Origin of the sequence: Pelomonas sp. CA6 (assembly GCF_022549225.1) — a bacterium.
Taxonomy (GTDB): domain Bacteria; phylum Pseudomonadota; class Gammaproteobacteria; order Burkholderiales; family Burkholderiaceae_C; genus Roseateles.
The window spans coordinates 230,687-344,039 of record NZ_JAKZFD010000004.1 but is presented as its reverse complement, the minus strand read 5'-3'; the positions used below and the strand labels follow the sequence as shown (position 1 = coordinate 344,039).

Here is a 113,353-nt window from a genome sequence, read left to right as displayed (position 1 = left end):
GTTGCTGACCGGGCGGCTGCCGCATCAGTCGGACTCGATGGCCCAGCTGATGTACCAGATCGCCAACCAGCCGGCGCCCGACGTGCGCCATTTGCGAGCCGAGCTGCCGGAGTCGCTCGCGCTGGTGCTGGCGCTGGCGCTTGAGAAGCGACCCGAGCTGCGCTATCAGAGCGGCGAACAGCTGGCGCAGGACCTGGAGGCGGTGCTGGCCCAACTCGATCCGGCGCTTGCGGCATCTTCTGGTCCCGCTGGCAATCCACCCAACGTGGGGGAGTCCGCAGCCTTCGCGGATACTTTACGCTTGAGGCCTCAGGACCCGGGGCAAAATGAGCCTCCCTCTTCCGACGAGCCACCCAGAACCACATGACCCTGGAGTTCTTCAGCGCCACCGACACCGGCCGCGTGCGCAGCAACAACGAGGATTCGGTGGCCGTGGATGAGCGGGTGGGGCTGGCCGTGCTGGCCGACGGCATGGGTGGCTACAACGCCGGCGAGGTGGCCAGCCAGATGTTGACCAGCTTCATCCGCAACGAGCTGGGACGCTGGCTGCAGGAGGCGGGCGATCGCGTATCCGGTCAGGACGTGCGCCGCGCGATGGACATCTGCGTCGACAACGCCAATCGCGCCATCTTCAACGCGGCCAACACCAACCCTCGCTATGCCGGCATGGGGACGACGCTGGTGCTGGCGGTGTTCCGCCCGCAGGGGCTGCTGCTGGGCCATGTGGGGGATTCGCGCGCCTATCGACTGCGCGGCAGCCAGCTGATGCAGCTGACCCGTGACCACTCGCTGCTGCAAGAGCAGCTTGACGCGGGCCTGCTGACGCCCGAGGAAGCGGTGTTCTCCAACAACCGCAACCTGGTGACCCGCGCCGTGGGCGTGGAAGATACCGTGATGCTGGAGTTGCACGAGCACGAGGTGCAGCCGGGCGACCTCTATCTGCTGTGCAGCGACGGCCTGTCGGACATGATCGACGAGCTCAGCCTGCAGCAGTTGCTGCAAAGCCACCCCGACCTGCCCGAGGCCTCCCAGGCCCTCATTGATGCCGCCAATGACATGGGCGGCAAGGATAATATTGCGGTCGTGCTGATTCGTGCAGAAAGTCGCACGAAAGCGCGCGTTTGGTGGCCCTTCAGTCTGGGTTCGGGCCGCCGATGAATCCACAGGTCCCCGCCCTCTGCGGGGGCGAGACAGGTCGGGCGGCGCCGTCCTTTCTCGAAATGCCGCCGGAACCGCGGCAACGAAGCAATAACTCGAGGTCAAGCATGGGCAAGCTGGTGGTATCGCTGGATGGCGTGGTGATCAAGGAGGTCCAGATCACCAAGGACAAGACCACGCTCGGCCGCCGGCCGTACAACGACATCGTGATCGACAACCTGGCCGTCAGCGGTGAGCACGCCGTGCTGCAGATGGTGGGGGCCGACGTCTTCATCGAAGACCTGAACTCCACCAACGGCACCTACATCAACGGCAAGGCGGTCAAGAAGCAGCTGCTGGCGCAGAACGACGTCATCGAGATCGGCAAGTACAAGATCAAATACCTGTCCGAGGACAGCGCCGATTACGAAAAGACCATGATCCTGCGCCCCAGCGCGGCGCCCAGTTCGGGCTTCGGCCTGCCTTCGGGCTTTGGCGGGCTGCCTCCCGCGGCCAGCAACAGCTTGCCGGCCGCGATCAAGGTGCTCAATGGCCCGGCCGCCGGCCGCGAGGTCAGCCTGACCAAGGTCGTCACCACGGTGGGCAAGCCCGGCGTGCAGGTGGCCTCCATCACCAAGAGGCCCAGCGGCTATGTGTTCGCGCATGTGGAAGGTGCCTCCCGTCCGCTGGTCAATGGCACGCCGCTGACCGGTGAATCGGTGGCGCTGAAGAACGGCGACCTCATCGAGCTGGCCGGCACGCAGATGCAGTTCGTGCAGGCCTGACCGGGCCGCGTGCAGCTTTTCACGCGCTGCCCGGCCGCGCTGGCCGGGATGTCCAATAAGTCCCCGAATCGAGAAATCGGCGCTTAGCGCCAGTCCCGGCTGGTTCTACAGTCCCGCACATGATGATTCGCGTGCTGGGGTGCTCCGGGGCGATAGCCGCCGGATACCGAACCACCTCCTTCCTGCTGGATGACGACATCCTGATCGACGCCGGGAGCGGCGTGGGCGATCTGGATCTGGATGCGCTCGCGCGCATCGACCACATCCTGGTCAGCCATTCGCATCTGGACCATGTGATGTCCATCGCGCTGTTGGCCGATGCCGTGCTGCGCCGCCGCCTGCAGGCCGGCCGACCGCCCATCCAGGTCTATGCGTTGGCGCCCACCGTGCTGGCCCTGCGCACCCATGTGTTCAACGGTGTGATCTGGCCCGATTTCACCCGTCTGCCATCGCCCGAGCAGCCGGCACTGCGTTTCCAGGTGATCGACACCGGCCAGCAGCTGGATCTCGGCGGCCGACGCATCGAGGTGCTGAGCGCGCGTCACACCGTGCCTGCCGTCGGTTTTGCCGTGGACACCGGCCCCGCCGGCTGGTGGGTGTACACCGGCGACACCGGTCCCAACCCCGAGCTCTGGGCCCGGCTTTCCGAGCTCAAGGTGGCCGACCTGGTCATCGAGACCGCTTTTGGCGACGACGAACAAGAGCTGGCGCAGGTCAGTCGCCATTTGTGCCCGTCGCTGCTGACCGAGGAACTGACCCAGCTCTCCCAGCCCACCCGGCTCCACATCACCCATGTGAAACCCGGCGAAGAGGCGGCCGTGATGGCGGAGTTGGTGACGCTGGAGACGCCCCATGCACCGGCTTTGCTGGAGGCGGGGCATGTGTTTCGCTGGGGTTGATGCGCAGTTGCCCGCACTTGTGGGATGACCGGAGGCCGAGCCATGCTGCAAGCTTTCGGAGTGACACATCCTGGCCGCGCGGGCCTGGAATGACCATTTTGGTCAGCGACGAGTGACGCGTTTTGTCAGCCCAGATGCCGTCCAGGCCATATTTCGTGACGTACATCACATATTGCAAGGCGGTGCGGCTGGCACGACCCCTGCATTTAGGGGGATATCTCAACCCCTCCTTGAAGGAGCTCTCATGAAACGCGTTCAACAAGGCTTCACGCTGATCGAACTGATGATCGTCGTGGCCATCATCGGCATCCTGGCGGCGGTGGCGCTGCCGGCGTATCGTGATTACACGGTGCGTGCCAATGTCTCGGAGCTGATCGCTGCGACCACCCAGCCTAAAACAAATATCCAGGAGTGGTACACCGTCAAGGGTACGATGCCGACTACTGCAGATATTCCAATGCCGGCGATTCCTAATAACGGCGTTCTTGGTGGTATTGCATTTGACGGAACCAAGATTACCGTGACCGGTAGCAGCAAGGTCAGTCAGCTTAGTGGTAAAACTTTGGAAATCGTGGCGAACTCGAATAACGAGTCTATTTCTTGGAAGTGCCAAGCGGGCTCCTCCAATCCGATTGATCTGAAGTATCTGCCCGCCAGCTGCAAGGGCTCGTGATTTTCTTAAGACTGCTTGAAGGGGCCCGAAGGGCCCCTTTTCCGTTGGATCAACGCATGCTGGTGACAGGACTTGGTTTCTATGCGGGTTTTGCTCCCCTAGTTCATCTGCTACTGGTACAGGGCCGCAGCGCACATGACTTTGCGCGAATTACAGAAGCTTTGCTGTTGCTCAGCGTATCGCTGCTGTGCCTATGGGGTTGGCCTCGTAAGTCCGTCCGCGTGGGTCTCTTTACAGCGTTGACCTGGTCGGTGACCAGTGGGTTGTATTCGGTGCAGCCAGGAACAGCTATGCGCGAGTTGGCGCTATTGCTGGGGCTTGTCGTATTGGCTGCCTCTGTGTCCAGGCTGGCGGAGGAGATGCGTTCGCGGCTACTGATGTGGCTTCAAGCGGGCTTGCTTGTCTACGGCGCGATTTTCTTGCTGAGCTTGGCCATGGTGTTGCTCAGTGAGGGCCAAGTGCAATCGCAAGAATTGGTCTTTGGCTATGACAACCCCAGGTTTCTGAACCATGTTCAAACGGTGGGGCTGCCGCTGGCGCTGGCCGTATCCCTTAGTGCTACCCGAAAAGACCTGCGTTGGATGGGGCTCGCCACGGCGTTTCTTTGTGCGTTCATCGCGACTTTTCTGGTGGCCCGTGCCACCCTTCTGGCCACCGTTGTCGCAACGGTTGCTGTTGGCTTGGCGATGGGGCGGCAAGCACGCCCCTATGTCGGTCGCGCGGCAGTCACGATCGGCATGGGCGGGGTGCTGGGCTTGCTGACGCTGAAGTGGTTTGGCGTCAGTGTGATGGAGGCGGTGGGTAACACCGCCAGCGCCAATGCGCGTCTGCTGCTCTGGCGCTATGCGCTGGACGACGCGGCGCAGTCCTGGCTGGGGGTTGGGCCCATGCACTTTTCCCGTGTGCCCAGGGGCGATGCGGCTCACCCCCACAATTTCTACCTGCAGACGGCCGCCGAACTGGGCTGGCCCGCGGCCCTGGCTTTGCTCGCGGCGGTCTTGTATGGGCTCTGGTGCCTGTTGCGCCGGCTGAGAGCGAGGCGTGAGCAGGAAGCTCAGGCCTGGGGGCCGGGTCTGGTGGCGGCCTGCATCGCGATCGCGGTTGACGCCGGGCTGTCGGGCAACCTCGTGATGCCTCTACCGCAAGTCTGGGTGGCCATCGCCGTTGGGTTGGCCTGCGCCTGGTACAAGGCAGACACTCCATCCGAGGTTCCTGCCAGACGTCGGGTTTCCGTGGGGCATCTGGCGGTGGCTGCAATCATGGCGGTCCATCTTGGCGTGGCCTGGATGGAGTACCGCCAACCTTCTCCCCATTTGTCGGCCAGCCGCTGGATCAACAAGGTAGAAGGGCAAGAGATGCGGCCGCGCTATTGGCTGCATGGTTGGTTCTGAGGAAGATGACGATGCATGGGTCCTTGATGAAGTCGCGCCTGACGGCTGCCGGACTCCATATTCTTGGCAGCATATTGGTGGCCGGCTTGGCCGCAGCGCTGGTCTTTGGGTTGTGGTACCCGTCCCCCTATCGGACGGTATCGGGCGGCGCGGAGCTGTTCCTGCTGTTGGTCTCGGTCGATGTGATCATGGGGCCCCTGATCACGCTGGCGGTGTTCGACGTTCGCAAGCCTCGTCGCGAATTGGTTCGGGACATGTGCGTCGTCGTCATGCTGCAGCTGGCCGCCCTGGGCTACGGCCTCTACACCGTCCACCTCGCCCGCCCGGTCGCCCTGGTGCTGGAGGTGGACCGCTACCGCGTGGTGCCGGCGGTCGCCGTGGTGGAGTCCGAACTGCCCTTGGCGCCGCCCCCGCTGCGGACGCTGTCCTGGACTGGGCCCCGACTGCTGCGCATCGAGATGCCCCACGGAGAGGAAAAGGCCGAGGCCACGATGATGGGCCTGGCCGGGGTTGACCTGGGCATGCGGCCCAAGTACTGGCGTGCCTGGGACGACGAGGCGCGCCAGCAGGCCCTGAAGGTGGGCGTGTCTCTGGCGGATCTGCTGAAGAAGCATCCACAGGACCAGGCCGTCGGCGAAGAGGCGGCTCGCGCGGCGGGACGGCCGGTTGGCGATCTGCTGGTGATCCCCATGCTGGCGAGGCGCAGCGACTGGTCGGTGCTGGTTGACCGTTCCACGGGCGATCCGGTGGGCTTCGTGCCGCTGGACGGTTTCTGATCCTGACGCGCCAGGGCGCGCCGAGCAGATAGAGTGCGGGCTTCAGCCGCCGCCCCGAAGGGGCCGCGGTGCCTTGTTGCAAGCCCATGTCCTCATCCTCCTACCCGCCACCCACCGCGCATGCGCCAGGGCCCCATCTCGCCTGGCTCTGGCCTGGGCTGCTGATCGGCACGACGCTCGCACCGCTGCTGGCCTACAACCAGACGCCGTCGGCCACGCTGTACAACCAGTTGCTGGCGCTGGGTGGCTGGGGCTTGGTGCTGGTGGCTGCCGCCTGGTGGCGTCTGGCGCCTCTGGGGGGCGCCGGCTCTTGGGCGTCTCACGGGATGCGCGCGCCGTTGGGCGCGGTGCCGCGCTTCGTCGCCCGCCTGGGAGATGCCGGCCTGGCGTTGCTGATCATGACCTTGGCGGCGCTGGCCCCGCCGCTGCTGACGGGCCAGCCCTGGGCCATGGGCCTTGCCAGTGCCGGTCTGCTGGCTGCGGCGCTGGCCGTGACCCTGCTGGGGCAGGCGATACCCGCCAACCGGCGTGCGTCGGTGATGGATGCGCTGGCGGCGGCGCTGCTGCTGGCCGGTTTGCTGAGCGTGGCGGTCAGCGTGGTGCAGGTCTTCATGCCCGAACGGGCCGACGGCAGCTGGATCGCCCGGTCGGGACTGGCTGGCCGCGCCGTGGGCAATATGCGCCAGCCCAATCATCTGGCCAGCCTGCTGATGTGGGCCGCCGTCGCGGCGGTGTGGCTGGCGGAGGGCGGGGCGATCGCCCGCTGGCTGGGCGGCGAGCGGGTGAAGCGTGTGCTGTTGCCGCTGCTGCTGTTCGTGCTGGTGGCCACCATCGTGATGAGTGCGTCGCGCACCGGCATGCTGGGCGTGCTCATCCTGGCGCTGTGGGGCCTGCTGGACCGCCGCTTGCTGAGCCGCGCGACGCGCTGGGCCCTGCTCGCCACGCCGCTGATGCTGGGGCTGTCCTGGCTGCTGCTGGCCTGGTGGACGCACAGCCATGGCCAGGCCTTCGGGGCCGAGGCGCGGCTGGCGGAAGGGGCCGGGTCACCGTCCCGGCTGGCCATCCTGGCCAATGCCTGGACGCTGCTGAACCGGCATGCGCTCACCGGCGTGGGCTGGGGCGAGTTCAACCTGGCCTGGACGCTGACCCCCTTCCCCGACCGGCCCATCGCCTTCTTCGACCACACGCACAACCTGCCGCTGCAGCTGCTGGTGGAGCTGGGGTGGCCGCTGGGGCTGCTGGTGCTGGCGCTGCTGGCGCGGGCCCTGTTGCGGGCCTGGCGCAGGTCGGCGCAGCAGCCTGAGACACGCCAGGCGCTGGCGCAACGCGCGGCCTTCATGCTGGTGCTGGCCATCGGCCTGCACAGCCTGCTCGAGTACCCGCTGTGGTATGCGTACTTCCTGCTGCCGACCTGCTTCGCGCTGGGGCTGGCGCTGGGCGGGAGCGATGAGGGCGGTGGGGAAGGCGCGCAGCCGGTCGAGGGTGCCCGAGTGACCTGGGCGCTGGTGGGGGCGGCGATGACGCTGGCGGCGCTGCTGACGGTGGCCGACTATCGGCGCGTGGTGGTCATCTATGCGCCGCCGGCCAAGGCCGGATCCCTGGAGTCGCGCATCCGCGCGGGGCAGTCGTCACTGCTGTTTTCGCCGCAGGCCGACTATGCCGCGGCCACCACGCCCACGCCCAGCGCGCAGACGCTGGAGGCCGCGCGGCGCACCGGCCACCATCTGATCGACGTCAGACTGATGATGGCCTGGGCGCGGTCGCTGGATGCTGTGGGCGAGACCGACAAGGCGCGCTATCTGGTGCAGCGGCTCAAGGAGTTCCGCAGCCGTGCCGGCGACGAATGGCTGGCGGAGTGTGCCGCGGTGCCGACGGGCATCACGCCGCCCTTCCAGTGCCAGCCGCCGGAGCGGGACTACGATTACCGCGAACTGCGCTGAGCAAGGCCGTGTCCCGTTCCCGGCCAGGGCTCAGACCTGCGCCACCCAGTCGCCGCTTTTCCCGCCGTGTTTTTCCAGCACCCGGATCTGCTCCATCACCATGCCGCGGTCGGCCGCCTTGCACATGTCATAGATGGTCAGCAGGCCGATCTGCACGGCGGTCAGGGCCTCCATCTCGACACCGGTGCGCCCCAGGGTTTCGACCTGGGCCAGGCACTGCACCGCGCAGGCGGCCTCGTCGATCTCGAACTCGACCGCCACGCGCGTGATGGGCAAGGGATGGCACAGCGGGATCAGATCCGAGCAGCGCTTCGCGCCCTGGATCGCGGCGATGCGCGCCACGCCCAGCACGTCGCCCTTCTTCGCGTTGCCGCCGCGGATCAGCGCCAGGGTGTCGGGCTGCATGCGGATGCGGCCGGCGGCGCGCGCAATGCGATGGGTCTCCTGCTTGGCGGAGACGTCCACCATGTGGGCCTGCCCTTGGGCGTCGAAATGGGTCAGAGGGGAAGACATGGCCGGCCGGGGGCTGCAGCATGCAGCAACAAATGCGAAACCGTGATGATGTCATGATAGCGAGGGCGCACCGGCACCCCGCAGTGTGCAGGAGAGAGTCTTGATGCTTTGGAACAAGGTGCCGCATTTGGCGCGGCGCAGTCTGGCGGCGCTGCTGGCGGGCGTGGTCACGGTGCAGCCGGTGCTGGCGCAGATCAACCTGCCGGCACTGGGTGATTCGGTGTCGGCCGACGTCAGCATAGGCGCCGAGAAGCGCCTGGGTGACCAGGTGATGCGCCAGATCCGCGTAGACCCGGACTACCTGGACGACCCGCTGCTGGTCGAGTACATCCTCAACACCTGGACCCCGCTGGTGAAGGCGGCCCAGACCCTGGGCAACATCAGCGACGAAACGCAGGACCGTTTCGCGTGGGAGATCTTCCTGGTGCGCGACAAGTCGGTGAACGCCTTCGCGCTGCCGGGCGGCTTCGTCGGCGTGCACCTGGGGCTGATCGCGATGACCGGCGCGCGCGACGAACTGGCCTCGGTGCTGGGGCATGAGCTCTCGCACGTCACGCAGCGCCACATCGCGCGCAGCATCGTCGGCGATGCCAAGACCTCGCTGCTGGCCACCGCCGGCCTGCTGGTGGGCATCCTGGCCGCGGCCAAGACGCGCAGCCCCGACATGGCCAACGCCGCCATCGTCGGCAGCCAGGCGGCGGCGGCGCAGGCGCAGCTGAACTTCTCGCGCGACATGGAGCGCGAGGCCGACCGTGTCGGTTTCCAGGTCATGACCCAGGCCGGCTATGCCAACACCGGCATGGCCAGCATGTTCGAGCGCATGGAGCAGGCCTACCACCTGATGGACTCCGGCGCCTATCCGTATCTGCGCACCCACCCGCTGACCAGCGAGCGCATCGGCGAGGCGCGCGCGCGCCTGGGCACCAGCGCCGGCACCAAGTTGCAGGGCACGGCCGAGCATGCGCTGATGGCGGCACGTTCGCGCGTGCTGATGGATGGCAAGACCGATGCGCTGCGCTCGCTGCAGGGCCTGGACGGGGGCACGCGCGACGTGGGGCAGGGCTTCGAACAACTGGCGGCGCGCTATGCCAGCGCGCTGGCCTCGATCAAGCTGCGCGACTTCTCGCGCGCCGAGGCGGCGCTGAAGACGGCCGATGCGCTGGCCGGCATGCTGGGGGCCGAGCCCGCGGCGCGCCGGGCGCTGGTGCTGCTGCGCGCCGAACTCGAGGCGGCGCGCGAGCGGCCGCAGGCCGGGCTGGAAGCGCTGGCGGCCCTGGGGCCGGACGCTTCACGGCCGGTGCTGATGATGCGCTCCCAGCTGGCGCGGGTGGACACGCGGGCGGAACAGAAGCGCGAGGTCGCCGAGCAGCTGCAGACCAAGGTCAGCCTGCAGCCCAGCGACGCGCTGGCCTGGCGCGAGCTGGCGCAGCTGTGGACCCAGCTGGGCCAGCCGCTGCGCGCGGTGCGCGCGCTTGGCGAGGAGCGGGCCGCGCTGGGCGACATCAATGGCGCGATCGACCGACTGCGCTCCGGCCTGCGCCAGTCGCGCGGGGCGGGCGCCGACCAGATCGAGGCCGCGGTGATCGATGCGCGGCTGCGCACCCTGGTCTACGAGCGCCGCCAGATGATCGAGGACATGTACCCGCGCGGCGCGCCGCCGGGTGCGGAACTGCCGCAGTGACCAGGGGGTCGACGCGGCCTACTCGATGCTGGGAAACAGGCGCTCGATCAGCGCGTCGATCGCCATGCCGAACAGGCTGTAAATCAGCGAACCCAGCATCGCGGCCCAGAAACCGCTGACCGACAGCCCTTCCAGGATGTTCGCCGCGCCCCAGAACAGCAGCGCGTTGATCACGAACAGGAACAGCCCCAGCGTCAACACCGTGACGGGCAGGGTCAGCAGCACCAGGATGGGCCGCAGCAGCGAGTTGAACAGGCCCAGCACCAGCGCCGCGACCATCGCGGAACCGAAGCTCTTCACCTGGACGCCAGGATAGAGGTGGGCCACCAGCAGCAAGGCGCCGGCGAGCAGCAGCCAACGGGTCAAGGTCTTCATGGCGGCAAGCATACAGGGGCGGCCGTGAACGGTGCACGCCGGGGTGCGCTTCTTTCCCCCACCAAGGCTGCGGGACATCAAAGCCCATGCATAATGCGACCCGCACCGGGGGAGTAGCACATGGTTCCCACCATGGCAGACGCCCGTCAGTACGATGCCCGCGCTCGCGGGTGTCCGGGCCCTGCAGCCGATAGGAGCGCCGCGCGCTTCCGACCCTGCCCCGCAAGACCTGGTGCACAGGATCCGCAAGCCGGCCGTGCCCTGGGGCACGAAGGGCTGCGGCTTGAGCAATGTCTTGCGGGAGATGCCCTATGAGCACCATCGCGCCCACCTGGCTGTGGGTTTTCTTTGTCGGGGCCGTGATCGTGGCCCTGTTCGTCGATTTCGTCGTGCTGCGCAAGCAGGGCGCCCATGAGGTCACCGTCAAGGAGGCCGTGAACTGGTCGCTGATCTGGGTGGCGTTGAGCCTGGCCTTCAACGGCCTGTTCTGGTGGGCCGTCAAGGACAGCACCGGCAGCACCGAGATCGCGACGACGCGGGCGCTGGAGTTCCTCACCGGCTACCTGATCGAGAAGTCGCTGGCGGTGGACAACATCTTCGTCTTCCTGATGATCTTCACCTACTTCTCGGTGCCGCCGGCCTACCAGAAGCGGGTGCTGATGATCGGCATCATCGGCGCCATCGTGCTGCGTACCGCGATGATTCTGGTGGGCGGCTGGCTGATCGCCCAGTTCCACTGGATCCTCTATCTGTTCGGCGCCTTCCTGCTCATCACCGGCATCAAGATGTGGTGGGCGGCCGGCCAGGAGCCGGACCTGGAGTCCAACCCCGCGCTGAAGCTGCTGCGACGCCTGATGCCGGTCAGCCAGAACTTCGACGGCGAAAAATTCTTCACGCTGGAAGGTGGCCGCCGCCTGGCCACGCCGCTGCTGCTGGTGATCGCGCTGGTGGGCCTGACCGACGTGATCTTCGCGGTGGACTCCATCCCGGCGATCTTCGCGATCACCAATGACCCCTTCATCGTGCTGACGTCCAACATCTTCGCCATCCTGGGCCTGCGCGCGATGTACTTCCTGCTCGCCGCGATGGCCACCAAGTTCCACCTGCTGAGCTACGGTCTGGCGGTGATCCTGGCCTTCATCGGCACCAAGATGATGCTGATCGACCTGGTCAAGATCCCGGTGATGGTCTCGCTGGGGGCGGTGGTGGCCATCCTGGCCTTCACGATGTGGCTCAGCGTGCGCACCGCGCCGCGCATCCCCGACGCCCAGCGCTGAAAGCGGGCCGCGCCGCCGGCCGCCGCAATGCAAGGCCCCGCTCCGGCGGGGCTTTGTTCTTTCCGCGGCAGCGCATCCGGCCGGTGTCGATGTCGAAATGCGACACCAAATAGGAATTGTTCGCATTACTGATAAGATGCTTGATTCCTTTCTGCCCCGCCGCCCTTGTGAAACCCGCCGTTCTTCCCGTCGATGCCGACCGAGCCGACCGTCCCTCGACGTCGACAGGCCCGGTCGAACTGCCCACCGCCGCGCTGTTGCGCGCGGCGGACCACGGGCGTTCCGGCCTGGGGCGCGGTGTGACCGCGGCGGTGCTGGGTCTGCACGTGGTGGGCGGCTGGGCCTTGCTGCAGCTGGAGCCGGTGCGGCATGCCGTGATCCAGGCCGCGCCCATCATGGTGAGCCTGATCGCGCCGGCCGAGCCTCCCAAACCCGCGCCACCCCCTCCGCCCAGCCCGCAGCCGCGCGTGCAGCCACGCACGGCGCCCATCATCGCCGCGGCGCCCAGTCCCACGCCGTCGCCGACGCCCTTTGTCGCGCCGGCCCCCGTACCCATGGAGCAGCCCGTGACGGCGGTTCAGGCACCGCCGGCTCCTCCGGCACCGCCCGCGCCGCCGGCCCAGCCCGTCGGGCCGAAAGCCATTCCGCCGGGCGCGTTGCGTTACCTCGTCGAGCCGCCGGTGGAGGTGCCTCGCCTGTCGCGTCGAGCCGGTGAGTCGGGCGTGGTCATCGTCCGCGTGGTGGTGGACACGCGAGGCCTGCCCAAGGAGGTCAGCCTGCACAAGTCCTCCGGCTTCGCGCGGCTGGACGAACAAGCCTTGTGGGCAATGAAGCAGGCGCGCTTCAAGCCCTATACCGAGAACGGCCAGGCGGTCGAGGGCGTGGCCCTGGCGCCGCTGGCCTACGAGCTGGATCGCTGAACCCTTTTTCGAGTTTGCTATGGACACCAACAACGCCGTGGGCTTCGCCCATTTCATCTCGCAGTCCGACGCCGTCGGCAAGTTCCTGCTCATCGTGCTGGTGCTGATGTCGGTGGCCTCCTGGGCGCTGATCGCGACCAAGGGCATCAGCCAGTGGATGCGCAGCAAGCGCAGCGCCGCCTTCCTGGACTTCTTCTGGAACGCCCGCTCGCTCGACGCGGTGCAGGCCGAGCTGAACACCCATGGCGCCCACGACCCCTTCTCGCACCTGAGCGCCCATGCGCTGCATGCGCAGGCCCACCACGCGCGCCATGGCGCGGCCAAGCTGGCCGAGGCCGGCACCGCGAACGACTTCATCACCCGCACCATCAAGAAGGTGCTGGACGAAGAGACCACGCGCATGGAATCCGGCCTGACCACGCTTGCCACCATTGGCGCGACCGCGCCTTTCGTGGGCCTGTTCGGGACGGTGTGGGGCGTCTATCACGCGCTGGTGGCCATCGGCATGAGCGGCGCCGGCACCTTGGACAAGGTGGCCGGCCCGGTCGGCGAGGCACTGATCATGACCGGCGTGGGCCTGGCCGTCGCGATCCCCGCGGTGATGGCCTACAACGCCTTCACGCGCAGCAACCGCGTGCTGGCCGGGCGTCTGGACGCCTTCGCCTACGAGCTGCACAGCTTCCTGACGCTGGGCGAGGCCCCGGGCGCCGCGGTGCAGCCCGGTGCCGACGGCAAGGTGCGCGCGCTGAAGCCGGCGCAGGCCTGAGGAGCGCGCGATGGCCTTCGCTTCCTTCGACAAGAGCCGCAGCGCCGCGCCGGTGGCGGAGATCAACATGGTCCCGCTGATCGATGTGATGCTGGTGTTGCTGGTGATCTTCATCGTCACCGCGCCGCTGCTCACCCATGCGGTGAAGCTGGACCTGCCCAAGGTCAGCTCGCAGCCCAACGAGCTCCAGCCCACCAAGGTCGAGTTCGCGATCGACGCACAGGGCCAGCGCTTCTGGAACGGCGAGCCGGTGACGCGCGAGCAGGCCCGCGAGCGCTTTCTGGCCGAGGGCCAGAAGAGCCCTCAGCCCGAAATCCATCTGCGCGCCGACCAGGACGTCGCCTACCGCTCGGTGGCCGAAACCCTGGCCGACGCGTCCAAGGCCGGCCTGAGCAAGGTCGGCTTCGTCAGCGAGCCCGAGAAGCCCTGAGGCGCTCCGGCGCTCGCTGTCTCCCCCTCCTTCATTTCCGCCAGCCAGTCCCTGCGAGGGGCAAGCCCGCGTCATTCGACAGTTTTTGGAGATCCGCATGTCGACCCCCTCTAGCAAGCCCCCCCGCACCCTCAACAAGCTGCTGCTGCCGCTGGGCGCCCTGTCCGCCGGCTTCGGCCTGATGGGCGCGGCCCTGGCCCAGACGGCTGATGTCCCGGCCAAGCCGAACGACAAGCCGGAAACCGTGCTGCCCACCGTGAAGGCCAAGGCGCAGGCCGAAAGCGCGGGCAAGCAGGGCTATCAGGCCACGGAGACCCGTATTGGCAAGGGCAAGCAGGAGCTGCGCGATATTCCGCAATCGGTCACCGTGGTGACCGAGAAGCTGATGGACGACCGCAACCTGGATGACTTCCGCGACGTGCTGCGCACCACCGCCGGCATCAGCTTCCAGGCAGGGGAGACCGGCGAGGAGGATGTGCGTCTGCGTGGCTTCTCGCTGACCCAGGCGGGCGACGTCTATGTCGACGGCATGCGCGAGACGGGCCTGATCGAGCGCGACACCTTCAACGACGACCGCATCGAGGTGCTGAAGGGCTCGGCCTCCATGCTGTTTGGCAAGGGCTCCACCGGTGGCGTGGTCAACCAGGTCAGCAAGCAGCCCTTCCTGATGAGCCAGAGCGAGGTCAACCTCAGCTACGGCACGGGCTCCAACCTGCGCTTCACCGGCGACTTCAACATCAAGACCGGCGACAGCGCGGCGCTGCGCATCAATGCGATGCTGCAGGAAGCCGACAACTTCGGCGCGCGTATCTCCAAGCAGGGCGTGGCACCGACCTTCCGCTGGGGCGTCGGTGAAACGGACGAGTTCTCGCTGGGCTTCTACTACCTGAACTACAACAACCGGCCCAACTACAACCACCCCTGGTTCATCGTCAACGGCAAGATCGAACCCAAGCTGCCGGCGCGCAACTACTACGGTCTGGCCAGCGACTACCTGAAGGGCGAAACCGCCTATGGCACGTTGACGCACACGCACCGCTTCGCCGATGGTGGCCAGCTGCGCACCTCGCTGCGCCACGGTCACTACGAGCGCGACCTGCTGGTCAGCGCCATCGGTTTCCAGTCCGCCACCACCCCCGACACGCTGAGCGACGCGACGGTTCTGCGCCGCTCGCCCAAGGGTCGTGTGGGCTCCAGCGACATCACCACCTTGCAAAGCGACTACACGAACAAGCTGCAGTGGCTGGGCATGACGCATGAACTGACCACGGGCCTGGACTTTGTTCACGAGAGCGCCAAGCGCAACAACAACTTCACCACCGGCCTGGCACCCGCGCCCACCACCACCGTGGGCACGCCCAACGATGGCGCCAGCCGGCCCGACACGCGCGGCAACCCGGTGATGAACACCTTTGGCGCCAACTCCATCGGCCTCTATCTGCAAGACATGGTGACCGTGGCGACCGGGTTCAAGCTGATCGGTGGCCTGCGCTTCGATCGCTTCAAGGCCGACTATCAGACGGCGACCACCCGCTTCGACCGTTCGGACTCGCTGTGGAGCCCGCGTGTCGGCGCCCTGTACCAGCCCAACGAGTGGGCGTCCTTCCACGCGTCCTACGGCACCTCGTTCAACACCTCGGCGGACACCTACCAGTTCGGCGTGTCCGCACCGGCCAACACCCGCGTCCCCAACACGCCGCCTGAGAAGAGCCGCAACATGGAGCTCGGCGCGAAGTTCGACCTGCTCGGCGGGCGCCTCTCGCTCAACACCTCGCTGTTCCGCACCGAGAAGTACCACGAGCGCAATACCGACCCGGACAGCGCGGCGGCACAGGAACTCCTGTCCGGCAAGCGCCATGCGACGGGCCTGGACCTGGACATCGCCGGCCGCATCACGCCGGACTGGGAGGCTTTCGTGTCCTACACCTGGATCCCGAGCGCGAAGATCGACGAGAGCAACGTGGCCCTGAATGCCGCCGGCACCGGGGCGCAGGTGAAGGGCGACCGCCCGGCGTTGACGCCCAAGCACAGCGGCAGCCTCTGGACGACTTATCGCGTGTTGCCCAAGCTGCGCCTGGGCGCCGGGGTGACCTATCGCGGCGAGCAGAATCCTGAGGGGGCGCGCCACGTGGCGGCCAAGGCCTTCGCGACGGTGGACCTGATGGCGGAGTACACCTTCAGCGACAAGCTGTCGGCCAAGCTCAACATCACCAACGCCACCAACAAGCTCTATGCCGATGCGCTGTACCGCGGCTTCTACACGCCCGGCGCGGCCCGTGCGGCCCAGCTGACCCTGAAATCCACCTTCTGAACGACACCATGCTGCTGCACCTCCGACAAGTCCTCAAGCCCGATGAACTGAGCCTGGCGCGCAGCCTGCTGGCGCAGGGCGAGTGGATGGACGGTGCGGCCACCGCAGGTGGGCAGGCGCTGCAGAGCAAGAACAATCAGCAGCTGCGCCAGGCCAGTGTGGCCTCGCAGCAGCTGCGGACCCTGGTGCTGGAGGCGCTCAACCGCCATGCCCAGTTCTTCTCCGCGGCCTTGCCGAAGAAGATCTTCAACCCGCTGTTCAACCGCTACTCGGGCGAGAGCAACTACTACGGCAACCATGTGGACGGTGCCGTGATGCATTCGCGCGCGGATGGGCAGCGGGTGCGTTCCGACGTCAGCTGCACCCTGTTTCTCGCCGAGCCGCACGAGTACGACGGCGGGGAGCTGGAGGTGTCCGACACCTATGGTTCCCAGCGCATCAAGCTGCCCGCCGGCGACATGGTGCTCTATCCCAGCACCAGCGTGCATCAGGTCCGGCCGGTCACGCGTGGCGCGCGCGTGGCCAGCTTCTTCTGGGTCGAGAGCATGGTGCGCAGCGATGAGCAGCGCCGCCTGCTGTACGAGATGGACATGAGCCTGATGGCGCTGCGCGCCGAGCAAGGCGAGTCCGAGACCACGGTGCGGCTTACGGGCACGTATCACAACCTGCTGCGCATGTGGGCCGACACCTGACCCCGGGTACGGCAGGATGCGAGCAAGCCCCCTGACGATGGCGCCCGGCCGCGCAACATGGACCGTTCGATGAGTGATCCACAACGCGCTCCCGCGCTGGAAACCCTGCCGCCCGACGTCGTCGCGCTGGCTGACTTCGAACGTCATGCGCAGGCGCGCATGACGCCGGAGGCCTGGGCCTTTCTGAATGGCGGGGCGGCCGACGAGCTGACGCTGCGCGCCAACCGCGCGGCCTGGGACGCGCTGCAGCTGATGCCGCGCGTGCTGCGCGACCTGTCCGGCGGCCACACCCGTGTGCGGCTGCTGGGCCGCGAGATGCCCTGGCCGGTGCTGCTGGCCCCCATCGCCTATCAGCGCCTGGCCCATGCCGATGGCGAACTGGCCTGTGCCTATGCCGCCGCTGCGCAGGGCGCGGGCGTGGTGCTCAGCGCGCAGTCCAGCATGCCCATGGAGCCGGTGGCGCAGGCCCTGCGGGCCGAGCCGCAGCGCGGGCCGCTGTGGTTCCAGCTTTACTGGCGCGACGATCCCGAGTTCATGCGCGCGCTGCTGCGGCGCGTCGAGGCCGCCGGCTACGAAGCCCTGGTGCTGACGGTGGACGCGCCGGTGAATGGCGCGCGCGACCGCGAGCGGCGTGCCGCCTTCAAGCTGCCGGACGACATCCGCGCGGTCAATCTGGGTGGGCTCAAGAGGCCGATCGACCTGAAGCCCGGCCAGAGCCCGCTGTTCGACGGCCTGATGCCGCGCGCCGCGACCTGGGCCGAGATCGAATGGCTGCGCCGCGAGAGCGCGCTGCCGCTGCTGCTCAAGGGGGTCTGCCACCCCGAGGACGCGCTGCGCGCGCGCGCGCTGGGCGTGGCCGGCCTGGTCGTGAGCAACCACGGCGGGCGCACGCTGGACACCGTGCCGCCCACCACCGCGTTGCTGCCGCCGCTGCGCGCCGCGCTGGGCGAGGACTTCACGCTGCTGGTGGACGGCGGCATACGCCGCGGCACCGATGTACTCAAGGCGCTCGCGCTGGGCGCCGACGCGGTGCTGCTGGGCCGGCCCTATGTGCATGCGCTGGCCGCGGCCGGCGCGCTGGGCGTGGCCCATGCGCTGCGTCTGCTGCGCGACGAACTGGAGATCGCGATGGCGCTCTGTGGCTGCCGCAGCCTGGACGAGGTCGGCCCGCATCTGCTCGCTCCTGGCATCAGATGATGCGGACTCGCGACAAACACGCCCCTACTTGTTGACTTTGGAGGGGTTTTCCCTCTGACAGAGCCTTCTCAATGAGAGAGGTGCGCAGTACCATTGTTCTCGCAGGGTGCCAGAGAGTACCGAAGGCATCAGACCTTCACCCGGGCCCGGCACATCAACGCAACCCTTGATGGAGAGAATCGAAATGGCAACTGCGAAGAAGGCCGCGCCTGCGAAGAAGGCAGCACCGGCCAAGAAGGCTGCGGCTCCGGCGAAGAAGGCCGCGGCTCCGGCCAAGAAGGCGGCCCCGGCGAAGAAGGCCGCGGCTCCGGCCAAGAAGGCAGCTCCCGCGAAGAAGGCCGCGGCCACGAAGGCCGCAGCACCCGCGAAGAAGCGCACGCCCAACGCCGCCTTCATGAAGGCCATGACCCCCAGCGCCGCGCTGGCCGCGATCGTCGGCGACAAGCCGCTGCCGCGCACTGATGTGGTCAAGAAGGTCTGGGAGTACATCAAGAAGAACAAGCTGCAGGACGAGCTGCAGAAGCGCGTCATCAACGCCGACGCCAAGCTGAAGGAGATCTTCGGCAAGGCCAAGGCCGACATGTTCGAGATGACCAAGCTGATCAACAGCCACCTGAAGTAAGGCCTTCGGCCTCGCTGCAAAGCCCGCCTCGTGCGGGCTTTTTCAATGCCGCCGCGCGTTCAGCCCATGTCCTGCAGCGCGCGGCGCAGCTGCTGCACGTCGATGGGCTTGAGCCAGTAATCGGCGAAGCCGGCCTCGCGGGCGAGGGCGCGCTGGTTGTCCACCAGGTCGGCGGACAGCACGATGCAGCGCCGCTGCGCATGGCGCGGGTCCTGGCGCAGCCGGCGCATCAGCTCCAGCCCGTTCATGTCGGGCAGGTTCATGTCGATCAGCACCAGGTCCGGGCTCTGCCGCGCGAGCACCTCGAGCGCCTGCGCGCCGGTCTCCACGCACTCCAGCCGCCAGCCTTTCAGCGGACGCAGCACCTCCTCCATCAACACGATGTTGATGCGGTCGTCCTCGACATAGAGCACGAAGCGGGGCGGCGTATCCAGGTCCATCGGTCTGCTCTCCAGCGGCCCGCGCACGATACCAGTGAATGCGCGCAGCGCCCACGCGCGAGAACCCGCCCGGGCCCCCGTGGCGTGGGCACCCTCGGTTGTGCGAAAAGCGTGAATACGTCATGAGTTGCGGCCCCCATGGCTGAGGGGGGAGAGCCCGGTACGAGGCGGGGGCGTCCCTACACTGCGGGCAGCCAAGAGAAAGAACGCCATGTCACTGGTCGCCGCCCTCGCGCTCGCCGCCTCCACCGCCACGCTGCCTAGCTGCTCCTGGGACCGCCCGGGGGTGAACCCGTTCATGGGCGATGTGGTGGCCGCGGTCGACCGCTACCAGGACATTCCGGCGGCCACGCGCGCCAAGCTCAAGACGCGCATGCAGAAGCGCCAGTACGACGAGATGGTGGAGATCCGCCGCGACGCGATCCTGGGCAAGGGCAGCTATCGCAGCGAGATCCGCGACATGCACTTCGGCGCCGGCAGCGTCTGCCGCACGGTGACGCGTAGCAAGTGGACCGATCAGACCACCGAGCGCGGCCTGGTCTATTGCGAGGACGGCCAGTGCATCCTGGTGCCCACCGTGTGCCGCAACGTCAGCCGCATCGAGCGCGCCCCGGCGCGTGCCGCGGCCGCCGAGCCGCCGCTGGCCAAGGCGCCGGAAGAAATGCCGCTGGAATTCGAACCGCCGGCGGCCGGTGCGCCCGAGGGCGCGCTGGGCGGCGGCGCGCCGTCCACGCCGCCGGGCAGCTTCTCCGATCTGTCGACCAATGCGCCCGTCATTCCCGGCGGCACGACGACACCCACCACGCCTGGAGGCGGCTTCACGCCGCTGCCCGGCGGCAACGGCGATCCGGGCGTGATCCCGCTGCCGCCCACCCCGGTGCCGCCGCCGGTGCCCGAGCCGGGCACCTGGGCCATGTTCGCGCTGGGCCTGGGCGCGCTGAGCCTGCTCGGCCGCCGCCGCGCGCGCAAGGCCTGACGCCCCGCGAGGCCGCCGGTCCGGCCGGCAGCGCTCGGGCCTATTTCTTCAGCAGCGGCGCCAGATAGCGCCCGGTATGGCTGACCTCGCAGGCCGCCACGTCCTCGGGCGTGCCGGCCACCAGCAGCTGGCCGCCGCCCGATCCGCCCTCCGGGCCCATGTCGATCAGCCAGTCGGCCGTCTTGATCACGTCCAGGTTGTGCTCGATCACGACGATGGTGTTGCCCGCGTCGCGCAGCGCATGCAGCACCTTCAGCAGCAGCGCGATGTCGGCGAAGTGCAGGCCCGTGGTGGGCTCGTCCAGGATGTACAGCGTGCGGCCGGTGTCGCGCTTGGACAACTCCAGCGCCAGCTTGACCCGCTGCGCCTCGCCGCCGGACAGCGTGGTGGCGCTCTGGCCCAGCTTCACATAGCCCAGGCCCACGTCCATCAGCGTCTGCAGCTTGCGCGCGATCGAGGGCACGGCGCTGAAGAAGGCCAGCGCGTCCTCCACCGTCAGGCCCAGCACCTCGGAGATGTTCTTGCCCTTGTACAGCACCTCCAGCGTCTCGCGGTTGTAGCGCCGGCCCTGGCAGGTGTCGCAGGGCACGTAGACGTCGGGCAGGAAGTGCATCTCCACCTTCAGCACGCCATCGCCCTGGCAGGACTCGCAGCGGCCCCCGGCGACGTTGAAGCTGAAGCGGCCGGCGCCGTAGCCGCGCTCGCGCGCGGTGGGCATTTCGGCGAAGAGCTCCCGGATGGGCGTGAACAGGCCGGTGTAGGTCGCCGGGTTGGAGCGCGGCGTGCGGCCGATCGGCGACTGATCCACGTTGATGACCTTGTCGAAGGCCTCCAGCCCCTCGATCTCGTCGTGCGGCGCCGGTTCGGCGTGGCTCTGGTAGAGCTTGCGCGCCACCGCAGCGTACAGCGTGTCATTGACCAAGGTGCTCTTGCCCGAGCCGGAGACGCCGGTCACGCAGGTCAGCAGCCCCACGGGGAAGTCCACGCTGACGCCCTTGAGGTTGTTGCCGCGGGCGTTGACGATGCGCAGCACGCGCGGGTCGGTGCTCTCGGCCAGCGAATGGCGCTGGCTGGGCACCTCGATGCGCTCCAGCCCGCTGAGATAGCGGCCGGTGATGGACTCGGGGTTGGCCGCGACCTCGTCCGGTGAGCCCTGGGCCATGATGCGGCCGCCATGCACGCCGGCGCCGGGGCCCAGGTCCAGCACATGGTCGGCGGCGCGTATCGCGTCCTCGTCGTGCTCCACCACCAGCACCGAGTTGCCCAGGTCGCGCAGCCGGCGCAGCGTGCCGATCAGGCGGTCGTTGTCGCGCTGGTGCAGGCCGATGCTGGGCTCGTCCAGCACATACATCACACCGGTGAGGCCGGAGCCGATCTGCGAGGCCAGGCGGATGCGCTGCGCCTCGCCGCCCGACAGCGTGTCGGCGCTGCGGTCCAGGCTGAGGTAGTTCAGCCCCACGTCGTTGAGGAAGCGCAGCCGCGCGGCGATCTCGCGGATCACCTTGTCGGCGATCTCGGCCTTGGCGCCCTTCAGGCGCAGGTTCTCGAAGTAGTCCAGTGCCTCGCGCAGCGTGGCGTGCTCGACCTCGTAGATGGGCCGACCGCGATGGCCCTGTGGCGCGTCGGCCGGCTGCAGCAGCACATGGCGCGCCTCGCGGCGCAGGCGCGAGCCCTCGCAATGCGGGCAGGGCTTGGCGGCCTGGTAGCGGGCCAGCTCCTCGCGCACCGCGGCCGAGTCCGTCTCGCGGAAGCGCCGCTGCAGGTTGTGCAGGATGCCTTCGAAGGGATGCGCGCGCTTGACGCTGCGCTTGCGCCCGTTGGTCCCCTCGGCCTGGTAGACGAAGCTGATCTCCTCCTCGCCCGAACCGTAGAGCAGCACCTGGCGCGCCTGGGCCGGCAGCGCCTCGAAGGGCTGCTCGATGTCGAAGTCGTAATGCCGCGCCACCGATTCCAGCATCGAGAAGGTGTAGGCATTGCGCCGGTCCCAGCCCTTGACCGCGCCGCTGGCCAGGCTCAGCGACGGGAAGGCCACCACCCGTTCGGGGTCGAACACCGTGACCTGCCCCAGGCCCTCGCAGCCCGGGCAGGCGCCCACCGGCGAGTTGAAGGAGAACAGCCGCGGCTCCAGCTCCGGCAGCGAATAGCTGCAGATCGGGCAGGCGAATTTGCTGGAGAACAGGCTCTCGCTGCCCGCTTCCATGTCCAGCACCAGCGCGCGGCCCTCGGCCAGGCGCAGCGCCGCCTCGAAGCTCTCGGCGAGGCGCTGGCGCAGCGCGTCCGCGCCCTCGTGGCGCAGCTTGATGCGGTCCACGACCACGTCGATGTCGTGCTTCTCGGCTTTCTTCAGCGCCGGCAGCTCCGGCGCCTCCACGGTCTTGCCGTCCACGCGGAAGCGCACGAAGCCCTGGGCCTGCAGGTCCTGGAACAGCTCGACAAACTCGCCCTTGCGGTCGCGCACCACCGGCGCCAGCAGCATCAGCCGGGTGCCGTCGGGCATGGCCAGCACCGCGTCCACCATCTGGCCCACGCTCTGCGCTTCCAGCGGCAGGTGGTGGTCCGGGCAGAAGGGCGTGCCGGCCCGCGCATAGAGCAAGCGCAGGTAGTCGTGGATCTCGGTGACCGTGCCCACGGTGGAGCGCGGGTTGTGGCTGGTGGCCTTCTGCTCGATGGAGATGGCCGGCGACAGCCCCTCGATCACGTCCACCTCGGGCTTGTCCATCAGCTGCAGGAACTGGCGTGCGTAGGCGGAGAGGCTCTCCACATAGCGGCGCTGGCCTTCGGCATAGAGGGTGTCGAAGGCCAGGCTGGACTTGCCCGACCCGGACAGGCCGGTGATCACCACCAGCTGGTTGCGCGGCAGGTCCACATCGATGTTCTTCAGATTGTGGGTGCGCGCGCCACGGACGCGGATCATCGGCGCGTCGGACGCCGGGGCGGACGGGTTCTGGGACATGGCCGGCTACAGCGTGGAAAACCCACCATGATAGGCCCAGCCCCTGGCGCGTGCCGCCCGGCGGGCCCATCCCCGCGCGGACTGCTGCCATGAATCGGCGTCGAAGCGGCGGCCAGAAGCGGCTCTGTTCGCGGGCTTGAAGCGAGGGGGGAGGTGCAAAATGCGACGACGTCACACCACCGTCGCCCCGGACAGCCCTTGACCAAGCTCAAAGTCTCCGCCCTGTCGCTGCGCAGCGTGATCGTGCTGGCGGTGGTGCTGGGCATCGCGGCGCCGGCGGCCCTGTTGCTGGTCTTCAGCGACACCCTGATCCGGCGCAGCGTCGACCCCCTGCTGGAAGGCCAGCGCTCGGCGCTGCTGACGCTGGCGGCCACCGGACTGGCCGATCCGCTGTGGACCGTGGACAGCGTCGCCGTGGAGCGGGCGCTGGCCCAGCTGCTGGCCGATGCCTCGGTCTGCGGGCTGGAGCTGTCCGAGGAGCGCGCCGACACCAGTGACATCGTGCTGAACAAATGCAGCCCCGGCTGGCCGGTGATCGAGATGGTCACCGGCGTGCGCCGCGAGGGCCAGCTGCTCGCGACCCTGAAGGTGCGCTTCGACGACGCCGCCCAGGTGCGCCTGCTCGCCGAAGGGCGCCAGCAAACCGCGCTGGTGGTGGCGCTGCAGGTGCTGGTGGGGGTCAGCTTCGTGCTGCTGGTGATCTATTTGCGCCTGGTGCGGCCCATCGACCGGCTCAAGCAGATGGCGTTGGCCATCGCCCAGCGCCAGCCGGTGCCGCGCCTGCGCCTGGGGCGCAAGGACGAGCTGGGGCAGCTGGGCGACCAGCTCACGCTGATGGGGCAGCAGATCGACGGCCTGATCCAGGACCTGGAGGGCAAGAACGCGCAGCTGCACCAGCTGGCGATGTACGACCACCTGACCGGGCTGCCCAACCGCACGCTGTTCCGCGAGGTCTTTCGCCACGAGGCGGCGGTGGCGCGGCGCGAGGGCCTGCAGCTGGCGCTGCTGTTCGTCGACCTGGACCGCTTCAAGGCCATCAACGACTCGCTGGGCCATGCCGCCGGCGACCGCATGTTGCTGGCCGCCAGCGAACGGCTGCGCCATGCGGTGCGTGAATCCGACCTGGCCTGCCGCGTCAGCGGCGACGAATTCCTGTTGCTGCTGCGGGACAGCCGCGAGGGCATCGCGCACGCGGCCCAGCGCCTCATCGAGGCGCTGAACACGCCGCTGCAGTTGCAGGACGTCAGCGCCAGCGTGTCGGCCAGCGTGGGCATCGCGATGTTCCCGCGCGACGGCGAAGACTTCGACACCCTGGTGCGCCATGCCGACCTCGCGATGTACCGCGCCAAGCAGCAGGGGCGCTCGCGCTACAGCTTCTACCAGCAGGAGCTGGACGCGGCGGCCACCGCCCGCCTGGCGCTGGAGCGCGAGCTGGCGCGCGCGCTGGAGCGCGGCGAGCTGAGCCTGCACTACCAGCCCATCACCGATGCGCGCAGTGGCGCCTGGCGCAGCGTCGAGGCGCTGATCCGCTGGCAGCATCCCACCCGCGGGCTGCTGATGCCCGGCCATTTCATCCAAGTGGCCGAGGAATCGGGCCAGATCGTCGACATCGGCTGGTGGACCATCCAGACCGCCTGCGCCCAGCTGGCGCGCTGGAAGGCCCAGGGCCGCCACCCGGGCCAGCTGGCGATCAACCTGTCGGCGCTGCAGTTCCGCGACGAGCGCCTGCCTGAGCGCGTCGCGCAGGCGATGGCCGAGCACGGCATTGCCTCCGGCGAGCTGGCGCTGGAACTGACCGAGAGCACGCTGCTGAGCGACGGCGACGGCGCGCTGCAGGTCGTGGCCCGGCTGCGCGCGCTGGGGCTGAGCCTGGCGGTGGACGACTTCGGCACCGGCTACTCCTCGCTGGCCTATCTGAAGACCCTGCGCCCGGAGCGCCTGAAGATCGACCGCGCCTTCGTCACCGAGCTGGCCGCCAGCCGCGACGACCGTGCGCTGGTCCAGGCCATGCTGGGCATGGCGCTGGCGCTGGGCATCGAGGCCGTGGCCGAGGGCGTCGAGACCGAGGCGCAGCGTGAGGTGCTGCTGGAGCTGGGCTGCTGGCAGCAGCAGGGCTATCTGTATGGCCGGCCGGCACCGGTGGAGCAGGTCACGCCCCAGCTGGCGGACTACGTCGCGCCGACGCCGCCATCCGCACCCGGCAGCCGCAGCTGACGCGGCTTCTGCTGCAGTTCGTCGCCCCGTGCTCGCGCGGCGGCCGTGGCTTGGGCACAGTGGCGCTCCACAACAGGGAGAAGCCCATGGATGCCAGCCTCAAGACCTTGATGACCGCGATCGCCGCCGTCGCGAGCGCCTTCGTGCTGGCGCTGTGGCTGGCCGAGCAGACCGATCCGGTGGACACCCACCGCGTGCTCGCGCAGCGCCAGTCCGCGCCGGTGTCCGGCGCCACGCTGCACGGGCCGGCGCGCGCCAGCCAGCCGCGCGGCTGAGCCTTTCTTTCCTCGCCCGGTCCCTCGCGGCCGGCTCGGTCTGCGGCCTTCGCCGCAGCACGGGCCGGCCGCGGTCCTTATGGGCGGCGTCGTTCTGCATGCGCGGTTTGCCGCCGTTGCCGCCACCGCTGCGCCCGTCCCCGCGCCGCCTGCGCGTTCATCGCGTCCGGCTGCGTTTCAAGCGGTTCACGCGCGCCTTCGTCGCCTCGCCCTGGTGAAGAACGTGTGCGGCGCCGAAACTGCAATCACTGACACAGCACGTCCCACTTCAGGAGCCCCTCATGATCAGCAAGCACACCAGCCTCAAGGCCCTTCTCTTCGGGATCGGCGTCACGCTCGCCTTCGCGCTGAGCGCGCAGCACCCGCACTCGCCGGCGCCCCAGGTCGTCAAGCTGGAGCGCGTGGTGATCGAGGGCAAGCGCAGCACCACGCCCGTGCAGCAGCTGCCGCGCGTCGAGCTGCATGGCCACCGCGTGAGCGGCGGCCCGGACCAACAGCTCGCGTCGGTCGCCACGGCCACCTGCAGCGCCGCTGCCGCTCTCTGCTGAACGACGGCGACGCGCTGCTGTCGTCCCGGTTTTTTGACCCCCAAGGCCCGGCTTGCGCCGGGCCTTTGCATGTCGGCCGCCGCGGACTCAGGCGTCCGTGTCGAGGACGCGCAGGATCTCGCGTCCGTAGGCTTCGAGCTTTTTCGCCCCCACGCCGCTGATGCCGGCCAGGGCGTCCAGGTCGCGCGGATGCTGACGCGCCATCTCGGCCAGCGTGACGTTCTGGAAGATCACATAGGCCGGCAGCCCATGCTCGCGTGCCACCTCGGCGCGCCAGGCCTTGAGGGCCTCGAAGCGCGCCAGCGCGGCGCTGTCCAGGTCCGGCGCCTCGGCGCGCGCGCTGCCGCGGCTGGCGCGCGTGGACTTGGCGCGGCGCGTGTCGCTGGGCTGGCGCAGCAGCAGCCGCACCTCGCCGCGCAGCACCGCGCGGGCGCTCTCGGCCAGCGCGAGGGTGCTGTACTCGCCTTCGGTGAACACATGGCCCAGCGCGATCAGCTGGCGCAGCACCGCGCGCCACTGCTGTTCGCTCAGGGCCGAGCCGATGCCCCAGGTGGACAGGCTTTGGTGCCCGTACTGGCGCACCTTGTCGGTCTCCTTGCCGCGCAGCACGTCGATCAGATGGCCGGCACCGAAGCGCAGCCCGCTGATCTGCTGGAAGCGATAGATGCAGGACAGCGCCATGCGCGCCGCCTCGGTGCCGTCCCAGGTCGCGGGCGGGTTCAGGCAGTTGTCGCAGTTGCCGCAGGGCCGGCTGTCCTCGCCGAAATAGGCCAGCAGGCGCTGACGGCGGCAGTCGGTGGCCTCGGCCAGCGCGAGCAGCGCGTCCAGCTTGCCGCGCTGCGCCTTCTTGAAGCTCTCGTCGGCCGGGCTCTCGTCGATCATGCGGCGCTGGTTCACCACATCGGCCAGGCCGTAGGCCATCCAGGCCTGGGCCGGCGCGCCATCGCGGCCCGCGCGCCCGGTCTCCTGGTAGTAGCCCTCGATGTTCTTGGGCAGGTCCAGATGGGCGACGAAGCGCACATCCGGCTTGTCGATGCCCATGCCGAAAGCCACCGTGGCCACCATCACCAGCCCGTCCTCGCGCAGGAAGCGGTCCTGGTGGCGCTTGCGCAGCTCGGCGTCCATGCCCGCGTGATAGGGCAGCGCGTTGACCCCCTGCGAGCGCAGCCACTCGGCGGTCTCGTCCACCTTGCGCCGGCTCTGGCAATAGACCACGCCGGCCTCGTCCTCGTGTTCGTCGCGGATGAAGCGCAGCAGCTGGTCGCGCGGGCTGGCGCCCTTCTCGACGATCAGGTAGCGGATGTTGGGCCGGTCGAAGGACGAGATGAACACGCGCGCGTCCTGCAGCGCCAGGCGCTCCACCATGTCGGCCCGCGTCAGCTCGTCTGCGGTGGCCGTCAGCGCGATGCGCGGCACCTCGGGGAAGCGTTCGTGCAGCAGCGACAGCGACAGGTATTCGCTGCGGAAATCATGCCCCCACTGGCTCACGCAATGCGCTTCGTCGATCGCGAACAGCGCCAGCTGGCCGCGCTCGTACAGCGACTGCAGCTGGGCCAGGAAGCGCGGCGTGTTGACCCGCTCCGGCGCCGCGTACAGCAGCGTCAGCCGGCCCGACAGCATCTCGCGCTCCACATGCTGGGCCTGCTCCAGGCTCAGCGTGGAGTTCAGGAAGGCGGCATGCACGCCGGCCTCCTCGAGCGCGCCGACCTGGTCCTGCATCAGCGCGATCAGCGGGCTCACCACCACCGTCACGCCATGGCCCAGGCGCTGGCGTGCGATCGCCGGCACCTGGTAGCACAGGCTCTTGCCGCCCCCGGTGGGCATCAGCACCAGCGCATCGCCCCCGGCGCAGACCTGCTCGACGATCTCGGCCTGGCGGCCGCGGAAGCTGGCATAGCCGAACACCTCCTGCAGGATGGCGAGCGGCAGGGCCTGGGCCCGATCGGGCGACGGGGAAGACATCGGGGCGGGAACTGGCATGGGAGCGCGCATGGTACGCGCTTCGCTGCGCGCCCCGTCACCGCCGCCCTGGGGACACCCGCGGGGCCGGCGCTTGCCGGCGTCCCGGGACCGGCCCATCATCGACGCACCAACACCAGGGAGCACACCATGAGCGAGCAAGGAACGCCGGCGGCGGGTGGCGCCGCGGACGAGGACGCGGCCACCGCGCTGCGGCGCAAACTGGTCCGCAACCTCCACGAGGTCCCGCGCGAGCGCTATCTGCGCCCGCCGCTGTACGACAGCATGACCGGCAGCCTCTCCCAAGGCACGCTGGCGCGCAAGCTGGGCTGCGGCGTGGACACCGTGCCGCCGGGCCAGCAGAGCTGCCCCTACCATTTTCACCACACGCAGGAGGAGATGTTCATCATCCTGGACGGCGAGGGCACGCTGCGCGTGGCCGGCGAACGCCTGCCCGTCAAGGCCGGCGACGTCATCTTCATCCCCTGCGGCCCCGACTATCCGCACCACCTCCTGAACACCTCCGACCGGCCGCTGAGCTACCTGTCCATCAGCACCCAGGAGCGCCCGGAGGTCTGCGAATACCCGGATTCCGGCAAGATCGGCGTGTTCTCGCGCGGGCCGGCCTTCATCCAGCGCCGCGAAGCCGGGCTGGACTACTGGGACGGCGAGCCCTGAGCCGCCCAGGCCCGCCGCCCGGCGCCGTTCCTCCGAGCGGCGGATGCTCCGTGGCGACCCGCAGAGGCCGCCCGGGGGGCTCACGGCATAATCCGGACTTCACTCGTACGCCCACTGCACACCATGGCCTCGGTCAACAAAGTCATCATCATCGGCAACCTCGGTCGCGACCCCGAGCTGCGCTACACGCCCAGCGGGGCCGCGGTGTGCAATGTCAGCATCGCCACCACGCGCAACTGGAAGAGCCGCGAAGGCGGCGAACGCCAGGAAGAAACCGAATGGCATCGCGTCGTCTTCTACGACCGCCTGGCCGAGATCGCCGGCGAGTACCTGAAGAAGGGCCGCCCGGTCTATGTCGAAGGCCGCCTGAAGACCCGCAAATGGCAGGACAAAGAAGGTCGGGACACCTACACGACCGAGATCATCGCCGAACAAATGCAGCTCCTGGGCAGCCGTGACGGCAGCGGTGGCGACGACATGGGCGGCGGTGGCGGTGGCGGCGGCTACAGCCGCGAGCGCAATGCCGAGCGCGGCGGTGGCGACTTCGGCGGCGGCGGCGGCGAAGCCCGCGCGCCGCGCCCGGCCCCGGCCCCGCGCCAGGCCCCCGCGCCCAAGCCGGCCACCAGCTTTGATGACATGGACGACGACATTCCTTTCTAGGATCTACTCTTTCCTGGACGGTAAACAAGGAGCCCCAGCCTCTATGGCTTGGGGCTTTTTTTGTTGCTTGGCGGAAAACGTCAGTATGAACACGCACTGGCCGCGCTGGACTCTCAGCTATACGCATGACGGCTTCTCTCGATAACCACACGCTGCGAGACGCCTTGCTGTCGCGAGGCTTCCAAGACATCACCAGCGAAAACCGCACCACCAAGAGTTGGCGCCTGCAACACCCGCAGATGAAGCACTGGGTGTCCATCAAGCTGTCCAAGGACGTCAGCCAGCGGATGGCGACGGCACCGTTGGTCCTGCATCCCCATGATGCTCAACTTCTGCTTTCGGCGCAGGGCGTCCGTGGTATTCGCGTGGTGGGCCCGTTTGGCGGAAGCAGCACCAAGTACGCTGGGGTGCACGGCCATGCTGTTGCGGTGGAGGACCTCAGGTCGGTCGATGCACTTGTGCTTATCTTGACGGGGGGCGCTACCGAACAATCGTCTATGGAGCTCGCCTCCGGCGTGCATGACGATGCGGCCGATCCTTTTCAGCAGCTCGCCGCACGCTCGGCTTCCGATTTCGTTGAAGCCTTGCAGGCGAGCGCTGACCGGATGACGGCCCAGCAGCGAGCCATGTTGCTCGGCCATGCTCAGGCTCCCGGTCAGCGCCTGTCTATGGAAGCCATTGCCCTACTGGGTGGCTATGAGAGCTATGCCGCGGCCAACAGCCAGTACGGCCGGCTCGGCCATGCGCTCTCAGACCACTTTGGGATCGATGGCTTGACCAACTGGACCCAGGCGCTTGCTACGGGGGATGGCGAGGCCGATGCGCGCGGCCATTTCCTCTGGACCATGCGCACCAACCTGGTCACAGCCTTGCGCGAAATGGGTTGGTTGACTCGCGACGAAGACACCATCACTGGCACCGCACAAGCTGCTGCAGATCTGGATGCGGAAGGGGTCAACCGATTACCCACGACGCGGCAGGCACTCATCGAAGCGCGCGTTGGGCAAGGTCTGTTCCGAGAGCGTGTGCTTGGTTTGTGGCAGAGCCGGTGTGCCGTGACGGGTTGCGCCATCCAAGCCACATTGATTGCAAGCCATGCCCAGGCTTGGAGCGAGTCCAGTGACGAAGCCCGGCTTGACCCTTACAACGGCCTGCCCCTCACGGCCTCCATCGACAAGCTGTTCGACAGAGGCCTGATCTCCTTTGACGACAAAGGTCGCCTGCTCTGCAAGCCAGGGCTGACAGACGCGGATTTGTCTCACCTCGGCCTACGCCCCGATGCCCGCCTGCGCGCTGAAGGCCTGAAAGCCCGGCACCTTCCCTATCTGGCGGCACACCGCGCTCGCCACGGCTTTGAGTAATCGAGCCATGTCCATCACTTCCGCCATCAAATCCATCCATGACATCCTGGGCAAGGACGTCGGCGTCGACGGCGACGCCCTGCGCATCGGCCAGTTTGTCTGGAGGCTATTCCTGGAAGATCTTTGACGACCGCGAGCAAGAATGGGAATTGCTCAACGATGATTGCCAAAGCCCCTTGGCCGAGGCCTACCGCTGGCGCAACTGAGCGACCGACCCAGAAGGCAGGAAGGGCGACGAACTGGTGAGCTCCGTGGACAACGAGCCCTTCCCCGGCCTGCAGAACCTCACCGAGTACAGCACCACGCCGGTGGCCTATGTCACGCGCAGCGTCTTTGAAGACGAGCACGAAGGCCTGCTGATCGCCGACCTCCCGCCTGAGAACGGCTGAGTCGACAACACCGCGCCCAACCGCAACAGCGTGCGCTACGACTACCAGCTCCGGCTGGCCGGGCTCTATCCTGAGGTGCTCTCCGCCAACGCCCGAACGCTCAAGAGCTAGTCGGACCAGAAGCCCGCCAGCTGGGACGAGGGGCTGTTCGACCTCAACGCGATGCAAAAAGCGTGGAAAACCTGGCTCAGGCGATGGCGGTCAAGCAGTGGGTCCAGAACTAGGGCGAGCAGTTCAAGCCCCGCTACGGGAAAGTTGCCGCGGGCTGCTCCCCCTGCAAGGGCTGGCTGTCCGATGCCCAACTGGCCAAGGACAAGCGCAACGCGCGCGTCGTCCGGGGGCTTGGTCGAGGAGCTCGGCTTCAAGGACGGGGGCATCCCGGGAGGGACGCTCACCGCCGCGCCGCGTCGTCTGCATAGCGGACAGTGCCCCGCCCGCTTCATGGCGATGTCATGACGCGTTTCTAGTCTTTCGGTCGTTCTGACGCGGGGGGCCTTCGTGGCGTTGCGCGGTCCGGTATCGCGCCCCTGCTGCCACGAGAGCGGGCCGGCGTAGGCATGCCCGGCCGGCGCCGCTGCATGCGTCCTGCCCGGGTCCTTCCTCCACCCTCTGCAAGACGCCCCCATGCAGCACTTTCTTTCCCCGTCATCCACGGCGCGGCTCCTGTCCGCCGTCCTCTTGAGTCTGGCGCTGAGCGCCTGCGGCGGCAGCTCCGATGCCAGCCCGCCTACCCCGGACAAACCCACGCCCGACAAGCCCAACCCCGGCACCAAGCCCGAGATGCGTTGCGCCCCCTGACCGACCCGCCAGCCCAGAGAACAAGACATGAGTTCCCGCCGTCAATTCCTCCAGAACGCCGCTTCCACCGGCGCCGCCGCCGCCGCGCTGGCGGCCTTCCCGCCCAGCATCCGCCGCGCGCTGGCCATTCCCGCCAACAACAAGACCGGCACCATCCAGGACGTCGAGCATGTGGTGATCCTGATGCAGGAGAACCGCTCCTTCGACCACTACTTCGGCACGCTGCATGGCGTGCGCGGCTTCGGTGACCGCTTCACCGTGCCGCTGCCCGGCGGCCGCAGCGTCTGGCAGCAGACCGACGCCAACGGCAAGGTCGTGCTGCCCTACCACCTCGACAGCCGCAAGGGCAACGCGCAGCGCGACGGCGGCACGCCGCACGACTGGGACGACAGCCAGAAAGCCTGGGACCACGGCCGCATGTGGCAATGGCCGCGCTACAAGACCACCAAGGCCATGGGCTATCACCGCGAGGCCGAAGTCCCGTTCCAGTTCGCGCTGGCCAATGCCTTCACCGTCTGCGACGCCTACCACTGCGCGATGCACACGGGCACCGACGCCAACCGCTCCTTTTTCCTGACCGGCACCAACGGCGCCACCGCGCAGAACGTCGCCTTCGTGCGCAACGAGTGGGACTGGCTGGACGGCCGCGCCTCCGCCGTCGACACCGGCTACACCTGGAAGACCTATGCCGAACGGCTGGAAGAGGCCGGCGTGCGCTGGATCAGCTACCAGAACATGCCCGACGAATGGGGCGACAACATGCTGGGCGCCTTCCGCCAGTTCCGGCGCGCCAACCTGGCCTCCGGCTACCCGGTGTGCAGCGGCGGCGAGCCGAACAAGCCCTATGCCGACAGCGGCCAGGCGCTGCCCTATCGCGCCTACGACCACGCCCGCGACAACGCCGGGAACCCGCTGTACAAGGGCATCGCCAACACCCTGCCGGGCACCCGGCCCGAGGAATACCTGGACGCCTTCCGGCGCGACATCCGCGAAGGCAAGCTGCCCCAGGTCTGCTGGATGAACGCGCCCTCGGTCTACTGCGAGCACCCGGGGCCGTCCAGCCCGGTGCAGGGCGCCTGGTTCCTGCAGGAGGTGCTGGACGCGCTCACCGCGGTGCCCGAGGTGTGGAGCAAGACCGTGCTGATCGTCAACTTCGACGAGAACGACGGCTACTTCGACCATGTGCCCTCGCCGTCGGCCCCGTCGCCCAACGGCGACGGCAGCTATGCCGGCAAGACCACGCTGCCCGAGGCCAGCCTGGGCGCCGAGTACTTCACCCATCCCGCGCCGGCCGGCAGCCGAGGCCAGCCCAAGCCGGACGGCCGCGTCTACGGCCCGGGCCCGCGCGTGCCGCTGTACGTGATCTCGCCGTGGAGCCGCGGCGGCTGGGTCAACTCGCAGGCCTTCGACCACACCTCGGTGATCCGCTTCCTGGAGGCGCGGTTCGGCGTCGCCGAGCCGCACATCAGCCCCTTCCGGCGCGCCGTCTGCGGCGACCTGACCAGCGCCTTCAACTTCGCCACGCCCAACAGCGAGGCCCTGCCCACGCTGGCGGGCCGGCGCAGCAAGACCGAGGCCGACCAGCTGCGCGTGGCCCAGGAGGCACTGGGCCAGGTGCCGCTGCCCATCGACCCGCAACTGCCGCGCCAGGCCACCGGCACGCGGCCGTCGCGCGCCTTGCCCTATGAGCTGCACACCAGCGCGCGCGTCGACGCGCAGGCCGGCACGGTGCGCCTGCTGTTCGCCAACAGCGGCCAGGCCGCCGCGGTCTTCCACGTCTACGACAAGCTCAACCTCGACCGCGTGCCGCGCCGCTACATGGTCGAGCCCGGCAAGCAGCTGGACGACAGCTGGCAGCCCCTGCGCGACAGCAGCGGCTTCTACGACCTGTGGGTGCTGGGCCCCAATGGCTTCCATCGCCATTTCAAGGGCGACCTGAGCACGATGCGCGAGGCCGGCGCCGCGGTGCCGGAGATCCGCGTCTGCTACGACATCGCCAACGGCAACGTCTACCTGGAGCTGCTCAACAACGGCCAGCGCGATTGCAGCTTCAGCGTGCGCGCCAAGGCCTACCGCAGTGACGGCCCATGGACCGCCACGGTCAAGGGCGGCGCCAAGGCCGAGCTGCACTGGGACCTGGCCGCCAGCGGCGCCTGGTATGACTTCGTCGTCAGCTGCGATGCCGACCCGTCGTTCTCGCGCCGCTTCGCCGGCCGCGTCGAGACCGGCCGTCACTCGGTCAGCGACCCCGCGATGGGCCTGCCCGAGCTCTGAGCGACCCGGGCCACGGCCCCGGCCCGATCAGGGCCGCGGGCCCGCGCCGCGTCGCGGCAGCGGCCTGCAGCACCAGGCCATGAGGGCCGCGAAGCCCAGCAGGGCCAGCACATGGCCGGTACCCGCCCAGGGGGCGGCGGCCGGCCACCGCGGCAGCGCGGCGCGCAGCAGCAGGCTGGCCGCCATCAACGCCAGCGGCGCCAGCGCCCAGCGGCTGTGACGCGGCCGCAGGCCGGCCAGCGCCGGCAGCATGATGGGTGCGTGGCCAAAGACCATCGCGAATACAAAGCCCAGCCACAGCAGATGCCAGGCGACCGCCTGGCCGCTCAGTCCCGCCAGCGCGGCCAGCGCCAGCCAGCCATAGCCGACCAGCAGGCACAGCGCCGTGTGCCCGGCCCAGCTGCGCAGCCGCCACTGGCGCCGCGCCAGGTCGTAGGCCAGCAGCCACAGCGCCAGCAGGCCCAGCAGGGCCCAGCCCGCCGCGTCGCCGACGGCCGGGCGCCACAGCCACAGCAGCGGCAGCGGCAGCGCGAGCAGCGCCAGCCACAGCGCGATGAAGCCGCGCCGCGCCAGCGCCGACAGCGGCAGCAGCCGGGTCAGCTCGCGGCGTTCACCGGCGATGGTCAGCACCAGGAAGAGGCTCCAGCCCCAGCGCGCCAGCGCCGGCTGGTCCAGCGCGTGGGCGGCGTGGCCCAGCAGCAGCATGGCCGCGCCGCTGGCTTCCACGCGCAGCGGCAGCGCCGCGCCGCGGTGGCGCGCGGCCCAGGCATACAGCGCCAGCAGCCCCAGCGCCGAGGCCAGCCACAGCGCATGGCCCAGCGGCGCCAGCCCGTGCAGATGGGCCGCGCCGCCCAGCCCGGCGAGCAGTGGCACATACAGGCCGCGGCGCAGCGCCACGGCGCGCTCCAGCGCGATCAGCGTGGCGAAGAAGCCCGCCATCATCAGCGCGCCATGCTGTAGCAGCGCCTGGTGCGCCACCCCCTGCAACGCGGGCGGCAGGCTGCCCAGGCGCTGCAGCCCGCCCGCCAGCGCGGCCAGCAGGTTGACCAGCGCCAGCAGCGCGGCCAGGCGCGGCAGCCAGACCGGGGGACGGCGCGCCTCGCCCATGGCCGTCACCGTGCCGGGGTCAGGTCTTGCCCTGCCAGCCGAAGCGCTCGCGCAGCGCGGGGCTGAGGCGCTCGGGGCTCCATTCGGCGTCCCAGTTCATCAGCACCTCCACCGAGGCCTCGGGCTCGCCGGCGTCGATCATCGCGGCCAGCGTGTCGTCCACCAGCAGATCGGCCATCGGGCAGGTCGGGCTGGTGGGGATCAGGCGCAGCTCCAGCATGCCGTCGTCGCGCTGCTGCAGCGACTCGACCAGGCCCAGCTCGACGATGCTTTCGCCGATCTCCGGGTCCTGCACCTGCTGCAGCGCCTGCATCAGGCGCGCCAGGCGCTGCGGGTCCAGGGGCGCGCCCATGGCTCAGGCCTGCCGCAGGCGGGCCTGCAGGCCCTCGGACAGCCACAGGCCGTCGCGGCCCAGGCCCTCGCCATGGCCGGCCAGCATCAGCGCCACGCCGGGCATATGCGCCGCCCAGCGGCGCGCCTGCACAGCGCCGGCCACCATCATCGCGGCCCCCCAGGCGTTGACCTGGGAGACCTCGCGGGCCACCAGGCTCAGGCCCTGCAGGCCCTGGCTGGGCTGGCCGCTGCGCGGGTCCAGGATGTGGTGGTAGCGATGGCCGTCGCGGTCGAAGAAGCGTTCGTAGTCGCCCGAGGACGCCACGATGGCCTCGCCGCCCAGCTCCAGCACGCCCAGCAGGCGCTCGGGTGCGCGCGGGTCGCGCAGGCCCACGCGCCAGTCGCGCCCGTCCATCTGGCCCATGCAGAGCACGTCGCCGCCGCCGTCGATCAAGGCGTGGTGCACGCCATGCTGGCGCAGCACCTCCATGCCGGCGGCGAGGATGGGCAGCTTGGCGACGCCGCCCAGGTCCAGCTTCATGCCGGGACGCTGCAGGCTGACGCGCTGGCGCGCGCCGTCCACCTGCACGGCGCGGTGGTCCACCGCGCGCGCCTGCTGCGCGAGTCGCGCGGGCGCGGGCGGCTGCGCGTCCGGCGCGAAGCGCCAGTCGGCATAGGCGCCCACCGTGGGGTCGAACAGCCCGCCGGTCTGGCGCGCGCGCTGCAGCGCCTGCTCCAGCACGGCCGCCAGCTCGGGCGGCACGCGCAGCGCGTCGCCGCTGCCGGCGGCATCGGCCAGGCGCTGCAGCCAGCCGCCCGGTTCGTAGCGGCTCATCATCGCGGACAGCCAGGCCATGCGGTCCCAGGCCGCCTGCAGCGCGCGTTCGCGCCGCCGCGCGTCGCCGTCCAGCACGCTGAGGCTCAGCCGCGTGCCCATCAGCGTGCCGCTGTGCCGCTGCAGCGTCGGCAGCGCCCAGGCCGCGGCCGGCCACAGCGCGAACGCCAGGCCGGCGCGGGCCAGATCGCGCCGGTTCAAGCCGGCGCGCGCGAGGGCTTCACGGTCCATGGCGCTCAGCGCGACTGCGCCACCATGAAGTCCACCGCGGCCTTGACCTCGTCATCGCTCAGCGAGGCGCCGCCGCCGCGCGCCGGCATCATGCCCTTGGCACCGGTGAAGCCCTCGATCGCGTGCTTGTACAGCGTGTCCTGACCCTGCGCGATGCGCGGGCCCCAGTCGGCCTTGTCGCCGGGCTTGGGAGCACCGGCCACGCCCGCGCCGTGGCACATGGCGCAGGTCTTGGAGAACACGGCCTTGCCCACGGCGTTCTCGGGCGCGGCCGGGGCGGCCGGCTCGGCGGTGGCGCTGGCCGCGGGCGGCGTGGCGGTCGGCGTCGTCGGGGCCGCGGCCTCCTGCTTGCCGCAGGCCGCGAGGGCCAGCAGGGCGGTCAGGGCCAGGATGTGGGCAGCGTGCTTTTGCTTCATGGGGTCCTCCTGAGGGAAATCAAGCATTGAGCGCGATTCTGGAAGTCCGTCGCCGACCCTCTCAAGCGAATTGTTCCATCTTGGATACAGCTTTTGGGCTTACTTGTTTTGCTTAAACCAGATCAATGCGTGCGCCGGCTGCCCGGGCGGACGATGCGGCCGCCTGATGGCAACGCCTGAAGGCAACGCATCCCCCGACCGAGATTCCATGCAACTGCTCCGCTCCCGGCTCCGCCGGACCGCCCGCTTCCTGGTGATGGCCCTGTGCCTGAGCTGGGGGCTGGCGATCGCCGCGCCGCTGATCAAGCCGCCGGTCCTGGCGCTGGTCTGCAGCGCCGACGGCACGCGGCTGCAGGCGCAGGACGAGGCCGGCGGCGGCATCGCGCACCGCCTGACGCCCGAATGTGCGCTGTGCATTCTGCTGACCCCGCCCAGTCTTCCGTCCCCACCGCCCGAGACGCCCAGGCCGGCGGACGGGCCGGGGACGCCGGTCTGCGCCACGCACGCGCCGCCGGGCTGGTCTCCGATTCCGCCGCCCGCGCGCGGCCCTCCCTTCCCCCTCTGATTTCTTCCCAAGGTGAGCACATGAAAGACGACAGCAAGAGCACGCCCGCAACCGAGACCCCCGCAGCGGGTCGCCGACGCTTCATCGGCAGCGCGGCATTGGCCGGCCTGACCCTGGGCGTAGCGGCCTGCGCGGACAAGAAGAGCGAGGGCGGTGCCGCCGCCCCCGCCGCCGGCGGCAGCGCCGCGGCGAGCGGCCATGCGGCCGACGCCATCCATCTGAAGCCCGGCGAACTGGACACCTACTACGGCCTCTGGAGCGGTGGCCACACCGGCGACATGCGCGTCCTGGGCCTGCCCTCCGGCCGCGAGATCACCCGCATTCCCTGCTTCGTGCCGGATGCGCTGGTCGGCTGGGGCATCACCAACGAATCCAAGGCCGTGATGGGCACCAAGCCCGACGGCAGCCTGCGCTACACGGTGGCCGACACCCACCACACGCATGCCTCCTACAAGGACGGCAACTACGACGGCCGCTACGCGTGGATCAACGACAAGATCAACGCCCGCGTCGCGCGCATCCGGCTGGACTATTTCGTCTGCGACAAGATCACCGACCTGCCCAATGTGCAGGGCTTCCACGGCATCTTCCCGGACAAGCGCGACCCGGTGGACGAGAAGATCAACTACACCACGCGCGTGTTCTGCGGCGGCGAGTTCGCCATCCCGCTGCCCAACGCCGGCATCGAGGACGCCAGCAAGTACCGTTCGCTGTTCACCTGCGTGGACGCCGAGTCCATGGACGTGCGCTGGCAGGTGCTGATCGACGGCAACTGCGACCTCGTGGCCACCAGCTATGACGGCAAGCTGGCCGCGACCAACCAGTACAACACCGAGATGGGCGCCCACTACGAGGACATGATGTCCGCGGAGCGCGACGCCTGCCTGTTCTTCAACGTCGCGCGCATCGAGGCGGCGGTGAAGGCCGGCAAGTTCAAGACCATCGGCGACTCCAAGGTGCCCGTGGTGGACGGCACGCGCGAGTCCAACAAGGACCCCAAGACCGCGCTCACCGCCTACGTCTCCGTGCCCAAGAACCCGCACGGCGTCAACGCCAGCCCGGACGGCAAGTACTTCATCTGCGCCGGCAAGCTCTCGCCCACCGCCACCGTGATCGAGCTGAGCAAGGTGCTGGACTGGTTCGACGGCAAACAGGAGAAGCTGGACGGCGCCATCGTCGCCGAGGTGGAGCTGGGCCTGGGCCCCTTGCACACCGCCTTCGACGGCCGCGGCAATGCCTACACCACGCTGTTCCTGGACAGCCAGGTGGTCAAGTGGAACGTGGACAAGGCCATCGCCTTCCACAAGGGCGACAAGACCGTGAAGTACGTGGTCGACCGCCTGGACCTGCACTACCAGCCGGGCCACCTGAACGCCACCCAGTCCGAGACCATGGCCGCCGACGGCAAGTACCTCGCGGTGGGTTGCAAGTTCTCCAAGGACCGCTTCCTGCCCGTGGGCCCGCTGCATCCGGAGAACGAGCAGTTCATCGACATCTCCGGCGAGAAGATGGTGCTGCTGGCCGACCACCCGGTGCGCGGCGAGCCGCACGACTTCATCATCTTCAAGCGCGACCTGGTCAAGCCCAAGCAGGTGTACACGCTGGACGAGTTCCCCAACGCGGTGAAGGACCCCAAGGAGTCCGGCGTGTTCCGCAAGGGCAACAAGGTCGAGGTGCGCCTGACCTCGCAGGCCCCGGCCTTCAGCCTGCGCGAGTTCAAGCTGAAGAAGGGCGACATCGTCACGCTGACGCTGACCAACCTGGACAAGGTCGAAGACCTGACCCACGGTTTCGCGATTCCCAAATACAACGTCAACTTCATCGTGAACCCGCAGGAGACTGCGTCGGTGACCTTCGTGGCCGACAAGCCGGGCGTGTTCTGGTGCTACTGCACCCACTTCTGCCATGCGCTGCACCTTGAGATGCGCACCCGCATGATCGTGGAAGCCTGACCTGGAGGGAGGGCGCCGGCGCCGCGGCTCGAGCACCGCGGATCCGGCGCCTGACAACAACAATGCCGGTAGTTTTCAAGCGTTTCGCGGCCTCGCTGGCCGCGCTTTTTCTTGGCCTCGCCAGTGTCTGGGCGCAGGCCGCACCCGCGGGCCAGGCCTATGAGGCCCAGCTGCCCGCCGACCTCGCCAGCGCGCCCGATCTGTGCGCGCTGCTGCCCTGCGCCGAGGTCTTCCCCGGCGCGCGCAGCTTCTCGCCGCGCAAGGGCGCGCCGCCCTATGTCGAGGCCTATGGCGAAGGCACCGACCCCGCCACCGGCAAGCCGCCGCTGCTGGGCTACGTGATGCTGTCCACCGACATCACCGACACACCGGCCTACTCCGGCAAGCCGGTGGTCACGCTGATCGGCATGGACAGGGCCGGCCGCTATGTCGGCGTGAAAGTGCTCAAGCACTCCGAGCCCATCCTGTTGCTGGGCATCCCCGAATCGGCGCTGGTGCGCTTCAACAACCAGTACATCGGCAAGTCGGTGTCCGACAAGATCGAGGTCGGTCCCTCGCGCCCGGACGAGAACGTGCTGGGCGTGGACGCGATCTCCGGCGCCACCGTCACCGTGATCGCGCAGAACCAGGTGATGCACCTGTCCGGCAGCGCGGTCGCGCGCCAGGTGGGCCTGCTGCCGCCGGTGCACCGCGACCCGGCCCGCTTCCTGAGCGCGGGCAAGCGCTGGAGCTGGGACGAGCTGGTGCGCCTGGGCGCCGTGCAGCGCCTGCGCGTGAGCCCCGAGCAGGTCGGGCTGGAGCGCGGCGCCGCGCCCTTCATCGAGCTGTGGTTCGGCGACCTCAACCATCCCGACCTCGCCGCCAGCCTGCTGGGCGAGTCCGGCCGCGACAGCCTGCAGGCGCGCCTGAAGAAGGGCGAGCATGCCTTCTTCGTGATCCGCACCGGCGGCGAGGAGTCCTTCAAAGGCTCGGGCTTTGTGCGCGGCGGCATCTACGACCGCGTGCAGGTCAAGCAGGGCGACGAGTCCTACACCTTCCGCGACCTGGACTACATCAACCTCTACGGCCTGGCCGCCGCGGGCGCGCCGGCCTACACCGAGTCGGCCATCTTCGTGATCCGCGCCGAGGCCTTCTCGGCGGCCTATCCGTGGAAGCTGGCCTTCCTGGGCAACCGCGTGGACCGCGCCACCGGCCAGCGCAGCTTCGCCAACTTCGAGGCCAAGTACTGGCTGCCGGGCGAGCTGCTGCAGGGCGGCCGCCCCGAGGTGCAGGAAGACCAGGCGCCCTGGGTGCGGGTGTGGAAGACGCGCGCCTGGGGCATCGCCGGCTTCACGCTGCTGCTGTTCGTGGTGGGCGTGGTCTACGCGCTGCGCGAGCGCCTGACGCGGCGTTCCACGCACAAGAACAAGTGGCCGGTCAACGCCTTCAAGTACAGCGCCTGGGCCCTGTCCATCGCCTTCGTCGGCTTCGGCGTGATGGCGCAGCCCTCCATCACCCAGGTGCTGACCTGGTTCCACAGCCTGCTGTTCCAGTGGACCTGGTCGCTGTTCCTGTCCGACCCCTTCATCTTCGTCTTCTGGATCTTCATCATCCTGACGGTCTTCCTGTTCGGCCGCGGGCTGTTCTGCGGCTGGCTGTGCCCCTTCGGTTCGCTGTCCGAGGCGATCTACAAGCTGGCCGGCAAGCTGGGCCTGAAGCGCTTCCAGAAGCCGCTGCCGCGTGCCTGGCACGACCGGCTGAAGTGGCTGAAGTACGCGCTCTTCATCGGGCTGCTGGGCGTCTCGCTGCTGTCCATGACCACCGCGGAGATGCTGGCCGAGGTCGAGCCTTTCAAGACCACCTTCCTGGTCGGCATCGCCAACCGCGCCTGGCCCTACGGGCTCTATGTGGCGCTGCTGCTGGGGCTGTCCCTCTTCATCGAGCGGCCCTACTGCAAGTACATCTGCCCGCTGGGCGCGGCGCTGGCCATGCCCTCGACCTTCCGCTGGTTTGGTCTGCGCCGCAAGCAGGACTGCAACAGCTGCAAGGCCTGCGCCGTGGGCTGCGGCGCGCAGGCCATCGACGCGGCCGGCCGCATCGACCACCGCGAATGCCTGCACTGCCTGGACTGCATGGTGCTGTACACCGACACCGCCGGCTGCCCGCCGCTGGCCAAGGAGCGCAAGCGCCGCGAGCGCGAAGGCCTGGCGCAGACCCCGATCGGGCGCGACGGCTACTTCATCCCCATCGTTCCGGTGGGGGCCGACGGCACCCCGGCGCGCCCCTATGGCGACAAGGTCGCCCAGGGACCGGACCCGCGCATGCCCACCGAGCCGGCGCAGCCGCCGCACAAGACCGGCCTGCGTGGCTGGCGCTGGCTGGCGATGGAGCTGCGCGACCACCTGTGGCCCTGGAGCCCGCAGAGCCTGCGCGGTTCGCGCGCGCTGCTGCTGGCCGGCGCGCTGCTGGCGGTCGCGGTGAGCCTGGCCTGGCTGCTGGCCGCGACCGGCCGGCTCTCCGGCATGGCCATCGTCGCCTGGTGGCTGGCCTGGAGCGCCTACGAGGTGGCGATCCGCATGCAGGGCCGCCGCTACGTCAAGGACGGCCCCTGGTGGCAGGCCCAGTACCGCGTCGCGGGCTGGATGGACATGATCAGCTATGTGGCCTTCAAGAACCTGCTGATCGGCGCCACGCTCTTCCTGGGCCTGAAGGCGGCGGGATGGTTGCCGCAATGACGGTCCCCCGGGCCTGCGCCGGCCAGGCGCGCCGCGGCGCGCGCGCCTGGCTGCGGCTGGCCTGTGCGCTGCTGGGCGGCGCGCTGCTCGCGCCGCTGGCCGGCGCCGCCGCGCTGCGCGTGCGCCCCGGCGAGGACATCCAGGCGGCGATCGAGCGCGCGCGGCCCGGCGACACCGTCGAGATCGAGCGCGGCCACTACACGGCCAATCTCGTGATCCGCAAGCCGCTGACCCTGCGCGGCCTGGACCGGCCCACGATCAGCGGCGCGCAGCGCGGCAACACCGTGGACGTGCAGGCGCCGGACGTGGTGCTGGACGGGCTGATCGTGCGCGACTCCGGCCACGACCTGAAGGAGCAGCACGCCGGCATCTACATCCGCCCCGGCGCCCATCGCGCGCGCGTGGCGCGCTGCGACCTGGTCTACAACCTCTTCGGCCTGTGGATCGAGAAGGCCGACGACGTGCGGATCGAAAACAACCTGATCACCGGGCTGCGCGACCAGCAGTCCTCGCAGCGCGGCAACGGCATCCAGCTCTACAACACGCGCGGCGCGCACATCATCGGCAACCGCATCAGCTTCGTGCGCGACGCGCTGTACGTGGACGTCTCCCACCACGCCGTGTTCCGCGGCAACCGGCTGCACCACAGCCGCTACGGCACCCACTACATGAACTCCTACTACAACCTGTGGGAGGACAACGACAGCTACCTCAACCGCGGCGGACTCGCGCTGATGGAGGTGCGCGACCAGGTCGTGCGCCGCAACAGGACCTGGGGCAACAGCGACTTCGGGTTGATGCTGCGCACGCTGCAGGACTCGGTGATCGAAGACAACATCGTCGCCGGCAACGCGCGCGGGCTCTTCATCTACGACGTCGAGTACGCGCGGCTCAGCGGCAACCTGGTGGTGGGCAACCGCGTCGGCGTGCACCTGAGCGCCGGCTCGACGCGCAACACCGTGCAGCGCAACGACTTCATCGCCAACCGCGAGCAGGTGCGCTACGTGGGCGCGCGCGACGAGCCCTGGGGCGACAAGCCCGGGCAGCGCGGCCAGGGCAACCACTGGAGCAACTACCAGGGCTGGGACCGCGACGCCGATGGCCGGGGCGACCTGCCCTACGAGGCCAACGACGTGGTGGACCGGCTGCAATGGCGCTACCCGGCGCTGGCACTGCTGGCGGGCAGCCCCTCGGTGCAGGCGCTGCGCCTGCTGGGCCAGCAGTTCCCGGTGCTGCGCGTGCCCAGCGTGGTCGACCCGGCGCCGGCGATGCGCCCTTGGAACCCCCGCTGGGCCGCATGGCTCAGCCCCGGGCGCGCGGCGCCCGGCATGGAGACGACGGATGAGCGATAGACATGGAGCGGCCGCCGGGCCGGCGCTGCGCCTGGCCGGCGTGGGCAAGCACTACGGCCGCGGCGCCACGCTGGTGAAGGCGCTGGACGGCGTGGACCTGGAGGTGCCGCCGGGCCTGCTGTTCGGCCTGATCGGCCACAACGGCGCCGGCAAGAGCACGCTGTTCAAGCTGCTGCTGGGCCTGATCCGCCCCAGCCACGGCCGGCTGGAGCTGGGCGGCTGCGAGGTCGGCGGCGCGGGCTTTCGCGAGCAGCGCCGGCGCCTGGGCTATCTGCCCGAGAACCTGGTGCTGTACGACAACCTCAGCGGGCTGGAAACCCTGCAGTTCTTCGCCCGGCTGAAGAACGCGCCGGCCGCACAGTGCCAGACGCTGCTGGAGCGCGTGGGCCTGGGCGGCGCGATGCGGCGCGCGGTGCGCGAGTACTCCAAGGGCATGCGCCAGCGCCTGGGCTTCGCGCAGGCGCTGCTGGGCGAGCCGCGCCTGCTGCTGCTGGACGAGCCCACCACGGGCCTGGACCCGGCGGCGATCCGCGAGTTCTACCGCCTGCTCGACGAGCTGCGCGCGCAGGGCGTGACGCTGGTGATCAGCTCCCACATCCTGGCCGAGCTGCAGGGGCGGGTGGACGCGCTGGCCATGCTGCACCAGGGCCGCGTCTGCGCCCAGGGCACGGTGGCCCAGCTGCGCGAGCGGTCGCAGCTGCCGCTGCTGCTGCAGATGCAGGGCGAGCCCGGGCGGCTGCGCCAGCTCCACGCCGAGCTGGACCAGGCCCACGCTGGCGCGCCGCTGCAATGGCAAGACCTGGCCCCGGGCCAGGCCCGGCTGCGCTTGCCGCGCGCGCTGAAGATGGCGCTGCTGGCGCGCGCCGCGGGCGCCGGGCTGCAGGACCTGCAGCTGCAGGAGCCCAGCCTGGAAGACGTGTACTTCGAACTGCGGGAGGCGCAGGCATGAATCAGGCGATCTCGAATCCCCGCGGCGGGAGGGCCCGCCCATGAGCGCGGCGAACTGGACGCGCGGCGTCGCCGCGCTGGCGGGCAAGGAGTTCCGCGACCGCCTGCGCAACCGCTGGGTGCTGGCCGTGGCGCTGGTGTTCACGCTGTTCTCGCTGGCCATCACCTACTTCGGATCGGCGGCGCAGGGCGTGGTGGGGCCGCGCTCCATCGAGCTGACCATCGCCAGCCTGGTCAGCCTGGTGGTCTACCTGATCCCGCTGATCGCGCTGCTGCTGGGCTTCGACGCCATCGTCGGCGAGCGCGAGCGCGGCACGCTGGACCTGCTGCTGGCCCATCCGGTCACGCGGCTGGAACTGCTGCTGGGCAAGTACCTGGGCCTGGCCGCGGCGCTGACCCTGTCCACGCTGGGCGGCTTCGCGCTCGTCGCGGGGCTGCTGTGGCAGCGCTTTGGCGCCGCAGGGCTTTACCACTACGGCGGCTTCATGATCAGCGCGGTGCTGCTGGGCCTGGCCTTCCTGAGCCTGGCGCTGCTGCTGTCGGTGCTGGCACGCGACCGCACGCGCGCCTCCGGCCTGGCGATTGCGCTGTGGTTCGTGATGGTGCTGGTCTTCGACCTCGTGCTGATGGGCCTGCTGGTGGCCAGCGGCGGCCAGCTGGGCGGCTGGCTGCAGGGCGAGGGCCTGGCCTATCTGCTGCTGCTCAACCCGGCGGACCTCTTCCGCATCCTCAACGTGTTCTCGCTGGACGACATGCGCCGCCTCTACGGGCTGGCCAGCGTCGTTCCCGCCGCGCTGGGCCAGATGTGGCTGCTGGGCGGCGCGATGCTGGGCTGGATCCTCGGCCCGCTGGCCCTTGCCGCCTGGAGATTCAAACCATGATGCCCGACACCTCTTCTTCGTCGCCCCTGAACCGCCGCCGCCTGCTGTGCGGCTGCGCCGGCCTTGCGCTGCTGGGCCTGGCGGCCTGCGGCCGCAGAGACGAGCCGTCCGCGCTGCGGCCGCAGGAGATCCCCGCCGGCGCCAGCTGCGCGCTGGACGGCATGCTGCTGGCCGACTACCCCGGCCCCAAGGGCCAGATCCTGTTCGCCGGCGAGGCCCAGCCGCAGTGGTTCTGCGACACCGTGGAGCTGCTGTCCATGCTGCTCAAGCCCGAGCAGCTGCGCGAGCAGCGCGGCGCCTGGGTGCAGGACATGGCGCTGGCCGACTGGGAGCGCCCGGTGGGCCATTGGGTGGACGCGCGCCAGGCCTTCTATGTGCTGGGCAGCCGCCGCCACGGCTCCATGGGCCCCACCGCGGCCAGCTTCGCGGAGGCTGACAAGGCCCAGGCCTTTGCCGCGCAGTATGGCGGCCAGGTCCATCCCTTCGCGCAGCTCAAGCCCGAGATGGTGGACCTGAGCGGCGGCGCGCTGCACGACAGCCGCATGTAGCCATGCGACGCCGGCTGTGGCTCTTGGGCCTGGGCGCGCTCCCGTGGCTGGCCGCCTGCCGCGGCGCGGGCGAGCGCGAGGCCGCCGCCGCGCCCGCGGCCCCGCCCGACGAGGTCTGCATCGTCGCGCCCACCCAGGCCTACGACCCCGCCTCCGGCCTGCCGCCCGAGGCGCCGCGCGCCGTGCCCGAACAGGCGCGCTGCCCGGTCTGCGGCATGTTCCCGGCGCGCCATCCGCGCTGGGCCGCGCAGGCCATCTTCGACGACGGCGCGGTGCAGTACCTGGATTCGCCGCTGAGCCTCTTCCTCTACCTGCAGCGCGTGGCGCGCTACGCGCCGGGCCGCAGCGAGGCGCAGCTGCGCGCCGTCTACGTCAGCGACTGGGCGGGCGGCGGCTGGGTGGCGCTGGAGCGCGCGGTCTTCGTCGCCGGCTCCCGCCAGGCCGGGCCCATGCGCGCCGGCAATCTGCCGGCTTTTGCCGACGCGGCGCAGGCGCGCGAGTTCGCGCGACGCGAGGGAGGCCGGCTGATGGACGCCGCCGCGCTGCGCCGCGAGCTACCGGCCGAGCTGCGCGCGCTGGCGCCGCACCGGCACTGAGCCGGCACTGAACCGGACGTTCTCCCTCAGCGCGGGCCCGGCAGCGGCGGCAGCGTGGCCAGTTCGCGCAGCAGCCAGTCGCGCAGCGCGCGGACCGCTGGCGTCAGCTGGCGTCGGCCCGGCACGACCAGGAAGAGCGGCGAGCCCTCGCCGCGCCAGCCCGGCTGCAGATGCAGCAGCAGGCCCGCCTGCACATCGGCGGCCACGTCCAGCCAGGACTTGTGCGCCAGGCCCAGGCCGGCGAGCGCCCAGCGCCGCACCACCTCGCCGTCGTTGGCCGAGCGGCGGCCCTGCACCGGCACCTCCACCCAGCGGCCGTCCACCCGCAGCCGCCAGCTGCGCGGCAGCTCGTCGCCCAGCATGAAGCGCAGCGCCTCGTGCTGCTGCAACTCCTCGGGCCGCTGCGGCACGCCATGGCGGGCCACATAGGCCGGCGAGGCCACCAGCACGCGCTCGTTGTCCGGCGCCAGCGGCAGCGCCACCTGGCTGCCGCGCGTCGGCTCGCCATAGCGCAGCGCCGCGTCGACCGGGCTGCGCATCAGGTCGGCGCGCTGGTCCGACAGATGCAGGCGCAGCACCAGCCGCGGATGGCGTTGCTGGAAGCGCTCCAGCCAGGGCAGCAGCACCTGGCGCCCCAGATCGGACGGCATGGCCAGCTGCAGCTCGCCGCGCAGCTCGGCCTGCGGCGTGGCGGCGGCGCGCGCCTCCTCCAGCGCTGCCAGCGCCTGGCGCAGATGCGGCAGCAGGCGCTCGCCTTCGGCCGACAGGCGCAGGCTGCGCGTGCTGCGCACGAACAGCGGCACGCCCCATTGCGACTCCAGGCGCTTGATCGCGGCGCTGGCGGCGGCGGGCGACCAGTCCAGCGCCCGCGCGGCGGCGCTGAGGCTGCCCAGCTCGGCGGTGCGCACCAGCAGTTCGAGGTCGAGGATGCGGGTCATCGTTCGATTTTCTTTGAAAGTGAATCGGCCACCGCCCGCTGGGTGCGGGCGCGGCGGGTGGCCACACTGGACGCATGAAGACCGACCCCTTGTTCACCCCTCTGTCGCTGGGTCCGCTGGACCTGCCCCACCGCGTCGTGATGGCGCCCATGACCCGCGCGCGCAGCAGCCAGCCGGGCAACGTGCCCAACGCGCTGATGGCGCGCTACTACGCCCAGCGCGCCTCGGCCGCGCTGATCGTCAGCGAGGCCACGCAGATCTCGCCGCGCGCCCAGGGCTACAGCTTCACGCCCGGGCTGCACAGCGAGGCGCAGCGGCGGGGCTGGCACGAGGTCACCGATGCCGTGCATGCCGCCGGCGGGCGCATCGTCGCCCAGCTCTGGCATGTGGGACGCATGTCCCACCCGGTGTTCCAGGGTGGCGAGGCGCCGCTCGCGCCGTCGGCGCTGGCGCCGGATGCGCAGGTCTGGGTGGCCGACGACCAGGGCCGCGGCCGCATGCTGAACTGCCCGGTGCCGCGCGCGATGAGCCTGGACGAGATCGCCGCGACCGTGCAGGACTACCGCCGCGCCGCCGCGCTGGCGCGCGCCGCCGGCTTCGATGGCGTCGAGATCCATGGCGCCAACGGCTACCTGATCGACCAGTTCCTGCGCAGCAGCGCCAACCAGCGCGACGATGCCTATGGTGGCAGCCGCGACGGTCGCCTGCGCTTCCTGATGGACGTGGCCCAGGCCGTGGCGGCCGAGATCGGGGCCGAGCGCGTCGGCGTGCGCCTGGCGCCGCACATCACCGCGCGCAACATGGACTGCCCGGACATCGTGCCCACCATCCTGGAGGCGGCGCGCCGGCTCTCGGCGCTGGGCCTGGCCTATCTGCATCTGGCCGAGGCCGACTGGGACGATGCCCCGCGTGTGCCCGAGGACTTCCGCCGCGCGCTGCGCCAGGCCTTTGCCGGCCGCCTCATCGTCGCCGGCGGCTACGACGCCGCGCGCGCCCGCGCCCTGCTCAACGCGGGCCTGGCCGACCTGGTCGCCTTCGGCCGCCCCTTCGTCGCCAACCCCGACCTGCCGCGCCGCCTGGCCCAGGACCTGCCGCTGGCCGGGCTGCGGCCGGAGCTGCTGTTCGGTGGGGGGGAGGAGGGGTACACGGACTATGCGGCGGTGGCTTGAGCGCTGAATTGCATCCACGGGTACTGCTCGGGCAGACCTGCCAAGCCTGTCTCTCCGGGGGATGGATGCGGCATGTCTGCCGGAGACTATCGGCGTAGCGGCACTCAACGGCCGAGGAAGCGGCGAACCTCGTGCCCGGCGCTGTCGCTGGGCGGCAGTCCCGGAACCCTCGTGTGCGATGGACGCGCACCGGGCCTTGGACCGGCCCTTGATGCGCCCGGTTCTCCCGATCACTGCGACAACCCGTCTGGGAACGGTTGCGCCTATCGGCGCAGAACGGTACTGCCCGCTGTCCTGGCGCCATGCCCATCCCCCCGCTCTTCCCAGGGAAGGGAGCGAGTCGCCCTCTGCCCTCAGCGGCGCATGCCACTTCGTCCGCATGCACCGCCCACGACGAGCGTTGAACGGCACACCACCGCGTCAAGGCCAAGCCCTTCGGGTGGCTTGGCGGCCAGCCGGGGCTAAGCCGCCCGGCCCGAAGCGCTCCCCCTCATGCTGCAGACCGCTCAACAAGCTCCAGGTCTGCATCTGCCTGCTCGTAATGAACCACCCCGAGCCTTTGGAAGTTGACCATCACCCCCCGTTTTAGATACTCCCACTGGTCCCGTGGGTAGTCAGAGGTGAATTCGTCTGTGTCAATAGAACAGACCACGACCCCCTCTGAACCATCACTGAGCTTCACCTGGTCGCCCAGCCTAGCCTCTTGTCCGTCGGAATATTTCATCCTGTTGCCCTCAATTCGCGAACGGCTCAATGGGTATTGCTCCAACAGGCAGCGCAGTAGGTGGCACCGCACCTACTGCTTGCCAGAAGCATTGGCAGTTCCTCGGGTTTTGGTTGGCCTTGTGGATGTTGTAGTAAGGACCCATGATGCTGTGCTGCGCCTTACCAGACGGAGGGGCGTTCATTGGCCAATAGGCAATGGTCCCGGCCAGACCGTAGGCGATGCGCTGCACACCCTTCTGTGCGCCGCAGAATTCAACATCTGCTGGCTACTGGGGGCCATCGTCCGCCTGGGCCTGCAAGGGCTTTGCTTGCTCTTCATGACTTGGCGAGCCTGGCTGCCTGCTACGGCACACCGCGCTTACTTCAGCGCTACCGCGTCATGCCGAATCGCAAGTCGCCCCAGCAGTGAATAAATATGGCGAGGCTGACTATTTAGTGTTGGTCGCTCCGGTCTTCATGAGTTCCCCGAGTTTTCGCAGTCCGTCACGATTTTGGCCGCTCGCGGGAAACAAACGCGAAAGAACCTGCGCACCCGAATAAGCAATATCTCGTAGAGGCTCGCTACCCGCAATCCACATGCTCGAGAAGAGGGCCAATGCAACGTTGCCTGAGAATTTCCGGGCAATTAAATCGCCCACAGAAATTCGCAACATTGGATGGGTAAATAGATTGCCATGGTCAAGAAACAATGCCTTTAAGCCCTCCTGCTGCTGCGGCGATAGCTTTTCAAAATCATTGAAGAGTCCGGTGATAAATTCGTCAGCCCCCGGAGCTGCACAAAGCAACGGATTGGAGAGCGCATCCGTGTATATGGAAAATATCTCTTCCGGAAGATGTTCAAATTCGAGGGATGCGTATTCCAAAGAGCGGGCAATATCCACAAGCTCTTTCTTTCGGGGCTCATTAGCAGCAGCTTCTAGACGCTGCCGCAGATTCGTAACTTCAGGACTCATGGGACTGCCGCATTTGCAGGAATGGTCCACCACAAAGGAGGAGCGAGAGAGGGAAGCATCCGGATGCAACGGTAGGCAACATAGGCAGCACCTACACCGGCCGCTGTTTTTGCCACAGTACTTCCAGAGGGGCAAACCTCGCAGGAATTACCTTTTCCGTCTTCCGAATCATCGTCGTCGTCACAATCTTCCGCGTACTTCTTTTCCCAATAACGCAAGTTGCTATCGGTTTTGTTAATTAATGTGCGATGGCCGCGCATCGTTTCTGCGAGTCGCTCCCCTGGGCCAATTCGTTCCGGGAGGCCCCCAACCAACTCCCCCCATCGAGTGTCCAGTTCGTTTTGGAGGCCAGTCATCTTGCCCCGAATCCCCTTGCAATGCGGGTGATTCTTGCCGAATCGCTTCGGCGCCAAACCCATTGGGTCGCTGTAGCTCAGCGGATTTCCCCCGACGTACGCGTATGTGTTCAACCCGCCTCGCAACCCGATGGGGTCACTTTGGATATACCTCCCCGACCCCGCATCGTAGTCCCTGAAGTAGTTGTAATGCAGCCCCGACTCCAGGTCAAAGTACTGGCCGGGAAAGCGCAGGTTGAACACGACGGGGGGCAGGCCGGTGGGGGCGGGCTCGGCGGCGTGGGAGCCAAAGGGCTCGCCCACCCAGCGCCAGCGGGTCTGTGCGGCCTGGTCGATCAGCACGCGAGGGGTGTTCAGGTGATCGGAATGCACATGGAACACCTGGGGCGCGCCGGAGGATGAGGGGCCGGCCAAGACGGCCACCAGCAGATCCCCCAGCCAGACGTATTCGTAGACGGGCGTCGTCCCGCTGTACTCGCCCAGCAGCTGACCGTCGGGCAGGTAGACGAAGTGCTGCGCCATCGCGCTGCCCGTCGTCTTGCGCAGGCGCTGGCCCATGGCGTCATAGGCGTAGTGGGTGGTGGTGCCGGCACGGGTGAGGCGGGTCAGGCGGTTGTCCAGGCCATAGGTGCTGGTGTAGCCGATGCCGGTGTCGGTGAGGGTGTTGCCGGCCGCGTCGTAGCCGAAGCTGCGCAGGGGATTGCTGATGTCGCTGAGTCACGCTGCTGGACGCATCTCGTCGTCCGTCATGGGCGCCGCTGCCTGCACGCCACACCGCCTTCGTCGGCGCGTCGCGCAGGAAGCCACCCCGCGATGCGAGCAGCGTTCTCCGTGGCCGTCGCTCGCTTCGAGGCTGGACGCCTCGCCGCACCCCGGAGTGGCTTCCTGCGCTGCGCTCCGTCAGCGGCGGGCTCCGGCCGCTGCGCTGACCTGCACCCCAACCTCATGCGTCCGCGTGGGCGCGGACCCGGCGCTTGGACCGCGCCTGCACGAGGTCGGCCCCCGCAAGCGCTGCGGCAACCCGCCTGGGGGCGGGTGCGCCTTCGCGTCAGGCCAGGCGCCTGCCTGGCCTGCCCGCCGTCCTTCGGCGGCGGCTTCAACCCATCCCCCCGCCCTTCCCAGGAAGGGCAGCGAGTCGCCCTCTGCCGTCAGCGGTGCATGCCACTTCGTCTGCATGCACCGCCCCACGGCGAGCGTCGAGCGGCGTGCCTCCGCGTCAAGGCCGAGCCCTTCGGGTGGCCTGGCGGCCAGCCTGGACACGGCCGCACGCCTCGAACTCAGCGGCGCCAGCGTTGCAGCGCCACGAACAGCTCCAGGTGGCGCAGCTGGGTTTCGGTGAGGTGGCAGCCGGCCTCATGGATGGCCTCGGCCAGCTCGGCGAGCACGCCGTGCGGCGTGCCGCTCAGCGCCAGGTCGGCGCGGCCTTCGTCATCGAGCAGGCGCAGCGGCTCGGCGCCGTCAGCGTTGTAGAGGTACCAGGTGGGCGAGGGTTGCGGGTGCATGGCATGGAGCGATGTGGTTCGCTCCATGTAGCGACTCGATGCCCTTCACTTGTCATCGAAGTACTTGGCAACCAATGGCGCAGCGAAGTAGGCAATGACGAAGACTGGCAGGACCACCAGGGGCGACATCAAACTCCCAGCCCAGTCCATGCCTAAGAACATGTCGATGATGGCCATCAGGAACAGCGCGATGACGCTGATGATTGCTGCAGCTCGCAAACGTCGGAAGGTGCTCACTTTGCGGCCTCGCAGTCATCGCACTTGGTTACCTCAGCGCTCGTCACCACACCTCGGCCGACGAACACACCGGCCGAGATGTCAAGGCCATACACAGGGCCGCTCAATGACGGCCAACCGGAGGAGAGGCTGCCAATCCTTATGGCCCCCCATGACGCGCCTCCACCAACAACAGAGGTCGCCGAGATAGCACCGGCCCAACCATTGGCAATGTCAGTCTTGGGGCAAGGGAAGACATCCGTGAACGACGCAGGCGAAGAGTTGGCGGTGTACTTCAACCCCAAGCCCGCAGCCACTGTAGGAACGTAGCCCTTGATGTGAACCTTGATGCCGCACTTGCATTCCGACGTTAGGTCGAAGGTAAACAGCGCAGCTCCGACGCCATCAATGACGCCTCCGCTCCCTACCGTTCCGGACCAGGCTACCAGCCCTGATGGGTCCTTGAACGACACCGGGTTTCCGCCGACGTAGGCGTAGGTGTTGATGCCGCCTTGCAACCCGATGGGGTCAGATTGCACATACCTCCCTGACCCCGCATCGTAGTCCCTGAAGTAGTTGTAATGCAGCCCCGACTCCAGGTCAAAGTACTGGCCGGGAAAGCGCAGGTTGAACACGACGGGGGGCAGGCCGGCGGGGGCGGGCTCGGCGGCGTGGGAGCCAAAGGGCTCGCCCACCCAGCGCCAGCGGGTCTGTGCGGCCTGGTCGATCAGCACGCGAGGGGTGTTCAGGTGATCGGAGTGCACATGGAACACCTGGGGCGCGCCGGAGGATGAGGGACCGGCCAAGACGGCCACCAGCAGATCCCCCAGCCAGACGTATTCGTAGACGGGCGTCGTCCCGCTGTACTCGCCCAGCAGCTGACCGTCGGGCAGGTAGACGAAGTGCTGCGCCATCGCGCTGCCCGTTGTTTTGCGCAGGCGCTGACCCATGGCGTCATAGGCGTAGTGGGTGGTGGTGCCGGCACGGGTGAGGCGGGTCAGGCGGTTGTCCAGGCCATAGGTGCTGGTGTAGCCGATGCCGGTGTCGGTGAGGGTGTTGCCGGCCGCGTCGTAGCCGAAGCTGCGCAGGGGATTGCTGATGTCGCTGAGCCGGTTGCTGGTGGGGGAGGTGGTGTAAAGGCGCGTGGCGCCGTTGAGCGCGACGCTGCTGCGGTTGCCGTTGGCGTCGTAGCGGATGGTCCAGGACGAGTTGCTGGTGGCGACCTGGGTCAGCCGGCCCAGCTCGTCGTAGCCAAAGCTCTGGTCCCAGGCGAGCGAGGCGCTGGTGGGGGTGCCGGTGGCGGCATCGAGATGCTCGTACTTGACGATGCGATCGGCCGCGTCGTAGCGGAGGTCGCGCACCTGACCGTCCAGCGGATAGCGAACCAGGCGGCCGTAGACGTCGAAGACGCGCTCGTAGCGCTGGGTGGCGGCGCCGTTCGTGTGCATGATCCAGCGGTGCGCCGGCAGCAGCGGACCTCACGCGTGGCGGCTGTGCTCCCGGTTCAGGTCGTGCGGCTGGGGCCGCACCGGCGCTTGGACCGCGCCTCGACTGCCCGGCTCCTCCGACGCCCTGCAGCAACCCCTCTGGGGTGGGGCGCGCGGGGCGAGCCCCCGGCGCCTGCCGGGACTGCCCGCTGCCCTATGGCAGAAGCCCCCTCTCCAGGGCAGGGAATCAATTACAGCCGCCAGATGTGTCTTGAACCAAGATGCCACATTTTTCAACTGGCAATAATGTATTTCCGGAGGGTTCTTTGATTGCAATGATGCCTTCTTTTCTGGAGTATGCGAATTGCAAATTCAACGTCCCGGATACTTTTACAATATCGTAGCTATAAAGCGTGCCTAGAATCATCCTTTCATTCTTTGAGACGATCTCATACCGGCTGCCCGCAAAGTCCCATTTGGATATTGACGAATCTTTTGGAACCGCCAAAGAGAAGGGTTGCGATTTGATGCAAACGTAAGGGTCCGCACTGCCACATCGCTTGGCAGGTTTTTCGACGTCAACTAAAATTACGGACCTATCTGCAATTGTTATTGATGACTTGGCGTTTAGTGGATCTTGATACGTCACCGCTTGAGCGCAGGTCGCAAGACACAGTGCGCTCGCAAAGAAAACGCGCCAAACAATCATTTTGGGCATCCGCAATTTTTCGAGGAATGAATTAACCAATCCGCAAAGGCATCGGCATCTCTTTCGCTAGGCACTCTCTCGGCGTTTCCGGAGAGGATATCTCCAATGCTTCCTGGAGGGTCAATAATGCTGGCGTTGCCAGGCATGGTGTGACGGAATTCGTGCCAACCAACGTGCAGTTGTGAGGGGTTTTCGCCAGGCTCAATCATAAAGAATCGTCTGGAGAAGGTGGTCTTATTCCCCTTGGTTATTCCATAGCCCTGCTGAATGCGTCTTGCAGGATTTTCAATATTCGGGTCTACTGCTAGAACCCATTCGTCAAATTCCTTCTGCAAACGATCTCTATCAATTTGACATAGGCCGCGAATTCGGTTTTGCACTGCATCCATGATGCGCTGCATGGGCTGGCCATAGCGTTTTTGCCACTCCTGATATTCATTGGAGGGGTTGCCGAAATTGGGACCATATGCCGGGGCTCCAATAATTCGCGCCAAACCGTTGGGGTCAATGCTGGAAAGAGGGTTCCCGCCGACGTATGCATAGGAGTTGATACCTCCTTCAAGACCTATCGGGTCAGATTGCACATACCTCCCCGACCCCGCATCGTAGTCCCTGAAGTAGTTGTAATGCAGCCCCGACTCCAGGTCAAAGTACTGGCCGGGAAAGCGCAGGTTGAACACGACGGGGGGCAGGCCGGCGGGGGCGGGCTCGGCGGCGTGGGAGCCAAAGGGCTCGCCCACCCAGCGCCAGCGGGTCTGTGCGGCCTGGTCGATCAGCACGCGAGGGGTGTTCAGGTGGTCTGCATACACGAAGAACACTTCGGCGTCGCGCGCCGCTCCGTGAAGCACCGCCACAGGGACATCACCCAACCAGACAAACTCCTGCGACGGCGTGGCGCCTGAATATTCGCCCAGCAACTGACCCGTCATGGCGTAGACGTAATGAGTCGATCCCGCGACGCTCTGCTTTCGGATGCGCTGCCCCTGGGGGTTGTAGCTGTAATGCGTTGTGGTGCCGGCGCGCGTGAGTGAGCCCAGGCGGTTGTCCAAGCGGTAGATGGCGGTATAGCCCGGGGCGGGCGTGGCACTGTCGCTGATCGTGTTGCCCGCAGCGTCATAAGTCAAACTACGCGCGGGGTTGCTGATCTGTTCCAGGCGATTGCTGCTGGCGGCGATGGAGTAGCCCCGCATGCTGCCATTGTGGGTGATGCCGGTGCGGTTGCCATTGGCGTCGTAGGTCAACGTCCATGCGTCAGTGGGCGTGGTGATGCCAGTCAACCGGTCCAACTCGTCGTAGGCGAAGCTCTGATTCAGGGCCTGGGCCTCGGGAGTCAGTTGCCCATTGCCGGCGTCCAGGTGTGTGTAGCTCACAACGCGGTCCGCGGCGTCGTAGCTCAGGTCACGTATCCATGCATGCAGTGGATAGCGCACCAGGCGGCCAAACTCGTCATGCACCCGCTCTTGCAACCCAGGGCCGTTGGCGAGGTGCATGCGCCAACTGCGCACCGCGCCGAAGGGCTCCCACTGGATCTCGCTGATCAGGGGCTGGACGGGGCTGGTCTCACTTGCTGCCACGCCCATCCGCACCGGCCGGCCATGCTCGTAGTCCAGCACCAGCATGCGACCTGAAGGGTAGATGATGCGGGTGAGCTTGCCAGCGGCGTCGTAGCTGTAGCGCGTGGTGAGGGTCGCCGTGTCCATGGTCTGGATGTGCGTGCTCAGCCGTCCGTGGGCGTCGTAGCCGTGGCGGGTTTGGTTGTCCGTGCCTTTGCTACTGGTCAGTTGCCCGACCCCATGGCCGAAGTCTTCCCCGACTTGGTCGTAAGTCCAGCTGTGGCGAAGTTCAGCGTGCCCACTCTGCGAATAGACCACTGAAGTCACCCGGCTGAGCGCGTCGTAGCCGATGCTGGCCTGCACGCCTCGGCTGTCCATGCGGGTCAGCAGGCGCCCTGCCGCGTCATATGTGCTGTGGGCGGAGCCGGTGTCAGGACTGCTCAGTTGGACGAGATCACCCAGTCCGTTGCGGCTATAGGAGGTGAGCAGTTGCCGGGGGTCGCTGACCTGTTGAAGTTGGTCGCGTCCGTCGTACTCCAGGGTTGTGACTCCGTTGCGGGCATCGGTGCTGGTGCGCAAACGATCCCGCGAATCGAAGGTGCTGGATGTGGCAAAGCCGCCCAAGCTCCTGGCTTTGATTACTTGAACGCGGTTGCCGTTGGCATCGTATTCGTAGTCGGTTACCGGCGCCGGAGACACTGGAGGCGGTGGCAGAACGCCCGCCTGTGCCGCCATGGCACTGCCCATGCCCACCAGCAGCGTCGTCGACCACGTGCGCAGGCGCTTCCCACCGTGGATGCTGTGCTGCATGTGTTCACTCCCTGCCCGTCACTTGTTGTGCGCGGCCTAATGCATCGAATGTGCGGGTCAGGATTCGCTTCAGCATCCCGGTCGGATCTCGCGCTTCTTCCTTGATTCTGTTGCCACTGGCATCCAGCGTGTATTCGATTCGGTTGGCCTGTGAGTCGGAAACGGCGACCAGGCGATGAGCATCGTCGTACTCGTAGCTGATTGCGGTGTTGTCGGGCTGGACCGTGCGTTTGAGAAGCCCTGTCGGCCAGTACTCGTACGAGGTCACCGCACCATGAGTGGTGCTGCTGATCAGCCGCTGTCGAGCGTCGTAGGCATAGGTCGTGATCACATTGTTGGCATCCACCATTTCCAGAGGCTGGCCATAGACGTTGTAGCGAGGGAATCGGGTCATGTGTCCCAGCGCGTTGGTCATGGACTTGAGGTCTCCACGGGTATAGCCGGCCGTGCTGGTGGCGTAGTACTCATGGGTCATGACTACTTGACCGCGTGGATCGGTCTCGGTGAGCACGCGCCCCGCAGCGTCGTAAGTCCAACGTCTGATGCGGATTGGCACACCACTCTGCACCGTGGCGCCGAAGCCCTGAGCGCCATTCGTGTCGGTCGTTGCTTGCTCGGCACGCATGCACAGTACCGCGATCGGCTTGTTGTCGGGCAAATAGGCTCCGGCTGGAGCACAACTGGCCACCGCATTGCCATTCAAGGGATTGGGTTGGCCGTTATAGACCAGGGTCGTAATGCGTCCGGGCTCGGCGATGCGGGTCTGGAAATTCCAGTCAGGGTGCCATTGGGAACTGATCTTGCGGGCTCCGGCCGGCAACGCCATGGCGGCGGCCGCGCAAGTGTCCAGGGCGGTCAGTCCCTCAATCCTGGATGACTCGACGTTGCGGGCTGACTCATAGTTCATGCAAGTGCGATTGCCGTTGTAATCAACCAGTTCCGTGACGTTGAGATGTTCGTCGAAGCTGCGCGTGGTTCGGCGGGCCTTGCCGTCTGCGCCGGTCTGCACCTTTTCTCGCCATTTCACTGCTCCACCAATCTCCGCGACCTTCACCGTTTCTGTGGCTCCGTTGGGAAGCGAGACCAGCGCATCGCCGCCTTGGACCAGAAAGTGGTCCTGCCAAATAACGCCGTGTGTTGCATCGAAATACTCGCGATAGGCCCAAAAAGGGGGCTTTGACCAGCGCACGGAAAATTCATCGTTGCCGGACGCACGCTGCGTGCCGATGGCCCGGCCGACTTCGTCGTAACGATAGGTCCCCACCCGGACGCCTGCCTCGTCCACCTTGCCGGTCAACAACCGTCCATCTGAGCCTTCATAAAGAAACTGCTGCGAAGTTCCATCCGGCCATCGCAGGCGAGACACCCCCAAGGGACTGAGGTCAATGCTCACTGACGCACCTCCCGGATCGGTCACTCCCACCAGCTTTCCCGCCTGGTAGCGCATCGCAATTCGGCGGCCGTCTTGGTCTTCCACATGCAGAATGGCCCCAGCTGGATAATCTGAGCTTGCGCTAATGGCGCGGCTGTAGGAAATTCGTTTTCCGTCCGAGCGGGCGATGTGCATGACCTTTCTCGTTGTATTGTCGTACTCCTCAACGAGATTGGATTTCAGGTCGCGATAAAAAATATGACCGCTATCGTTGGTAGACCATGCGGGGTCAGGCATTGCGACGCTAATAGGTTGTAGTCGGTTGGATGCCCCACGCATGTAGGAACTGAGCTGGCCATTCCCTCGAATGAATGTCAGGATGTTTTCATTGAGGCCCGATAATGCATATTCTCGCTCGACCCCCAGCTGCCATAGCTCTGGGAGGTTGGGCGTTGCCATTCTCGGAAATGGTGCGCCTGCTCGGTCTTCGTAAGGAATGACTCTAGAAGAGTTGAAGATCAGTTGAACGGGGAGCCAAGGTTGCCATCCAATCGGCTCACTCTGAATTTTTGTCCCGAGGCCAACCATGATCGGGTTGCCATGGCACACATCACAAGGAGGCGTATGAAAGCGTTTCTCTGTTGGTATGCAACGATTGACTTCGGGTACGAAGAGCCCACGCGAGCATCCACACATACGAGCGCCGGGGTCAAAACGAGCATATCCATCCACTGTTAGACTCTGACAGGCCATCGTTCCTCCCACCATTCGGGGCTCGGAATCCCAGGCTTGCAGAACTTTCCCGCATTTCCCTCCGCCTAGATCCTCCTTGACGGAGATGGTTGCCCTTATTTCACAGGAGAAAACCCCCGATTGAATGCTAGAAACATTGCATTCACCGACCGAACGCCAACCTCCGATTGTTGAACATACGCCAAGATTGGTAGGGCAGTTTGTGTTTCCAAAATCCAAGGCGAGCGCGAGTGACCTTTCAGGAAAGCTGCTGTCTCCGTGTTCTCCGGAGGACTTGATGACAAATGTTGAAGTCCCTTCTGATGAACCTCTGCACGACGCCGGTGTAAAAGTTGCGCGAGCGTCGCTCCATACTGATGGTTTAACCCATTTTTCGTAGGCGCTTACTGCCTTTGTGATAAGAAGAAGGCTTAGAAATAGGGTCCACCCGATAATATGTCGATGATGGCGATAAGATGGTTTCGCGAGAGCTGCGCCGCTGTGACGTCTGTTGCAATTCAAGATCGTTCCTTCAAGTCTCGCTCACTAGAAGTGGTAGCTTTTCATCCCATATTGGCGATCAGATATCGAGGGGGAAAAGCACGCTGATGCGTTCGCTGGATGCAAGATAAGCCGCACCCGATGGCGGTTGAATCCCCCATAAGTTGGTGCGCTGTCCGTTAATCGAACGGGGGAACCGGACGGGGGAAGGTCCGCAGCGTTTTTACAACTTGGCTGCAATCAGCCGGGAGCCGTCAATCGGCACAGATATCAACTCAAGTGCTTGGCCGTCGATCGTCGATGTGCGAAGAGCGCGCGGGGTTTTCAGCGCGCCACGACACTGCCCCCGGGTTTCCACTGGATCCGCCACGCTGTCCACCCGGCCTCCCTGTTCCTAGAATCCGCGCCATTCAATTGCCGTCGCACCGCGACCCGAGGAACAACGATGAAGAAGTTTGCCGCCCTGTCCGCCCTCAGCCTGGCCCTGCTGCTGCCCGCCATCCCCGCGCTGGCCGCGCCGGTGCCCGATGCGTCGACGGCGCAGAGCCTGCGCGACGCGGTGCGCACCGACCGCAAGTCCGTGGTGCTGAAGTCCCTGGCGCTGGACGAGGCCCAGACCGAGCGCTTCGTGAAGATCTACGCCGCCTACGAGAAGGAGCTGGACGCGCTGCACGCCCGCTTCACGCGCCTGGTGGTCGAAAAGGTCAGCGCCGGCGACAAGCTCACCGAGCGCCAGGCCAAGTACTTCTCGCGCGAATACCTGGCGATGGCCGACGCCGAGAACAAGCTCTATCGCAAGTACCACCCGCGCGTGGTCAAGGCCATCGGCGAGACCGGGGCCGCCCGTTTCCTCAGCGCCGAACGCCGCATCCGCGCGCTGCAGGACTACGACCTCTGGATGTGACGGACATCCCCCGGCTGCGGGGGTGTCACGCTTTCATGCTTGAACCGTCACGAAGGAGCATGGAATAGTCCGATCGGCGGTCCGGCTTTGCCGGCCGTTTGTTTTTCATCTGACTGGGTCTCCATGGTGTTGCGCGAACTGAAGACGAGGCGGCCGCAGGGCTTCACGCTGCTGGAGCTGCTGGTGGTGATGGTCATCATCGGGTTGCTGGCCGGCTATGTGGGTCCGCGCTTCTTCGGCCAGATCGGCAAGTCCGAGGTCAAGGCGGCGCGCGCGCAGATCGACGCGCTGCAGAAGGCGCTGGACCAGTACCGCATCGACACCGGCCGCTATCCCAGCACCGAGCAGGGCCTGGCCGCGCTGACCGCGCGGCCCGCCGACGAGCCGCGCTGGTCCGGCCCCTATCTCAGCAAGGCGGTCCCCAAGGACCCCTGGCACAACGACTACGTGTATCGCGCGCCGGGCGAGCATGGCGATTACGACCTGTCCTCGCTGGGCCGCGACGGCCGCCCCGGCGGCGAGGGCGAGGACGCCGACCTGAACAGCTGGTGAGCCCGGCTTCGCATGGGTCCGCCGCGATGCCGCAGTATCTCGCCCGCATCTACCGCCCCGAGCAGGGCGTGACGCAGCAGCGCGTCGCCGCGCCGGACCGCCAGGCCATCGCCGCGCAGCTGGGCGTGCCGCCCCAGCATGTGCTGGACGCGCGCGAGCTGGACGCCGAGGCGCCCGCGCGGCCGGGGGCGCGCCGCTTTCCGCTGCAGCTGTTCAGCCAGGAGTTGTCGGTGCTGCTGGACGCCGGCATCACGCTGCTGGAGGCGCTCAGCACGCTGCGCGAGAAGGAGTCCAGCGAGCCGGTGCGCCAGGCGCTGGACGCGGTGCTGGACGCGGTGCGCCAGGGCCAGCCGCTGTCGGCCGCGCTGCGCCAGCAGCCGCAGACCTTCGACGAGCTGGTCTGCGCCATCGTCGCCGCCAACGAACGCAGCGGCCAGCTCGCCACCGCGCTGGCCCAGCACGCGCGCTACCTGGCCTGGGTGGACAAGCTGCGCTCGCAGCTGATCGCCGCCTGCGTCTATCCGGCCATGCTGCTGCTGGTCGGCTCGGGGGTGATCCTCTTTCTGCTGCTGTATGTGCTGCCGCGCTTCGCCGGCATCCTGGAGGCCGGCAATGCCGAGCTGCCCTGGGCCTCGCGCGCGCTGATCCTCTTTGGCCAGCAGGCCGGCGCGCATCCGGGGCTGGTGCTGGGCGGGGTCGCGGCGCTGGTCGCGGCCGGGGTTGCGGCCTGGCGCCACCCGCGCCTGCGCGAGCGCGCCCAGGCCGCGCTGTGGACCCTGCCGGTGCTGGGCCCGCGGCTGCGCGTGCTGGCGCTGGCGCGGCTCTACCGCAGCCTGGCCATGCTGCTGGCCGCCGGCGTGCCTGGCCTGAGCGCGCTGCGCATCGCGCGTGACGTGGTCGCCGCGCCGTGGCGCGCCGCGGTCGGCGAGGCGGCCGAGGCGGTGGCGCGCGGCGAGCGCCTGTCGGAGGCGCTGGAGGCCCAGGACCTGGCCACCCCGGTGGCGCGGCGCATGGTGCGCGTGGGCGAGCGCAGCGGCGAGCTGGCGCAGATGCTGGAGCGCGCCGCGGCCTTCCACGACGAGGAGGTCGTGCGCCTCACCGAACTGCTGACGCGCGCGGTCAACCCCGCGCTGATGCTCATCATGGGCGTGCTGATCGGCGGCATCATCGTGCTGATGTACCTGCCCATCTTCCAGCTGGTGGAGCAGGTGCAATGACGACGACCGCCGCCGCCCACACGCTGGCGCACTGGCTGCCGGCCGAGCAGGGGCCCTGGCACCTGGACTTCGAGCGCTGGCCGCAGGCCCAGGCGCAGCGCTGGCGCGCCGTGCTGGCGGTGGACGCGCAGGGCGGCGCGCGCCTGCTCGCCGACCGCGATCCGGACTGGCTGCTGCTGCAGAGCGCCGAGGCGCGGCTGCAGCAGCCGCTGCAATGGCTGCGCTGCGACGCGGCGGCGGTGGAGCACTGGCTGGGCACCGGCGAGGCGGGCTTTCGCGCGCTGGCCGATGTCGACGAAGGCCCGGCCCCGGCCGCCGCCGACGGCGCGCAGACCGAGGAGCTGTCCGCGCTGCGCCTGTCGGAATCGGCCAGCCCGGTGGTGCGCCTGCTCAACGCGACGCTGTACGACGCGCTGCAGGACGGCGCGTCGGACGTGCACATCGAATGCACCGCGCGCGGCGCGGTGATCCGCTTCCGCATCGACGGCGTGATGAGCCTGATCCGCGAAGTCGAGGGCCAGGCCGTCGCCGAGCAGCTGGTGTCGCGGCTCAAGGTGATGGCCGAGCTGGACATCGGCGAGCGCCGCCTGCCGCAGGACGGCCGCTTCAAGCTGCGCCAGCAGGGCCGCGAGATCGACTTCCGCCTCTCCATCATGCCCAGCGTGTTCGGCGAGGACGCGGTGATCCGCGTGCTGGACCGCGCGCGCATCGAACACGAGCAGGGCGCGCTGACGCTGGACGCGCTGGGCTTCGACGCCGAGGAGCGCGCCGCGATCCGCCAGCAGGCGCGCGCGCCGCACGGCATGCTGTTGGTCACCGGGCCCACCGGCTCGGGCAAGACCACCACGCTGTACGCGACGCTGACCGAGATCCACAGCGGCCAGGACAAGATCATCACCATCGAGGACCCGGTGGAATACCAGCTCGCCGGCGTCGTGCAGATCCCGGTCAACGAAAAGAAGGGGCTGACCTTCTCGCGCGGGCTGCGCTCCATCCTGCGCCACGACCCGGACCGCGTGATGGTGGGCGAGATCCGCGACGCCGAGACCGCGCAGATCGCGGTGCAGGCCGCGCTGACCGGCCACCTGGTCTTCTCCACCGTCCATGCCAACAACGCCTTCGACGTGATCGGGCGCTTCATGCACATGGGCCTGGACCTGTACAACGTGGTCTCGGCGCTCAACGCGGTGCTGGCGCAGCGCCTGCTGCGCCTGAGCTGCCGCCACTGCGCCCGGCCCTTCGAGCCCGATGCCGGGCTGCTCGCGCGCCACGGGCTCAAGGCCGGCGACGGCAGCTTCCTGAAGGGCGAGGGCTGCGGCCATTGCCGCGGCTCCGGCTACAAGGGGCGGCGCGCGGTGGCCGAGCTGCTGCGCCTGGACGACGGGCTGCGCGACCTGATTGCCGCGCGCGCGCCGATGTCGCAGATCAAGGAGGCCGCGCGCGCCCGCGGCATGAAGCCGCTGCGCGCGATGGCTCTGGGCGCCGTCTGCCGCGGCGAAACCACCTTCGAGGAACTGGAACGTGTCACGCTGGACGAATGAGCGCGCGCGCGCCGGCCTGCTCGCCGGCTGGCTGCGCCGCCGGCTGGCGCGGCCGCAGACCCTGTGGATCGCGCCCGCCGGCCTCGCCAGCGGCGCGCCGCCCGCCCGCCCACAGCCCGCGGCGGACTGGGCCGCGCAGCATGCGCAGGCCTCGGTGGACGGTGTGGTCTCCGAGCTGATGCTGCACCACCTGCTGGTGGAGCCGGGTCTGCCGCTGGCCGACCGCGCCGCGGTGCAGGGCTACGCCCGCCAGCAGTTCGCCCACTACTGGGGAGCGGCCGCCACGCGTTGGCCGCTGGCGGCCTGGCGCCAGGGCGGCGGCGAACGGCCGCAGGCCGGCGCCAGCGCGCTGGGCAGCGCCGACTGGCCCGCGCTGCAGCAGGCGCTGCAGGCGCGCGGCGTGCGTCTGCGCTCGCTGCGCCCGGCCTGGGCCGCGCTGCTGCCCGGGCTGGTGGCGCGCGAGCCGGACTGGTGGTCCGCCCCGCAGGCGGCGCTGGCCTGGGTGGAGGCCGATGGCGGCCAGGCCAGCCTCAGCTGGCTGCAATGGCGCGGCGGGCGCTGCGAGCAGCTGCGCCACCAGCGGCTGCGCGCGCCCAGCGTCGAGGCGCTGGACGAGGCGCTGGCCGCGCTGACCCAGGCACAGCCCGCGCTGCCGGTGCTGCTGATGGGCTACGGGTTGGACCGGCCGCGCGCGCTGGCGCGCCCCGGGCTGCGCCAGCCCGAGCCGCTGGACGGCGTGGCGCCGCGCCTGGAGTGGTTCGCCGCGTCGGCCGGTGAAGCCCTGCCCGCGCCGGATTTCATCGAGCGCCCGCAGCGGCCCAGCCCGCTGTCGCTGGCGCTGGCCGCGACCGCGCTGGCGGTGCTGGGCGTGGCTGGCTGGGAGGCCTGGCAGCAGCACCAGCGGCTGGACGCGCTGCAGGCCCAGGCCCAGACGCTGCGAGCGCGCGCCGGTGCCGCGGCGCCGGCGGCGGCCCGCAAGACGGCGCGGCCCGAACCCGGCGCGGCCGGCGTGGCCCAGGCCCGCGCGGCGCTGGAACACCCCTGGGGCCGCGTGCTCAGCGACATCGAACACAGCGGCGCCGACCAGGCCCAGCTCGCCTGGCTGGCGCTGGACCACGCGGCGGGCCGGCCCGAGCTGCGCCTGGAGGGCGTCGCCGCCGACCGCGGCCAGGCCCTGCAGCTGGCCGACCGGCTCGCGGCGCGCGCCGGCTGGCGCGATGTGGTGCTGGCGCGGCTGCAGCAGGGCGAGCCGGCGCAGGGGCCGCGGCCACGCTTCGAGATCCAGGCGCGCGTGCAGGGCGCGCCGCTGGCGGCGGGAGCGGCACGATGAGCGCCGCGGTGCTGCGCCTGCGCCTGGCCGCCGCGCGCGCGGCGTTGCGCGACCCGGCCTGGTGGCGCCGCCACGGGCTGTCGCTGCTGGCCCTGCCACTGCTGCTGGCCGCGGCCGTGCTGGCGCTGGGCCTGCAGCCGCGCTGGGCGGCGCAGGAACAGGTCTTGCGCCAGGAGCTGCAGACGCTGCGCCAGCGGCCGCAGCCCGTCGCGGGCACGGCGGCGCCGCTGGACAACGCGCGCTGGCGCGCCGGCCTGCCCGAGTCCGGGCTGCGCCAGGGTCGCCTGGCCGACCTGCTGGAGCTGGGACTGCGCCAGGGCCTGAACGGCGTGCGCACCGAGCACCGCCTCAGCCGCGACAGCGAGGCCGGCCTGGAGCGCCTGCGCGTGACCATGCCGCTGCGCGGCAGCTATGCGCAGCTGCGCGCCTATGTCGGCGCCGCGCTGGCGCAGGACGAGGGCTTGAGCCTGGACAGCCTCAAGCTGCGCCGCGCCTCCGACCAGGACGCCGAGCTGGAGGCCGAGCTGGTGTGGTCGCTGTACAGCCGCCTGCCCGCCGCGGAGGTGGCGCGATGAGCCGCCGCGACCGCCCGCGTTCGCGCGCCGCGCTGGGCCTGGCCCTGGGCGCGACGCTGGCCGCCACCTGGTGGGCCGCGACGCTGGACACCGCGCCCGAGCCGGTGGCGACGGCGCAGCGCGGCGGCGCGCCGCGCCCGGCCGAGGCCGCCGTGCCCGTGGCGCCGCCGCCCGTGGCGCCGCCGCCCGTGGCCGCCGCTTCGGCCGCCTCCGCGGCGGCTTCCGGGTCGGCGCGCGCGCCCTGGCCCGAACCGGCGGCCTCCGCGCTGGCCGCGTGGATGCCGCCACCGCCACCGCCGCCGCCCCCGGCTCCCGTCGCGGCCCCCATGGCCCCGCCGCCGCCGGTGGCGCCGCCCTTTCCGTATCAGCTGATAGGCCGGCTGGACGAAGGCGGCAAGCCCGTCGCCCTGCTGGCCGGCCCCAGCCGCACCGTGGCCGCCCGCGAGGGCGAGGTGCTGGACGGCCAGTGGCGCGTGCAGTCCGTGCAGCCCTCCGGCGTCCAGCTCGTCTGGCTGCCGGCCCAGCTGCCCCAATCCATCGCCTTCCGACCCCTGCCCTGATGAAGCCGACGCAACACCTGACCCTCCTGCTGCTGGCGGCCTGCGCGCTGCTGCAGTCCTGCGCCCATCCGGCGCTGCGCCAGTCGGAGGAGCTGCAGCGCGCCAACCAGTGGCAGCAGGCCGACGAGGTGCTGCAGCAGGCGCTCAAGGAAGCGCCGCGCAACGCCGAGCTGGGCGCCGCCGCGCGCCGCCTGCGCGAGCAGCGCGTGCAGCGCCTGCTGCTGCAGCTGGAGACGCAGCGCGGCGCCGCGCGCTGGGACGCGGCGCTCGAATCGCTGCAGCAGCTGCGCGAGATCGACCCGCATCACCCGCGCCTGGCCTGGTATGCCGCCGAGGTGGAGCGCGGCCCGCGCCAGGAGGCTCAGCTCAAGAGCGCACGCGCGCTGCTCAAGGAAGGGCGGCTGGACCGCGCCGAGAAGCTGGCGCGCGAGCTGCTGGCCGAGTCGCCGCAGAACCCCGCCGTGCAGCTGCTGCTGAGCCAGATCGCGCAGGCCCGGCCGCTAGAGTACGCGACGGGCGAGCTGGCGCCGGCCTTCCAGAAGCCGGTCACGCTGGAGTTCCGCGAGGCGCCGCTGCGCCAGGTCTTCGAGGCGCTGGCGCGCGCCTCCAACATCAACTTCGTGTTCGACAAGGACGTGCGCGGCGACCAGCGCATCACCGTCTTCCTGCGCCAGGTGACGCTGGACGAGGCGATGCGGGTGATCCTGTCGACCCAGCAGCTGGAGCGCAAGCTGCTCAACGACAGCTCGGTGCTGATCTATCCGGCCACCCAGGCCAAGCAGCGCGAGCACCAGGAGCTGGTCACCCGCACCCTCTACCTGACCAATGCCGACGTGAAGCAGGTGCAGGCCCTGCTGCGCACCATCGCCAAGGTGCGCGACATCCACATCGACGAGCGGCTCAACCTGCTGGTGGTGCGCGACACGCCCGAGGTGCTGCGCCTGGTGGACCGGCTGGTCGCGTCGGTGGACCTGCCCGAACCGGAGGTGATGCTGGAGGTGGAGGTGATGGAGCTGGCCTCCGACCGGCTGGACCAGCTGGGCCTGCAATGGCCCGAGACGGTGCAGTACGGGCTGATCAGCGACAGCGGCCAGGTTCCGACCGGTCAGGTGCCGCTCGGGCAGCGCCACAACTTCCGCTACAGCGTGGCCAACCCCGCGGTGGTGGCCACCATCAAGGGCAGCTCGGGCAACACCAATCTGCTCGCCAACCCCAAGATCCGCGTGCGCAACCGCGACAAGGCCAAGGTGCTGATCGGCCAGAAGGTGCCGGTGTTCACCACCACCACCAACTTCAGCGTCGGGGCGTCGGTGGCGGCCTCGGTGTCCTACCTGGACGTGGGCCTGAAGCTGGAGGTGGAACCCAGCATCCAGCTCGACAACGACGTCGCGATCAAGGTCAACCTGGAGGTCAGCAACCTGATCAAGCAGGTCACCGGCCCCGGCGGCACCACGGCCTACGAGGTGGGCACGCGCCAGACCTCGACGACGCTGCGCCTGGCCGACGGCCAGACCCAGATCCTGGCCGGCCTGATCAACGACGAGGACCGGCGCAGCGCCAGCGGCGTGCCCGGGCTCTCGGGCCTGCCGCTGGTGGGGCGGCTGTTCGGCGTGCAGACCGACAACCGCAACAAGACCGAGATCGTGATGCTGATCACGCCGCGCATCGTGCGCAACCTGGCCCTGCCCGACGCCGCGCTGATGCAGTCGCCGGGCGGCGTCGACGCGTCGCCGGGCGCGGCCAGCGCGCGCTTCCGGCCCGAGGCGAAGGCCGGCGTGGGCCTGTCCTCGGCCGGCGGCCTGGCGGGGCTGCCGCGCCCCGCGCCCAGCCCGGTCGCACCGCCGCAGCAAGCGCAGCCACAGCAGGCCGCGCCGGCCGAGGTGGTGGTGCAGCTGGACGTCACGCCGCAGGTGGCGGCGCTGGGCACGATCTCGGTCACGCTGAAGCAGGACAGCCCGCATGGCGTGAAGGGCGAGCTGGAGTACGACCCCAACCGCGTGCAGCCGGCGCAGGCCATCCCGGGCCTGGTGCCGGGCCGCCTGCCGGTGGAGCTGGGCGCGCGCGGCGAGCGCGCCTTCGTGTTCCGCGCGCTGCCGGCGGCCAGCGGGCAGGTGCTGAACTTCGGCGTCTCGTCGCTGCAGGCCAGCGGCCTGAACGGCGAGTCGCCGCCGGTGCGCGCCGAGGGCAGCGGCCTGGTCACGGTGGACGCCGACAAGTCGGCGCCGCGCTGAACAGAGCGGACCGGAGCAGGCCATGCGCGCGCGCGGCTTCACGCTGATCGAGATGCTGGTGGTGCTGGCCATCCTCGGCGTGCTCGCGGCGGCGGCGCGGCCCATGCTGCTGCTGGCGCAGCAGCGCCAGCAGGAGTTCGCGCTGCGCGAGGCGCTGCGCAGCCTGCGCGGCGCGCTGGACGCCTACAAGCGCGCCGCCGCCGAAGGCCAGATCCTGCAGGCGCCCGACGACAGCGGCTATCCGCCCGACCTGCTCGTTCTGGTCAACGGCGTGCCCGACGCGAAGTCGGCCAGCGGCCGCCGCCTCTACTTCCTGCGCCGCTTGCCGCGCGACCCCTTTGCCGACCCCACGCTGCCGCCAGAGCAGAGCTGGGGCCTGCGCGCCTACGACAGCTCGCCCGAGGACCCGCGCCCCGGGCGCGACGTGTTCGACGTGCGCTCGCTGTCCACGCGCCGCGCGCTGGATGGCAGCTACTACAAGGACTGGTGAGATGGGCAGGCCTCGCGCGCCGCGCGGATTCACGCTGATCGAGCTGCTGGTGGTGATGGCCATCGTCGCGCTGCTGGCCAGCATCGCCGCGCCGCGCTACATCGCCAGCCTGCAGAAGTCGCGCGAGACCGCGCTGCAGACCTCGCTGCGCGTGATGCGCGACGCGGTGGACCAGTTCGCCGCCGACCAGGGGCGCTACCCGGATTCGCTGGAGGAGATGGTCAGCGCGCGCTATCTGCGCGAGATCCCCGAGGACCCGGTGCTGGGCAGCCGCGAGGGCTGGGTGCTGCTGCCGCCGCCGGCCGACGCCCAGCTCAAGGGGCAGGTCTGGGACCTGCGCAGCGGCGCCGCCGGCCGCGCCAGCGACGGCCGGCTCTACGCCGACTGGTGAGCGTGATGGCCCGGCGGTCAGAGGACGGCAGGGCCGCGCGGGCGCGCGGCTTCACCTATCTGGGCCTGCTCTTCATCGTCGCGATCACCGGCGCCGCGCTGGCCGCGCTGGGTCAGCAATGGCAGACCGCCGCGCAGCGCGAGCGCGAGCGCGAACTGGAGTTCCGCGGCCGCGCCATTGTCCGGGCGATCGAAAGCTACATGGCCGCCGACCCCGCCAATCCCGGGCGCTATCCGTCGCGTCTGGACGACCTTGTGGTCGATATGCGCACAGTCCGTGCGAGGCACCATCTGCGCCAGCTCTATGCCGACCCCTTCACCGGGCAGGCCGACTGGGTGCTGATCGCGCCGCCGGGCCAGCCCGAGGGCATACGCGGCGTGCGCAGCCGCTCCGACCGGCCGCTGCTGCGCCGGCTGAGCGAGTCTGGCGAAACCCGCGCCAGCGACTGGGTTTTCGAGGCCGGCGGGCCTCTGGCAAGACCTGACCCCGCCGCCAGTTCTCCCCCGCAGAACTGAGCCCGCGCCGCGATTGCGCGCCGCACCGCGTGCTTGTGAACCCCCTGCTTGCGGGGAGGGACAAGCCATGATGTCGGTCATGTGACAGCTCCTGAGAATCCGCGATCTGCCCCCAGGCGGCGACGAAAAGCGTGAACAAATGCGCGCCATCGCCGACTTCGAGGGGTGGCTGCCGGTATCGCCGGCACACGCAGTACCGGCCGCCACGGCGGATTCATGACACCTACACCATGGGTTCAAGGAGAGAGGACGACGCGATGAAGAAGACACTGATGAAATGCGCGCTGGCCGTGGCCGCGCTGTGCGGCGGCGCTGGCGCGCTGGCGGGCGCGGTGCCCGCGACCATCACTTTCGACCAGCTGGCCCCTTCGCCGTTCGCGCCGGGCATGCCGCTGCTGGGCCACGGCGACGAGTTCTACGAAGCCGGCTTCTGGCTGGCGCCGTTTTCCAATTCCCCGCTGGCGCAGCCGGGCGACCTGGTCGGTGCCATCGTCGACGGGGCCGACCTGCAGGCCACCTGCTGGGGCGTGGTCTGTCCCAGCAACAACGGCAGCAGCTTCTTCACCGGCCTGAATGACGGTGTGATGGCGCTGGGCCGCACCGATCGCCTGGGCTTCAAGGTCGCCGGTTTCGACGCCAGCTTCGTCGGCAACGGCGATGCGACGCCGCCGGTGGCGGGCCTGCTGCGCCTGCAGGGCATCACCGCGGATGGCCTGTCGCTGACCCAGACCTTCCAGCTCGCCGGCATGAGCCCCACGGGCACGCTGAGCTTCGCGTCCTACCTGACCAGCGGGCTGTTCGCCGAGACCGAGTTCACGACGCTGTACGCCTTCGGCTTCAGCTGCAACGCCGCGGGCAACTGCTCGGCCTTCGGCAGTGACAGGGCCCAGTTCGCGCTGGACAACGTCAACCTGAACGTGATCCCCGAGCCGGCCAGCCTGGCGCTGGTGGTCCTGGCGCTGGGCGCCGCCGGCCTGGGCCGTCGCCGCCGTTCGGTCTGATTGCAAGGGAGGAACCCCACCATGGCACGCAAACTCAAACCCGCGGCTCTGGCCACGCTGGTGCTGCTGTCCGGCCTGGCGGCCGGCGCGATGGCGCAGGAGCGCAAGACCTACATCGTCCAGCTCAAGGACGAACCCGTGGCCAGCTACCAGGGCGGCGTGGCCGGCCTGGCCGCCACCCAGCCCGCGCCGGGCACGCCGCTGCGCTACAGCACGGCCGCGGTGCAGGCCTATGTGAGCTACCTGGGCCAGCAGCAGGACACGGTGATCGCCGTGGTCGGCAACGCGCCGGTGCTGGCGCGCTATGACGCCGTGTTCAACGGCTTCGCCGCCCAGCTCACCGACGACGAGGTGCGCGCGCTGCGCGGCACCGCCGGCGTGGTCGACATCTTCGAGGACCTGCCGCGGCAGATGGACACCATCTCGACGAGCAAGTTCCTCGGCCTGACGGCCCCGGGCGGCCTGTGGTCGCAATCGGCCGGCGGCGCGGCGCTGAAGGGCGAGGACATCGTCATCGGCATCGTCGACGGCGGCATCTGGCCCGAGAACCCCGCCTATGCCGACCGCACGGACGCCAACGGCGTGCCCACCTTCGACGCCTCCGCCGCGCTGGCCTATGGCGCCGCGCCGGCCTTCTTCAAGGGCGGCTGCGTGCCGGGCGAGGGCTTCGACCCGGCCAAGCACTGCAACAACAAGCTGATCGGCGCCAAGTTCTACAACGCCGGCTTCCTGGCCCAGCGCCTGCCCAAGAACTGGTCGGAGTTCTATTCGCCGCGCGACTCGGTGGGCGGCAACCTGGCCCATGGCGGCCACGGCACGCACACCTCCACCACGGCGGCCGGCAATGCCCGCGTCGCGGTGACGATGAACGGCTCGGCCCTGGGCGACGCGTCCGGCATGGCGCCGCGCGCCCGCATCGCCAGCTACAAGGTCTGCTGGACCTATGACGACGCCACGGCCACCGACGGCACCGGCAGCCGCAACAGCTGCTGGCCCAGCGACTCCGTCGCCGCGATCGACCAGGCGGTGAAGGACGGCGTCAACGCGATCAACTACTCCATCAGCGGCTCGCAGACCTCGGTCAACGACCCGGTGGAACAGGCCTTCTACCGCGCCTCGCTGGCCGGCGTCTTCGTCGCCGCCTCGGCCGGCAACAGCGGCCCGGCCAACCAGGTGGCCCACATCAGCCCCTGGATCACGACCGTGGCCAACGCCCAGCACGACCGCATCCTGGTCGGCGACGTGACCCTGGGCAATGGCGCCAAGTACACCGGCGCCGCGCTGAACGAAAGCGCGCTGCCGGCGACGGCCCTGATCCGCGCCGAGGACGCCGCGCTGCCGGGGGTCAATCCCGCGCTGGTGTCGCTGTGCTTCGCGGCCGTGGACAACGGCGGCACGCCCGTGCTGGACCCGGCCAAGGTGGCGGGCAAGGTGGTGGTCTGCACGCGCGGCACCAATGCGCGCGTCAACAAGAGCCTGGCCGTGGCCGAGGCCGGCGGCCTGGGCATGGTGATGAAGGACAACGGCGCCGGCCTGGTGGCCGAGAAGCACGCGGTGCCCACCGTGCATGTCAGCCAGGCGGATGGCGCGGCCATCCAGGCCTATGCCGCGGCCGGCAACGGCAATGCCGCGCTGTCCAAGTTCTACCTCGGCAGCAAGCCCGCGCCCATCCTGTACTCGGGCTCCTCGCGCGGCCCCAACCAGGGCGATGCCAACGTGCTCAAGCCCGACCTGGCCGCGCCCGGCACCGATGTGATCGCCGGCGTCGCCGCGCCGCTGACGCCCGCGCAGCGCGATGCGGTCGCCGACGGCTCGCTGGTCCCGCCGCCCGACTGGGCCTCCTACACCGGCACCTCGATGTCCAGCCCGCATGTGGCCGGCCTGTCGCTGCTGCTGAAGCAGGCGCGTCCGACCTGGTCGCCCGCGGCGATCAAGTCGGCGCTGATGACCACCGCCTACGCCACGCTGAACGACGGCCTGAGCGGCGCGCAGGCCGGCACGCTGCCCTGGGGCCAGGGCGCCGGCCATGTGGACCCCAACAAGGCCGTGGACCCCGGCCTAGTGTACGACGCCGGCAAGGCCGACTACGTCGCCTACCAGTGCAAGGTCAACCGCCCGGCGATGAGCGCGGCCGACTGCGCCACCTACGGCACGCTGAACGAGACCTACAACCTCAACCTGCCGTCCATCACGGTGGGCAATGTGGTGAGCTCGGTGCCGGTGACGGTGACGCGGCGCGTCACCAACGTGGGCGCCAGCACGGCCACCTACACGGCGACGGCCGCGGTGCCCGGCTTCGGCGTCACCGTCACGCCGTCCACGCTGACCCTGGCGCCCGGCGAGACCAAGAGCTTCACCGTGCGCCTGGCGGCGGCGGGCGCGGCGGCCAACGTCTGGCAGTTCGGCACGCTGAGCTGGACCGACGGCAGCCACGTGGTGCGCAGCCCCATCCAGGCGCGCGTCGGCAAGGCGGTCGAGGCACCGGCGCAGCTGAGCGCGACCACCGCGTCCGGCAGCAAGCTGCTGACCGTGAAGACCGGCTTCTCCGGCCGCCTCGGTTCGGCGGTGGGGGGCTTGTCGGACGCGACGCTGGGTGCGACCGTGTCGCTGGTCCCCGGGGCCATGGACGATGCGGACTTCAAGGCCGCCTGCGCGGCGGGCCAGGACCGGCCCAATGTGAAGGTCTATCCGATCGTGGTGCCGGCCAACACGCTGGTGCTGCGCGCGGCGCTGCGCCAGTCCGACGTCTCCGATCCGGCGGACGACCATGACCTGGTCGTGGTCGCGCCGGATGGCAGCTCGGTCTACTCCGGCACCGCGATCTCCAACGAGTCGGTGCAGATCGGCGCGCCGGCGCCCGGCACCTACAAGGTCTGCGTGCTGGCCTATGGCGGCGGCGCCACCATGACGCACCGGCTGTCCAGCTGGGTGGTCAAGGTGGGCGACACCGGCGGCAACTTCCGCACCATGATGCCCAGCCAGGTCTACCCGGGCAGCACGGCCACGGTGGGGCTGAGCTGGTCCGGTCTGGCGCCGGGCGGCCGCTACATGGGTGGCGTGCAGTTCCGCGATGCGTCCGGCGTTCCGTCCGCGACCACCGTGGTGCGCGTGGAGACCAACGGCGGCCTGCCGCTCAGCGAGCCCGGCGATGTCGCGTCGGCCAAGCTGCGCGTGCGCGCCGACTGAGCCCGAGGCCCAGGCCGCCTGCCCGGCGGCCGGCCAAGACCCAGGCCGCGGCCCGCGAGGGCGGCGGCCTTTTTCATGACGCGGCCTGGGACAATGCGCCACGACCACAAGGCCGCGCCGGGGAGGGCGATGGGACATGGCGGTGCCGGACAACAGGCAGGCGTTGCTGGACGCGATGCATTCGACCTATGACAAGCTGGCCCGCGACCTGGCCCGCGTGCCGGCCGGGCGGGCCCGTGAGGCCACGCTGGAGGGCCATGCCGCGGGCACGCGCATGAGCGTGGCCGACCTCGTGGCCTACCTGATCGGCTGGCAACAGCGAGTGCTGAGCTGGTGCGAGGACCGCGCCCGCGGCCTGCCGGGGGACTTCCCCGCGCCCGGCTATCGCTGGAACGAGCTGGGTCGGCTGGCTCGGCAGTTCTATGCCGATCGGGCGGGGCAGGACTATGCGGCGCTGCGGCGCCAGCTGGAGCAGGGGCATGCGCGCCTGGTCGCGCTGGTGGAGCAGGGCAGCGACGCCTCGCTCTACGGCGCGCCCTGGTACGAGCGCTACACGCAGGGCCGGATGATCCAGCTCAACACCGCCGCGCCCTATGCGAATGCGCGCGCACGGCTGCGCCGCTGGCTGAAGGCCCAGGGGCTGGGCGGCTGAGCGCGCGCCGTTGCCTGCTACTGCAGGCCCGGCGAGCCCGTGCGCGGCGCCGCCTGCAGCACGCAGCGGCCCGCCTGGCATTGCGCGCCGGGGTCGGTGACCATGGCGCAGTTGGACAGTTGCCCGGAGCGCAGCACCTCCTGCCGGCTCAGCTCGCGATGGCGCTCGGCCAGGGCCTGCACGCGCGCGCCGTCGCCGTTGTGCGCGCTGGACCAGGCCAGATAGCCCGAGGGCCCGCCGCATGCCTTGTGGCCCACGGCCACGGTCCGGCATTGCGCGGGCTCGCTGCAGCGCGCCTCGCCGATCTCGGCGCGCAGCTGCTCCCAGGCCTGGCGGCTGTCGGTGGCCGCCGGTGCGGACGCCGGGCCGGGCGGTGGCGGCGGCAGCGCATGGCCGCAGCCGGGCAGGCCGGCGACGATCCACGCGGCGATCAGCGCCTGGCTCGCGAGCGAGCGCAGCGCGGGCCGGCGCCGGGCGCTCGGGAGGGCGGACGATGGGTGGGGACGGGCGTGCTTCATGGCCCATCCTCGCGCGAAGGCCGGCGGCCGGCAAGTGACCGCCTTGGCGTCCCGGGCCGTTCGCCCGGGGGCCAAGAGCCGCGTGGGGCGAACAAAGCCCCCTAGGCTTCGCGCAGGCAATCGACGATCTTCAGCCGCGCCGCGCGCCAGGCCGGCACGAAGCCGCCCAGCAGGCCCATGAAGAGCGAGAACAGCAGGGTCTGCAGCGCGATCGCCGGGGTGAGGCGGAACTGGAAGGCCAGCTCGGCGAAGGTCTGGAAGTTGGTCGTGGAGATGTTCACCGTCTGCATCAGGCTGGCCGCGCCCAGGCCCACCAGCCCGCCCACCAGCGACAGCAGCAGCGACTCGCCCAGAAAGGCCATCAGCACCGCGCCGCGGCGAAAGCCCAGCGCGCGCAGCGTGCCGATCTCGCCGGTGCGTTGCGCGACGGCGGCGAACATGGTGATCATCGCGCCGACGATGGCGCCGATGGAGAAGATCGCCGACAGCGCCGTGCCCAGGATGGAGATGAAGGTGGCCAGCGCCTCGCTCTGCTCGGCGTAGAAGCGGGTCTCGCGCTTGAGCTCCACCGTCAGGCGGGGATCGGCCTCGGCGCGGGCCTGCAATGCGTCCAGCTGCTGCGGGTCGGCGAGGCGAAAGACCACGCTGGACCAGGCGTTGCGCCGGAAGGCCTGCAGCATCTGGTCGGCGTCGCCCCAGATCTCGGAGTCGAAGCCGGTGCGGCCGGCGTCGAACACGCCCACCACGGTCCAGTCGCGGCCCGCGAAGCGCAGGGTCTCGCCCAGGGCCGCGCCTTGGAAGCCAGCGGCCACGGCGCGGCCGGTGATGATCTCCAGGCTGTCGGGGCGGAACATGCGGCCTTCGACGAGGCGCACCTGTGGGCGCAGCTGCAGCCCGCGCTCGCTGGTGCCGCGCACCGTCACGTTGCTGGGCTTGCCGCTGTCGCGCTTGGGCAGGGTGTTCAGCACCACCGGTTCCTTGCTGATCAGCGGCCGGCCGTCGGCCGCGGTGGCGATGCCGGGCAGGCTCTCCAGGATGGCCGCCTGCCCGCGGTCCACGCCGCTGTTGATCTCGGCGCCGGCGCCCTTGCGCAGCGCGATGACGTTGTCCGGCTGCCCGGTGGCGACCAGCGTCGCGCGTATGCCCTCGCTCATCATCAGCACGGTCGCGAAGACATACACCACCAGCGCCATCCCCCCCGCCGTCAACAGCGTGGTCACCCGCCGCACCCACAGATTGCGCGCGATGTAGCTCAACGGAATCGCCTTCACCCCGCGCCCCCCGCGAGCATCGCCGTCCCCTGAGGCCGGCCAGCGTACCCGCTCGCCGAGGCGTCGCATGCCAGGGCCGAGCGCCGGGCCGTCCCAAGCCGGCCCGTTTGGCGATGTGCGAGCGGGGCCTCCCCCGCGAGCATCGCCGTCCCCTCGGGGGACCGGCCAGCGTACCCGCTCGCCGAGGCGTCGCATGCCAGGGCCGAGCGCCGGGCCGCCCCAAGCCGGCCCGCCTGGCGATGTGCGAGCGGGGCCTCCCCCGCGAGCATCGCCGTCCCCTCGGGGGACCGGCTAGCGTACTCGCTGGACGAGGGGTCCAGCCTCCCGGCCCGCCTGGCGATGTGCGAGCGGGGCCCCCCCCGCGAGCATCGCCGTCCCCTCGGGGGACCGGCCAGCGTACCCGCTGGACGAGGGGCACCATCTTTACGCCACATGCCTCAACCCCCGCACGATCGACACCCGGCTCATGCGCCACGCCGGCCAGGCCGCCGCCACCACGCCCACCACCAGCGCCGCGAGCAGCTGCAGCGCCTGGGTCAGCGGCGAGACCTGGAACACGGGGAACAGCGTGCCCGCCGCACGCGCGAAGGCGGCCGCCAGCGGCAGCGTCAGCACCAGGCCCAGCAGCCCGCCGGTCAGCGCGATCAGCAGGCTTTCGCCAAACAGCAGCTGGACGACGAAGAAGGGCGAGAAGCCCAGCGCCTTCAGCGTCGCGTACTCGGCCAGGCGCTCGCGCGCGGTCATGGTCATGGTGTTGGCCATGACCGCCATGATGATGACGATGATGATCAGGCTCACCGCCTGGATCGCCACCAGGATGGTCTCGCTCATCGAGACGAAACTCAGCTGGAAGGCGGACTCGGTCTCGGTCAGCGTCTCGGCCAGCGAGTTGGCGAACAGCGCGTCCACCTGCTGCGAGACCAGCGCCGCCCGCTGGGGGTCGGCGATGCCGATCAGGTAGACGCCCACCGCGTCGGCGCGGCCCGGGTAGCGCTGGCGCACGCTTTCATTCAGGAAGGACCAGTGGAACAGCAGCTGGCTCTCGTCGGTCTTGGCTTCGGCGCCGTCCCAGATGCCGCGCAGCGTGAAGCTCCAGGTGCCAGGGTAGATGGTGCCGCGCAGCGGGATGGTGTCGCCCACCTTCCAGCCGAACTTGTCGGCCAGCTTGCGCCCGACGATGGCGCCCTGGCGGTCGCGCAGAAAGGCCAGGCGCTCGGCCTCGTCCAGCCGGTACTCGGGGTAGAGCGCCAGGTAGCTGGCCGGCTCCACCGCGAACTGCGGGAAGAAGTTGCGCTCGGTGATGTAGACGCCGCCGAACCAGTTGGCCCAGGAAACGCCGTTGACGCCTTCCACCGCGCGCAGGCGCTGCGCGTAGTTCAGCGGCAGCGGGAAGGTCAGCGAGATGCTGTTGCGCGTGATCAGGCGCGTGCTGCTGGAGCCCTCGACGCCGGCATACCAGGCGTCGATGATGGTGCGCAGCAGCCCGAAGGCGCAGATCGCCACCACCAGCCCCACCAGCGTCAGCAGGGTGCGCAGCTTGTGCCGGAAGGCGTTCTTCAGCAGCAGGCGCAGCAGGAACATGATGGGGCGGCCGCTAGCGGACCGGCTCCGGTTCGTCGACCAGCACGCCCTTCTCCAGGTGCACCAGCCGGCGCGCGCGGGCCGCGGCCTTGGGGTCGTGGGTGACCATCACGATGGTCTTGCCCAGCTCGCGGTTGAGCCGGTCCAGCAGGGCCAGCACCTCCTCGCCGGTGACGCGGTCCAGGTCGCCGGTGGGCTCGTCGGCGACGATCAGCTGCGGGTCGCTGACCAGCGCGCGCGCGATGGCCACGCGCTGCTGCTGGCCGCCGGACAGTTCGTTGGGGTAGTGGTCCAGGCGGTCGCTCAGCTTCACCATGGCCAGCGCGGCCTCGGCATGGGCGCGGCGCTCGCGCGCCGACAGCCCCGACAGCAGCAGCGGCAGTTCGACGTTCTCCAGCGCGGTCAGCACCGGCATCAGGTTGTAAAACTGGAAGATGAAGCCCACATGGCGGGCGCGCCAGTCGGCCAGCTCGCCTTCGTCCAGCCCGGCGATGTCCACGCCGCCGATCAGGATGCGGCCGCTGCTGGGCTGGTCGATGCCGGCGATCAGGTTGAGCAGCGTGCTCTTGCCCGAGCCGCTGGGGCCCATCAGCGCGACGAAGTCGCCGCGCGCCACGCTGAGCCGGATGTCCAGCAGCACCGGGATCTGCTGCCCGCCGCGCTGGTAGGACTTGGACAGCCCGTCGATGCGGATCAGCGCCTGGGCGTCGTCCGCGCGGGCGGCGGCGGCGTTCATGGCGCGGCCCTCCGGGCGCGGCGCTTCATTGGGCGGCTCATGGCGTGGCTCATTTGGCGGCCGTGCGCACGCGCGCGCCGTCCTTCAGCGTGGCCGGCGGCGACAGCACCAGGCGATCGCCGGACTTGAGCGGCGCGGCCCCGCCCTGGACCGGCTGGGGCAGTACCTCCAGCAGCTCGCCCAGCCGGCGGCCGGGCTTGACCTCGACGGCGCGCACGCTGTCGGATTCGCCGCTGCGCTCGATGCGCAGCAACCAGTGGCGGCCGTCGCGCTCCAGCAGTGCCTTGGGATTGACCGCGAGCACCGGCAGCAGCTCGGCGCTGCTGGGCGCCTGCGACAGAAAGCCGGCCTTGGCGCTCATCTCGGGCAGCACGCGCGGATCCAGGCGCTCGAAGCGCACCTTGGTCATCACCGTGGCCTTGGCGCGGTCCACGGTCGGCACGATGCCGGCGACTCGGCCCATGAAGCGCTGGCCGGGCAGGGCGTCGAGCTGGATCTCCACCGGCTGGTCGGGCCGGACCTTGGCCAGGCTGCCTTCGGAGACATCGGCCTCCACCTCCAGCGTGGACAGGTCGGCCATGGTGACCACCGCGCCCTGCGAGCCGGCGGCATTGGAGAAGGGCGTGATGATGTCGCCGACGTTGGCGTTCTTCACCAGCACCACGCCGTCGAAGGGGGCGCGGATCTCGGTGAACTCGCGGTTGACCTGCTGCACCTGCAGCAGGGCCTGGGACTGCGTGACGCCGGCCTGCGCCTGGCTGATCGCGGCCTGGGCCTGGCTTTCGGCGGCGCGCGCGGCGTCCAGGCGGCGCTGCGCCGCGTCCAGCGCCTGCGCGGAAACGAAGCCCTGGCCCTGCAGCGCGATCGCGCGCTGCTGCTCGGCCTGGGCGTTGCGGGCCTCCACCTGGGCCGCCGCCAGGCTGCTGCGCGCCTGCGCCAGCGCGGCCTCGGCCAGGCGCACGCCGGCCTGCGCGGCGGCGATCTGGGCCTGGACGTCGCTGGCATCCAGGCGCGCGATCAGCTCGCCCTTCTTCAGCACCGAACCTTCGCGCACATGCAGCTCCAGCAGCCGCCCGGTGGCCTTGGACGCGACGGCCGCGCGGCGCTGCGCCACCACATAGCCGGAGGCGGTCAGCTGCAGGTACTGGGCCGACGGCGTGCTCTGCTGGACGCTGGTCTGCTGCACCTCGGTGGGGCGCGGCGCCAGCAGCGCCACCGCCGCGGCCAGCGCCACGGCCGCCGCGGCGATCCAGCGCCAGCGCAGCCGACGTTTGGGCCGGCCGGGGGCGTTGGCGTCGCGCCGGATGCTCAGGGCCTGCAGGGAGGCATCGGTCGTGGAGGGCATGGCGTCTGTCGGGTTGGCCTAACCGGCGACGATTGTGCACGCCAGCCGCCGCGCTGGATTGACCGGAAACGACAATCTCCCCCCATGAGACGGGCCTTGACGATTCTGGGGTTCAGCCTGCTGGCGCCGGCGGTGCCAGGTCTTGCGCGGGCCTGCCCCGCCGAACTGGATCCGCCGCAGGTGCTCGCGCGCATCGACGCGCTGCGCGCGCAGGGGCGGTACTGCGGGGCGCGCTGGTTCGCGCCGGCGCCGCTGCCGCTGGGCTGGAGCGCGCGGCTGGCGCGTTCGGCCCAGATCTATGCGCGCGAGCTGGCCGCACGCGGGCGGCTCAGCCACCGCGGCGGCGGCGCCGACCTGGGCGAACGCCTGGGCCGGGTGGCCTATCCGCTGGGCGAGGCGGCGGAAAACCTGGCGCTGGGGCCGCAGCGCCTGGACGAGGTGCTGGCGCTGTGGCTGGACAGCCCCGGGCATTGCGTCAACCTGATGGAGCCCCAGTGGCGCGAGGCCGCACTGGCCTGCGCGCGGCACACGCCGGATGGCCCACCGGTCTGGGTGCTGCAGCTGGGCCGGCCCGCGGCGCCGCGGCCGGCCACCGCCGCCGCGTCGCGCTGAGTCCGACGCGTCAGATCCAGCCGAGGTCGATCGCGCGCAGCACGGCCTGGGTGCGGTCGCGCACGCCCATCTTCGCGAACACCGACGAGCAGTGGTTCTTGATCACGCCCTCGCTGTTGCCCAGCAGGGTGGCGATCTCGGTGTTGCTGCGGCCGCTGGCCACCAGGCGCAGCACCTGCAGCTCCTTGGGGCTGAGCGGCTCGGGCTGCGGCGTCGCGGTGAAGGCGCGCTCCACTGGCGCGCGTTCCATGCGCTCGGTCAGCAGCGGGCGCAGCGCCGTGCCGCCGCCCACCACGTCGCGCAGGGCCTGGACCAGGGTGTCGGGGCTGATCGCCTTGAGCAGGAAGCCGCGGGCGCCGGCGCGCACCGCCTCGTCGAAGGCGGCGGTGTCGTCGAAGGTGGTCAGCAGCACCACCGGGATCTTCAGCGCCCGCGCCGCCAGCGCGCGAATCAGGCCGATGCCATCCAGGCGCGGCATGCGCATGTCCGACAGGATCAGGTCCGGCTGCTCGCGCGCCAGCAGTTCCAGCGCCTCGGCCCCGTCGGCGGCCTCGCCGACGATGCGGATGTCCTCGTGCAGGGCCAGCAGGCCCTTCAGGCCTTCGCGCACCAGCTGCTGGTCCTCGACCAGCAGCAGCTTGATCTTCTCGCTCATCATGCTCTCCTCGGACAGCTCAATTCGATCTGGAAGCCCGGCCAGCTGCGCAGCACCTGCGCGCTGCCGCCCAGCTCGGCCATGCGTTCCTGCATGCCCTTCAGCCCGTTGCCGGGGCGCAGCTTGCGCGCGCCGCGGCCGTTGTCTTCGACGCGCACCCGCACGCGCGCGTCCTCGTGGTCGCCCTGCTGCGTCAGCGTGATGCTGACGCGCGTGGCCCCGGCATGGCGCACGCTGTTGGTCACCGCTTCCTGCACGCAGCGCAGCAGCGCATGCGCGCAGCGCGGCGACAGGTCGCGCGCCACCGGCGCCAGCTCCAGCTCGATCTGCGTGCTGGCGATGCCCTGGGCCAGCGTGTGCAGCGCGGCCTCCAGGTTGATGGCCGGCGCGCTGCGCTCGCGCGACACCGCCGAGCGCACCTCGGCCAGCAGCGCCGCGGCGCCGCCGCGCGCCTTCTCCAGCGCCTGCCCGGCGCCATCGTAGTCCTGGCGCTGCATCAGCGCGCCGCCCAGCTGCAGGTGCAGGTTCAGCGCGGTGAGGTGGTGGCCCATCACGTCGTGCAGTTCGCGCGCCATGCTCATGCGCTCGGCATAGCGCAGCTGCTCCACCTGCAGCCGCTCGCCGCTCAGCTTCTCGGCCAGGATGACCTGCAGCCAGCGCCGCCGCTCCGCCTCGTTGGCGGCCAGCCGGCCCAGGCCAAAGGCCATGCCGTGCAGCGCCACCATCGCGGTGGCCAGGGTCAGGCTGCTGGCCCACCAGGGCAGCGCGCTCTGCAGCTGTTCGGCGCGCTGGGCCTGCGACGGCAGCAGCCAGTACAGCGACAGGTTCAGCGCCACCTGGGTCAGCGCGAAGCCGAAGGCCCAGCGCACGCGCAGCAGCAGCGCGGCCAGCACCGTGACCAGGAAGGGCAGGCCTGGCGTGACCGCCAGCGCGATCGCGTCCAGCAGCACGATGCGCGCCAGCACCCCGCGCGGCGGCTGGTCCAGGTGCTGCTCGCGCGCCAGGCGCCAGAACATCAGCGCGAACAGCGCGAGCAGGCCCAGGCAGCCGAGCATGAAGCCGGTGTCGTGGATGTCGCCGCCCCAGCGCCGGTACAGCCCCGCCAATGCACCATCGTAGGGCTCGGTGGGATAGCCCATCAGCGCCAGCACCGCCGAGCTGAGCTCCAGCAGGCAGACCGCCAGCGCCGCGACGCGCAGCACGAAAGAGGGCCGGGCCACCCGGTCGAGCAGGCGGTCCAGCAGTCGTTCGAACTTGGGATTCAAAGGCGGTCCGGGGAAGAGGAGGGGCCCGGTGTCGTCCGGGCAGCCCGAGAGCCTGCCACAAGGTGGGGGGCGCGGCATGTGTCCATCGTCATGGTCCTCTGCCGCAGGCCGTTCAGGCGATGGCTTCGGCGATGACGCCGCCGCCCAGGCAAACCTCGCCGTCGTAGACCACCGCGCTCTGCCCCGGCGTCACCGCCCACTGGGCCTGCGGGAAATCGAGGCGGAACTGCCCGTCGCCGGGGGTCAGCGCGCAGGGGGCGTCGGCCTGGCGGTAACGGGTCTTCGCGCCGAAGCCGCCATAGGCGGGCGCCGGCCCGGTCCAGCTCAGGTCCTGCGCCACCAGGCTGCGCGAGAGCAGCAGCGGGTGCTCATGGCCCTGGACGACGATCAGCGTGTTGGTCTCCAGGTCCTTGCGGGCGACGAACCAGGGCGCGTGCTCGCCACCGCCGCGCGGCGCGCCCTTGTCCTTGATGCCTCCGATGCCCAGGCCCTGGCGCTGGCCCAGCGTGTAGAAGGACAGGCCCACGTGCTCGCCCAGCTTGCGTCCGCGCTCGTCCTTGATCGGGCCGGGCTGGTGCGACAGGTAGCGGTTGAGGAACTCGCGGAAGGGGCGCTCGCCAATGAAGCAGATGCCGGTGGAGTCCTTCTTCTTCGCATTCGGCAGGCCGATCTCCTCGGCGATGCGGCGCACCTCGGTCTTGGCCAGCTCGCCCACCGGGAACAGCGTGCGCGCCAGCTGGGCCTGCTGCAGCCGGTGCAGGAAATAGCTCTGGTCCTTCAGCGGATCCAGTCCCTTGAGCAACTGGAAGCCGCCGTCGCGCTCGCGCACGCGGGCGTAGTGGCCGGTGGCGATCTTCTCGGCGCCCAGGCGCATCGCATGGTCCAGGAAGGCCTTGAACTTGATCTCCGCATTGCACAGCACGTCGGGGTTGGGCGTACGGCCGGCCTGGTACTCGCGCAGGAACTCGGCGAAGACGCGGTCCTTGTACTCGGCGGCGAAGTTGACGTGCTCCAGCTCGATGCCGATGACGTCGGCGACCGCGGCGGCGTCAACGAAATCGATGTTGGACGAGCAGTACTCGCTGTCGTCGTCGTCTTCCCAGTTTTTCATGAAGATGCCGACGACCTCGTGCCCGGCCTTCTTCAGCAGATAGGCCGACACGGCGGAATCCACGCCGCCGGACAGCCCGACGACCACGCGTTGCTTGGAACTCATGGGCGGATTGTCCCAAAAGCGCCCGCGCCCCGCGCCCGGCGGGGGGCTCAGCGGATCACCGGGGGCTCCAGGATCGAGGCGTCCGCCTGCACCGCTTCCAGCGGCAGGCGCCGGCCCGCCCGGTGGTCCTCGATGCACTGCCAGACCAGCGGGCTGCGCGTCAGTCCCTTTTCGTGAGCCTGGCGGATCTCGTCCGCGCTCATCCACAGCCAGCGCACGATGCCTTGATCGAGAGCAAGACCTGGCACCGGGCCGTCGCCCTCCACGTCTCCGCAATAGGCAATGCGCAGAAAGGTGACGTCCTCGCCGCGGTCCGGACGCCGGAAGCGCGACAGGTACAGGCCCAGCAGCGCCTGCGGGCGGAAGCGGTGGGCGGTCTCCTCCAGCGCCTCGCGGACCACGGCCTGCTGCGGCGTCTCGCCCTGCTCCAGGTGGCCGGCGGGATTGTTGAAGCGCAGGCCCTCGGGCGTGTGCTCCTCCACCAGCAGATAGCGGCCATCGCGCTCGATCACGGCGGCCACGGTCACGGCGGGTTTGAAACGGCTGTCGGGGGCATTCGTCACGGCGTTCATCGGGCCATTGTGGCGTGGGCCCGGCGTCACCCCGGTGACAGGGACGCGCGCCCGGCAAGCCTCGCTTGTCCGGCGGCGAAGCCCGCGCTAGGTAAAACCCTGGCAGCCAGGTCGGCCGGGGTGTCACCAAGCCCATGTAAGCTTAACGAAAGCCTGCCGATTGCGGGCCCCATCCAGCAAGCAGGAGGGATTCCAGATGCTGATCGCAGTGCCGCGCGAGATCGCGGCGGGTGAGACGCGCGTGGCCGCCACGCCGGAGACCGTGAAGAAGCTGGTCGCCCAGGGCCACACCCTGCGCGTGCAGCGCGGCGCGGGGCTCGCGGCCAGCGTCACCGACGAAGCCTATGCCGCCGCCGGCGCCGAGCTGGCCGACGGCGCCCAGGCCACCTGCGCGGGCGCGCAGATGGTGCTCAAGGTGCGCGCGCCCGAGGCCTCCGAGCTGGCCCTGTTCGCGCCGGGCACGGTGCTGGTGGGCATGCTCAACCCCTTCGACCGCGAGGGCCTGGAGCGCCTCGCCGCGGCGCGCCTGTGCGCCTTCGCGCTGGAGGCGGCGCCGCGCACGACGCGGGCGCAGAGCATGGACGTGCTGTCCAGCCAGGCCAACCTGGCGGGCTACAAGGCGGTGATGCTGGCGGCCCACCACTACCAGCGCCTCTTCCCGATGCTGATGACGGCGGCCGGCACCATCAAGGCGGCGCGCGTCGTCGTGCTGGGCGTGGGTGTCGCCGGGCTGCAGGCCATCGCGACGGCCAAGCGCCTGGGCGCGGTGATCGAGGCCTCGGACGTGCGGCCCTCGGTCAAGGAGCAGGTCGAGTCGCTGGGCGCGAAGTTCATCGACGTGCCCTACGAGACCGCCGAGGAGAAGGAAGCGGCCGAAGGCGTGGGCGGCTATGCGCGGCCCATGCCGCCGAGCTGGCTGGAGCGCCAGAAGGCCGAGGTGGCCAAGCGCGTCGCGCAGGCCGACGTGGTGATCACCACCGCGCTGATCCCCGGCCGCGCGGCGCCGGTGCTGGTCAGCGAGGAGATGGTGGCGAGCATGAAGCCGGGTTCGGTGATCGTCGACCTGGCCGCCGGCAAGGGCCCGGACGGGCGCGGCGGCAACTGCCCGCTGACCGAGGCCGGCGCCACCGTGCTGCGCCATGGCGTCACGCTGGTGGGCGAGACCAACCTGCCGGCGCTGGTCGCGGCCGACGCGTCGGCGCTGTACGCGCGCAACGTGCTGGACTTCCTGAAGCTGGTCCTCACCAAGGAGGGCGGGTTCCAGATCCCCGCGGACGACGACATCGTCGCCGCCTGCCTGGTGGCCCACGAGGGCCAGGTCTTGCGCAAGGCCTGACCCCGAGCGCCACCCCCCGAGGACCCCGGTCCCGATCAGCCCCAAGCCATCGAAAGCGGATGAGGACGACATGGATGCCGTATCCCCGACCCTGATCAACCTGATCATCTTCGTGCTGGCCATCTACGTGGGCTACCACGTGGTGTGGACCGTCACGCCCGCGCTGCACACGCCCTTGATGGCGGTGACCAACGCGATCTCCGCCATCGTGATCGTCGGCGCCATGCTGGCGGCCGCGCTCACCGAGACCGACCTGGGCAAGCTGATGGGCACCCTGGCTGTCGCGCTCGCGGCGGTGAACGTCTTTGGCGGCTTCCTGGTCACGCGCCGGATGCTGGAGATGTTCAAGAAGAAGGAGAAGAAGCAGTGAACATCTCGATGAACACCGTCACGCTGCTGTACCTCATCGCCAGCGTCTGCTTCATCCAGGCCCTCAAGGGCCTGTCGCATCCCACCACCTCCATCCGCGGCAATGTCTTCGGCATGGCGGGCATGACCATCGCGGTGCTGACCACCGGCGCGCTGATCGTCACGCTGGCCGGCGGACGCGTCTTCGGGCTCAGCTACGTGATGGCCGGCCTGGTCATCGGCGGCGGCCTGGGCACCCTGATGGCGCGGCGCGTGGAGATGACCAAGATGCCCGAGCTGGTCGCCTTCATGCACAGCATGATCGGCTTGGCCGCGGTCTGCATCGCCGTCGCCGCGGTCGCAGAGCCGCATGCCTTCGGCATCGCGCCGCGTGGCGCCCCGATCCCGGGCGGCAACCGCGTGGAGCTGGCGCTGGGCAGCTTCATCGGCGCGGTGACCTTCACCGGCTCGGTGATCGCCTTCGGCAAGCTCAGTGGCAAGTACAAGTTCCGCCTCTTCCAGGGCGCGCCGGTGAGCTTTGCCGGCCAGCACTGGCTGAATCTGGCGCTGGGCCTGGCCTCGGCCTTCTTTGTCTTCGGCTTCTGGCATTCGCAGAGCGCGATGGACTTCGGCCTGGTGATCCTGCTGGGCCTGCTGCTGGGCGTGCTGCTGATCATCCCGATCGGCGGCGCGGACATGCCGGTGGTCGTGTCCATGCTGAACAGCTATTCGGGCTGGGCCGCGGCGGGCATCGGCTTCTCGCTGAACAACAGCATGCTGATCATCGCCGGCAGCCTGGTGGGCAGCTCGGGCGCCATCCTGAGCTACATCATGTGCAAGGCGATGAACCGTTCGTTCTTCAACGTGATCCTGGGCGGCTTCGGCGGCGATGCGGCGGCGGCCGCGGCCGGCGGTGGCGCGCAGCGCACGGTCAAGAGCGGCAGCGCCGACGACGCCGCCTTCATCCTGGGCAACGCCGAAAGCGTGATCATCGTGCCCGGCTACGGCCTGGCGGTGGCCCGCGCCCAGCACGCGGTGAAGGAACTGGCGCAGAAACTCACCGAAAAGGGCGTGACCGTGCGCTACGCGATCCATCCGGTGGCCGGGCGCATGCCGGGCCACATGAACGTGCTGCTGGCCGAGGCCGAGGTGCCCTACGACCAGGTCCACGAGATGGAAGACATCAACGCCGAGTTCGGCCAGACCGACGTGGCCATCATCCTCGGCGCCAACGACGTCGTGAACCCGGCCGCGCTGCAGAAGGGCAGCCCCATCTACGGCATGCCCATCCTCGAGGCCTACAAGGCGCGCACGGTGATCGTCAACAAGCGCTCCATGGCCGCCGGCTACGCGGGCCTGGACAACGAGCTGTTCTACATGGACAAGACCATGATGGTCTTCGGCGACGCCAAGAAGGTGGTCGAGGACATGGTGAAGGCGGTCGAATGAGGCCGCGCTGAAGGGGCGCGTGAGGCCCGCTGGCGCGGGTCTCGCGTGCGAGGAGCAACCCGGAGGAAACGGTCCGCCGCGAAGGCGCATGGCGCGGACGGAACCGCTATCGAATCCCCTGATGGGGGGCTCGCCGCGATCGGCGAGAATCCGCGCCGTACCTTGGAGACAGAACAAATGGAGAAAATCTGGCTGAAGCAGTATCCGGCTGGCGTGCCTGCGGAGATCGACCCGGGGATCTATCCCTCGCTGGTCGACCTGATGGAGGCGGCGTTCAAGAAGTACCCGGATCGGCCAGCCTACAAGCTGATGGGCCGCTCCATCAGCTTCGCCCAGATCGATGAGGCCTCGCGCGCGCTGGCCGCCTACCTGCAGAGCCTGGGCCTGGAGCGCGGCGACCGCGTCGCGATCATGATGCCCAACATCCCGCAGTACCCGGTCGCCGTGGCGGCCGTGCTGCGCGCCGGCTTCGTGGTGGTCAACGTCAACCCGCTGTACACCCCGCGCGAACTGGAGCACCAGCTCAAGGACTCCGGCGCCAAGGCCATCGTCATCATCGAGAACTTCGCCCACACGCTGCAGCAGGCGATCGCGCACACGCCGACCAAGCACGTGGTGCTCGCGTCCATGGGTGACATGCTGGGCTTCCCCAAGGGCCTGATCGTCAACTACGTCGTGCGCAAGGTGAAGAAGCTGGTGCCGGCGTTCGAGCTGCCGCAGGCGGTGCGCTATCCGGACGCGGTCTCGCGCGGCCGGGGCCTGGCCTACCAGCGCCCGGCCACCGGCCCCAACGACATCGCCGTGCTGCAGTACACCGGCGGCACGACGGGCGTGTCCAAGGGCGCGGTGCTGCTGCATCGCAACCTGGTGGCCAACACGCTGCAGTGCGAGGCCTGGTACCTGCCCGCGCTCAGCAAGATCCCCCAGGGCGAGCAGCTGGTCAGCGTCTGCGCGCTGCCGCTCTATCACATCTTCGGTTTCACCACGAACATGATGCTGTCCATGCATGTGGGCGGCTGCAATGTGCTGATTCCCAACCCGCGCGACCTGCCCGCGGTGTTCAAGGAGCTGAGCCAGCACCGTTTCCACAGCCTGCCGGCGGTGAACACCCTGTTCATGGCCATGGCCAACCACCGCGACTTCAGCACCGTGGACTGGAGCGGCCTGGTGATCAGCGTGGGTGGCGGCATGGCGGTGCAGCAGGCCACGGCCAAGCTGTGGCTGGAGAAGACCGGCTGCCCCATCGTCGAAGGCTATGGCCTGTCCGAGACCTCGCCGGTGGCCAGCTGCAACCCCACCGACAGCACCACCTACACCGGCTCCATCGGCCTGCCGCTGCCCAACACCGAACTGAAGCTGCTGGACGACGACGGCCACGAGGTGGCGCCGGGCGCGACCGGCGAAATCGCGATCAAGGGCCCGCAGGTGATGGCCGGCTACTGGCAGCGCCCCGACGAGACGGCCAAGGTCATGACGGCCGAAGGCTTCTTCCGCACCGGCGACATCGGCACGGTGGACGAGCGCGGCTTCTTCCGCATCGTCGATCGCAAGAAGGACATGATCCTGGTCAGCGGCTTCAACGTCTATCCGAATGAGGTCGAGGACGTGCTGACGCAGATGCCCGGCGTGCTGGAATGCGCCGCGGTGGGCGTGCCCGACGAGAAGGCCGGCGAGGCCGTCAAGGTGGTGCTGGTGCGCAGGAACCCGGCGCTGTCCGAGGCCGACGTGCGTGCCTACTGCGAGGCCAACCTGACCGGCTACAAGCGGCCCAAGATCATCGAGTTCCGCGACGAGCTGCCCAAGACGCCGGTCGGCAAGATCCTGCGCCGCGAGTTGCGGGACAAGAAGTGACCCCCGGGGTCCGCTGATCAGGCCGCAGGACTTCTTCGCGCGCTGGAGGCCGGATCTTGCTGGAGACACGCTACGAGAAGACCGACGCGGGGCGCGCCGAGATCCGCAACCGCGCGCTGGTCAGCGCGCGCACGGCGCGCAACCTGCTGCTGGTGATCACGCCGGACAAGCCGGCCTCGCAATGGCTGGCCATGGTGCAGGGGGCCGGCGAGGCCGATCTGCAGCAGCTGCTGGACCACGGGTTGATCGCGCCGGCCGCCGGCGCGCCCGCCAGTGCGCCGGGCGCCGCGGCGCCGAGCGCGTCGACGCTGAGCTACGAACAGCTCTACACCTTCATGAGCGGCGAGGCCGTCAAGCAGCTGGGGCCTTTCCGCGGCTATGCCTTCGCGCTGGATGTGGAGCGCTGCCAGGACCTGGCGCAGCTGCAGCGCCTGGCCCAGGATTTCGTCGCCCGCGTGCAGGCCAACAAGGGCGATGCGGCCGCGCAGGCGCTGCGCCGCGCGATGGGCCTGGGCGAATAGCCCGCGCGCTCGTGGCGGCCGCGGCGCCGCTACAGTGCGAAGTCGGCGGGGATGGTCCCCGCGGGAGTATCCATGTCCACCCAGGTCCATCAGGTCGCAGTGCTGGTCGGCAGCCTGCGCAAGGGCTCGCTGAGCCGCAGGCTGGCGCTGGCGCTGCAGCGCCTCGCGCCGCCGTCGCTGAAGCTGGAGATCGTCGAGATCGGCCAGCTGCCCTTCTACAATGCCGACGAGGAGCCCAGCCCGCCGGCCAGCTACGGCCCCTTCCGCGACGCGATCCGCGCGGCGGACGCGCTGCTGCTGGTCAGCCCCGAGTACAACCGCTCGGTGCCCGCGGCGCTGAAGAACGCGCTGGACGTGGGCTCGCGCCCCTATGGCCACAACGTCTTCAATGCCAAGCCAGCGGCGGTGATCACGCAGTCGCCCGGCGCGATCGGCGGCTTCGGGGCCAACCACCACCTGCGTCAGATCCTGGCCTGCCTCAACGTGTCCACCATGCCCGGCCCCGAGGTCTACCTGGGTGGCAGCCAGGAGCTGCTGGACGAGGCGGGTGCCATCACCAAGCCCGACACCGAGGCCTTCCTGCGCAAGTTCGTCGAGGCCTTCGCCGCCTGGGTCGCGCGCCAGCGCGGCTGAGCGGGCAGCGGGCCGGTCCCGGCGGCCTTGCCCGCCACGCCGGCCGTCATCCGTCGCGCCGCGCCGGCCATGGTCTGCGCGGCGCGCGCATTCGTCGCATGGCCGGCCGTGCCGGTCCGGCCCCGCCCTAAGCTGGGCCCGCCTCGACGATTCCCGAACGCCAGCCTCATGCGCCTCCCGCTGATCCAATCCCTGCTTGCCCGCCACCGGGACTGGGAAGCCCGCTATCTCCAGCTGCTGGAAGACCTGATCGCCGGCCGGCCGCCGGATCCGCACTGGCAGGCCCGCTTCTGGCGCCGCTGGCTGCGAGACCGGCTGGCGCGCATCTCGGCCGGCGAGCTGGCGCAGATCCTCGCCTTCACGCGCGCCTGGCGCGGCTGGCGGCTCTGGATCCCGTTGCTCGCGCTGCTGGCCCTGGGTGCGCTGCTGGCCGTGCCCTTGCACCTGTGGCGGCCCGATCGCCTGGGCTGGGGCGAGAGCCTGCTGCTGTCGCAGGTGATGGTGCTGGGCACCGGGCTGGGCCTGGTGGGCGCCTGGTTCAGCCCCGGGCAGTTCGACAAGGGCTGGCGGCTCTGGGCCAAGGTCGTCGCGATGGCCATCGTCGGCGGACTGGTGGGCGCGTCCTTCGCCGCCTGGCAGCGCGGGCAGACGCCGCTGCAGATGCTGGAGCGCATCGGCCCCACGGTGGCCGGGGCCAGCATGCTGGCGGGGCTGCTGTTCACGCTGGCCAGCGCGTTGCTGGCGGGGCTGCGCAATCGCGAGCTGCGCGCGCTCAACGAGCAGCTGCGCGCCGAGGCCGAGGCCCAGGCCCTGCGCCGCCAGGCCTCCGAGGCCCAGCTGCGCCTGTTGCAGGCGCAGATCGAGCCGCACTTTCTCTTCAACACCCTGGGCGCGGTGCAGCACCTGGCGCAGGCGGGCGCGCCGCAGGCCGCGGCGCTGACCGCGGACCTGATCCGCTTCCTGCGCGCCTCCATGAACAGCCTGCGCGAGGCGGAGCGCCCGCTGGGCGACGAGATGGCGCTGTCGCGCAGCTATCTGCGCGTGATGCAGGCACGGCTGGGCGCGCGGCTGCGGGTGGACGTGGAGCTGCCCGAGGCACTGGCCGCGCGCCGCGTGCCCGGCACCCTGCTGATCACCCTGGTCGAGAACGCGATCAAGCATGGCATCGAGCCCCAGCCCGACGGCGGCGATCTGAAGCTCCGCGCCTGGAGCGAGGGCGGCGAGCTCTTCATCGAGGTCGCCGACACCGGCCGCGGCATGGCCGATCTGCCCGGCGCCGGCCATGGCCTGAGCAATCTGCGCGAGCAGCTGCATCTGCGCCATGGCGCGCGCGCGCGGCTGGAACTGTTTGACAACGAACCCCGTGGCCTGGTGGCGCGGCTGGTGCTCCCGGAGGAGGGGAAGAACGATGGGTCCTGATCAGGGAAGGCCGGCCGCCCGGCTGCTGGTGGCCGAGGACGAGGCGCCGATGCGCGAGCACCTGCTGGCGCAGCTCGCGCAGCAATGGCCCGAGGCCGAGGTCGTCGCCGTGGCCGAGAACGGGCTGGACGCCTGGGACGCCTTTCTCGAGCACGAGCCCGACGTGGTGTTCACCGACATCCGTATGCCCGGCATGAGCGGGCTGGATCTGGCCACGCGCATCGCCGGCTTCGTGCCGGACGGCGAGCGCGCGCCGCGGCTGGTCTTCGTCACCGCCTACGACCAGCATGCGGTGGATGCGTTCGAGCGCGGCGCGCTGGACTATTTGCTCAAGCCGGTGGAGCCGCAGCGCCTGGCCCGCTGCGTGCGCCGCCTGGCGCAGCAGGTGGGCGCGGATGAAGCCGCGGCGCCGGGTCTGGCCGCGCTGCGCGAGCGCGCGGCCGAGGTGCAGCGGCTGCGCTGGATCAAGGCGACGGTGGGCCGGCGCATCCAGCTCATCGCCATCGACGAGGTGCTGTTCTTCCAGTCCGACAGCAAGTACACGCGCGTGGTCCACCGCGAGGGCGAGGCGCTGATCCGCACGCCGCTGAAGGAACTGCTGGGCGGGCTGGACCCGGAGCAGTTCTGGCAGGTGCACCGCAGCGCGGTGGTCAACGCGCGCGCGGTGGCCGGCGCCGAGCGCCTGGACGCGGACCGCATGGAGGTGCTGATCCGCGGCAGCGAGGAGCGGCTGCCGGTGAGCCGTGCCTTCATGCACTGGTTCCGCGACTAGCGCGCGCGGGCGGCGCTTGCGGCACACTGTCGCCTTCGCCCACCGCCACCCCGACCGACCGCCGTGCCCGCCCGTCTCTTCGTCGAACACGCCCTCCACTCCGGCGCCGAACTGGCGCTGCCCGCGGGCGCCGCGCGCCATGTGCAGGTGCTGCGCCTGCAGCCCGGCGCGCCGCTGACGCTGTTCGACGGCAGCGGGCTCGAATGGCCCGCCGAGGTGCTGGCCATGGGGCGCTCCGAGGTGCGCGTGCGCGTCGGCGAAGGCCTGGCGGTGGACCGCGAGCTGCCGCTGGCGGTGACGCTGGCGGTGGTGATGCCGGCCAACGACCGCATGGATGGCCTGGTCGAGAAGGCCACGGAGCTGGGCGCGGCGGCGGTCCAGCCGTTGATGTCCGAGCGCTCGGTGCTGCGCCTGGCCGGCGAGCGGGCGCAGAAGAAGCTGGCCCACTGGCAGGGCGTCGCGGTGGCCGCGGCCGAGCAGTGCGGGCGCGCCCGCGTCACGCAGGTCCATCCGGTGCAGCCGCTGGCGGCCTGGCTGCAGGCGCTCGCGCCCGATGACTCGGCGGCGCGCTGGCTGCTCAGCCCGCAGGCGGCCCAGCCGCTGCAGGCGCTGGCGGCGCAGGCGCGTGCCGGCGGCGGGCTGGTGGTGCTCAGCGGGCCCGAAGGGGGCCTCAGCGCGGACGAGGAATCCGCCGCGCGCGCCCGCGGCTTCGCCGCGCTGGCCCTGGGGCCGCGCATCCTGCGCGCCGACACGGCGCCGCTGGCCGTGCTGGGCTGGCTGGCGCTGTCGGCATGAGCCCATTTCGGGCCCCGGCCCCCACCCGACTCGCCGCGCTCCGCCGATGAATCCCAACCTGCTGCTGCTGACCCTGGCCCAGGGCCTGTTCCTGACCAACAACGTTTGCTTCATCGCGATCAACGGGCTCGTGGGGCTGGCGCTGGCGCCCGAACCCTGGATGGCCACGCTGCCGGTCTGCGCCTATGTCGCCGGTGGCTCGCTGTTCGCGCCGCTGGTGGGCCGCCATCAGCTCGCCTGGGGGCGGCGGCGCGCCTTCCAGCTGGGGCTGGTCGTGGCCATGCTGTCCTGCGCACTGGCGGGCTGGTCGGCGGCCAACCACCAGTTCTGGGGCGTGGTGGGCGCCACGCTGCTGGCCGGCTACTACAACGCCAGCGCCGCGCTCTACCGTTTCGCCGCCACCGAGCTGGTGGAGCCGCAGCGCAAGGAGCGCGCGATCTCCTGGGTGCTGGCGGGCGGCACGCTGGGCGCGGTCGCCGGGCCCAAGCTGGCCAGCGCCAGCAAGCACTGGCTGCCCCAGCCCTTCGCCGGCGCCTATCTGGCGCTGGTGGGCGTGGCGTTGCTGGCGCTGCTGCTGATCAGCCGCGTCGATTTCCCGCCGTTGCCGGGGCAGGGCGGCGCGGGCGGCGTGGCGCCGGGCCGGCCGCTGCGCGAGCTGGCGCGCCAGCCGGCCTTCGTCGTCGCCATCCTGGCCTCGGCGCTGGGCTACGGGGTGATGAACCTGCTGATGGCGGCCACGCCGATCGCGATGCAGCAGTGCGCCCACCCGTTCGAGAACGCCGCGCTGGTGCTGGAGTGGCATGTGCTGGCGATGTTCCTGCCCAGCTTCTTCACCGGCGCGCTGATCCGCCGCTTCGGCGTGCAGCCGGTGCTGTGGGCCGGGCTGGGACTGAACCTGCTGTGCGTGGGCTTCGCGCTGTCCGGCGTGGACCTGATGCACTTCGGCGCCGCGCTGGTGGCGCTGGGCATGGGCTGGAACTTCCTCTTCGTCGGCGGCACCAGCCTGTTCACGCAGACCTACCGCCCCGAGGAGCGCACGCGCGCCCAGGCCAGCATGGACAGCTGCATCTATCTGACGATGACGCTAACCGCCTTCAGCTCCGGCGCGCTGGTCACCACCGGGGGCTGGCAGGCGATGAACCTGGGCGCACTGCTGCCGCTGGGCGTCTGCGCGCTGGGCCTGCTGTGGCTGGCGCTGCGCCTGCGCGCGCCGCAGCAAGCCTGAGCAAGCCTGAGCAAGCCTGAATTCGAGCCTGGACGCGGGGGCCGGTCCGGCGCTCAGCCGGCGTCGGTCGCGGCGGGCTTGCGCGCCGAGCCGGCGACCAGGTCGAAGCGGAACAGCCGGCATTCGATGGGGCCGTTCCACATCGGGATGCGGCGCGATTCCTTCAGGCGCATCTTGCCGGGCAGCTTCATTTCCGGGCACAGCAGCCAGGCGGTCCAGCCGGCCGGGTTCTGCGTGTAGGCGCGTTTCCAGTGCGCGGCCAGGCGCGGGAAGAAGTCGTCCTCGGCGCTGCGCTGGTCGAACTCGGCGGGGTGGCGCTCGGCGGGGCCGCGGCCGCTGGCCGCCTTGCCGCGCACCTCGATGCGCTCGCCATAGGGCGGGTTGAGCATCAGCGTGCCGGGCAGGCCGTCGGGCAGCGCGGGGGCAGGGCGCTCCAGCGCGTCGCCACCATTGAACTGGATGCAGTGGGCCACGCCGGCCCGCTCGGCGTTGCGGCGCGCGAAGTCCACCATGCGGAAGGCCACGTCGCTGGCGAAGATGGGCACGGCCGGCGCATGCTGGGCGCGACGCGCTTCGTCCTTGAGCTGCTGCCAGCGCGCGCGCTGGTCCTGGAAGGGGCGCAGGCGCTCGAAGGCAAAGCGTCGCAGCAGGCCCGGCGCGATGCCGCAGGCGATCTGCGCGGCCTCGATCGCGATGGTGCCGGAGCCGCAGCAGGGGTCCACCAGCGCGCCGCCGGTCTCGGGGGTGCCGCGCCAGCCGGCGGCGGCCAGCATGGCGGCGGCGAGGGTTTCCTTCAGCGGCGCATCGCCCTTGTCCTCGCGCCAGCCGCGCTTGAACAGCGGCTCGCCCGAGCTGTCCACGTACAGCGTGGCGAACTGCTCGCCCAGATGCAGCTGCAGTGGCAGGTCGGGATGGCGGGTGTCCACGCTGGGGCGCGCGCCGGTGGCCTCGCGCAACTGGTCGCAAACGGCATCCTTGACGCGCAGGGTCGCGAAGTTGAGGCTTTTCAGCGGCGAACGCTGCGCGGTGGTGTCCACGCGCAAGGTCTGCTGCGGCGTGATCCAGGCGGTCCAATCCACCTGGCCGGCGAGCGCGTAGATGTCGTCCTCGTGGCGGTACTCGTCGTGCGCCAGTTCGATCAGCACGCGCTGCGCGAGGCGGCTGTGCAGGTTGAGCCGCATCACCGCGTCCAGGTCGCCCTTGAGCGCGATGCCGCCGCGGCGCGGCTGCAGCGGCGCCGCGGGGCAGAGGCGGCGAACCTCTTCCTCCAGCCAGGGTTCGACGCCGGCGGGGCAGGGCAGGAAGAGGATCAGCGGTTGGTCATGCATGGGGACGGGGCGCCGCAGAGGGCAGCAGGGAGCAGCCGCGATTGTCCCAGCAAAGCCGGGCCCTGGGGCTCAGGCCTGCGGAGCGGGGCCGTGGGCCGGGCCGGGCCATTGGCGCGCCAGCGCCTCGAAGTCGGCCAGCGGCAGCGGGCGGCTGAACCAGTAGCCCTGGAAGGCGTGGCAGCCCTGGCCGGCGAGCAGTTCGCGCTGCGCCTCGCTTTCCACGCCCTCGGCGATCACGTCCAACCCCAGGCTGTCGCCGAGCTGGATCACGGCGCGGGCGATGGCGCGCGCATTGGGCTCGGTGAGCAGGTCGCGGACGAAGCTCTGGTCGATCTTGAGCTGGGCCAGCGGCAGCCGCTTCAGGTAGGCCAGCGAGGAGTAGCCGGTGCCGAAGTCGTCCAGCGAGAAACGCAGGCCCAGCGCGCGCAGCTGGCCCATCAGGCGGATCACCGCCTCCACGTCCTCGATCACCGCGCTTTCGGTGAGCTCGATCTTGAGCTTGTCGGTGGGCGCGCCGCTGCGCGCCAGCAGCTGCTGCATGAAGCTCAGGAAGCCCTTCTGGCGGAACTGGTTGGCGCTGACGTTGACGGCCAGGCTCAACGGCGCCATGCAGGGCTCCTCGGCCCATTGCGCGAGCTGCTCGCAGCTGCGTTGCAGCACCCATTCGCCGATCGGGACGATGAGCCCGGTCTGCTCGGCCAGCGGGATGAAGCGCGCGGGCGACACCCAGCCGCGCTGCGGATGCTTCCAGCGCAGCAAGGTTTCGGCGCCCACCAGGCGCCCGTCGCGGCCGACCTGGGCCTGGTAGTGCAGCTCGAACTGGCCGGATGCGATGGCCTCGCGCAGGTCGGTCTCCAGCGCGGTGCGCTCGGCCATCGCGGCCTGGGTGACGGGGTCGAAGAAGCACAGCTGGTTGCGGCCGCCGGCCTTGGCCTGGTACATCGCGTGGTCGGCGTGCTTGAGCAGCTCCTCGGCACCCGGCTCGCCGTCGCCCCACAGCGCGATGCCGATGCTGGGCGTGCTGTGCTGGGCGCGGCCGTCCAGCTGGTAGGGCTGGCCCAGCACGCGCAGCAGCTTCTCGCCCGCCGCCTCGGCATGCTGCACGGCCATGTCGCGCGTGGTGCCCAGGTCCTGCAGCAGCACGACGAATTCGTCGCCGCCCCAGCGCGCCACGGTGTCGTCGGCGCGCAGCGAGGCCTGCAGGCGCTGCGCCACTTCCTTGAGCAGCTGGTCGCCCATGCCATGGCCCAGCGTGTCGTTCAGGGACTTGAAGTTGTCCATGTCCAGGAACAGCAGGGCGCCATGGCGCTGGCCGCGGCGGCTGGCCGCCAGCGCCTGGCGCAGCCGGTCCAGCAGCAGGCGGCGGTTGGGCAGGCCGGTGAGCGCGTCGTAGAAGGCGAGCTTCTCGATCTCGGCCTCGGCGCGCTTGCGCTCGGTGATGTCGCGCGTCAGGCCGATGAACATGGGCCGGCCTTCGCGCTCGATGCGCGAGACCGCCAGGCTCATCGGGAACACCGTGCCGTCCTTGCGCAGCCCGGTGACGTCGCGGCCCAGGCCGATGACGCGGGCGACGCCGTGCTGCAGGTAGTTGCGGATGTAGTCGTCGTGGTGGGCGCGGTCCGGATGCGGCATCAGCATGTTGACATTGCGCCCCACCACCTCCTGCCATTCATAGCCGAACATGCGGCAGGCCGAGGGGTTGATGGAGTCCACCCGGCCCTGCGCGTCGATGGTGATCACGCCGTCGACCATGTTGTCCAGGATGGCCTGGGTGTGCTGGGCCTGGGTCAGCAGCAGCAGCTCGTTGTTCTTGCTCGTCGAGATGTCCAGGTGGGTGCCCACCATGCGCGCCGGCCGGCCGTCGGCGTCGTGTGCCATCACGCGGCCGTTGCTGTGGATCCAGACCCAGTGACCGTCATGGTGGCGCATGCGGAACTGCACCGTGAACTGCTCGCCGCGGCCCTCCAGGTACTCGTTCAGATGGGCCATCGCGCCGGGGCGGTCGTCGGGATGCAGCAGCTTTTCCCAGGTGCTGACATGGGGCTCCAGCTCGTCGCTGCGGTAGCCCAGCATGCCGCACCAGCGCGCGTCGAAATGCACGGCGCCGGTGCTCACCGACCAGTCCCACTGCCCCAGCGCCGCGCCTTCCAGCGCCAGCGCCATGCGCTCGGCACTGTCGCGCTCCATGCGGCGCTGGCGGCGATGCAGGGTGTCGACCAGGCGCTGGCGGCGCTGCCACAGCAGCAGCGCGAGGCCGGCCGCCAGCGAAATGGGCAGGCCGACCAGCAGCACGGCATAGAGCTGGCGCCGCCACGGCGTTTCGACATGATCGATCGAGCGCCCCACCGCGACGATCAGCGTGCGGTGCATGCGCAGACCGGCCGGCCTGACCTTGCGCGCGGAGACCATGCGCTGGTCTCCGCTGATCAGCGCATGCGAGGTTTCCAGCCGCGCGTCTTCGCCGCTGGCGAGGAAGCGACCGAGCACGGAGCCTGGCGTGTCCAGCAGGTTGCGGCCCTCCCAGGCCGGGTCGCGCGGCATCATCACGAAGATCTGCCCGTCCTGGTGGGTCAGCGCGCTCCAGGTGTGGGGCGAGGTCTGGGCCGTTTCCAGCACCAGGCGGAAGTAATCGGAGTCCAGGCTGGCGGTGACCACCCCGGCGAAGCGGTTGTGCTCGTCGAACAGGGTGCGCGACAGGGTCACGGTGTCCGCGCCCAGCACGCTGCGGAAGGGAGGCGAGACGTACAGCGTCTCCGGATGGCTCTGCAGCTGCGCGGCCGGCACCGCGTAGTAGGCGCGGTGGCGCACGTCCATGCCGATCAGCTTGGGCACGGAGCTGGCGCGCACGCGACCCTCGGCGTCGACCACCATCATCACGCGCACGCCGGGCATGGCCTTGACCAGGGTGTCCAGCAGCGCGGCGTTGTTGCGCGCGGAGGCTTCGTCGGGGCGCTGGCGCTGCTGCAGCTGCAAGGTCTTCAGCGCGGCCTGGATCGCGATCATCTGCTGCGAGACGATGCCGTCCAGGGTCTGCACCAGCACCTGCAGCTTGTCGCCTTCGTAGCGGCGCAGCGCGTCGCGCTCGGCGGCCAGCCACCACAGCGCGCCCGCCCAACCCACAGTCAGCAGCAGGACCAGGACCACCCAGGGGCGGGCGGTTCTGCGATAGGGGAGCAGGGCGGACACGGACATGACAGGCCGCGCACGATACCCCAGCGTCCTCGCCCTTTCTCTTGACGTGCATCAAGTGATGGCCCGAGGGTCCCGGCTTCAGGGCATTTGCACGGACTTCGGGGCGGATGTCAGCGCGTCTTGCGCAGATTCGCGGGGGCGATCTTCAGGGCTTCGCGGTATTTCGCGACCGTGCGGCGGGCCACCTGGATGCCCTGCTCCTCCAGCATGCTGGCGAGCTGGCTGTCGGACAGCGGCTTGGCCGCGTCCTCGGCAGCGACGAACTGCTTGATCAGCGCCCGCACCGCGGTGCTGGAGGCGTTGCCGCCGGCTTCGGTGGACAGCCCGGAGCCGAAGAAGTACTTCAGCTCGAAGGTGCCCCAGGGCGTGGCCATGTACTTGGCGGTGGTCACGCGCGAGATGGTGGATTCGTGCAGGCCCAGCTCGTCGGCGATCTCGCGCAGCACCAGCGGCTTCATCGCCAGCTCGCCGTGGGTGAAGAAACCCTTCTGCCGCTCCACGATGGCCTCGGACACGCGCAGGATGGTGTCGAAGCGCTGCTGGATGTTCTTGATGAACCAGCGCGCCTCCTGCAGCTGGCCGCCCAGCGGCGAATTGCTGACGCCGCCGCGCGTGGCGCGCAGCGCCTGGGCGTAGAGCTCGTTGATGCGCAGGCGCGGGCAGACCTCGGGATTGATGCTGACGCGAAAGCCCCGCCCGCTCTTGGTGACGATCACGTCCGGCACCACGGCGCCCGCCTCGTCGCGCGCGAAACGGCGGCCCGGCTTGGGCTCCAGGCTGGCGATCAGGGCCTGGGCCGCGCGCAGCAGCTCTTCGTCGGCCCCGGTCAGCGACGCGAGGCGGCGCCAGTCGCGCCGCGCCAGCAGGTCCAGATGGCGCTTGCAGATCACCAGGGCCAGCGCGCCGACGACATCGCGCGGACGCGCCCGCAGCTGCAGCTGCAGGCATTCGGAGAGGTCGCGCGCGCCGACGCCGGCCGGCTCCAGGCTGTGCAGCCAGTTCAGCGCGATGCGCAGGTGCTCCAGCAGGGATTCACGCGTCTCGGCGTCCGCGTCCGGCCCGAGCAGGGCCGTGGCGATCTCTTCCAGCGGGTCTTCCAGGTAGCCATCGTCGTTGAGCGATTCGATCAGCGCCAGCAGCGCGGCGCGGTCCAGCTCGCTGAGCACCATGCCCGCCAGTTGCTGGCGCAGGTGGTCCTGCAGAGTCTGGCCCGGCGCCTCGGTGTCGCGTCGTTCGTCGTCCTCGTCGCCCGTCGGCGCGCTGCCGGGCAGTTCGCGGATGCCGTCGAAATCGTCGCGCTCGGTGCCGTTCTCCCAGTCCTCGCGCTCGGTGGTGCCGAAGTCCTCGGCGCGCATCTCGGCGGCGGGCTCGCCGTCGTCATGGCTTCCGCCCGGCTCCTCGGCCGCGGCGGTCTCGCGGTTGGCGGCGCGCTCGGCCGCCGGGTCGGGCGCCGCGCCCGTTTCCTCGTCCGTCTCCAGCAACGGGTTGCTGGAAAGCATCTGCTCCACCTCCTGGTGCAGCTCCAGCGTGGAGAGCTGGAGCAGGCGGATGGACTGCTGCAGCTGCGGCGTCAGCGCCAGATGCTGGGACAGTCGGACCTGGAGGGTGGGCCTCATGGCGCGGGCGGCGGCGGGGGTGGCCCGCTCACATCCGGAAGTGCTCGCCCAGGTAGACCCGGCGCACGTCCTGGTTCTCGACGATGGCCTGCGGCGTGCCTTCGGCCAGCACCGCGCCCTCGCTGATGATGTAGGCGCGGTCGCAGATGCCCAGCGTTTCGCGCACGTTGTGGTCGGTGATCAGCACGCCGATGCCGCGCTCCTTGAGGAAGCGGATGATGCGCTGGATTTCCAGCACCGCGATCGGGTCCACGCCGGCGAAGGGCTCGTCCAGCAGGATGAAGCGCGGCTGGGTGGCCAGCGCGCGAGCGATCTCGACGCGGCGGCGTTCGCCACCGGAGAGCGCGGGCGCGGGGCTGTCGCGCAGCTTCTCGATGGACAGGTCCTGCAGCAGCCGGTCCAGCTCGGCATCGATGCGCGCGCGCGGCCAGGCCTTGCCCTGCTCGTCCTGCTGCAATTCCAGCACCGCGCGGATGTTCTCCTCGACGGTGAGCTTGCGGAAGATCGAGGCTTCCTGGGGCAGATAGCTCAGCCCCAGGCGGGCGCGCTGGTGCATGGGCAGGCGCTCGACCGGCGCTTCGTCGATCTGGATGCTGCCCGCGTCGGCGCGCACCAGACCCACGATCATGTAGAAGCTGGTCGTCTTGCCGGCGCCGTTGGGGCCCAGCAGGCCCACGACTTCGCCGCTGTGCAGATCGAGGTGGACGTCTTTCACCACCTTGCGCACGCCATAGCTTTTTTGCAGGCCCTCGGCCTGCAGGCGGCTGCGCGGCGTTCCGCCCTCCGCCGGACGTGCGACAGCATTCATGGGGTCTTGGTGGGCGTCAGCGTGTTGCTGGGCTTCAGCGGCAGCCCCTTGTTGCCGGATTCGGAGGCGCCGGACTCGGGCGCGCTGGCCGCCTTGGGAATCATCACCATGCGCACGCGGCCATTGGGATGCGGCGCCTCGGTGCCCGGATCGACCGAGAGCTTCTCGGTGCGGTTGTCGTAGACGATGACCGCGCCGCTGACCTCGTTGCCCAGCTGGCTGCCGCGCAGCGTGCGCACGCGGGCGTTGCCGATGAGGCGCACGACATCGTTCTGGCCGTCGTATTCCAGCACGTCGGCAAAGCCTTCCATGACCTCGCCGGCGACGTCGCGCGCCTGGCGGAAGCTCACCGGCTTGCCGGCGCTGCCGGTGGCGTCGGCGCGGTAGAAGCCGTCGGCCGTCTGGCGCATCAGCACGCGGTCGGCGCGCAGCATCATCGAGCCCTGCGTCAGCATGACGTTGCCGTTGAGCTCGACGCGCTCCTTGAGCATGTCGTAGCCGCTGCGCTGGTCGGCCTCGATGGTCAGAGGCTTGTAGCGGTCGTCCTTGGCCGCCTGGCTGCCCAGGCTGGCGCCCAGGCCGGCCAGCGCGAGGACGCAGACCAGGGCCTGGCGGGAGAGTGTGTGGGTGGTGTGGCGGAACATGGCGGCACGGTTCTTGCAAACCATTCTAGCCCTGGCGGGTGGGCGGGCAGCCCCCCGACTCAAGCGCCGAAGGGGCGGGACCGTTCAGCATGCCACAGTCGCCCTGTCCGCAAGGCCCGAGTCAGCGTCATCCGGCTGGGCCCCGGGGTGGCCCCGCGTCCACGACGCCGGGGCTGTTTGCGGCGCTCAGCGGCCGCGGGCGTTGCGGATCAGCGCGTCGGTCACGGCCAGCGCGCGGGCGCCCAGCTCCTGCTCGCTCATGCGTTGGCCCGCGGCGGCCATGGACGGCGAGGTCAGGAAGCGGCCTGCCACGCCGATCGCGGGCACGCCGTCGATGCCGTAGGCGTCCTGCAGCTTGGCGGCCTGCAGGCACTTGGTGTTGACGCCGAAGGAGTTGTAGGTCTCGGTGAACTTGGCCGGATCCACGCCCAGCTTGGACAGAAACTCGGCCATGCCCTTCGGGTTGTCCAGCATGTTGCCGCCGCGATGGATGGCGTTGAAGATGGCCGGACGGGTTTCCGCCTCCTTGCCCATGGCCTCCAGCGTGTAGAACAGGCGCTGGTGCACCTTGACGTTTTCGCGGAAGGCGACGTGGACCTTGCGGAAGCTCACGTCGGCCGGCAGGCGCTGGGCCCAGGCTTCCACCGCGGGCTCGAACACGTAGCAGTGCGGGCAGCCGTACCAGAAGAACTCGACCACCTCGATCTTGCCCGGGGCGGCCGGCGGCAGCGGCGGGTTCACGCGCCGGTAGTTCCTGCCCTCGGTCAGCTCGGCCTGGGCCAGGGCATTGCCGGAGACCCCGGCCAAACCGGCTGCACCCGCGGCGCAGGCCAGCGCATTGAACTCTCTACGCTTCATGTCGTTCCTCTCTGTCCCACCGGGGCGGGGGGCGTCGCGGGGCATCCTAACGCCGCGTGCCGCTTTGCTGCCTTAACCCGGGCTTAACCCCCAACCGGCCCGGGCCGGCGGGGAAGCCGGGCTGATTACTTCTGAACCTTGACCAGGTTGTTCTCGATGCCGGCGGCCTCCAGCTTGCGCTGCAGGCCCTCGGCCTCGTCGCGGCCGTCCATCGGGCCGATGCGCACGCGGTGCACGACGCGGCCGGATTGCTCGCGCTCATACACCTTGGCGGTGAAGCCCTGCATCGCCAGCCGAGCGCGCTGCTGCTCGGCTTCTTCCGGTCGCGTGAAGGCGCCGGCCTGGACGAAGTACTGGAAGGGGTCGGCGGCCGCGGCCTTGGCCTCGCTGGCGCGCCCCGCCGGCTTGGCCTCGGTGGCGTGCTTGGTCTCGGCGGCGGGCTTGTCGGTCGGCTTGTCGGCTGCCCGGGCAGGGACGGAGGCCGGCGCCGCGGCGGGCGCGGGGGCCGGCGTCTGCACCGGCGCGGTGGCCGGTGCCTGGGTGGTCGCCGGCGCCGTGTCCGCCGGCGCGACCACGCCGCTGGCCGCGCGCGCGGCACCCTTGCCGGTCAGTGGCGCGTTGGGGTCCCAGTTGCGGTTGCGCTGGGCTTCCTCGGCGTCCTGCTCGGCGGTGCGCTGCGGCAGCTTGTTGACGAAGGGGATGGGCACCTTGGTGATGTACAGCGCCACGCCCAGCGCGATGCCCAGGCCCAGCAGCAGGCCCACGATCAAGCCCAGCACGAAGCCTCCGCGCTGCTTGTCTCCACCCTTGCTCATCGGCTTGCCTTTCATTCGGTCGATTCGGTCGGTTGCGCCAGGTCGGGTCGGGCGCCGTTCAGGCGGCGCCGGCGGTCGCGTCGGCGTCGCGGGCCATGGCTTCGGGCGCGGACACGCCCAGCACGCCCAGCGCGTTGCGCAGCACCTGGCGGGTGGCGGCCAGCAGCGCCATGCGCGAACGCGTCAGCGCCGCGTCCTCGGCCAGGAAGCGCTCCGCGGCGTAGTAGCTGTGGAAGGCGCCGGCCAGGTCGCGCAAGTAGAAGGCCACGTCATGCGGGGCCAGGTCTTGCGCGGCGGCCGCGAGCATGCGTGGATAGTCGGCGAGCTTGAGCATCAGCGCGAATTCCGTCGGCGCGCCGAGCAGGCCCAGATCGGCCCCTGCCAACTGCGCGGGATCGCCGCCCTGTTCCTGCCAGTTCCGCAGCACGGAGCAGATGCGCGCGTGGGCGTACTGGACATAGAACACCGGGTTCTCGTCGTTGGCCTTCAGCGCCAGGTCCACGTCGAAGACGAATTCGGTGTCGGCCTTGCGGCTGATCAGGAAGAAGCGCACCGCGTCGCGGCTGGTCCAGTCGATCAGATCGCGCAGCGTGACGTAGGAACCGGCGCGCTTGGAGATCTTGACCTCCTGGCCGCCGCGCATCACGGTGACCATCTTGTGCAGCACGTAGTCGGGGAAGCCCTGGGGGATGCCCAGGCCGGCGGCCTGCAGGCCGCCACGAACGCGCGCGATGGTGCCGTGGTGGTCGGTGCCCTGCACGTTGATGCACTTGGTGAAGCCGCGCTGGAACTTGTTGACGTGATAGGCCACGTCCGGCACGAAGTAGGTGTAGCTGCCGTCGGACTTGCGCATCACGCGGTCCTTGTCGTCACCGTAGTCCGTGGTGCGCAGCCACAGCGCGCCGTCCTGCTCGTAGGTCTTGCCGTTGGCGACCAGGCGCGCCACCGTGTCCTCGACGCGGCCATCCTTGTACAGGCTGGACTCGAGGAAGTAGTGGTCGAAGCGCAGGCCGAAGGCCTGCAGGTCCAGGTCCTGCTCATGGCGCAGGTAGGCGACGGCGAACTGGCGGATGCTGTCCAGGTCCTCAATGTCGCCGGAGGCGGTGAACTCGCGGTCGTCGGCCTTGACGGTTTTCTTCGCGAGGAAGTCGTCGGCGATGTCCTGGATGTAGTCGCCGTTGTAGGCGGACTCGGGCCAGTCGGCGTCGCCGGGCTTGAGGCCGCGCAGGCGGGCCTGGGTGGACAGAGCCAGGGTCTGGATCTGCACGCCGGCGTCGTTGTAATAGAACTCGCGGCTGACCTTCCAACCCTGGGTGGCGAACAAATGGCACAGCGAGTCGCCCAGCGCGGCCTGGCGCGCATGGCCCACGTGCAGCGGGCCGGTGGGGTTGGCCGAGACGAACTCGACCAATGCCGACTCGGCGCGCGCCGGCTGGCTGCCGAAGGCCTCGCCGCCGCTCAGCACCTCGGCGACCACGGCCTGCTTGGCGGCCGGCTTGAGGCGCACGTTGATGAAGCCGGGGCCGGCGATCTCGAGCTGATCGACCCAGGCCTGGAAGGCGGCCTGCTGTTGCAGGCGATCGATCAGGGCCTGGGCCAGTTCGCGCGGGTTCTTTTTCAGCGCCTTGGCGAGTTGCATGGCTGCCGTGCAGGCGAAATCGCCGTGACTGGCCTGCTTGGGGGTTTCGAAGGCGGCCGCGGGGGCGGCGGCCAGATGGCCGGCGGCGATGGCCTCCCGGCTCAGCTCCTGGAGGGTGGCGCCCAGGGCGGCGAGCAATTCCTGCTTGGCTTGGATCATGATGGTGCCGATTCTAAGGAATGGCCGCCGGGATGCCGGAGGTCGGTGCCGCGTGGCGCCCGCGCCCATGCCGGACCTCCGCCTGCCTTTTCCGGCTTGCTGCGGCGGGCGCCCTGGTGCAGCATAGGCGTCTTCATGAGTCAGCACAGCGATACGTTCTTCCCTGGCGAAGCCATGCTCACCGCAGACGCGGACCTGCCCGCCCAGATCGGCAAGTACCGGGTGCTGCGCCGGCTGGGCGAGGGCGCCACCAGCGACGTCTTCCTGGCCATGGATGATTTCCGCGGTCAGCAGGTGGCGATCAAACGGCTGCGCGCGCGCGGCCTCGCGGCCAGTGAAGAGGCGATGAGCAACCGCTTCTTCGCCGCCGAGGCGGCGCTGGCCGGGCGACTGCAGCACCCCAACGTGGTGCAGATTCTGGACGCGGTGCAGGATGGCAGCGCGCCCTATCTGGTGATGGAGTTTGTCCACGGCGTGACGCTGAAGGCCTTCTGCCGCAGCGACCGCCTGCTGCCGCTGGACCAGATCGTGGAACTGGGCTTCAAGTGCGCGATGGCCTTGTCCTATGTCTTCCGCCAGGGCCTGATCCACCGCGACATCAAGCCGGCCAACCTGTTGGCGGTGCTGGATGCCCAGGGGCAGGTGACCGACGTCAAGGTCAGCGACTTCGGCAGCGCGCTGAACCTGCACGCGGACATGACGCAGGTCCACCGCGTGGGCTCGCTGGCCTATATGCCACCGGAGCAGATCGAGGGTGGCGACGTGGGCTGCCAGGCCGACATCTATTCGCTGGGCGCCGTGCTCTACCACCTCGTGGCCGGCCGCCCGCCTTTCGACGCGCCCAACCAGATGGCGCTGATGCACCAGATCTACCACCAGGCGCCGCAGTCGCTGGTGGGGCAGCGCGGCGGCGTGACGCCGGAGCTGGACGCGGTGATCCTGCGCGCGCTGGCCAAGCACCCGCAGGAGCGCTACCCCGACTGGGAGGCCTTCGGCGAGGCGCTGTCGCTGCTGGTGGCCCGCCAGCTGGTGCCGCTGGCCCGGCTGCACGAGGTCAAGGACTCGGAGCGCTTCAACCTGCTGCGCCGGCTGGAGTTCTTCGCCGGCTTCGGCGACGTGGAGCTGTGGGAGGTGGTGCGGCGCGCGCGCTGGCGCCGCTATCCGCTGGAGCATGCGCTGTTCAAGAAGGGGCAAGAGGGCAACACCTTCCACATCATTGCGCAGGGTGCGGTGGAGGTCTGGCGGGACGGTGTCAGCGTGGCCGTGCTGGGCGAAGGGACCTCGGTGGGCGAGATGGCCTACCTGGCGCCCAACCCCGAACTGCGCCGGCACAGCACCGACGTGCGCGTGATCCAGCTCTGCACCACCGTGTCCTTCACGCCGGAATCGCTGGGCCAGCTCAGTCCGGAGTGCCAGCACCGTTTCGACCGCGCCTTCATCCAGGTGCTGGTGCGCCGCCTGCATGTGGCGCACGAGGCGCTGGCGCATCCGCGTCGCATCTTGTAGTGAGTCCTTGGTCAACCCGGCTTGTGGCTGTCACGTTGCTGTGATCCACTGCCTTGGCAGTTGTTGTCCCCCACCACTCCCGTGAAGGAGATCCCCATGAAAAAGCTGATCGGTGTTCTGGCCCTCGCCCTGTTCGCGGTGACGGCCCAGGCCAAGGAAGAGCCCAAGAAGGAACTGACGCCCCAGCAGCAGCGCATGAAGCAATGCAATGCCGACGCCAAGGGCAAGAGCGGCGCCGAGCGCAAGACCTTCATGAAGGAATGCCTGGGCGGCAAGACTTCGGCCGCCGCCGCGGCCGCGAGCGCCCCGGCCACGCAGCAGGACAAGATGAAGCAGTGCAATGTCGACGCCAAGGGCAAGAGCGGCGCCGAGCGCAAGGCCTTCATGAAGGAATGCCTGTCCAACAAGGGCTGACTTCGGCCTCACGGCCTGGGGGGCTCCGTGGCGATCACGGAGCCTTTTTCTTTTCAGCGCGTCAAGACTCCACGCGCCAGCATCACGGCGGCGATGGGGATGAGCACCAGCAGGTGGGCCTGGAGCATCACGCGGCCACGCACCTGGCGGATCTCGGCCTCGGTGGGCAACTGCCCATCGGCTTCCAGCCGCCGCCGCCAGCGGCGGAATGCCAGCGTGGGCTGCAGCGACATCAGCCCGATCAGCAGGAACATGCCCAGCTTGAAATGCAGCAGCGGTTGGCTCCAGTACCAGCCACCGCCCTTGAAACCCCAGTAGCTGCGCGCCAGGCCGGTCAGCAGCACCGCCACGGCCGCCGCGCCATAGATCGCATCCACGCGGACCAGGCGTTGCACGACGGCGGCATTCATCCATTCGCCGCGGCACAGCGCCGCTTCGCTGCTGAGAAACACCACCAGGCCGAGGATGGCCACGATGTGCAGGCCGGCCAGCAGGGCTTCCAGTGTCATGGTGCACTCCCTTCGGCGCGGGCCCAGTAGTCGGCGCTGCCGTAATTGCTCTTGAGGAAATCGATCCACAGCCGCACGCGCAGTGGCAGATGCTTGCGCTGCGGCAGCATCGCGAAGATGCCATTGGGCGGCGCTGCGAAGTCATCCAGCACGCGCTGGAGCCGGCCTTCGCGCAGGTCCGCCGCCACCTCCCAGGTGCTGCGCCAGGCCAGCCCCAGGCCCTGCACGCACCAGTCGTGCAGCACCTGGCCGTCGCTGCAGTCCAGCCGCCCGCTGGGGCGCAGGTGCTGCACCTGGCCTTCGATGGTGAAGGCCCAGCCGCGGGTCTGGCTGGCGTCGGAGCTGAGCATCAGGCATTCATGGCGCGCCAGTTCAGAGGGATGCTGCGGTTCCCCGGCGCGCTTGAGATAACTGGGTGCGGCCACGCAGAGCCGGCGGTTGTCGGCCAGGCGCAGGCTGATCAGGCTGGAGTCCACCAGTTCGCCCACCCGCACCGCGCAGTCGAAGCCTTCGTTGACGATGTCCACGACGCGGTCCGACAGGTTCAACGACAGGCTGACCTCCGGGTGCTGGGCGAGAAACTCCGGCACCAGCGGCGCCACGTGGCGGCGGCCGAATCCCGCGGGTGCGGTCACGCGCAGATGGCCGCTGGCCTTCACGCCGCCCGCGCTGACGCTGGCTTCGGCATTGGCGAACTCGGCGATCAGTCGCTGGCAGTCCTCCAGGAAGGCCGAGCCTTCGTGGGTCAGCGTCAGGCGGCGCGTGGTGCGCAGCAGCAGTTTCACGCCCAGGCGGGCTTCCAGGGCATCGATGCGGCGTCCCATCACGGCCGGGGCCACGCCCTCGGCCTGTGCGGCGGCGGTCAGGCTTCCCCGGGTCGCCACCAGCACAAAGGACTCCATCTGTTTGAGGCGGTCCATGCCCCGGGATTGTGCGTGTTCATGCGAGCCATGCGCGGAATCCGACGTCAGGACGTTGTTATTTGTGCAAAAAAGTGAGGGATCTAGGATCCATCGGTGCATGAATCGACGGCCCGTCAGGCTCTACAGTCGAAGCAAGCCCTGAGCGGAGGGTTCCGCTCGCGCATGTTTCAAGGAGTTGCCATGAATTCCCGCACCGCCCGCCATCGCCTGCAGATCGACGCCGATCTGGCCCGCTTCATCGAACAGGAAGCCCTGCCCGGTACCGGCGTCGACCCGTCCGCCTTCTGGGCCGGTTTCGATGCGCTGGTGCACGATCTGGCGCCGCGCAATGCAGCCCTGCTGGCCGAGCGCGACCGGCTGCAGGCCGAGCTGGATGCCTGGCACCGCGCCAACCCGGGTCCGATCCGGGACATGAAGGCCTACCGTGAGTTCCTCGGCCGCATCGGCTATTTGGTGGCCGCGCCGGTGCAGCCCTTGGCCGGCACGGCCCACGTGGATGACGAGCTGGCGCTGCAGGCGGGCCCGCAGCTGGTCGTGCCCATCCTGAACGCGCGCTATGCGCTGAACGCGGCGAACGCGCGCTGGGGATCGCTGTACGACGCGCTCTATGGCACTGATGCGATTCCTGAAACCAATGGCGCTGAGCGCGCCGGCGCCTACAACCCGGTGCGCGGCGCCCAGGTGATCGCCTATGCGCGCCAGGTGCTGGACCAGGCCGCGCCGCTGGCTGGGGGCGCCTCGCACCGCGACGCCACGGCGTACCGGGTGGACGGCGGCCAGCTGCGCGTCCAGCTGCAGGGCGGCGCCAGCGCCGGCCTGGCGGACGCGGCCCAGTTCGTGGGCTTCCAGGGCGAGGCCGCGGCCCCCAGCGCGGTGCTGCTGCGCCACCACGGGCTGCACATCGAGATCCAGATCGACCGCAGCTCGCGCATTGGCGCCAGCGATGCGGCGGGGGTGTCCGATCTGCTGATGGAGGCGGCGCTGTCCACCATCCTGGACCTGGAGGATTCGGTGGCCGCCGTCGACGCCGAGGACAAGCTGCTGGCCTACCGCAACTGGCTGGGCATTCTGCGCGGCAGCCTGACCGAGGAGGTCAGCAAGGGCGGCCAGCGTTTCGTTCGCCGTCTCAATGCTGACCGCCGCTACGTCGCGCCGCAAGGCGGCGAGCTGGTGCTGCCGGGGCGCTCGCTGCTGTTCGTACGCAACGTCGGCCACCTGATGACCAACCCGGCCATCCTGATCGCCGGCGGCCAGGAGATTCCCGAGGGCATCATGGATGCGGTCATCACGACGCTGATCGCGCTGCATGATCTGAAGCAGCTCTCCGGCTCCGGGCTGCGCAATTCGCGCAAGGGCTCTATCTACATCGTCAAGCCCAAGATGCACGGCCCGGCCGAGGTGGCGTTCGCCGACGAACTGTTCGGCCGCGTGGAACAGCTGCTGGGCCTGCCGGCCTCGACCGTCAAGCTGGGCATCATGGACGAGGAGCGCCGCACCAGCGTGAATCTGGCCGCCTGCATCGCCGCCGCGCCCAGCCGCGTGGCCTTCATCAACACCGGCTTCCTGGACCGCACCGGCGACGAGATGCACACCGCGATGCTGGCCGGTCCCATGCTGCGCAAGGGCGACATGAAGACGAGCAGCTGGATCCAGGCCTATGAGCGGCTGAACGTGCTGACCGGCCTGTCCGCCGGGCTGCGCGGCCGCGCGCAGATCGGCAAGGGCATGTGGGCCATGCCCGACCTGATGGCCGCGATGCTGGAGCAGAAGATCGCCCACCCCAAGGCTGGCGCCAACACCGCCTGGGTGCCCAGCCCCACCGCCGCCACGCTGCATGCGCTGCACTACCACCAGGTCAGCGTGGCCCAGGTCCAGCAGCAGATCGAGGCCGACGCCCCCGGCGTGGACCGCGAAGACCTGCTGAACAAGCTGCTGACCATCCCGGTGGCCGAGCAGCCGAACTGGAGCGAGGCCGAGAAGCAGCAGGAGCTGGACAACAACGTCCAGGGCATCCTGGGCTACGTGGTGCGCTGGGTGGACCAGGGCGTGGGCTGCTCCAAGGTGCCCGACATCAATGGCGTGGGCCTGATGGAAGACCGGGCGACGCTGCGCATCTCCAGCCAGCACATCGCCAACTGGCTGCACCACGGCGTGGTCAGCGAAGCCCAGGTGCGCGCCACCTTCGAGCGCATGGCCGCCGTCGTCGACCAGCAGAACGCCGGCGACCCCGCCTACCGTCCTATGGCCGGCCATTTCGACACCAGCTTTGCCTACCGAGCGGCGCTGGACCTGGTCTTCAAGGGCAAGGAACAGCCCAGTGGCTATACCGAGCCGCTGCTGCATGCCTGGCGGTTGAAGGTGAAGGCAGCGAGCTGATCCGGCTTCATTCGCCCATCAGGAAACCCCGGCGGCCGTGAGGCCGGCCGGGGTTTTGTCATGAATGTGCTGAAAGTCATGACTGGGCCGAGCCGGGGCAGAACTGTTGCAGGGCGGAACAAGGGTGAGTTGCACTTTAGCAACGGAATATCTGAAGTCATCCCTTCGGATGAACCCGTACGAATGTCGCCCTTTTTTCACCAAAAAGGGGGGGCGCATGGGTGTCATTAGTCATCAATCCGGGGGAACCCACCCCAGTGGCTTGTGCGAATCATGAGAACTTTCACCCCCTTATGGGGGTCTCGACCCAGTCGGGATCTTCACAAATGGGAAGCGGCTTTCAGAAGAAGTCCGCTGACACCTGGATCCAACTGGAGTTTCTGAATGCTCAAACGCAACGCAATCAGCGCCGCGGCCTTGCTCTGTCTGGGCGTCGTTGTCAGTACCTCGGCACTCGCTCAAGAGGAGAAGACGACGCTGGAGCGCGTCACCGTCACGGGTTCCAACATCAAGCGGATTTCCGCGGAAGGCCCTCTGCCGGTTGAAGTGATCACCCGCGCCGAGATCGAGCGCAAGGGCGTGACCAGCACCAATGAGCTGCTGCGTTCGTTGTCCTACATGTCCAGCTTCAACGATGAGCTGACGTCCAACAGTCCCAACGCCACCGGCTCCGCGACCGCCGGTTTCCGCGGTCTCTCGGGCGATCAGACCGTGGTGCTGCTGAACGGACGCCGCCTGGCCAACTATGGCTTCGACGGCGCCTTCGTCAACCTGAACACCATCCCGCTGGGGGCCATCCAGCGTGTCGAAGTGCTGAAGGACGGGGCGGCCGCGATCTATGGTGCCGATGCCATTGGTGGCGTCATCAACTTCATCACCCGGCGCGATTACAAGGGCGTCGATCTGTCGGCGTCGTATGGCATTTCGTCGGAGGGCGACAGCAAGGAAACCTCGGCGACGGGTACGGTGGGCTTCGGCAGCCTGGAGCGTGAAGGCTTCAACGTGCTGGCCAACCTGAACTACTTCAAGCGCGACCCGCTGATGAATCTGGACCGGGAGCGCACGAAGACGGGCGACTACCGCCGCTTCGGCGGCAGCAACCAGCTGTCCACGTTCGCGCCGACCGGCAACTTCGTGAATCCGACGACCGGCCTGCAGGCGCCGTTCCGTCCCTGCCCGGACCCCAGTCTGCTGGTGACGCCCTCGCCGCTGTCGGGATCGGGCTCCAGCTGTGTGTTTGACTTCGCCCCCTATCGCACGACCATGTACAGCACCGAGCGCCTGGGTGGCCTGGTGTCGGGCCGTGTGAACCTGGGCAGCAGCGCCCAGCTGTTCGGCGAACTGATGTTCTCCCGCAGCGAGAGCTTCGCGAGTGCCGCGGGTGCGCCCGGCAACTTCACGCTGCCGGTGGGCCACCCGGCCAATCCTTATTCCAGCGCGATCACCGTGCGCGGCCGCCCGCTGCAGGCGGGGCCGCGCACGACGGACAACACCTCCGAGGCCTCGCGCATCCTGGTGGGGGTCGAAGGTACTGTCGGCGGCTTTGACTACAACATCGCGGTGGGCCAGGCCAAGAACAAGACGGAGAACGTTGACGGCGGCTACTTCCTGCTGGACAAGATGTTCGCCGCGATTGCGAACCGCACCTTTGATCCGTTCTCGACCAGCAACCCTCAGTCGGTCATCGATGCCATCAAGTCCAATGACGTGCGCACGGGTGAGACGACCAACACCTTTGTCGACGCCAAGCTGTCGACCGAGGTGGGCCAACTGGGTGGCGGGGCGATTGGTGTGGCGGCGGGCGTGACCTTGGGGCGAGAGGAAATCTCCGACGTACCGGGACCGAACTCCCGTATCGGCAACATCTTCGGCAGCATTCAGCAGTCGGACGTGGTGGCCAAGCGTTCGCTGAGCGCTGTCTACGCGGAAGTCAGCCTGCCCTTTACCAA

General features: G+C 69.4%; 102 protein-coding genes (2 of these 102 cut by a window edge). 64 read left to right on the top strand and 38 right to left on the bottom strand.

Going from position 1 to position 113,353, the window contains the following annotated elements:
• From LZ017_RS09555 to LZ017_RS09515, 8 genes are all read left to right on the top strand, one after another.
• On the top strand, positions 1 to 367 hold the 3' end of the coding sequence (locus LZ017_RS09555) for a serine/threonine-protein kinase (protein ID WP_241396507.1). The gene continues 719 nt to the left of window position 1, outside the view; 367 of the gene's 1,086 nt are visible here — the last part of the coding sequence; its start codon lies beyond the left edge, outside the window; its stop codon occupies positions 365 to 367.
• Positions 364 to 1,158, top strand: coding sequence for a Stp1/IreP family PP2C-type Ser/Thr phosphatase (locus LZ017_RS09550; RefSeq protein ID WP_241396505.1), 795 nt, complete (start codon positions 364 to 366; stop codon positions 1,156 to 1,158). Before LZ017_RS09555 ends, LZ017_RS09550 begins: the two co-directional genes overlap by 4 nt.
• 107 nt (positions 1,159 to 1,265) lie before the next feature.
• On the top strand, positions 1,266 to 1,922 hold the full coding sequence (locus LZ017_RS09545; protein WP_241396502.1) for an FHA domain-containing protein: 657 nt from the start codon (positions 1,266 to 1,268) through the stop codon (positions 1,920 to 1,922).
• A 119-nt stretch (positions 1,923 to 2,041) separates the two neighbouring features.
• Complete coding sequence (locus tag LZ017_RS09540; protein ID WP_241396500.1) at positions 2,042 to 2,821, top strand: MBL fold metallo-hydrolase; 780 nt, start codon at positions 2,042 to 2,044, stop codon at positions 2,819 to 2,821.
• Positions 2,822 to 3,065: 244 nt separating this feature from the next.
• Positions 3,066 to 3,494 carry a pilin gene (locus LZ017_RS09530; RefSeq protein ID WP_277604614.1) on the top strand — a complete coding sequence of 143 codons (429 nt, stop codon included), beginning with the start codon at positions 3,066 to 3,068 and terminating at the stop codon, positions 3,492 to 3,494.
• Positions 3,495 to 3,550: 56 nt separating this feature from the next.
• A complete protein-coding gene (locus LZ017_RS09525) occupies positions 3,551 to 4,885 on the top strand; it encodes an O-antigen ligase (RefSeq protein WP_241396499.1) in 1,335 nt (444 codons plus the stop codon).
• Between the two features lie 26 nt (positions 4,886 to 4,911).
• Positions 4,912 to 5,661 (top strand): TfpX/TfpZ family type IV pilin accessory protein, encoded by a 750-nt coding sequence (gene tfpZ, locus LZ017_RS09520; protein ID WP_241396497.1) that lies wholly within the window; start codon positions 4,912 to 4,914, stop codon positions 5,659 to 5,661.
• An 86-nt stretch (positions 5,662 to 5,747) separates the two neighbouring features.
• Positions 5,748 to 7,601, top strand: coding sequence for a PglL family O-oligosaccharyltransferase (locus tag LZ017_RS09515; protein WP_241396495.1), 1,854 nt, complete (start codon positions 5,748 to 5,750; stop codon positions 7,599 to 7,601).
• A 30-nt stretch (positions 7,602 to 7,631) separates the two neighbouring features.
• On the opposite strand, the gene moaC is transcribed toward LZ017_RS09515, so the two are convergent.
• On the bottom strand, positions 7,632 to 8,114 hold the full coding sequence (gene moaC, locus LZ017_RS09510; RefSeq protein WP_241396493.1) for a cyclic pyranopterin monophosphate synthase MoaC: 483 nt from the start codon (positions 8,112 to 8,114) through the stop codon (positions 7,632 to 7,634).
• Positions 8,115 to 8,217: 103 nt separating this feature from the next.
• On the opposite strand from moaC, the gene LZ017_RS09505 reads away from it, so the two are divergent.
• Positions 8,218 to 9,795, top strand: coding sequence for a M48 family metalloprotease (locus LZ017_RS09505; protein WP_241396491.1), 1,578 nt, complete (start codon positions 8,218 to 8,220; stop codon positions 9,793 to 9,795).
• An 18-nt stretch (positions 9,796 to 9,813) separates the two neighbouring features.
• Here LZ017_RS09505 and LZ017_RS09500 read toward each other — a convergent pair whose 3' ends face one another.
• Positions 9,814 to 10,170: a phage holin family protein gene (locus LZ017_RS09500; RefSeq protein ID WP_241396487.1), complete on the bottom strand. Its 357-nt coding sequence runs from the start codon at positions 10,168 to 10,170 to the stop codon at positions 9,814 to 9,816.
• Positions 10,171 to 10,481: 311 nt separating this feature from the next.
• Between LZ017_RS09500 and LZ017_RS09495 the strand changes: the two genes are divergently transcribed.
• From LZ017_RS09495 to LZ017_RS09460, 8 genes are all read left to right on the top strand, one after another.
• Positions 10,482 to 11,447 (top strand): TerC family protein, encoded by a 966-nt coding sequence (locus LZ017_RS09495; protein ID WP_241396484.1) that lies wholly within the window; start codon positions 10,482 to 10,484, stop codon positions 11,445 to 11,447.
• A 167-nt stretch (positions 11,448 to 11,614) separates the two neighbouring features.
• Complete coding sequence (locus LZ017_RS22260) at positions 11,615 to 12,367, top strand: energy transducer TonB (protein WP_241396482.1); 753 nt, start codon at positions 11,615 to 11,617, stop codon at positions 12,365 to 12,367.
• A gap of 19 nt (positions 12,368 to 12,386) precedes the next feature.
• Positions 12,387 to 13,133: a MotA/TolQ/ExbB proton channel family protein gene (locus tag LZ017_RS09485; protein ID WP_241396480.1), complete on the top strand. Its 747-nt coding sequence runs from the start codon at positions 12,387 to 12,389 to the stop codon at positions 13,131 to 13,133.
• 10 nt (positions 13,134 to 13,143) lie between these two features.
• Positions 13,144 to 13,563, top strand: a complete 420-nt coding sequence (locus LZ017_RS09480) for a biopolymer transporter ExbD (protein ID WP_241396472.1) — start codon at positions 13,144 to 13,146, stop codon at positions 13,561 to 13,563.
• Between the two features lie 97 nt (positions 13,564 to 13,660).
• Complete coding sequence (locus LZ017_RS09475; protein ID WP_241396470.1) at positions 13,661 to 15,874, top strand: TonB-dependent siderophore receptor; 2,214 nt, start codon at positions 13,661 to 13,663, stop codon at positions 15,872 to 15,874.
• 8 nt (positions 15,875 to 15,882) lie between these two features.
• Positions 15,883 to 16,566 carry a Fe2+-dependent dioxygenase gene (locus tag LZ017_RS09470; protein WP_241396466.1) on the top strand — a complete coding sequence of 228 codons (684 nt, stop codon included), beginning with the start codon at positions 15,883 to 15,885 and terminating at the stop codon, positions 16,564 to 16,566.
• Positions 16,567 to 16,635: 69 nt separating this feature from the next.
• The gene (locus LZ017_RS09465) at positions 16,636 to 17,763 is read left to right on the top strand and encodes an alpha-hydroxy acid oxidase (RefSeq protein ID WP_241396462.1); all 1,128 of its coding nucleotides are present in this window, start codon (positions 16,636 to 16,638) and stop codon (positions 17,761 to 17,763) included.
• 184 nt (positions 17,764 to 17,947) lie between these two features.
• Positions 17,948 to 18,385: an SWIB/MDM2 domain-containing protein gene (locus LZ017_RS09460; RefSeq protein ID WP_241396460.1), complete on the top strand. Its 438-nt coding sequence runs from the start codon at positions 17,948 to 17,950 to the stop codon at positions 18,383 to 18,385.
• Between the two features lie 59 nt (positions 18,386 to 18,444).
• Here the strand turns inward: LZ017_RS09460 and LZ017_RS09455 are convergent, their stop codons facing one another.
• Positions 18,445 to 18,825 carry a response regulator gene (locus LZ017_RS09455; protein WP_241396457.1) on the bottom strand — a complete coding sequence of 127 codons (381 nt, stop codon included), beginning with the start codon at positions 18,823 to 18,825 and terminating at the stop codon, positions 18,445 to 18,447.
• A gap of 211 nt (positions 18,826 to 19,036) precedes the next feature.
• On the opposite strand from LZ017_RS09455, the gene LZ017_RS09450 reads away from it, so the two are divergent.
• Positions 19,037 to 19,801 (top strand): MHFG family PEP-CTERM protein, encoded by a 765-nt coding sequence (locus LZ017_RS09450; RefSeq protein ID WP_241396455.1) that lies wholly within the window; start codon positions 19,037 to 19,039, stop codon positions 19,799 to 19,801.
• Positions 19,802 to 19,841: 40 nt separating this feature from the next.
• Here the strand turns inward: LZ017_RS09450 and uvrA are convergent, their stop codons facing one another.
• On the bottom strand, positions 19,842 to 22,754 hold the full coding sequence (uvrA, locus tag LZ017_RS09445) for an excinuclease ABC subunit UvrA (protein WP_241396452.1): 2,913 nt from the start codon (positions 22,752 to 22,754) through the stop codon (positions 19,842 to 19,844).
• 198 nt (positions 22,755 to 22,952) lie between these two features.
• On the opposite strand from uvrA, the gene LZ017_RS09440 reads away from it, so the two are divergent.
• The 3 genes from LZ017_RS09440 to LZ017_RS09430 all read left to right on the top strand — a co-directional run bounded on the left by LZ017_RS09440 (position 22,953) and on the right by LZ017_RS09430 (position 25,791).
• Positions 22,953 to 24,968, top strand: a complete 2,016-nt coding sequence (locus LZ017_RS09440; protein ID WP_241396450.1) for a bifunctional diguanylate cyclase/phosphodiesterase — start codon at positions 22,953 to 22,955, stop codon at positions 24,966 to 24,968.
• Positions 24,969 to 25,054: 86 nt separating this feature from the next.
• Complete coding sequence (locus LZ017_RS09435) at positions 25,055 to 25,243, top strand: hypothetical protein (RefSeq protein WP_241396447.1); 189 nt, start codon at positions 25,055 to 25,057, stop codon at positions 25,241 to 25,243.
• Between the two features lie 281 nt (positions 25,244 to 25,524).
• Positions 25,525 to 25,791, top strand: coding sequence for a hypothetical protein (locus tag LZ017_RS09430; RefSeq protein WP_241396446.1), 267 nt, complete (start codon positions 25,525 to 25,527; stop codon positions 25,789 to 25,791).
• Positions 25,792 to 25,878: 87 nt separating this feature from the next.
• Here the strand turns inward: LZ017_RS09430 and recQ are convergent, their stop codons facing one another.
• The gene (gene recQ / locus LZ017_RS09425; RefSeq protein ID WP_374109902.1) at positions 25,879 to 27,771 is read right to left on the bottom strand and encodes a DNA helicase RecQ; all 1,893 of its coding nucleotides are present in this window, start codon (positions 27,769 to 27,771) and stop codon (positions 25,879 to 25,881) included.
• Positions 27,772 to 27,900: 129 nt separating this feature from the next.
• Here recQ and LZ017_RS09420 point away from each other — a divergent pair, with 129 nt between their 5' ends.
• The 5 genes from LZ017_RS09420 to LZ017_RS09400 all read left to right on the top strand — a co-directional run bounded on the left by LZ017_RS09420 (position 27,901) and on the right by LZ017_RS09400 (position 33,910).
• Entirely contained in the window at positions 27,901 to 28,428 is a 528-nt protein-coding gene (locus tag LZ017_RS09420) for a cupin domain-containing protein (protein WP_241396444.1), read from the top strand.
• Positions 28,429 to 28,551: 123 nt separating this feature from the next.
• A complete protein-coding gene (ssb, locus tag LZ017_RS09415) occupies positions 28,552 to 29,088 on the top strand; it encodes a single-stranded DNA-binding protein (RefSeq protein ID WP_241396443.1) in 537 nt (178 codons plus the stop codon).
• A 125-nt stretch (positions 29,089 to 29,213) separates the two neighbouring features.
• The gene (locus LZ017_RS09410) at positions 29,214 to 30,449 is read left to right on the top strand and encodes an HNH endonuclease (protein ID WP_241396442.1); all 1,236 of its coding nucleotides are present in this window, start codon (positions 29,214 to 29,216) and stop codon (positions 30,447 to 30,449) included.
• Positions 30,450 to 30,691: 242 nt separating this feature from the next.
• Complete coding sequence (locus LZ017_RS09405; protein ID WP_241396440.1) at positions 30,692 to 30,838, top strand: hypothetical protein; 147 nt, start codon at positions 30,692 to 30,694, stop codon at positions 30,836 to 30,838.
• 825 nt (positions 30,839 to 31,663) lie between these two features.
• A complete protein-coding gene (locus LZ017_RS09400) occupies positions 31,664 to 33,910 on the top strand; it encodes a phosphocholine-specific phospholipase C (RefSeq protein WP_241396438.1) in 2,247 nt (748 codons plus the stop codon).
• Between the two features lie 27 nt (positions 33,911 to 33,937).
• Here LZ017_RS09400 and LZ017_RS09395 read toward each other — a convergent pair whose 3' ends face one another.
• From LZ017_RS09395 to LZ017_RS09380, 4 genes are read right to left on the bottom strand one after another with little or no spacing between them, the layout of a single operon-like run.
• Positions 33,938 to 35,017: a hypothetical protein gene (locus LZ017_RS09395; protein ID WP_241396437.1), complete on the bottom strand. Its 1,080-nt coding sequence runs from the start codon at positions 35,015 to 35,017 to the stop codon at positions 33,938 to 33,940.
• A gap of 19 nt (positions 35,018 to 35,036) precedes the next feature.
• Positions 35,037 to 35,369, bottom strand: coding sequence for a metal-sulfur cluster assembly factor (locus tag LZ017_RS09390; RefSeq protein ID WP_241396435.1), 333 nt, complete (start codon positions 35,367 to 35,369; stop codon positions 35,037 to 35,039).
• Positions 35,370 to 35,372: 3 nt separating this feature from the next.
• Positions 35,373 to 36,416, bottom strand: coding sequence for an FAD:protein FMN transferase (locus LZ017_RS09385; protein ID WP_241396434.1), 1,044 nt, complete (start codon positions 36,414 to 36,416; stop codon positions 35,373 to 35,375).
• Positions 36,417 to 36,421: 5 nt separating this feature from the next.
• Positions 36,422 to 36,832 carry a cytochrome c5 family protein gene (locus tag LZ017_RS09380; protein WP_241396430.1) on the bottom strand — a complete coding sequence of 137 codons (411 nt, stop codon included), beginning with the start codon at positions 36,830 to 36,832 and terminating at the stop codon, positions 36,422 to 36,424.
• Positions 36,833 to 37,040: 208 nt separating this feature from the next.
• Here LZ017_RS09380 and LZ017_RS09375 point away from each other — a divergent pair, with 208 nt between their 5' ends.
• The 8 genes from LZ017_RS09375 (at position 37,041) to LZ017_RS09340 (ending at position 46,388) form a co-directional block, all read left to right on the top strand.
• Positions 37,041 to 37,397, top strand: a complete 357-nt coding sequence (locus LZ017_RS09375; protein ID WP_241396428.1) for a hypothetical protein — start codon at positions 37,041 to 37,043, stop codon at positions 37,395 to 37,397.
• Between the two features lie 20 nt (positions 37,398 to 37,417).
• Entirely contained in the window at positions 37,418 to 39,349 is a 1,932-nt protein-coding gene (gene nosZ / locus LZ017_RS09370) for a TAT-dependent nitrous-oxide reductase (protein WP_241396426.1), read from the top strand.
• A 62-nt stretch (positions 39,350 to 39,411) separates the two neighbouring features.
• Entirely contained in the window at positions 39,412 to 42,063 is a 2,652-nt protein-coding gene (locus LZ017_RS09365) for a NosR/NirI family protein (RefSeq protein WP_241396425.1), read from the top strand.
• Positions 42,060 to 43,415, top strand: coding sequence for a nitrous oxide reductase family maturation protein NosD (locus LZ017_RS09360; protein ID WP_241396424.1), 1,356 nt, complete (start codon positions 42,060 to 42,062; stop codon positions 43,413 to 43,415). Before LZ017_RS09365 ends, LZ017_RS09360 begins: the two co-directional genes overlap by 4 nt.
• The gene (locus LZ017_RS09355) at positions 43,405 to 44,364 is read left to right on the top strand and encodes an ABC transporter ATP-binding protein (protein WP_241396423.1); all 960 of its coding nucleotides are present in this window, start codon (positions 43,405 to 43,407) and stop codon (positions 44,362 to 44,364) included. The genes LZ017_RS09360 and LZ017_RS09355 overlap by 11 nt, the downstream gene beginning before the upstream one ends.
• Positions 44,365 to 44,404: 40 nt before the next feature.
• On the top strand, positions 44,405 to 45,244 hold the full coding sequence (locus tag LZ017_RS09350; RefSeq protein WP_241396422.1) for an ABC transporter permease: 840 nt from the start codon (positions 44,405 to 44,407) through the stop codon (positions 45,242 to 45,244).
• Complete coding sequence (locus LZ017_RS09345; protein WP_241396623.1) at positions 45,244 to 45,792, top strand: nitrous oxide reductase accessory protein NosL; 549 nt, start codon at positions 45,244 to 45,246, stop codon at positions 45,790 to 45,792. The genes LZ017_RS09350 and LZ017_RS09345 overlap by 1 nt, the downstream gene beginning before the upstream one ends.
• A gap of 2 nt (positions 45,793 to 45,794) precedes the next feature.
• Positions 45,795 to 46,388: a nitrous oxide reductase accessory protein NosL gene (locus tag LZ017_RS09340; protein ID WP_241396421.1), complete on the top strand. Its 594-nt coding sequence runs from the start codon at positions 45,795 to 45,797 to the stop codon at positions 46,386 to 46,388.
• A 26-nt stretch (positions 46,389 to 46,414) separates the two neighbouring features.
• Here LZ017_RS09340 and LZ017_RS09335 read toward each other — a convergent pair whose 3' ends face one another.
• Complete coding sequence (locus LZ017_RS09335) at positions 46,415 to 47,326, bottom strand: LysR family transcriptional regulator (RefSeq protein ID WP_241396417.1); 912 nt, start codon at positions 47,324 to 47,326, stop codon at positions 46,415 to 46,417.
• A gap of 74 nt (positions 47,327 to 47,400) precedes the next feature.
• Here LZ017_RS09335 and LZ017_RS09330 point away from each other — a divergent pair, with 74 nt between their 5' ends.
• On the top strand, positions 47,401 to 48,495 hold the full coding sequence (locus LZ017_RS09330; RefSeq protein WP_241396416.1) for an alkene reductase: 1,095 nt from the start codon (positions 47,401 to 47,403) through the stop codon (positions 48,493 to 48,495).
• A gap of 490 nt (positions 48,496 to 48,985) precedes the next feature.
• Here the strand turns inward: LZ017_RS09330 and LZ017_RS09325 are convergent, their stop codons facing one another.
• The 9 genes from LZ017_RS09325 to LZ017_RS09275 form a co-directional block, all read right to left on the bottom strand.
• Positions 48,986 to 49,219: a hypothetical protein gene (locus tag LZ017_RS09325; RefSeq protein ID WP_241396415.1), complete on the bottom strand. Its 234-nt coding sequence runs from the start codon at positions 49,217 to 49,219 to the stop codon at positions 48,986 to 48,988.
• A gap of 430 nt (positions 49,220 to 49,649) precedes the next feature.
• A complete protein-coding gene (locus LZ017_RS09320) occupies positions 49,650 to 50,174 on the bottom strand; it encodes a hypothetical protein (protein ID WP_241396414.1) in 525 nt (174 codons plus the stop codon).
• On the bottom strand, positions 50,171 to 51,088 hold the full coding sequence (locus tag LZ017_RS22080) for an RHS repeat-associated core domain-containing protein (protein WP_277604613.1): 918 nt from the start codon (positions 51,086 to 51,088) through the stop codon (positions 50,171 to 50,173). Before LZ017_RS22080 ends, LZ017_RS09320 begins: the two co-directional genes overlap by 4 nt.
• A 719-nt stretch (positions 51,089 to 51,807) precedes the next feature.
• The gene (locus LZ017_RS09305) at positions 51,808 to 52,059 is read right to left on the bottom strand and encodes a hypothetical protein (RefSeq protein ID WP_241396413.1); all 252 of its coding nucleotides are present in this window, start codon (positions 52,057 to 52,059) and stop codon (positions 51,808 to 51,810) included.
• 18 nt (positions 52,060 to 52,077) lie between these two features.
• On the bottom strand, positions 52,078 to 52,269 hold the full coding sequence (locus tag LZ017_RS09300) for a hypothetical protein (protein ID WP_241396411.1): 192 nt from the start codon (positions 52,267 to 52,269) through the stop codon (positions 52,078 to 52,080).
• Entirely contained in the window at positions 52,266 to 53,696 is a 1,431-nt protein-coding gene (locus LZ017_RS09295; protein WP_241396409.1) for an RHS repeat domain-containing protein, read from the bottom strand. Before LZ017_RS09295 ends, LZ017_RS09300 begins: the two co-directional genes overlap by 4 nt.
• Before the next feature lie 226 nt (positions 53,697 to 53,922).
• Complete coding sequence (locus LZ017_RS09290) at positions 53,923 to 54,393, bottom strand: hypothetical protein (RefSeq protein ID WP_241396407.1); 471 nt, start codon at positions 54,391 to 54,393, stop codon at positions 53,923 to 53,925.
• On the bottom strand, positions 54,381 to 56,747 hold the full coding sequence (locus LZ017_RS22075) for an RHS repeat domain-containing protein (protein WP_277604612.1): 2,367 nt from the start codon (positions 56,745 to 56,747) through the stop codon (positions 54,381 to 54,383). The genes LZ017_RS09290 and LZ017_RS22075 overlap by 13 nt, the downstream gene beginning before the upstream one ends.
• A 4-nt stretch (positions 56,748 to 56,751) precedes the next feature.
• Positions 56,752 to 58,578, bottom strand: a complete 1,827-nt coding sequence (locus LZ017_RS09275; RefSeq protein WP_241396406.1) for a hypothetical protein — start codon at positions 58,576 to 58,578, stop codon at positions 56,752 to 56,754.
• 1,219 nt (positions 58,579 to 59,797) lie between these two features.
• On the opposite strand from LZ017_RS09275, the gene LZ017_RS09270 reads away from it, so the two are divergent.
• The 14 genes from LZ017_RS09270 to LZ017_RS09205 all read left to right on the top strand — a co-directional run bounded on the left by LZ017_RS09270 (position 59,798) and on the right by LZ017_RS09205 (position 74,497).
• Positions 59,798 to 60,256 carry a hypothetical protein gene (locus LZ017_RS09270; RefSeq protein ID WP_241396404.1) on the top strand — a complete coding sequence of 153 codons (459 nt, stop codon included), beginning with the start codon at positions 59,798 to 59,800 and terminating at the stop codon, positions 60,254 to 60,256.
• Positions 60,257 to 60,379: 123 nt separating this feature from the next.
• A complete protein-coding gene (gspG, locus tag LZ017_RS09265; RefSeq protein WP_241396402.1) occupies positions 60,380 to 60,808 on the top strand; it encodes a type II secretion system major pseudopilin GspG in 429 nt (142 codons plus the stop codon).
• Positions 60,809 to 60,834: 26 nt separating this feature from the next.
• Positions 60,835 to 62,025, top strand: coding sequence for a type II secretion system F family protein (locus LZ017_RS09260; RefSeq protein ID WP_241396400.1), 1,191 nt, complete (start codon positions 60,835 to 60,837; stop codon positions 62,023 to 62,025).
• On the top strand, positions 62,022 to 63,566 hold the full coding sequence (locus LZ017_RS09255) for a GspE/PulE family protein (protein ID WP_241396398.1): 1,545 nt from the start codon (positions 62,022 to 62,024) through the stop codon (positions 63,564 to 63,566). Before LZ017_RS09260 ends, LZ017_RS09255 begins: the two co-directional genes overlap by 4 nt.
• Positions 63,547 to 64,896, top strand: a complete 1,350-nt coding sequence (locus LZ017_RS09250; protein ID WP_241396396.1) for a hypothetical protein — start codon at positions 63,547 to 63,549, stop codon at positions 64,894 to 64,896. Before LZ017_RS09255 ends, LZ017_RS09250 begins: the two co-directional genes overlap by 20 nt.
• A complete protein-coding gene (locus tag LZ017_RS09245) occupies positions 64,893 to 65,471 on the top strand; it encodes a hypothetical protein (protein ID WP_241396393.1) in 579 nt (192 codons plus the stop codon). The genes LZ017_RS09250 and LZ017_RS09245 overlap by 4 nt, the downstream gene beginning before the upstream one ends.
• On the top strand, positions 65,468 to 66,031 hold the full coding sequence (locus tag LZ017_RS09240) for a hypothetical protein (protein ID WP_241396391.1): 564 nt from the start codon (positions 65,468 to 65,470) through the stop codon (positions 66,029 to 66,031). The genes LZ017_RS09245 and LZ017_RS09240 overlap by 4 nt, the downstream gene beginning before the upstream one ends.
• Positions 66,031 to 68,262, top strand: a complete 2,232-nt coding sequence (locus LZ017_RS09235; RefSeq protein ID WP_241396389.1) for a secretin N-terminal domain-containing protein — start codon at positions 66,031 to 66,033, stop codon at positions 68,260 to 68,262. The genes LZ017_RS09240 and LZ017_RS09235 overlap by 1 nt, the downstream gene beginning before the upstream one ends.
• Before the next feature lie 22 nt (positions 68,263 to 68,284).
• The gene (locus tag LZ017_RS09230) at positions 68,285 to 68,752 is read left to right on the top strand and encodes a type II secretion system protein (RefSeq protein WP_241396388.1); all 468 of its coding nucleotides are present in this window, start codon (positions 68,285 to 68,287) and stop codon (positions 68,750 to 68,752) included.
• 1 nt (position 68,753) lies between these two features.
• Positions 68,754 to 69,143: a type IV pilin protein gene (locus LZ017_RS09225; RefSeq protein WP_241396386.1), complete on the top strand. Its 390-nt coding sequence runs from the start codon at positions 68,754 to 68,756 to the stop codon at positions 69,141 to 69,143.
• A gap of 5 nt (positions 69,144 to 69,148) precedes the next feature.
• Entirely contained in the window at positions 69,149 to 69,658 is a 510-nt protein-coding gene (locus LZ017_RS09220; RefSeq protein ID WP_241396384.1) for a type II secretion system protein, read from the top strand.
• A gap of 257 nt (positions 69,659 to 69,915) precedes the next feature.
• Entirely contained in the window at positions 69,916 to 70,659 is a 744-nt protein-coding gene (locus tag LZ017_RS09215) for an NF038120 family PEP-CTERM protein (RefSeq protein WP_241396382.1), read from the top strand.
• A 21-nt stretch (positions 70,660 to 70,680) separates the two neighbouring features.
• Positions 70,681 to 73,845: a S8 family peptidase gene (locus LZ017_RS09210; protein WP_241396380.1), complete on the top strand. Its 3,165-nt coding sequence runs from the start codon at positions 70,681 to 70,683 to the stop codon at positions 73,843 to 73,845.
• A gap of 136 nt (positions 73,846 to 73,981) precedes the next feature.
• Positions 73,982 to 74,497, top strand: a complete 516-nt coding sequence (locus LZ017_RS09205) for a ClbS/DfsB family four-helix bundle protein (RefSeq protein ID WP_241396378.1) — start codon at positions 73,982 to 73,984, stop codon at positions 74,495 to 74,497.
• A gap of 17 nt (positions 74,498 to 74,514) precedes the next feature.
• Here the strand turns inward: LZ017_RS09205 and LZ017_RS09200 are convergent, their stop codons facing one another.
• From LZ017_RS09200 to LZ017_RS09180, 5 genes are all read right to left on the bottom strand, one after another.
• Entirely contained in the window at positions 74,515 to 75,015 is a 501-nt protein-coding gene (locus tag LZ017_RS09200) for a hypothetical protein (protein ID WP_241396376.1), read from the bottom strand.
• A gap of 101 nt (positions 75,016 to 75,116) precedes the next feature.
• The gene (locus tag LZ017_RS09195) at positions 75,117 to 76,286 is read right to left on the bottom strand and encodes an ABC transporter permease (protein WP_308194067.1); all 1,170 of its coding nucleotides are present in this window, start codon (positions 76,284 to 76,286) and stop codon (positions 75,117 to 75,119) included.
• 423 nt (positions 76,287 to 76,709) lie between these two features.
• Positions 76,710 to 77,867 carry an ABC transporter permease gene (locus tag LZ017_RS09190; protein ID WP_241396374.1) on the bottom strand — a complete coding sequence of 386 codons (1,158 nt, stop codon included), beginning with the start codon at positions 77,865 to 77,867 and terminating at the stop codon, positions 76,710 to 76,712.
• 13 nt (positions 77,868 to 77,880) lie between these two features.
• Positions 77,881 to 78,603: an ABC transporter ATP-binding protein gene (locus LZ017_RS09185; protein WP_241396372.1), complete on the bottom strand. Its 723-nt coding sequence runs from the start codon at positions 78,601 to 78,603 to the stop codon at positions 77,881 to 77,883.
• Between the two features lie 49 nt (positions 78,604 to 78,652).
• Positions 78,653 to 79,948 (bottom strand): efflux RND transporter periplasmic adaptor subunit, encoded by a 1,296-nt coding sequence (locus tag LZ017_RS09180; protein WP_241396370.1) that lies wholly within the window; start codon positions 79,946 to 79,948, stop codon positions 78,653 to 78,655.
• Between the two features lie 96 nt (positions 79,949 to 80,044).
• Between LZ017_RS09180 and LZ017_RS09175 the strand changes: the two genes are divergently transcribed.
• Entirely contained in the window at positions 80,045 to 80,560 is a 516-nt protein-coding gene (locus tag LZ017_RS09175) for a CAP domain-containing protein (protein WP_241396368.1), read from the top strand.
• Between the two features lie 10 nt (positions 80,561 to 80,570).
• Here the strand turns inward: LZ017_RS09175 and LZ017_RS09170 are convergent, their stop codons facing one another.
• The 4 genes from LZ017_RS09170 to LZ017_RS09155 form a co-directional block, all read right to left on the bottom strand.
• On the bottom strand, positions 80,571 to 81,215 hold the full coding sequence (locus LZ017_RS09170; protein WP_241396366.1) for a response regulator transcription factor: 645 nt from the start codon (positions 81,213 to 81,215) through the stop codon (positions 80,571 to 80,573).
• Positions 81,215 to 82,480, bottom strand: a complete 1,266-nt coding sequence (locus LZ017_RS09165) for a sensor histidine kinase (RefSeq protein ID WP_241396365.1) — start codon at positions 82,478 to 82,480, stop codon at positions 81,215 to 81,217. Before LZ017_RS09165 ends, LZ017_RS09170 begins: the two co-directional genes overlap by 1 nt.
• Positions 82,481 to 82,592: 112 nt before the next feature.
• On the bottom strand, positions 82,593 to 83,696 hold the full coding sequence (gene mnmA, locus LZ017_RS09160) for a tRNA 2-thiouridine(34) synthase MnmA (RefSeq protein WP_241396363.1): 1,104 nt from the start codon (positions 83,694 to 83,696) through the stop codon (positions 82,593 to 82,595).
• 47 nt (positions 83,697 to 83,743) lie between these two features.
• Positions 83,744 to 84,268: an NUDIX hydrolase gene (locus LZ017_RS09155; protein WP_241396361.1), complete on the bottom strand. Its 525-nt coding sequence runs from the start codon at positions 84,266 to 84,268 to the stop codon at positions 83,744 to 83,746.
• A gap of 196 nt (positions 84,269 to 84,464) precedes the next feature.
• On the opposite strand from LZ017_RS09155, the gene LZ017_RS09150 reads away from it, so the two are divergent.
• From LZ017_RS09150 to LZ017_RS09105, 10 genes are all read left to right on the top strand, one after another.
• Positions 84,465 to 85,604, top strand: a complete 1,140-nt coding sequence (locus LZ017_RS09150) for a Re/Si-specific NAD(P)(+) transhydrogenase subunit alpha (protein WP_241396359.1) — start codon at positions 84,465 to 84,467, stop codon at positions 85,602 to 85,604.
• 70 nt (positions 85,605 to 85,674) lie between these two features.
• A complete protein-coding gene (locus LZ017_RS09145) occupies positions 85,675 to 85,974 on the top strand; it encodes an NAD(P) transhydrogenase subunit alpha (RefSeq protein WP_241396353.1) in 300 nt (99 codons plus the stop codon).
• 2 nt (positions 85,975 to 85,976) lie between these two features.
• Positions 85,977 to 87,401 (top strand): NAD(P)(+) transhydrogenase (Re/Si-specific) subunit beta, encoded by a 1,425-nt coding sequence (locus LZ017_RS09140; RefSeq protein ID WP_241396620.1) that lies wholly within the window; start codon positions 85,977 to 85,979, stop codon positions 87,399 to 87,401.
• Between the two features lie 177 nt (positions 87,402 to 87,578).
• The gene (locus tag LZ017_RS09135; protein ID WP_241396351.1) at positions 87,579 to 89,252 is read left to right on the top strand and encodes a long-chain-fatty-acid--CoA ligase; all 1,674 of its coding nucleotides are present in this window, start codon (positions 87,579 to 87,581) and stop codon (positions 89,250 to 89,252) included.
• Between the two features lie 56 nt (positions 89,253 to 89,308).
• Positions 89,309 to 89,773 (top strand): hypothetical protein, encoded by a 465-nt coding sequence (locus LZ017_RS09130; RefSeq protein WP_241396349.1) that lies wholly within the window; start codon positions 89,309 to 89,311, stop codon positions 89,771 to 89,773.
• 72 nt (positions 89,774 to 89,845) lie between these two features.
• Complete coding sequence (locus LZ017_RS09125; RefSeq protein ID WP_241396347.1) at positions 89,846 to 90,406, top strand: NADPH-dependent FMN reductase; 561 nt, start codon at positions 89,846 to 89,848, stop codon at positions 90,404 to 90,406.
• A gap of 168 nt (positions 90,407 to 90,574) precedes the next feature.
• Positions 90,575 to 91,825 (top strand): sensor histidine kinase, encoded by a 1,251-nt coding sequence (locus LZ017_RS09120; protein WP_241396346.1) that lies wholly within the window; start codon positions 90,575 to 90,577, stop codon positions 91,823 to 91,825.
• Complete coding sequence (locus LZ017_RS09115) at positions 91,815 to 92,597, top strand: LytTR family DNA-binding domain-containing protein (RefSeq protein ID WP_241396344.1); 783 nt, start codon at positions 91,815 to 91,817, stop codon at positions 92,595 to 92,597. Before LZ017_RS09120 ends, LZ017_RS09115 begins: the two co-directional genes overlap by 11 nt.
• A 63-nt stretch (positions 92,598 to 92,660) precedes the next feature.
• Positions 92,661 to 93,392 (top strand): 16S rRNA (uracil(1498)-N(3))-methyltransferase, encoded by a 732-nt coding sequence (locus LZ017_RS09110; protein ID WP_241396342.1) that lies wholly within the window; start codon positions 92,661 to 92,663, stop codon positions 93,390 to 93,392.
• Between the two features lie 46 nt (positions 93,393 to 93,438).
• Positions 93,439 to 94,617 (top strand): MFS transporter, encoded by a 1,179-nt coding sequence (locus tag LZ017_RS09105; protein WP_241396338.1) that lies wholly within the window; start codon positions 93,439 to 93,441, stop codon positions 94,615 to 94,617.
• Between the two features lie 53 nt (positions 94,618 to 94,670).
• On the opposite strand, the gene LZ017_RS09100 is transcribed toward LZ017_RS09105, so the two are convergent.
• From LZ017_RS09100 to argS, 8 genes are all read right to left on the bottom strand, one after another.
• Entirely contained in the window at positions 94,671 to 95,945 is a 1,275-nt protein-coding gene (locus tag LZ017_RS09100; protein ID WP_241396336.1) for a class I SAM-dependent RNA methyltransferase, read from the bottom strand.
• 69 nt (positions 95,946 to 96,014) lie between these two features.
• Entirely contained in the window at positions 96,015 to 99,137 is a 3,123-nt protein-coding gene (locus LZ017_RS09095; protein ID WP_241396334.1) for an EAL domain-containing protein, read from the bottom strand.
• A 110-nt stretch (positions 99,138 to 99,247) separates the two neighbouring features.
• Positions 99,248 to 100,753, bottom strand: a complete 1,506-nt coding sequence (locus LZ017_RS09090; RefSeq protein WP_241396332.1) for an RNA polymerase factor sigma-54 — start codon at positions 100,751 to 100,753, stop codon at positions 99,248 to 99,250.
• 28 nt (positions 100,754 to 100,781) lie between these two features.
• Positions 100,782 to 101,561, bottom strand: coding sequence for an LPS export ABC transporter ATP-binding protein (gene lptB, locus LZ017_RS09085; RefSeq protein WP_241396330.1), 780 nt, complete (start codon positions 101,559 to 101,561; stop codon positions 100,782 to 100,784).
• Entirely contained in the window at positions 101,558 to 102,205 is a 648-nt protein-coding gene (lptA, locus tag LZ017_RS09080; RefSeq protein WP_241396327.1) for a lipopolysaccharide transport periplasmic protein LptA, read from the bottom strand. The genes lptB and lptA overlap by 4 nt, the downstream gene beginning before the upstream one ends.
• Before the next feature lie 186 nt (positions 102,206 to 102,391).
• Complete coding sequence (locus LZ017_RS09075) at positions 102,392 to 103,063, bottom strand: thiol:disulfide interchange protein DsbA/DsbL (protein ID WP_241396324.1); 672 nt, start codon at positions 103,061 to 103,063, stop codon at positions 102,392 to 102,394.
• 125 nt (positions 103,064 to 103,188) lie between these two features.
• Positions 103,189 to 103,878 carry an SPOR domain-containing protein gene (locus LZ017_RS09070; RefSeq protein ID WP_241396322.1) on the bottom strand — a complete coding sequence of 230 codons (690 nt, stop codon included), beginning with the start codon at positions 103,876 to 103,878 and terminating at the stop codon, positions 103,189 to 103,191.
• 58 nt (positions 103,879 to 103,936) lie between these two features.
• The gene (gene argS / locus LZ017_RS09065) at positions 103,937 to 105,676 is read right to left on the bottom strand and encodes an arginine--tRNA ligase (protein ID WP_241396318.1); all 1,740 of its coding nucleotides are present in this window, start codon (positions 105,674 to 105,676) and stop codon (positions 103,937 to 103,939) included.
• Between the two features lie 174 nt (positions 105,677 to 105,850).
• Here argS and LZ017_RS09060 point away from each other — a divergent pair, with 174 nt between their 5' ends.
• Both LZ017_RS09060 and LZ017_RS09055 read left to right on the top strand, forming a co-directional pair.
• Entirely contained in the window at positions 105,851 to 107,182 is a 1,332-nt protein-coding gene (locus tag LZ017_RS09060; protein WP_241396316.1) for a serine/threonine-protein kinase, read from the top strand.
• 96 nt (positions 107,183 to 107,278) lie between these two features.
• Positions 107,279 to 107,596: a PsiF family protein gene (locus LZ017_RS09055; protein ID WP_241396314.1), complete on the top strand. Its 318-nt coding sequence runs from the start codon at positions 107,279 to 107,281 to the stop codon at positions 107,594 to 107,596.
• 53 nt (positions 107,597 to 107,649) lie between these two features.
• Here the strand turns inward: LZ017_RS09055 and LZ017_RS09050 are convergent, their stop codons facing one another.
• Both LZ017_RS09050 and LZ017_RS09045 read right to left on the bottom strand, forming a co-directional pair.
• Positions 107,650 to 108,105, bottom strand: a complete 456-nt coding sequence (locus LZ017_RS09050) for a DUF2214 family protein (protein WP_241396312.1) — start codon at positions 108,103 to 108,105, stop codon at positions 107,650 to 107,652.
• Positions 108,102 to 109,025, bottom strand: coding sequence for a LysR family transcriptional regulator (locus LZ017_RS09045; protein ID WP_241396310.1), 924 nt, complete (start codon positions 109,023 to 109,025; stop codon positions 108,102 to 108,104). The genes LZ017_RS09050 and LZ017_RS09045 overlap by 4 nt, the downstream gene beginning before the upstream one ends.
• A 183-nt stretch (positions 109,026 to 109,208) precedes the next feature.
• Between LZ017_RS09045 and LZ017_RS09040 the strand changes: the two genes are divergently transcribed.
• Positions 109,209 to 111,404 (top strand): malate synthase G, encoded by a 2,196-nt coding sequence (locus tag LZ017_RS09040; protein WP_241396308.1) that lies wholly within the window; start codon positions 109,209 to 109,211, stop codon positions 111,402 to 111,404.
• A 384-nt stretch (positions 111,405 to 111,788) separates the two neighbouring features.
• Positions 111,789 to 113,353, top strand: partial view of a TonB-dependent siderophore receptor gene (locus LZ017_RS09035; protein ID WP_241396306.1) — the 5' portion only. Its footprint extends 1,021 nt past the window's final position; 1,565 of the gene's 2,586 nt are visible here — the first part of the coding sequence; it begins with the start codon at positions 111,789 to 111,791; its stop codon lies beyond the right edge, outside the window.

Coding starts and splice junctions, on each gene's coding strand:
- LZ017_RS09550 (WP_241396505.1), top strand. CDS start 364: ATGACCCTGGAGTTCTTCAGCGCCACCGACACCGGCCGCGTGCGCAGC.
- LZ017_RS09545 (WP_241396502.1), top strand. CDS start 1,266: ATGGGCAAGCTGGTGGTATCGCTGGATGGCGTGGTGATCAAGGAGGTC.
- LZ017_RS09540 (WP_241396500.1), top strand. CDS start 2,042: ATGATGATTCGCGTGCTGGGGTGCTCCGGGGCGATAGCCGCCGGATAC.
- LZ017_RS09530 (WP_277604614.1), top strand. CDS start 3,066: ATGAAACGCGTTCAACAAGGCTTCACGCTGATCGAACTGATGATCGTC.
- LZ017_RS09525 (WP_241396499.1), top strand. CDS start 3,551: ATGCTGGTGACAGGACTTGGTTTCTATGCGGGTTTTGCTCCCCTAGTT.
- tfpZ (WP_241396497.1), top strand. CDS start 4,912: ATGAAGTCGCGCCTGACGGCTGCCGGACTCCATATTCTTGGCAGCATA.
- LZ017_RS09515 (WP_241396495.1), top strand. CDS start 5,748: ATGTCCTCATCCTCCTACCCGCCACCCACCGCGCATGCGCCAGGGCCC.
- moaC (WP_241396493.1), bottom strand. CDS start 8,114: ATGTCTTCCCCTCTGACCCATTTCGACGCCCAAGGGCAGGCCCACATG.
- LZ017_RS09505 (WP_241396491.1), top strand. CDS start 8,218: ATGCTTTGGAACAAGGTGCCGCATTTGGCGCGGCGCAGTCTGGCGGCG.
- LZ017_RS09500 (WP_241396487.1), bottom strand. CDS start 10,170: ATGAAGACCTTGACCCGTTGGCTGCTGCTCGCCGGCGCCTTGCTGCTG.
- LZ017_RS09495 (WP_241396484.1), top strand. CDS start 10,482: ATGAGCACCATCGCGCCCACCTGGCTGTGGGTTTTCTTTGTCGGGGCC.
- LZ017_RS09485 (WP_241396480.1), top strand. CDS start 12,387: ATGGACACCAACAACGCCGTGGGCTTCGCCCATTTCATCTCGCAGTCC.
- LZ017_RS09480 (WP_241396472.1), top strand. CDS start 13,144: ATGGCCTTCGCTTCCTTCGACAAGAGCCGCAGCGCCGCGCCGGTGGCG.
- LZ017_RS09475 (WP_241396470.1), top strand. CDS start 13,661: ATGTCGACCCCCTCTAGCAAGCCCCCCCGCACCCTCAACAAGCTGCTG.
- LZ017_RS09470 (WP_241396466.1), top strand. CDS start 15,883: ATGCTGCTGCACCTCCGACAAGTCCTCAAGCCCGATGAACTGAGCCTG.
- LZ017_RS09465 (WP_241396462.1), top strand. CDS start 16,636: ATGAGTGATCCACAACGCGCTCCCGCGCTGGAAACCCTGCCGCCCGAC.
- LZ017_RS09460 (WP_241396460.1), top strand. CDS start 17,948: ATGGCAACTGCGAAGAAGGCCGCGCCTGCGAAGAAGGCAGCACCGGCC.
- LZ017_RS09455 (WP_241396457.1), bottom strand. CDS start 18,825: ATGGACCTGGATACGCCGCCCCGCTTCGTGCTCTATGTCGAGGACGAC.
- LZ017_RS09450 (WP_241396455.1), top strand. CDS start 19,037: ATGTCACTGGTCGCCGCCCTCGCGCTCGCCGCCTCCACCGCCACGCTG.
- uvrA (WP_241396452.1), bottom strand. CDS start 22,754: ATGTCCCAGAACCCGTCCGCCCCGGCGTCCGACGCGCCGATGATCCGC.
- LZ017_RS09435 (WP_241396447.1), top strand. CDS start 25,055: ATGGATGCCAGCCTCAAGACCTTGATGACCGCGATCGCCGCCGTCGCG.
- LZ017_RS09430 (WP_241396446.1), top strand. CDS start 25,525: ATGATCAGCAAGCACACCAGCCTCAAGGCCCTTCTCTTCGGGATCGGC.
- recQ (WP_374109902.1), bottom strand. CDS start 27,771: ATGCCAGTTCCCGCCCCGATGTCTTCCCCGTCGCCCGATCGGGCCCAG.
- LZ017_RS09420 (WP_241396444.1), top strand. CDS start 27,901: ATGAGCGAGCAAGGAACGCCGGCGGCGGGTGGCGCCGCGGACGAGGAC.
- ssb (WP_241396443.1), top strand. CDS start 28,552: ATGGCCTCGGTCAACAAAGTCATCATCATCGGCAACCTCGGTCGCGAC.
- LZ017_RS09410 (WP_241396442.1), top strand. CDS start 29,214: ATGACGGCTTCTCTCGATAACCACACGCTGCGAGACGCCTTGCTGTCG.
- LZ017_RS09400 (WP_241396438.1), top strand. CDS start 31,664: ATGAGTTCCCGCCGTCAATTCCTCCAGAACGCCGCTTCCACCGGCGCC.
- LZ017_RS09395 (WP_241396437.1), bottom strand. CDS start 35,017: ATGGGCGAGGCGCGCCGTCCCCCGGTCTGGCTGCCGCGCCTGGCCGCG.
- LZ017_RS09390 (WP_241396435.1), bottom strand. CDS start 35,369: ATGGGCGCGCCCCTGGACCCGCAGCGCCTGGCGCGCCTGATGCAGGCG.
- LZ017_RS09385 (WP_241396434.1), bottom strand. CDS start 36,416: ATGGACCGTGAAGCCCTCGCGCGCGCCGGCTTGAACCGGCGCGATCTG.
- LZ017_RS09380 (WP_241396430.1), bottom strand. CDS start 36,832: ATGAAGCAAAAGCACGCTGCCCACATCCTGGCCCTGACCGCCCTGCTG.
- LZ017_RS09375 (WP_241396428.1), top strand. CDS start 37,041: ATGCAACTGCTCCGCTCCCGGCTCCGCCGGACCGCCCGCTTCCTGGTG.
- nosZ (WP_241396426.1), top strand. CDS start 37,418: ATGAAAGACGACAGCAAGAGCACGCCCGCAACCGAGACCCCCGCAGCG.
- LZ017_RS09365 (WP_241396425.1), top strand. CDS start 39,412: ATGCCGGTAGTTTTCAAGCGTTTCGCGGCCTCGCTGGCCGCGCTTTTT.
- LZ017_RS09360 (WP_241396424.1), top strand. CDS start 42,060: ATGACGGTCCCCCGGGCCTGCGCCGGCCAGGCGCGCCGCGGCGCGCGC.
- LZ017_RS09355 (WP_241396423.1), top strand. CDS start 43,405: ATGAGCGATAGACATGGAGCGGCCGCCGGGCCGGCGCTGCGCCTGGCC.
- LZ017_RS09350 (WP_241396422.1), top strand. CDS start 44,405: ATGAGCGCGGCGAACTGGACGCGCGGCGTCGCCGCGCTGGCGGGCAAG.
- LZ017_RS09345 (WP_241396623.1), top strand. CDS start 45,244: ATGCCCGACACCTCTTCTTCGTCGCCCCTGAACCGCCGCCGCCTGCTG.
- LZ017_RS09340 (WP_241396421.1), top strand. CDS start 45,795: ATGCGACGCCGGCTGTGGCTCTTGGGCCTGGGCGCGCTCCCGTGGCTG.
- LZ017_RS09335 (WP_241396417.1), bottom strand. CDS start 47,326: ATGACCCGCATCCTCGACCTCGAACTGCTGGTGCGCACCGCCGAGCTG.
- LZ017_RS09330 (WP_241396416.1), top strand. CDS start 47,401: ATGAAGACCGACCCCTTGTTCACCCCTCTGTCGCTGGGTCCGCTGGAC.
- LZ017_RS09325 (WP_241396415.1), bottom strand. CDS start 49,219: ATGAAATATTCCGACGGACAAGAGGCTAGGCTGGGCGACCAGGTGAAG.
- LZ017_RS09320 (WP_241396414.1), bottom strand. CDS start 50,174: ATGAGTCCTGAAGTTACGAATCTGCGGCAGCGTCTAGAAGCTGCTGCT.
- LZ017_RS22080 (WP_277604613.1), bottom strand. CDS start 51,088: ATGGGCCAGCGCCTGCGCAAGACGACGGGCAGCGCGATGGCGCAGCAC.
- LZ017_RS09305 (WP_241396413.1), bottom strand. CDS start 52,059: ATGGAGCGAACCACATCGCTCCATGCCATGCACCCGCAACCCTCGCCC.
- LZ017_RS09295 (WP_241396409.1), bottom strand. CDS start 53,696: ATGCACACGAACGGCGCCGCCACCCAGCGCTACGAGCGCGTCTTCGAC.
- LZ017_RS09290 (WP_241396407.1), bottom strand. CDS start 54,393: ATGCCCAAAATGATTGTTTGGCGCGTTTTCTTTGCGAGCGCACTGTGT.
- LZ017_RS22075 (WP_277604612.1), bottom strand. CDS start 56,747: ATGCAGCACAGCATCCACGGTGGGAAGCGCCTGCGCACGTGGTCGACG.
- LZ017_RS09275 (WP_241396406.1), bottom strand. CDS start 58,578: ATGGCAACGCCCAACCTCCCAGAGCTATGGCAGCTGGGGGTCGAGCGA.
- LZ017_RS09270 (WP_241396404.1), top strand. CDS start 59,798: ATGAAGAAGTTTGCCGCCCTGTCCGCCCTCAGCCTGGCCCTGCTGCTG.
- gspG (WP_241396402.1), top strand. CDS start 60,380: ATGGTGTTGCGCGAACTGAAGACGAGGCGGCCGCAGGGCTTCACGCTG.
- LZ017_RS09260 (WP_241396400.1), top strand. CDS start 60,835: ATGCCGCAGTATCTCGCCCGCATCTACCGCCCCGAGCAGGGCGTGACG.
- LZ017_RS09255 (WP_241396398.1), top strand. CDS start 62,022: ATGACGACGACCGCCGCCGCCCACACGCTGGCGCACTGGCTGCCGGCC.
- LZ017_RS09245 (WP_241396393.1), top strand. CDS start 64,893: ATGAGCGCCGCGGTGCTGCGCCTGCGCCTGGCCGCCGCGCGCGCGGCG.
- LZ017_RS09240 (WP_241396391.1), top strand. CDS start 65,468: ATGAGCCGCCGCGACCGCCCGCGTTCGCGCGCCGCGCTGGGCCTGGCC.
- LZ017_RS09235 (WP_241396389.1), top strand. CDS start 66,031: ATGAAGCCGACGCAACACCTGACCCTCCTGCTGCTGGCGGCCTGCGCG.
- LZ017_RS09230 (WP_241396388.1), top strand. CDS start 68,285: ATGCGCGCGCGCGGCTTCACGCTGATCGAGATGCTGGTGGTGCTGGCC.
- LZ017_RS09225 (WP_241396386.1), top strand. CDS start 68,754: ATGGGCAGGCCTCGCGCGCCGCGCGGATTCACGCTGATCGAGCTGCTG.
- LZ017_RS09220 (WP_241396384.1), top strand. CDS start 69,149: ATGGCCCGGCGGTCAGAGGACGGCAGGGCCGCGCGGGCGCGCGGCTTC.
- LZ017_RS09215 (WP_241396382.1), top strand. CDS start 69,916: ATGAAGAAGACACTGATGAAATGCGCGCTGGCCGTGGCCGCGCTGTGC.
- LZ017_RS09210 (WP_241396380.1), top strand. CDS start 70,681: ATGGCACGCAAACTCAAACCCGCGGCTCTGGCCACGCTGGTGCTGCTG.
- LZ017_RS09205 (WP_241396378.1), top strand. CDS start 73,982: ATGGCGGTGCCGGACAACAGGCAGGCGTTGCTGGACGCGATGCATTCG.
- LZ017_RS09200 (WP_241396376.1), bottom strand. CDS start 75,015: ATGAAGCACGCCCGTCCCCACCCATCGTCCGCCCTCCCGAGCGCCCGG.
- LZ017_RS09190 (WP_241396374.1), bottom strand. CDS start 77,867: ATGTTCCTGCTGCGCCTGCTGCTGAAGAACGCCTTCCGGCACAAGCTG.
- LZ017_RS09185 (WP_241396372.1), bottom strand. CDS start 78,603: ATGAACGCCGCCGCCGCCCGCGCGGACGACGCCCAGGCGCTGATCCGC.
- LZ017_RS09180 (WP_241396370.1), bottom strand. CDS start 79,948: ATGCCCTCCACGACCGATGCCTCCCTGCAGGCCCTGAGCATCCGGCGC.
- LZ017_RS09170 (WP_241396366.1), bottom strand. CDS start 81,215: ATGAGCGAGAAGATCAAGCTGCTGCTGGTCGAGGACCAGCAGCTGGTG.
- mnmA (WP_241396363.1), bottom strand. CDS start 83,696: ATGAGTTCCAAGCAACGCGTGGTCGTCGGGCTGTCCGGCGGCGTGGAT.
- LZ017_RS09155 (WP_241396361.1), bottom strand. CDS start 84,268: ATGAACGCCGTGACGAATGCCCCCGACAGCCGTTTCAAACCCGCCGTG.
- LZ017_RS09150 (WP_241396359.1), top strand. CDS start 84,465: ATGCTGATCGCAGTGCCGCGCGAGATCGCGGCGGGTGAGACGCGCGTG.
- LZ017_RS09145 (WP_241396353.1), top strand. CDS start 85,675: ATGGATGCCGTATCCCCGACCCTGATCAACCTGATCATCTTCGTGCTG.
- LZ017_RS09135 (WP_241396351.1), top strand. CDS start 87,579: ATGGAGAAAATCTGGCTGAAGCAGTATCCGGCTGGCGTGCCTGCGGAG.
- LZ017_RS09125 (WP_241396347.1), top strand. CDS start 89,846: ATGTCCACCCAGGTCCATCAGGTCGCAGTGCTGGTCGGCAGCCTGCGC.
- LZ017_RS09120 (WP_241396346.1), top strand. CDS start 90,575: ATGCGCCTCCCGCTGATCCAATCCCTGCTTGCCCGCCACCGGGACTGG.
- LZ017_RS09115 (WP_241396344.1), top strand. CDS start 91,815: ATGGGTCCTGATCAGGGAAGGCCGGCCGCCCGGCTGCTGGTGGCCGAG.
- LZ017_RS09105 (WP_241396338.1), top strand. CDS start 93,439: ATGAATCCCAACCTGCTGCTGCTGACCCTGGCCCAGGGCCTGTTCCTG.
- LZ017_RS09100 (WP_241396336.1), bottom strand. CDS start 95,945: ATGCATGACCAACCGCTGATCCTCTTCCTGCCCTGCCCCGCCGGCGTC.
- LZ017_RS09095 (WP_241396334.1), bottom strand. CDS start 99,137: ATGTCCGTGTCCGCCCTGCTCCCCTATCGCAGAACCGCCCGCCCCTGG.
- LZ017_RS09090 (WP_241396332.1), bottom strand. CDS start 100,753: ATGAGGCCCACCCTCCAGGTCCGACTGTCCCAGCATCTGGCGCTGACG.
- lptB (WP_241396330.1), bottom strand. CDS start 101,561: ATGAATGCTGTCGCACGTCCGGCGGAGGGCGGAACGCCGCGCAGCCGC.
- lptA (WP_241396327.1), bottom strand. CDS start 102,205: ATGTTCCGCCACACCACCCACACACTCTCCCGCCAGGCCCTGGTCTGC.
- LZ017_RS09075 (WP_241396324.1), bottom strand. CDS start 103,063: ATGAAGCGTAGAGAGTTCAATGCGCTGGCCTGCGCCGCGGGTGCAGCC.
- LZ017_RS09070 (WP_241396322.1), bottom strand. CDS start 103,878: ATGAGCAAGGGTGGAGACAAGCAGCGCGGAGGCTTCGTGCTGGGCTTG.
- argS (WP_241396318.1), bottom strand. CDS start 105,676: ATGATCCAAGCCAAGCAGGAATTGCTCGCCGCCCTGGGCGCCACCCTC.
- LZ017_RS09060 (WP_241396316.1), top strand. CDS start 105,851: ATGCTCACCGCAGACGCGGACCTGCCCGCCCAGATCGGCAAGTACCGG.
- LZ017_RS09055 (WP_241396314.1), top strand. CDS start 107,279: ATGAAAAAGCTGATCGGTGTTCTGGCCCTCGCCCTGTTCGCGGTGACG.
- LZ017_RS09050 (WP_241396312.1), bottom strand. CDS start 108,105: ATGACACTGGAAGCCCTGCTGGCCGGCCTGCACATCGTGGCCATCCTC.
- LZ017_RS09045 (WP_241396310.1), bottom strand. CDS start 109,025: ATGGACCGCCTCAAACAGATGGAGTCCTTTGTGCTGGTGGCGACCCGG.
- LZ017_RS09040 (WP_241396308.1), top strand. CDS start 109,209: ATGAATTCCCGCACCGCCCGCCATCGCCTGCAGATCGACGCCGATCTG.